The following is a 108,592-nucleotide window of genomic DNA, read 5'->3' as shown; positions in this document are numbered from 1 at the left end:
CAATGATTTTATTTGGCGTGCTGACGCACATCAAATAAAAGCCTATACATTATGTGAACGCGATTCTGGAGTTATGTGAACATTTTGCCCTCAAGTCACACTGCGACAATTGTCAATTCAGATAGAGAATCTTCAATAAGGTCCGAAGAATTTTCCGACTTTCGGATTTATCGGTGACCAGTCAAGTTAATTGTAAAGAGTGCCACATTCTGGTGCCGGTCTCAACGTTAAAACAACAGCTCCAATTTTTGCTTCGTAATTGTAATAGTACGCTCTACATCAGAAAATCTAGTCATTAATTCAACCAATTCAACAATTTATTGGCCCTAAGTTGTAAGGCAGGCGTCTGATGATCATTCCAGAGGCCACAACGAGGAGTGAATCTTATGAACGTAATGACAGTCTGTAGCACCAAAGGTGGAGTCGGAAAAACCAGCCTTTGCGCCAATTTAGGGGGTTTTGTTGCAGAAAGTGGTTGGAAAGTCTTGCTGATCGATACAGATCCCCAACCATCCTTAAGTACCTACTTCCCATTGACCGTTCAATCCGATTACGGCATAACCCGAATATTCTCCCATGTTGACATAAACAACTCCATCAGTAAAACCTCCGTTAGCCGGCTGGACATCGTGAGATCTGACGATCCGGACAACAAGTGCGACAGGGAAATAAAGAAACAGCCGGACGGACGAAATCGAATGCGCAACGTCTTGCTGGAGCTGAACAGCTATGATCTTGTGATCATCGATACGCAAGGCGCTTCAAGCGCGGTATTGGATTCGGCAATTCTTTCGAGTGACTTGCTTCTTTCGCCAATTGTGCCCGACATGCTCTCTGCAAGAGAGTTCTTTCGTGGCATCGTTCCTATTCTCGGACGTCTCAGGAAATCATACGGCGCAATCAATCTGCCACTTTCCATGCATGCCCTGATCTACCGGACACGGCCGACTGTTGATGCAAGACAATTGGCACGTCAGATCCGTTATCTGATCGGAGAGTTGCCGCAAGTCAATCTGCTCAACACCAGCATTCCCGACAGAACCGTTTACCGCGATGCGGCGTCCGCACAAGTTCCGGTGCATCGGTTCGAGACAAAAAGGAGATTCGGGACCAGTGCAAACGAAAGCATGACTTCACTCGCAACCGAGTTGCTACCGGATTTTTCTGTGGAGTCTGACAGGATGCATTCTGTCGCAAGAGCCATGTGACCATGAGCAATCGACCATCAAGCGAGCAGATCGCACAAAGGTTGCGGCCGCAAAAGGTATCAGACTTCGAGCAGGAAACAAATTTCGTGGCGAGTCTTGTCACGAAAACATTTTTGACCATTCCAATCTCGGACCTCGAGACATATGACAAGAACCCTAGAAGAATGCGAAATCCGAACTTCAAGCGAATCAAGGATTCGATTTCCAGGGATGGAATAAATCAACCCCTCGCCGTTACACAGCGACCAGGCTCGAAAAAATTCACGATCTATAAAGGAGGGAACACCCGCCTTAAGGCCGTGCAGGAGCTATACAGTGAAACCGGTGATCGCAAATACCGATTTGTCGACTGCCTTTTTCACCCTTGGACTGGATTTGAATCCGACGCGATTGTCGGGCATCTGCAGGAAAATCAGATGCGTAAATCACTATGCTTCATCGATCGCGCATTCGGTACGAAACTCGCAATCGAGCACCTTAAACAGGAGGCGGACAGCAGTGATCTGTCGTTGAGAGATATTCGGGAAATGCTTGCTCGAAAGGGATACAACACAACGATCAGCTCCATTTCCATAATGCTGTACGCGTCTGACAGCCTTGAACCACTCTTGCCGAGGGAGATCTGCGTTGCAATGGGCCGGCCGCAAGTCCAAAAGTTGCGCTCCCTGGAAAAAGCGTTTCACAATGTCTGTAGCGAGTTCGAGATTTCGAAACGTATCGCAGCGTCTACCTTTAGGAACACGCTGAAAAACTACGAAGGACTAGAGTGGTCGCACTCCTCATTTCGCCGTTCATTGGAATCAGCCCTGTCTGCTGCCCAGTCACTGTCGATTCAGGACATCGCCCTGCGAATTGATGGTTATTTGCATGTGACAGAAAGTCCATTGCGACATTCGCCGGAGGCAATAAACACAGAATTCGCCAAATTCGATCAGATCGAATGGATCAATGAACGCACCAAAATAGAGCAAAATCCGACTGTTCGCAGTGTAAACACCCCGAATAACGAAGAATTGGCGCACAATACTAGTGCGACAGTTGCAGTTGTAGACGCGGATCAAGATGACGCAACCGACGTGTCCGACGGCATACCGCCGATCTTTTCGTTCAGCTCGCCAAGTGGACAACAAAAGTCCGAGCTTGAACTTGAAGTGGAAAGAATGCGACGGCTTTGCTATCAAATCGCATTGAAGTTGGCCAAGCGCTACGATTTTCACGAGAACAAGGTCACGAAAAACACGATAGTATCAAATATCGGGAATTGGGGGATCGGATTCCTGATTACGGACTACCCCGCAGCCGCTTCGGACAGCAACCTCAGTCAAATTGGGACACGCGATGCTCTGTGGTGGTTCCTGGTTGAATTCTGTGACTTGCAATGGGCTACGGAACGAGCGCGCCCGTTGGTCGCAAAACTGGTTGGAAATTCCAAATTCCTCAATTTCGTCAAATCCGGAAATTCAAGAACGCTGTCCCTGCACGCCAAAGGAGTAATGAAGTTAACGTACCCGCACCTGAGCCTGCTGACATTCTGTCTGCGCCAGTTGGATGAGGCCTCCTGGAATGAATTGAATCACCTCAACACCCTTTACCGTTCACTGCATCATCTGTCAAGAAAAAATGGAGTTCAATTGTTTCGACCACCCAAACAAGGAGAAATTCGAAATGACTATAAGAAAAGAAACTGAACTAATGCACTCGATCATCATCTACTGTCTGCGATGCCAGGAGGAAGGGGATTTTCATGCACTGAAAGAGATGGGATTCGGGCCACGCGAGATGAGAGCGCTGAATGCCCTGTCATCCGGCGATCAGATTCGCCTTGCATCCACCAAATCACACTTCATGAAAATCGTACTCAATCAGGATGTCTATTGGAGAATGATCGATTATGTCGACCAGGAAAACCTTAAAGAAGCAGTCATCAACCAACTGATTGCATTCGACGCTCCCTTGCCTCTCATGAATGCACTGACAGGGATTGGAAGCAAGCAATATGCGCTCAAACGACGGCAGGCGGGTTTACTGGGCTCTCCGGTCGGAAGACCTCCCATCCCATCAGATAGCACTACCCAACTCGTCTGGCAGCAACTGACAGCCATCACCGAAAAATCTGACTCATTCGGTCCGAAACAGTTTCTTGATCTGTATGAGTCGATGGACAGGAAAGTTTCGTTGCGCGTGATCTGGAATCTCTTTCATCGCTGGGAAGATGAAGGGGCATTGAAAGTCAACCGAGGCCCAATCACCTCCCGCCAATCATCGGCGCGCCACAAGGTTCGCTGACTGGTTTCCTTATGCTGTCATGACTACAGAATTTTCAATACCGAACGAGAACAATCATGAGCCGACCCATTGACCATGATCATGAATTCCGTGGAATTCATCAGGCAATCAAAATTTTCAGGCAGAACGACCGCTCAGCCTCGGGGATGGTATTCACCGACAACTGGTACGACTCCCATCCCCGATTGCTGATATTCGACCCCGTATTGAATCCTTACGACAAGCTGGTGTGGATGTCGATCAGATCATACTGCTCACCGGACATGTCCATGGTTACTTTTCCCAGTTACGATCAGATTCAATCATCTCTTCACATTTCCAGGGGTACAGTTGCCAGTTCGATTACAAAACTGAGAGCCACACGTTGGCTGACTCTGATTTGTCGCGAAAAAGTTCGCAATGAAGTTGGCCAGATCTCCAAAGACGGAAATATTTACCTGATCCATGGTGAGCCGTTGGGATTCAGCGACACCTTCAAGTTGGATTCGAACTACATGCAGTTTCTACAGGACAGCCGGAACCATCGAAATTCCGATGTCAGAAAGATTTCGGAACTGATCATCAACTCCATTCGCTGCAGTATGGAGCACAGTGACAAATTATTTGCGGACAGCCATCCGTTTGATCGACGCTCAGATGCCTGGGCTCATTTCGGGGGAGAAAACAACTCAACTTCCCAAGGCCGTCCGAACATGTTCACACATCCTCGTTTTGAGCAGGAATCCACATCAGGCGATGCTGGCGGTAAAGTTCACACTACCGCAGTTCACCCAATAGACCACGGTGTGTGCGAACCCGCAGTTCACTCAATAGACTACAGCTCCCGTGAACCCGTGGTTCACGCTGTGAACCACGGAAAACAAAAGGTATGTAATAGTAGTAGTGGTATTAAATCAAATAGATATAACTATCACTACGATCACCAAGAGATGATCAAAGAAGACTTGTCCAGTTCACAGGATGAAAACTCCGGTTCGTGTGAACTGATTTACCCCAGTTCACTCAGTAACAATCAAAAACACCTGATTGAGTTGCATCTTCAACGATTGCCGGATTCTTTACCAGTACCTCCCAAACCTTGGAACGACTGGAGACAACTGCTCCTGGATGAACTGGCCGGCAGAATTGAAATGGGCATCAACAGCAAGTGTGATTCGGTCTGGAATCCAGTGTCACTGATGTCTACATACTGCCAAAAATTGCTGACCAAAGGAATGGGACTCAAGTCTGACGGTCATTTCCAAGTCGAGCATGCAGAAGCTGTTATTGAAAAGCGGCGAGGTCAGAAGGAAAAACAACGAGCAGTTGCGGATGCTCGCGAAAGATACCGGCGCAGGATCGATCACCACATCAGGGACTCGCGCGAAACAACCAAATAGGTCCGAATTCGCTCGGTAAAGTCTCTGCTCATGCTAACCAGCTGGGTTTGAATAATTGCGGGCGGACGCAACCGATGTTTGCGATGATTCTCAGGACGACAGCTATGAGCAGGATCAACCAGATACCCATACAACCCACAGGTGCCTGTGCATCCACATCAATCGCAATGAAGTGAAAGACCGCAGATTTTCGTTTCAAGATCAGATGCCGGCCTTAAGCTGACTGGAAACCTGCTCTCAGGAAGACCAAAACTGATGACAGGCGAAAGCTGCATCTCATGAAAATCGGACACCGCGCAACCACTCGCATTGTGGGAATTCAGAGGTGTTCCTCTCCAACAGTCTTATACGAACCAAGACCCCAATCAGGATCAATAAAACTAGCTGACCGGGTTTCTCTTTTTTGCAGGATCCGCGTTTTCGTCCTGCTAACTTGTTCCAATTTTCACAACATATTGAAACAATGGCTGCCAACGAAGTAAACAATCTGTATTTTCGAATTACCAATCAATTTCTCGAAGCACTGAAACGCGGCGCGCCACCGTGGAAAAAACCGTGGTCAGATATCGACCAATACTGCGACAGGCCAGTCAACGCCGTAACGGAGAGAAAATATTCTGGCATTAATGTCGCCATTCTGTGGTCATCGGCTGTTTCCCACGGTTTTACGCGCGATCGATGGCTGACTTTTAAGCAGGTTGGCAAGGCTGGAGGAAGAGTCAAGCGAGGTCAGAAGGGAACTGCGGCTGTCTTGTATCGTGACATTAGGGTTGCGCCAAAGGAATCCGACGGTACCCAATCAGTCGACGAGGATGACGTCCCTAAAACCAACATCATCAAACTCATCCGGGGGTTTACGTTGTTCAACGTCGAACAATGCACCGGGCTGCCCGACAAGGTGATAAAAGGCCCGCCGGTCCACGACCAAAAACCGGCATGGAAGCTGCATCAGGAAGCCGAAGACCTGATTATCTCCAACAAGGTGAGTGTTCACCATACCAGTGATTCAGCCTCGTATACACCCAAAGGCGACTTCATATGCATGCCTCCGAAATGCGCATTCGAAAACAAGTCTGACTACTACAGCACTCTGATGCATGAACTCACCCATTGGACGGGGCATTCCACCCGACTGAGCCGTCCCGGCATAACCAATGGCAGTCGGATCGGCACCACGGAATATGCGTTTGAAGAGATGATCGCAGAAATTGGCTCAGCCTTTCTATGTGCGGAGTTTCGGATTCCGCGCGATCCCAGTCACGATTCCTATATCTTGTCGTGGATTGAAGTTCTGGAAAACGATCCGAAAGCGATTTTCAACTCCAGTGCGCAAGCATGGAAAGCCAGAAACTTTCTGCTGGGAGAAGGCTGCGCCCACTAGCCTCTCGCAGTCGTTATTGGATTTTCGATCAGACGTCTAAAACCGCGCTTGATCAAACTCAACGATTCTGATCTGCAACCCGGTCCGCTAACTTGGCCCAGTCAATCGAACGCAACGTTCGCAGAATAATTCATCAATCCGAAAATTGGATTTTCTGTTTGATCATGATGAGAGTTCGTGAATATTCATGATTGTGAAACTGACAACCAAAATTCTGAAGCGATATCCCATCATGATGATGCTGACCTGTATAGCTGTCGCTGACGCTGCGGACAATCGTGATTCGAATCGCTACACCGTTTACGCCTACACAGCAGAAAGTAACGAGGAAGATCTGCTGTCTACGATTGTGGAAACCACGTTTCCGGCGCGGATTGCAACCGTAGGCTCGGCAATCGATTACGTACTGTTGCGTTCAGGGTATCGTCATGTTCCCACAGATGCGGTCAGCGATGCGCTGCTGCTAACGTTGCCACAGGTACACAGAAGCATCGGCCCTGTGGATACTCGCACAGCCCTTCAGACATTGATTGGAAGTTCATGGAATTTACTTGAGGACCAAACAAAAAGAGTCATCTGGTTTCAGTACGCCGGTGCGTTACCCCAAACGGAGGTGATACCTGAAGATCCACCTCAGGACCCGAATCCAGAGGTTCCCGTCTACGATCATGATGTGGCCGAACCGAAGCACCAACGTGCCAGCCAAAAACCAACAAAGCAGGTATGGACATTGAACCCATCATTGACTCTACGCCAGAACCTGGCCCGATGGGCACTCGAAGTTGACTGGGCGCTTGAATGGAATAGCGATCACGATTACGAAATTCTGTATTCAGCCGCGTATCAGGGTACGCTGCAAGATGCGGTAAAAGCGGTTCTGGAACATTATCGCACCTCACCTTTTGGTTTGACCGCCACCTTCTTTGAGGGAAACTCGGTGTTACTGATTGAACCCAACTCTCCAGGCAGTCGATGATATGACTCTTCATCGCGAGTTGCCAAAAGTTGTGTCCATGATCCTGGTGCTTGCGATCTTAGCGGGGTGCCGAATACCCCAACAGACAGTGGATAGAGCCAAGCAGGAAGAAATGGAAATTCAGATCAATCTCAATAATTCTCGCGAAAGTGGTAGCCCGACCGAATCCGATGAGCTGACGTTTTCCACGTCGCAATCGTGGATCGGACATCGAATACCCATCCGCAGCAGTGCGATTCCACAGCCGATACCCGAAAAACTTGATCAAGTTATCGAAATGACTTATGTCGAACCGGTGACGATCGCTGAGATCGGTAAACTGATCGGTTCCGAAACCAGTGTGGGGGTCACTGTCGCTCCGGACATACAGGATGTTGTGGTTTCAAATCTGAGTTGGCAGGGTCCTGCCAGCGCCGCGTTGAATCACATAACCGGTCGGTTCGGGCTTTTTTGGAAGTTTATTGACGGCCGCGTAGAGATTTTCCATACGAGACCCGAAAGCTGGACTATCTTCGCCCCCAACGTTACCGCTCAATGGCAAGCATCTGTCGGTCTGAGTGGCGCAGTCCAGGGTGGCGTCGGCGGCTCGACACTGCAAGCCCAGGATCAGGTAGTCGTGTCAATGAATACTGCAGATTTCTGGAATGAACTGGAATCGACAGTCGAGGGATTCCTTTCCAGTTTCGGAACATTTTCGCTGAATCGTCAGTCAGGAGAACTGAATGTGGTGGATACCCCACTGACTCTGAATAGAGTCGATGAATGGGTATCTGCGAAAAATAAGGAGCTGTCCACACAAGTGCAGGTTCATGTCGATCTTTACGAAATTGAAAGATCGGATGACGCGATTGCCGGATTCAACCTGCAGGGAATGATGAAGGAGGCGTTGGGTAAATCAGCTGCCCATGTCCGATTTAGCAGTGACGACAAGGGATCGATATTTGGACTGAAATTGACTCATTCAGAAGACGCTGCGGTTGACCATAGTGACATTGGGCTGACTTTTCGTCAGGCGATGAATGATGCTCGAATTTCCAAACTCACTTCGACGGTGATTCAGGGAATCAACGGCCTTCCAGTGCCAGTATTTTTCGGCGATGAGACATCTTATCTGGAAAGACGAGACGTCGTTCATGATGAGGGACTTACATCAGTACGGCTCATTCCGGGAAAGCTTCAGGACGGGATCGCGTTGAATATGGTGCCGCGTGTGCTGCCAAACACTGATCGACTGATGCTGAACATTACTGTCAGAACCACCCGGATCAAGGGAATCAGCAGGTTTCCAGTCAATGCCGGACCGAACGATCCCGTGATCCAACTTCCAGACCTGGAGTCTCGTTCAGTTTTATTGCCGGTACTGCTTCAATCGGGCGAAACACTTTTCGTTGCAGGCCTTGACACCTCGAGAGTGACGAACCGAGATTCGAGCGGAATCCTGATGAAAGAGTCTAGTTTAGAAAACCGCCGGGCAAGTCTAGTTCTGATTCTCACGCCCTACATCATCCGTTTGCCATATGAGCTGGCACGCGGTACCGCAACGGGTATGGGGTGATGACCAAACGTTTTCTCGACGACAAGGAATATGCCGTGGGTCTTACCTGGCTGGCACCAAGTGTATTGACACCTAGCAGTAGCAAGTACAAGATTTTCAGGGAACTGCAGTCAATAAAACCTACACCTTTCGGTTACGTCCACATTGACACGCCATCCGGTTTGCAAATTGGCGCGGTAACGGAATCAGAGGATATCGGATGTGAAAGCGCCGCGGCAAAGCTCGCGACTTCCCGACTATCGGCTGTATTGATTGAACAACTGTCCACCGATGAGTTTTGGTTGTGCGCTGTCGAAGATGGCGCGATTTTTCCAGCTGGAGATATTGTTGGCAACAAGGATCTGATCGCAAATCGACTTGAGGAAATAAAGACTGATATCGCCGGCACCAACATACAACTGTATGATAAACATGGACATTTTGACCTGTCGAATTCCGAATCTCTTGGATTTCTTGAATTGGTTTCCGAATCCACATCGGACAACCTTCCAATTTGCCTGTCTGCGGAACAAAAGATTCTCAACAAGAAACTTATCGCAGCAGTTATTGGCTCGTTGATGGTGATTGGCGGGCTTGCCTCTTGGCCCTACCTATCGGAGATCATCCGCAACGACGAAGCTGACAGTCTGACGAAACAGCGGCATTACGCTAAGGCGTTGAACGACGAAAAAGAATCGGTCCGGCAGACACTTATGCAGAACGCCCCTGCACTGCTTGCATCGATGACTGACATGGTCAAGGAGCAACCACTCCGGGTAAATGGCTGGCGCAGACACAGTTACGATTGGAGAGATGGCCAGGTATCGGTGAATTGGCGAAGGGAGCGCGGCTACTTTGCGGCGATCACTGCTTACTTCGGCGACAGAACTTACGAATTGAATGAATCAACCGGCGATATTGCTGAAAGATTCAGCTTTCCGGCCCAGGAACTATCTGGTGATTCATCACTCGAGTTACTGCTGGGTAAAGAAAACCAACGTTATGAATTGCTAGACACATTAGCAACACTGCCGGGTGAATGGACCTTGAGTCCGGCAAAACCCATGGGGCAACTCTACAAGTATCAGACATCGAAACTGACTGGTTCTTCCTCAAAACTCACAGATGCAGTCTTCGTCGCAAACGCATTCATCGGACAGCCGTTTCGTATTAACCGAATCAGTTATTCGCTCGATCGTAAATTCAATTGGGAAATTCAAGGAGAATTCTATGGCAAGCAAAATTAGATTCATGTCGGCCGTCTTTGTATTGTTCTTCAATGGAAATGCGCAATCGGGCGAACTCAATCAGATTCCCGCACAATGCAGGGGTCTCGCACACACCGTGGCACTGATTGACTGTCTGCAAAATCAACTCGAGATCCTGCAGTATGCTCTCACTTATCACCAGACCGCATCACAGATTACAGAATTGCTATCGAATCAAGAAACACTGGCACCGTCTGCAACGGAGACAAATTCGGTTTCTGACTCCGTAATTGATCGGATTAATTGGTTTGATCAACACCTCGAAGTTTATGCAATTGTCGGATCCCCTGGAAACCTAACAGCTCTCGGAAGAATCGAGGAAAGACACTACCGATTGCAGGAAGGTGATTCGGTCCGGCTGGCTAAAGTACAGAAAGTCCATTCAAGAGGACTGACGTTGACATTTGCGGATCATGAACTTTCGATCGGTCTGACCGGACGCAATCCAACCCCAACAGATGATAGTGACCTAGATGACCGATAAGCTGCCTCATTTTCAACTGGTGCTTACTGGCGGGCCGGAATCGCTGATTCAACTCAAGGAATCGGAACAGGCTTTCCTCGTCGCGGTTTCCGAAGATGACCCGCCTACGACCGCATACATATTTTTTACGGCACTGAATTTTCCGGCACGCCTGAAAGCACAGTTGCGAGAGAACTTGAAGAAAAGGAATATTCAAGTCGTTGACCAGATTGAAGTTGAACCTGCCGAACTAGAGAGAATCTACGCCAAGTCTACCAATCGTATCAGATCAACTGCCGCAGACATTGACTACGAAAGAGCCCTGGATTCGATTCGCGTACTGCTCGCCCGCGCAGTAAAAGAAAATGCGTCGGATATTCACATAGTCCGAAGACGAAAAACTGCATCGCTGAGCTTCCGGATTGATGGGCGCATCACTCCATTCGCTGAGTGGAGCGAACAGATGGCAGACCAGACATGCCGCTTCATTTATGAAGTCATGGGGTACGATCAGGAAGTGACATGGAATCGAAGTGAGCCACAGGATGCGGTCGTCGACACAGTTCTACCCAGCGGCCGTCGGGTGCGAGTGCGGGTCGGTACAATTACCGCCTCCCCCGACGGCTACGACATGGTTTTGCGGATACTGCCAGGAAGCGGCGATACACTTCGTCTCGCACAACTCGGTTACGAACCAGAACAGGTAAAAGCTATTCAATCACTGGTTCGGCGCCCTTCCGGACTTGTCGTCATGGCTGGCGGAGTCGGTAGTGGAAAAAGCACATCCATTGTTGGAATGCTTCACGAAGAACTGGCACTGCATCACGGAAAATTGCGAATCATTACCGTTGAGGATCCGCCAGAACGAGTGATTCCGGGTGCCACCCAGGTTCCGGTAGTCAGAAAGCGAGGAAAAGCTGTTGGAGACGAATTCGCGTTTGCAATTCGGGGAGCTCTTCGCTGTGACCCTGACACACTGATGGTAGGTGAAATTCGCGATCTTCAATCGGCAATTCTTGCGATCAAGTTTGCGCAGTCCGGACACCGGGTTTACACCACGGTGCATGCCTCAACAGCAATTGGAATCATCAGCCGGATGACCGGACTCGGAGTCGACCCTTCTTTACTGTGCACTCCAGATGTTCTCAAAGGTATGATTTTTCAGACACTTACCCCTGCCCTGTGCAACCATTGCAAATTACCCTCAAGTGACTGGCTGAATCAACACGCCAGCTCTTACTCGAAAAGAAAATTGTCAGTTGAACGAATTGAAGCGGTTTTAAGGTCTCGAGGGCTGGATTCACATCAAGTGGCGTATCAGTCAGAAAACGGTTGCACGAGATGCAATGGTAGCGGAGCTTCTGGGCGAACCCTGTTAGCTGAATTCGCGCTGCCGGACGACGACATGCTGGCATTGCTGAGTGAGGGCAAGTATCTCGAAGCAAAGCGATATTGGATAGAACACCGCAACGGAAGTCCCGCTACGGAGCATGGTGTTCGACTGATATCCGGCGGAATCGCATCTCCAATTGACGTCGAGTGGAGGATCGGAATGTTGAGTGAGAAATCCAAAGACCGTGGTTCTGTAATTTCTCATCTTGATGTTGCCAGAGCCAACTATGCTTGAATCACTTTTCCTATCAATCAATCGAGTTAGATTTAAGTTGGCATCCTCTTCCAGAGCCCGACTGTGGCAGCGCATTTGCTCTCTCAGTCGGGCTGGCGTTCCGATCAAGACAGCGATGGACTTCCTGCGTGAAAGTAAGACTGCCGGTCCTAGCATGGCTCGGTTTGTCGAACATCAGTGTATCGCAATGCGATCATCTGGTTTCGCTGATGGCGCTAGCGGCTGGGTGCCTAAGGAGGAGTTGATCGTCATCGAAATTACTCAGGAAGGACGCATTGCAGAAGGGTTTGAACAAGCGAGCCGTATGGCGACAGTTCGCTCGAAACTGCGTTCGACTCTGATATCGGGATTGGCTTATCCGACAGTACTGCTGATCGTAAGCAGTGGTGCAATTGCCGTGCTTCCAGGCCATGCGTTGGACGTGATGATGCAAATCACAGATACAGCGACATGGCCACCGGTATCACTGAGCGTACTGAACTTTTCGCAATTCATTACGGTCTGGGGTTTTCCGCTGGCATTCGCTTTCGCTGCGATTGTCGCACTGTCAATTTGGTCCGCACCTCGATGGACTGGCGAGGTTCGAAAAAAAGTTGATTGGTTTCCACCATTTGTGCTCTACAGACGATTTACGGGGCCCGAAATACTGACCGCATGGATTGCTCTCATGCAGGCCGGTGTGCAACGCGTTCGTGCACTTGGAAAGTTGGAAAACGGGCTTCCCGATTATTTGGCTTTTCACGTTCGCACAATGCGGTCGCAACTGTATCGAGGCGAACCGGTTGAGAAAGCACTTGACACAGGATTATTTTCGGCTGACACACTGGACGACATGAGAGTCTATGAGCGAACTGGCGACTTCAGTGTCAACGCGAATCTGATTGCAGAAGAGGACATCAAGCGATCCCTTGCAAGACTCGAGTCATTTACAAAAACACTTTCATCAGTCTTGTTGTTGCTGATCGGTTCAATCGCCATATGGATCTACATTGGCATTGCGCAGGTCGCGTTTACGTTTCAGCAGGCTGTACTTTAGTCACTTCAATCAAGAGGAATCCAATCATGATCTCAATTCTATTAACCAAATTCAGCGCACTGAAGCAAACCGAAGAAAACAAGGAGAAAGGCGCAGTTACGGTAGCGGAAACCCTTATCGCTCTCGGTGTAGGCGCAACAGTACTCGCAGTGGTATTTGCCGGCATACCCGCATTGGTCAACGCCCGCAATTCGTCAGCCGCAGTCAGCGGACTCACCCAGATTGCTGTCTCGGTACGGAGCACCTTCAGTGCCAGAAGTGACTTCACGGGATTGACGATTGAACTGGTAAAGAATCTTTCCGGCTTTCCGCCAAATTTCATATCCGGAAATTCTGTGAAACATCCTTGGGGAGGCGAGATCGATGTGGCTCCGGTCGCCACAACAGGCGAATTTACCGTAACGTTTAAAGAGATGCCATCGGACGGCTGCACGTCGATCGCAACCACCACTATCGATCTTGTCGAACAAGTCAACATAGGTGGAACTGAAGTGAATCTGTCGGCTACAGATGACACCTCAACACCAAACGACGAAGGTCAGGCCGCGGATATTGCTGCGCTTTGCAACGCCACTCCACCGAACGACATTGTCTGGACATTCAAAGGGTGATCAGAAAGACTCAACAGGTGCGCTCCGCTGGCAACGTCATGCAAAAGCATGATGAATCCGGTGCCATTTCCATTGCCGAAGCCCTGATCGTGCTCACCATAGGCATCGTCGGGATTACATTGTGGGCACAGGGACGATTGAATGATATGGAAATAGACAGCGCCAAAGCGGCTGGACGTGCCATCGCAGCATATTCGCGCGCTGCTTCAGCATGGATTGCGGAAAATCCTCCTGCAGCAAGCGGTGATTTTGACATCACCAGCCTGCAAGATTGCGGTGACCCGGATGGAGTGAGATACCTTTCGTGTGGCTTCGACGCCCAATCACCAGTAAAACTTGCCTTCAACTCCGCCGGGGAGCGAGTCAATTTCGGCAATCTCGGAATCGAAGTCAGCGTAACCGGGACAGGTGCGTCCGGTACCATCGACTTCGGGGTGATTCGTTCGGGAAACGACAACAATAATGATGACTTGCCGGATTCTCGGCCGGACCTGGCAGCGATTGCTTTGGATACAGCATCTGAAGAGACCGGCGCCGGTGTGCTCGATTTTTTTGAATTGAAGTTTGTCAGGGAAGATATTGACGGTGTCAAATTCGATCAAACAGATGCCGATTTTGATCAGAGTGAGATCGATAATCTTGCGCGTCTGGAAGCGCATGTCGGAGCAAGGCTGAATGATGTTCCCTTCTTGCGTCTTGACGGGACAAACGAAATGTCAGGTGGAGTTAGATTCGATAATGGCATGACATTGTCCAAAAACGGCAACGGACTTTCATTTGCCGGTCCTGGGGATGTGGAAGTGGCAACGACCACCGGAACTTTAGTTGCTTCCGGGAAACTCAAGGCGCCCGACCTTGAGTCCGACTCCGCGCAATTTGATTCTTTGACGGTTGACCCTGTCAACGGTGTCATGGGGGATGGATTCAATAAATTTGATCAATCTTCGGATATCCTGCGAATTGATGGAGAAATCCTGAGTCTGGCTTCTCGGGTTTCTGCGAACGAAACAACAATTTCAAGGCATGCGGCTGAAATCACGCGTTTAGACAGTGCAATCACTGACAACAAGAACAACATTGACACCAATCAGGCAAAAATTGGAACCAATGCCACAAAAATTGATGACAATTCCAGCAGAATCCAGTCACTTGAAAATAACGCTCCATCAACATCTACAATTTGCACACCATCGATGGAGGATAGGATTTCGGCACTGAGGGCAGCCGGCTATGGCACCTACTACGATAGCCGAACGGCAAATGGAAACTGCAGTTACGGGACCAACTGCAGCGGAGTGGACCGCTGTGGCGATACAGTTCGCGGAACAATCCGACGGGGCCCGGCTTGGAGCGGTAATCCCGTATCCTACAGCTTCAGTACTTCATCGAGTTCCAGTTGCACGACGTATTCCCTGTATTTCTATGGAGGATGCCGTTGTAGATTACCGAGTCCAAGTGGTTGCCGGTGAGCATTTGACTGCGTGCTCGCATCATCCAATCACGTTTCACCGATCAGATACAAAGTCGAATCGATATGACGTATCAATTGGTTCAGATGACTTCGATCTTTATGTTCTTTGCAATTGTTTTCAGTGCTTCCATCATCGATCACAAAACCAATCGTCTTCCGGACAATCTTACCATTCCGTTTCTATTTCTCGGTTTGCTTTGTAACGTCAATTCGACATTCGTACCACTGTATGAGTCCGCGCTGGGCTCAACGATCGGATATTCATTGATCAGATTATTGCATGGATTTCAGATTTCACGTTACGGGGCAGCAGGAATCGGTTTGGGCGACGCAAAATACCTGGCTGGACTGTGCGCATGGTTCGGCTGGCGATCATTGCCTTTTCTCCTAACAGCCAGCGCTGCGATCACACTGGTGTTTTACCCCGCCAGAACCAACAAACCACTGGGGGTTGGACTGGGGATAAGCGCATTGGTCCTGTTTGTTTTTCACGGCTTACAGTTTCGAAATTGGTGATGTTGGAACTGAGTTTTGGCCGGTCATCGTCACAACCAGATCACGACGCTTTGCGTACCCGACGGTCGGAACATGCAAACGCAAAGACACATTTCCTGTTGTCAAGTCCAGTTGACTTCGCATCCATGTTGGCGTCATGAGTGAAAAATTCACAGTCGAGAAAGAAAACCAGAACTCCGAACTCGCACCAGCAAAAGGCAAGACAGGCATGTCTCTTAAAGGCATCGTCAGGCGTATGGTTGTCATTTCGACCGTGATCATTGCAGTCTTGGCAACTTGCACTCTCGCTTACAGGCTTTTTTTCACAGAACCGCTGCCTTCACAGCCATCGGCATCAGTCAGGGAGATTGTCGATGCGGACACCCCCACAAGCGATTCGCAAACGTCGGTCAGTACATTGCAACAAGAATCTCCGCAGAATTCCACTACACCAGTACCTTTACAACCCCCTCAGCCTGAACCTATAGTCAATCCTGAACTTCAGAAACTTCTCTCTGAGATTCCCTACGAACAACGACAGACCAGGGATGCATTGGTTTACTTCGATGATCGAATTGACTCACTGATCGAACTAAAGCCGAGTATCGAATCCTTGGTGTCCGGTCAGGGGAAAACCATAAATGCTCTGGAAACTCGCATGATGGCGATCGAAAACGCCTTGCGAGAGTTCGCAGACACCCTTGAAGTAAACAACACGGACAGCGAAAAAGTGGCTGATTCCCGACCACCTTTTAACCTAATCGCCGTCGATCGTTGGGAAAATCAATGGAATGCAGTTATCGAGTTGGACGGTCGAATCACCATGATTCAACCAGAGGACAGTCGTGCGGGCTGGAAGTTGTTGAAAATCAATCCATCGACCGCTTCTGCAGAATTTCACTCTGACTCAGGAACACAAGCCATTCTCAAAGTCAATTAACTCGCGGTGCTGAATGATGCAAACCACTTTCTCACGATTCAACACGTCAAAACTCGCTGTTTTATTTGCAGGCGCACTGTGCATGGCAGCGGTGGCAGCTCAAACCAACCAATACTTCGAAGAAGTTAAAGTACCGCTGATGGACGCGGAACTGCAGACCTCGAAAGACTGGAACCTGACAGTCGAAGAGACTGACACATTAAGTCGATTGAAACGCATCAACCAAGGAATGCTCTCGAACGATATCACGCCCTTGGAATGGCTCGGTATATTCGCAGATACCGACGAGCGGCGAAACCACTATGCCGCTCTTTTCGCCAAGCGTCAACTTGAAGTCATGGATGCCGTCACGAAATTCGAACGCGCGTATGCTGTTGCCATGAAACACGAAGTTGAACGGAGGAACTCCTCCAGCGATCGACTGCTGCTCGTGACACCCTATCAATGCATCGATGACTTGTGCAAGTCAAATTTCATTCGGGCAATGGATCATGTAAACAAAGGTGGAAGACTAGACATTCTGATTCGTGAGACCCTCTCAAGCGCCCAAGTAAAACAATGGATTTCCGCCAATAAAATTCCCCAGGGGAAAATCCAGTCGCGAACTGTCAGAGTGCAAAGTGCCCGACATCGCCACCAGCACTTATCTATGGGAATCTACCAGCTCGACTGACGAACCTCCATCACCGTACCCATCACGGTTGCGTGACAGTCGAGACAATTTAATCCTATCATCCGGAATACGGATTATTTATCAGCAATCAAAAACAACTCATCTATAAGTCAGACCATGTTCAATTTTGGTCCCAGACTTACTGTTTTAATTTGTCTTTGCCTACTCCTGGGGAGTTGTTCCACAAATCCGACTTCAGAACCGTCAATGAACCGACAATTCACTCATAGCCCTCCCACCACCGTGGCAAAATCGAATTCATCCATTGTCCGGCAGACAAACTCAAATGAGAAACACGTGCTGACCCGCGTGGCCAGGTATCTGGAAGAACTGAACGCGCTGATTGACGAGGCGGAATTCCATGCGCAAGACGATTCGCGAATTCGCTTTGATTATCAGCAGCTGCGGCTGGATCTGTCCGCTGTAACCCACGGAATCCGAACACATCTGCTGGTGCCGGATTACCAACCACGAGCAATTGAGCCGATACCCGGAAAATATGGAAGATAGGGCATGGGCAATTTATCGATCTATTCCACAGACAGTCTGGAAATCCTGAGGACAATCATCGTATCTGTTGTCGCGTCGACTTCGATTGCATGGTGGATTTGGGTCGTCAATTCAACTCTTGGGCAACTGCAAAGCAATCAGATCAGTTTCGTCGAACTGGTGTTCGAGTGTTTCAGAGCACTTGCGACCATCTTGACGATTCTCACCGTAATTGCATTTATCTAAGATGAAGATAACGTTCAAATCCAGGAAGATTCAATCTCTGAGAACTAGCTTGGTACTGACTGTCTCAGTTGCCAGTTTGGCAATTTGGAATTGGTGTTCGGCAAAAACCGTGCTGCCACCTCCGCCGAATGTCGGTTCACAGAGTTTCAATGCAAGCGATCCGATTGGCTATTTGGTCGGCAGCATTCAATTCGTGATATTTCTTGGATTGACAATCATAGTCGTTTTCGCACTGATTGGATTTTCAAGCGGCTTGATTGCAGAAGTGAATGAAGCAAGGAAAAAAGGTGAATGGGGGCGATTTTCGATCTACTTCGCAGCGGGACTGCTGGTCATTCTTGTGGTGATTTTCGGCGCATGGTGGGGGTCGGAAAGATTAAGTGCGATGCTGACCGTATGACTGCGCTCACTCCTTGCTCACAATTGGACTACGAAACGCGTTTATATAAGGGATGCGGGGCGAGTGAGCTGTTTTCAATAACCCTGACCACCAGCGGAGTCTGTCTGCCTGTCTCACTGATAGTCGGATTCAGTCTGATGGATGGTTTGCATGCCCTGTTTGTTTCGTTCGCGTTTTTCGTGTCTTGGACTCTGCTCGCTGTCTCGTGTATCGCTTACTCATTGGAATTTATGAAACGCGGCAAGCCCGAAGGGTGGCACACCAGACTCTTCTACTGCTCCATTCATCCTGTTTTGTCGTCGAATCTCGTCTATAAATCCGGCCGTTGGTGTTCTGTCCGCGAAGCTTGAATCATGCCCCGCTATCTGCATGCAGACTCAAACCTCCACAGCCACATAAAGTCGCTCCGGCTGATTTCAGGGATTCTTGCTGCCAGTCTGGTTGTGTCAATGTTCGGCTGGCATTATGCGAACCGCGTTCAGCGCGTCAGCCTGCCCCCGGATTTGCGCTACGGAAGTCAGATCCTGCTCAACCGAATCCATCCATGGGAAGTCTACAATTTTGCCGGTTACATATGGCAGCAACTGAATCGATGCCCTATCGACTGCTTTGAGGACTACCCCAAGAATCTTGACCGATTGAGCGCATTCATTACGCCTGCATTCAAAGCTTGGCTGAAACACGACAGCGAGAAGAGATCAACTGAAACTCTCGGTAGAACCCGTTATCTCCTGCCGCTACGCGAGGCGGACTTCAATGGCTCAGTTACGCAGGACGGAGTTGACAGTTGGATGGTATCCATGGAGGTTGAGCTGCATGAAGACATTGGCGGGGTTCCAGTCAAGCATGTTCACATCCGTTACCATCTTCGAGTTGTAAAAAAACATGTTGACCCGGAATTCAATCCATGGGGACTGTTGTTGGATACCATGCCCAGAATGCCTGAACGGATTTCGATCGGACAGACATGAACACGTTCGTTGTCATCGCCAAAGTCCTGGCAGTCAATGCAATCCTAGTTGTGTTCATATCGAAATCCAGTGCTGATAGCATTACCTACATATGGAACGAAAAACCGATCGACATTGACTTGCAGGTCGGGAAAGAAAGAAATATCCACATTCCAGATGCTGGGTCCTTGCGCGTCGGAATTCCTCACTCCATTGATGACCGGCTGATTCCACAAGTTATCGGAAATCATCTATGGCTCACTGCTTTGGATGAACTCGACTCGACGAGGATTGTGCTGATTGCAGAGCACGTGGGCAGGTTGATCTTGCAGGTCCGGGCTCGCCATGCCGAAACATCAGATCAGCCGATTGTCATCAGGCAATTTGTAACAGAAACCACCTCGGCTCCCCCGCAATCGCAACCGAATCATGGGTACGTAGCACTGACGCGCTGGGTCGTTCAAAAGTTCTATGCGCCCGAACGGCTCGTCGAAGACTTTCCGGGAGTTGTCAGAGTTTCTCTCGACAAAACGCCAGCAGACCTATTTCATTGCGGAAACAGAGTCCCCACAGCATGTGCTGGAGCTGTGACCGCTGTACCACTCGCAAGCTGGAAATCGTCTCAGCATTTCATAACCGCCTTGCATGTCACCAACAAACTAGCCGAATCCGTTGTGTTGGATCCTCGTGAATTGCGGGGAACCTGGCGCACCGCAGCATTCCTGCATACACGACTGCATCCCAACGGTCAGTATGGTGACAGTACGATGCTGGTTCTGATTTCAGACTTTCCATTCGAGAATCCAACACCATGAAGCTGCATCTTGCTGCATGGATATTGGGTTCTTCGATTGTCGGAGTCATTTTGTGGATCAGCTCATCGAGTGAGTATTCCCTGGATGAGCTGGCCTCCAAAGCATTGATCAGCGAACACGATCGTGAGAACTCTGAAATGGCTGATCGTGACAGTGCCGCTGAAGAAGTCAGGGCGGTTGCAACAAAAATTACAAATCTTGAACAGGCCATGGAAAACCAAGATCTGGAGAGTCGTAAGGAGAGAGACGCGTTCATATCGGAAATTGAGGAGAAGTACGAAAAAATCAGAAATGCGATTGAAAAAAGCCGGCAACCGGCTACAGACACACAATTGACGGCAACAGTCGATCATCTCTCATCACGTATTCAGCAACTCGAACAGCGAGAGGAAATACGCGAAGAAGAAACTGACTTTGTGCGGAGTCATGATTCAGAGTTGGTGTGGTACTTCTCCACTGACCTCGAACAGAGTTTTATAGAAGACAATTTAGGGGACATATCCATATCTGATAACTCGCCGCCAACGAACTCGCCTTCATCGCCCCCTCCCGAAACCAATCCACATTACACAATTCCTCCCACCACGACTCTGCTCGGCGCTACCGCACTGACTGCACTGGTGGGACGAATTCCGGTTCAGGGGAAAATCCAGGACCCTTGGAGATACAAAATAATCGTCGGACCCGATAATTTGGCAGCGAACGGACATCGGATCCCACAATTGGCTGGGATGATCTGGGTGGGAACAGCTCGAGGCGACCTGGCGCTATCGTGTGTGTCAGGCAATTTGGATACCGCAACGTTTATCTTTTTTGACGGCTCCATTCAAACTGCTCGAAATCGTGCCGAATCATCAAACTCCAAAGGCGGATTGGGCTGGATCTCCGATGAATTTGGCAATCCTTGCATTGCGGGCGAACTGAAGTCGAACGCATTGCAGTATCTGACTCAATCAACGCTGATTGACACGACAAAAGCGTCCGCAGACGCGCTTGCCAATGCCCAAACCGAATCCCGCTTCGACCCCAAATCCGGTGAAACCAATACAGCCGTTGTCGGTGACATCGACAAATTCGTCGCGAGTTATGCCGTAAAGGAATCATTGGACGAAATTTCTCAGTGGCTGAAAGATAGACAATTGAGTTCCTTTGACGCAATTTATGTTCCGGCCGGCAAGAAAGTGGCGATTCACGTGGAAGAACCAATACTGATTGATCACGAGCCAAATGGAAGAAAAGTTATTCAACCTGGATATGAAGTACCGACATCGAACGCTCGTAACGGTTGGATTGATTAGTCTGATACTGAGTGTAATTTCATGTTCGAAATTATTTCCTGGCAGTTCACCGATTCCCGACAACGCAAGCACAATCGAAGAAATTTACGATCAACATGAGATGAGCGCACAATCCGGCTGGCAACTACAGCATCCAATTCCTGATGGCCCATCGCATCTCGATGGCTACGCAAGGGATGTCTATGATGAGTTATCGGTTCGATTTCCCCGGCTGCCGAACCCGACAATAATCATGTACATCTTTCCACATCTGTCGCTGGAAAAAACACCCGTTCCTGGTTACTCAACAATGTTTCCGATGTACGAAACTGTCGAATATGCCCTTCCTGGGGAAATCTGACCGTCATGAACACTCTCTTTAAACACTGGTTTCGGTGGAATAGGCCTTCAACTTCATTTACACAAGAATCTGGCAACGACGAAATACCACTGGTGGAATGGAATGGGGACGGATGCAAACCACTTACAGTATCAGAATATCTTGAGCCTCAACTCCATCCGGACAAGGAGTATCGCGCAATTGTGAAGAGCACACGGTCATTTTCCGACCTGCTCGCACCGCGTATCGATCTGCAAAATGGCTTGATCGGACTAGCCGACCTTAACAGTACAGGTCGACTATTTGAGGTTGTATGCAGCAGCACTGAAGCCAGGAGTCCGGAAGATATCGAATTACTTCACAAGAAAGTCACCGAAGCGATTTCAAATAGCATATCCGAACTCTCGAACGGACCATGGATAGCACAATGGTTTGTTCAAGATGAAAATGACAGTATTGTCCGCGAATTGACCAGGCAAGTCATACGTTATACGCACAAGTCAATTCGAGAAACCGAATATACGACTGATTGGTTTCGTCGAATTGGCGAGCATCTGAAAGACATGACCGAAAAAGGCGGTTTATTTCGCGACTTGGGTCTAGTGGGAAAACAATGGCGAGGTAGAAACAGACGCATCCGTTTGTGTATTTGGCGCAACTTGCCCGCGTCGAACTCAACAGGCGACGAAACCATTGATCAAGTCTGTGAACAATTGGAAAGTGCGCTTGCCCAGGCGGAAGTCAAGTTGATTGCCCAGGGCGCGGAAGAACTCTACGAATGGTTGACACAGTGGTTTGTGCCCAAGCCGCCGACGCATACCGGATATGGAGACACTTCTGAGTTACTGCAGGCAAGCCCGTGGAACCCTAGTCGGCAGGAACGATCGATGTCATTGTTTTCAAACAACGCAAGATCAGATATTAGTCGTGCTTCGATGCACGGTACGGTGCCATGGACATGGAAACGACCGGGAATCTGGTGGTTCTGCGGAAATCCGAGCAGATTTGTAACTTTGGACGAATTGACCGTGGAACCGGAAATCGGGCATCTGACCGGTGAACGAAAATTCGGGGACTCCATTGGCACACTATGGGATCGCATGCCCGAAAATTCCATCTGGTCCATGAGTGTTGTCTTCTCACCTCAGGAGCAGATTGAGAAGAAAATTCGACGAGTTCGTACCAATTCAGTTGGCGATGATCCCGCGGCATCCGAGCGGAGGAACCTCGCAAACACCGCCTTAATGGAAATAACACGCTCCAACCCGGTATATCGAGTGTACTCGGGTGTGTTTCTGTCAAGTGCTAGTCTGACCGAACTGAACAGGAATACCGAACGTGTCTTGAGTCTCATGCACGCCAATGGTCTTAGACCTATTCCGCCCAGGCACGATCCCATTGCTCTGGACAGCTATATTCGGGCGTTGCCGTTTGGGTTTGACATTGAACAGGATAACAGGCCATTCGCACGTCGATCAAGACTTTGGTTTTCCAGCCACATATCGAGAATGCTGCCAGTGTACGGAAGATCAACTGGAACAGGTTTTCCGGGGTGTATTCTTTTCAATCGCGGCGCAGAGCCGCTTGTGTTCGATCCATTGAACCCCACAGATCGTCAAAAAAATGCACACTCGCTCATCCTCGGCCCCACCGGCTCAGGAAAGACAGCTTTGCTGATTTACTTCCTTCTTCACCTGACCGCGGTTCATCGACCAAGAATCGTACTTCTCTCCGCGCTGCCAACATTCGGATTGTTTGCCGCACATTGCAAGGAAATGGGACTTTCGGTTCACCAGGTGAGAATTGACGGAAGCAGCAGGGTATCCCTGCCCCCATTCAAGTTCGCGCAAACTCTTCTCGACTCGGAGAACGGCGGCTCTGAAAAGCCAGACTCATTTCATCGAGATCCGCTGGGAGAAATGGAAATTCAAGCCCGTCTGATGATCACAGGCGGGCAGGAGAATGAAGAAAGTCGCTTGCGACGGGATGATTTGGACTTGATTCGAGTTGCACTCAAGCAAGCAGCGAAGCGATCCCTTTCGGACGGAAGAACTCAGACGATGACATCTGATCTGATGCAGACTTTTTTGGATGCGGCGAAAACTGGCACGATCGACGATCGTACCCTGTCGCAACATCAGAAAAGTCGATCAGCCCGAATGGCCAGTGCAATCAATGTGTTCTGTACAGGCTTGAATGGTGAGCTATTCGACCGCGAGGGTGACTTGTGGCCTAGCTCTGACATCACCGTAATTGAATTGGACATTCTTGCAAGACGGGGATATGAAGACCGTCTTGCAGTGGCTCTGACTGGCCTGTTTTCTACGATCAACAACGAAATTGAAGCCAATCAATACACGCAACGACAGACAATCGTGGTAATTGATGAAGCACACATCCTGTTGCAAAACCCGCTGATTTCCCCTTATATCAATCGAATTTCCGCCATGTGGCGAACTTTCGGCGCTTGGCTTTGGATCGCAACTCAAAATATTCGACAGTTTCCAGACAATGCAAAAGAACTGCTCAATCAGCCCGAGTGGTGGTACTGCCTGTCACTTGATAGAGACGAAATTGATCAGATTGCAAGGTTCAAGTCATTGACATCCCAACAGAAGGATTTGCTTCTCGCCGCCAGGAAATCGCCAGGTCTTTTCACGGAAGGAACCATAATTTCCGCCCGCCTGCTGTCTTTATTCAGAAATACTCCTCCGGCTCTCGCACTCGCGTTGAGTCAGACAGAAAAGAGTGAGAAAGCCGAGCGACAGAGAATCATGGATCAGGAAAGTGTTTCCGAACTTGAAGCGGCTTATCTGATCGCCGATTCAATTAGAACCAATCGATCAAAGAAGTCAGAGTTATGAAAGCAGCGCCAGGACTTCTTGCTTTTCTGTTCGCATCAACAATCAATGTGCATATTCTCTATGCATCAGACCTGCCTCAAAACATCAAGCTGTTTATAGACAAACCGCAAGAAATTCGGCTGCATGCCTCCGACATTCCCGGGTCGATCAGTATCGAGCTGTATGACTATTCCCTGATCAATAGGATGAACGCCAGTCTAAGTGAAAATCTCTCGGACAATCCGCAAGTGGCTGCCCGGCAGGCTGCCGACAGGATAAAAAACAATCTGGATGAACTCAAAAACCTATATCGAACTGCGATTGAAGCGCACGAATTGGCGGAACGATTCGGGATACTCAGGCTGCCGGCCGCAGTCATAGACGACTCAATAGTTGTATACGACACTACTGAACTGGATGAAATTCTGCGTTTATGGAGAGACTTCAGAAACCAGTAGCAGTTTGGCTCCTATCGGCTTTATTTGCATTGTCGGCGTCCTCCCAATCGAGTGCTGAGCCAATTACCACAGCCGAAATAATCTCGCGCTCTATGAGCCTTGATTGCCTTGATTGGAAAATCAGTGGCATCTGTATATGGCTCCAATGCTCAATTTTTGGCTGTTTCGTCGTAACAACTCCAAGAATTTCTCATCGATTGCCAGATTTGGTAGTGACCTCATATCCCCAATCAGCGAAAACACCTTGGGTCGAGAAAAGACCGATACTTCAGTCAATCCGGAACCAGTCCAACTCGTTGCTGTCGGGTGGTAGTATGGCAGGGGTAGGAAACGAATTGATGCAGCAGGAATCCCTTCAATATAGTGAAGTCGACGTAATCGGCAACCCTGCGAGTAATTCTATGGAATTCGGAAGATTTCTATGTCAGTCAGCGGCCAAGCCACATTTTCCTTACTTCATCTCTCTCATTGACCATAAAGCATGGCGAAGCGGGTTGCCCGATGGTGAGAGAAGAGAAGCCAAAACTCCAGGTGAGAGAGAAATTGGAGATTGGCCTCATCATACTTGGGGCTCGGTTTTCCCTCGTTCGGGATTTGTTTTTCAGGCTCATCCGGGGAAAGCGGCGGCCGTAAACTGTCAACGCGCAGTTGATATTCTACTCGGAGACATTTCCGGACACGTCGTCAATAAATTTTCTCAAAGACCATTCAACGTCGTCCAGCGCGGCGATTCTAAAGCGACGAACGAGGACGATTGCAGTCGAAGTGGAGGTTCATGGAGTGACCGCGAATCCAGCTGTCTATCGCAATCCTGGTACCAATGGCTACCAAAGTCGGACGAGAAAACAGACAAATGGCAGATGATATTGCCGCTGGAAAACAAGTCATGTCTGACATTTGGCAAAAGTCCGATCTGGCCGTACAAAGCGCAGGCTGGCGATGGTGAATACATTTGGAACTACTGGGCGAAGTACAAGTGTTGTGTCAAAGCTGGTGGAATTCTTTTGACCCATTTCGACTTCTAGCGCTTTGCGAACTGGATGCTTTCGACCTCGGCCGTACCTTTGCCTTGAAAATTGCTTTCATTATGGGGGTTTATGACACCAATCATGACCGTTTAGTTTCGACATCTGACAGGTCAGATTAGTGCCCCTTCGGCACTGGCTTTTGCAAAATCTGGCGATCGAATGATGGGATTGTCGCAAAAGCCTTCATTTTGCTCAACCTGCCAATAGTCTTCCCGACTACGCCTGGATGAATGACTTCACATTGTGCTTGATTTCATGATGTTCAATTGTCCATCCGATATCCTGATTTGCCTTAGGGCCTCCTGATCGGCACCAATTGTCGCTCTCCGTCTCAGCCAATCCAATATACTAATGCAGTCGGGTAGTCAGTTAGACACCTTTCCTATAGAGTTTTCACACGCCCTAATGTCTGAATTAAGTGTATTTTTTCAAGTTGTACTAGTGGACATCCTGTTCGCTGGGGACAACGCGATCGCTGTCGGGTTGGTGGCAGCCGGATTGCCTAAAGAACAGCGTGCGAAAGTGATCGCAATCGGAGTCGGTCTGGCTGTCATACTGCGAATCTGTTTCGCCGTAGTGACAGTTCAGTTACTTAAGATTCCCGGGTTGTTGGTAGTCGGTGGCCTGCTCTTGCTATGGGTTTGCTGGCGGCTGTATGTCGATATGAATCGTCACAATACTACAGAATCTTCGATAAACCCAGATAGCCCATCCCAGTCACTAAGCTTCAAACAAGCGCTTTTTCAGATTCTTGCGGCTGATATATCCATGTCACTGGATAACGTATTGGCTGTCGCCGGGATTGCCCGAGATCATCTCGCGATACTAGTTTTTGGCCTGGCACTCTCGGTGGTACTCATGCTCGTAGCAGCAACGTATATTGCTAATCTGCTTCAAAAGCATCGCTGGCTTGCCTATGTGGGAATAATTATAATTTTCATTGTCGCCATTACCATGCTCTGGGAAGGTTCACAGGATATATTTCACTTTTTTGTTGCTTGATTCGACCTGTAATATCCTATACTACACCGGGCGAGGAGCAAGGCAACATAGGTATCTGTAATGAAAGAAAAAGAATCATACGTCCAGTTTGTTGACGTTCAAAAAAGTTATGACGGCGAAACTTTGGTCGTCAAAAACTTAAACCTTTCTGTGGCGAAGGGAGAGTTTGTTACGTTGTTGGGCCCTTCAGGTTCCGGGAAAACAACGTGCCTGATGATGCTCGCTGGGTTTGAAACTGCGACGCATGGCGAAATCATTCTCGATGGAAATCCAATTAATCACGTCTCTCCTCATAAACGTGATATTGGGATGGTTTTCCAAAACTATGCCCTCTTCCCGCATATGACGGTGAGTGAGAATTTAGCCTTCCCGCTCCGTGTTCGAAAGTTACCCGCGTCCGAAGTTGAGGATCGGGTGAACAAGGCTCTGAATATGGTTCAGCTCGGTGAGTTCGGCGCAAGACTGCCGGGACAGCTTTCAGGTGGTCAGCAGCAACGGGTTGCAGTGGCGCGGGCGCTGGTCTTCGAGCCCAAGCTGGTTTTGATGGACGAACCGTTAGGAGCCCTTGATAAACAGCTCCGCGAACAGATGCAATACGAAATCAAGCATATCCACGAAAATCTGGATGTAACCGTGATCTACGTCACCCACGATCAAGGCGAAGCACTGACCATGTCGAATCGGATTGCGGTGTTCAATGATGGAATCATTCAACAATTAGCCCCGCCGGATGATCTCTATGAAGAGCCGGAAAATGCTTTCGTCGCGCAGTTTATCGGAGAAAACAATGTTCTGTTCGGAACTGTCAGGAACGTTTCAAATGGCGTATGCGATGTTGAGGTTTCGGATGGAAATACAGTCCAGGCCAAGGTTGTCAATATTGATGGCAATAATTCCCGTACCACACTGTCATTGAGACCAGAGCGAGTCACTGTCCAACCGGAACCGGGTACCTGTGCAAATGTTGTTCCAGCCAAAGTTGAAGAGGTGATTTACCTGGGCGATCATGTACGAACTCGTGTCAGTCTTTGCGGACAAAGTGATTTCATAGTCAAGATTCCAAATTCACACGGTCACGTCAATCTGGAATATGGCCAGGAAATCTCGATCGGGTGGCAATCCGAAGATTGTCGCGCGTTAGACGCGACCCAGCCCGCAACCGCCTGATTATTTCCGTTTGCGACGAAGTTCGGCATTGGGGAATTACCCCCAGCCAGACTGTCTTCACGGGGAAAGATGGTATTCCAGCAGTCTTTCCGGATTGCTTGTCGAGCTTCTATAACCAGCCAGTAACTGATCGCTATCTGAGCGCAATTGACGAAGGTTCCATCTGTCCTATCTCGAACCTATGCAGGTCGGGCTGATCGAATGCGACAGGGTCTCCTGCAGCGAATCGTTTACGCTTGTCAGGACTTGGGACAGTTCATACAAGCAACGGCTGGCCTTCCATCACCAAGCGTGTCTCAGAAATCTTTACATATTCTGAAGATACATCATATCCAACATACCTTCGCCCTGCGCGCGACGCAGAAACTGCAGTTGTGCCGGATCCGATAAACGGATCAAGTACAACGTCATTGGCATAGGTATACAACTGAATCAATCTTCTCGGTAATTCGAGAGGGAACGGGGCTGGATGGCTGACGCGTCTTGCTGATTCAGCAGGGAACTTCCAGACGCTTTTGGTGAATTCAAGGAACTCATCTTTGTTTATCGTGGATTCCTTGTCTTTTGCCTGGCGATTGTATTGTCCTTTCGAGAAAACAAGTATGTATTCGTGAGTATCGCGAAGCACGGGATTTGAGGCTGATTTCCAACTTCCCCATGCACATGAAGCCCCTGCACTGGCAGACTTATCCCAAATGATCTCCCCTCGCATCAGGTATCCGATCGCACTCATTTGACGAGATATCATGGCGTTTAACGGGATGTATGGCTTTCTTCCAATGTTGGCAATGTTGATACACGCCCTGCCGCCAGGGACCAGTACACGATAAACCTCCTGCCAAACAGAATACAGAAGGTCACAATACTCGTTCTCGGTTAAATCCTCATCATATTCCTTGCCTACATTGTAGGGAGGTGATGTCACCATCAGATGAACGCAATTGCTCGGCAGATGGTACATGTCGGTGCTGGAATGATTGTAGACCCGATTGACTACATCTTCACTGCAGTCGATCTCTTCATCGGATTTCGCGGCACCGGAAGACTTGTCATCGGCATACATTCTCCGATCATAGAAAGCACTCGAATCGTGACCTGCCCGGCCTGAAGTGCCGAATGCGCGCATCGCTGTGGTCCTTGACATTGACTCTCCCTCCTGATCAACCCGGTTTCTTGTATGTGAGATGTCTCGCACTCATCCCATGCACGATGGATTCCATCTGGTTGGCGGTATCTGGCGAACGGCGGTAATGTCGTCCAGCGAATTCCCGGACGTAGCAGTTGAGGCAATTGCGCAATGGCACGGAATCGAAATGCAGTTCCCGCAATACCGGCCTGGAACTTATGCTGCTATGTCTGCTTTGCCTATATAGTTGTTTCAACAGATATATTGTAAACAAAATGGTTCAAATGTGCCTTTTCAGCGCCTTTTCAAGCAGTTCTACGCCACGATTGATTTCTTCGTCACTGATCGTCAACGCGGGTAACAGACGAATGACATTGGGCCCTGACTGGAGAATCAGAAGGCCTTCCTCCAAGCAACTTTGCATGACTTGAGCGGCAATATCTCCATGTCTTTGGCTGATTTGCATCCCAATCATCAAGCCCTTGCCGCGTATCTCCTCAAAAAATCCCGTACATTCATTCAATCGGGTCAGTCGGGACACCAGATACTCACCCTTTGTTCTGATACGAGACAGGAAATCTGCATCGCTGAGCTTCTTGAATACGACATCAGCCACGGCGCAACACACAGGATTTCCCCCGAAAGTTGATCCATGACTCCCGAGACTGAGGACGTTGTTGAGCTTGCTGCCAAGCAAGGTTGCACCGATTGGAAGTCCGCCGCCAAGTGCCTTGGCAATTGTAACGACATCAGGCACGACATCGTGTGCCCACTCATAGGCAAAGAGTTGTCCGGTCCTGCCCATCCCGCATTGAATTTCATCGAATATCAACAGCGATTCGTTCTCGTCACATAATTTTCGAACTTGCGTAAGAAAATCCACGGAAAACGGGCGTATCCCACCTTCACCCTGGATCGGTTCCAGCAAGACCGCACAGACATCTTCTTTCAAAGCAGTTCTAAAACTATCCAGATCATTGAATGCGCAATATCGAAAACCAGCGGGCAGCGGACCGAACCCTTCATGATATTTCGGTTGGGCGGTAGCCGTGACCGACGCGATTGTCCGCCCATGAAATGAACCTTCAAATGTAATGATGACTCGCTTTTCCGGAGCATGGTTTTCGTAGGCATACTTGCGCACTACCTTTATTGCCGCTTCGTTTGCCTCTGCGCCGGAATTGCAGAAAAATATCTTTTCGGCAAATGTCCTGTCGATGATCCGGGAAGCGAGCCGAACCGGCGGCTCGGTGAAATAGATATTGCTGGTATGCCAGATCCGCGATGCCTGGTGGTTCAATGCATCGACAATTTCCGGATGCCTATGGCCTAAGCTGTTGACACCGATTCCTGATCCCAGATCCAGGTATTCGTTTCCATCCATATCCTGAAGGTGACAGCCACTTCCAGAACGAAATACGATGTCTCGGGGTTTGTAATTGGGCGTATATGACTTATGCCCCAGATCTATGACGGAGGCTTGATTCGGTTCATTCAGTACCATGATCAGTTCCTAAAAGCACTGTCTCCATAATTCGCTCATAGACTTGTGAAAGCAAATCCAGATCTGACGTCGCGACACACTCATTGACTTTGTGGATCGTCGAATTCAGCGGCCCCAACTCAATGACCTGGGCACCGGTACCGGCAACAAACCGACCATCAGATGTCCCGCCATCCGTAGATAGAATCGGCTTGCAGCTCAATATATGGCTGACCGCATCGGCGACCGCATCGGCAAAGTAAGTCTCGCTTGTATAGTAGGAATCGGCCGAATGATCCCAGTTCGCCTCATAGTCCAGATTCAGGCTCCTGCAAAGAGATTCCACATCGTCAATCAGGGTGGCGGCTTTTGTAGCCGGAGAGTATCGAAAATTCATCGAAAGGTCCAATCGACCTGGAATCACATTTCCTGCACCGACTCCGGCGTTGATATTGGAGATTTGCAAAGTTGTATCCGGAAAGTCCGTCCCTCCGTCGTGCCAGGTCATCTCAGCAAGACTGGCAATCAATCTGCCCGAACGGTGAATGGGATTATCTGCGAGATGCGGGTAGGCAACATGTCCTTGCTTGCCCTTGACAACCAATTCACAGCATAGAGACCCGCGACGACCGATTTTGATCGTATCGCCCAATTCCGAAACCGAGGTAGGCTCACCGACAAGACAATAGTCAATCTTCTCCGACCTCGCATCCAATACCTCCAGAACGCGGCGGGTGCCGTCTACGGCTATGCCCTCTTCATCGCTTGTAATCAGTAATGACATTGACCCGGCAAAGGTTTCGTATCGGGAGTGGAATCGTTGACAGGCGGTCACCATGGCTGCAATACTGCCTTTCATGTCTGCCGCACCCCGGCCGTAAAGCACACCATCGGCTTCCGTCGCTGAAAATGGTGGATAAATCCACTCGGACTCATCGCCGGTTGGAACGACATCAGTATGTCCGACAAAGACCAGATTCGGCCGTTCGTCACCGATTCTCGCCCACAGATTGGATACCGACCCGAAGTTCATATGCTCGACACGATAACCATCGTTCTGCAGCAGATCGGCGAGAATGGCCTGACAGCCGGCGTCGTCAGGAGTAACTGACGGTTGCTGGATCAGTTTTTTTGCAAGTGCGGTCGTGGCACTGTCGTGATTCATCAAAATGTACTCCAACCCTGGTGAACGCAAGAATCCCTGCCCATTATAGTGATGGCAACGAGGCGATCATATGGACTATGTCGTCCAATACACGATCGGCTCCACATCATCAGGCATGAATCGTCGCTGATCTTGCGTACCCGGCTTGGCAGATGCCGACAGCAGTCTCGGCCGAGCCCGACCAAATCTCCGCAATCGATATCTCCACGGCATGCTATCGGCATTAACGGGCCTGGATTGCTGAATCGTCCTGTAGAATTTTCGAGAAATACAACTTCATAACCCACCTGCAACCTTGAGACTCAACGGACAAGCCTGCCGCATCAGGCAACTGATCGGAGCGATATCGCTCAGCGTGCTCGCGACCGGTTTTGAGTTTGCGTCAGCGGAGGAGTCAATCACCAACTATCCGCTGTATTACTCACTGGGCGGGACTAAAGCGACAAGTTCAGCGGCTTCGGTTGACTCCAGTCTCAACTGGCAGCGTACCAAGACGAACCTGACCAGTGGAGTTTGCGGCAGCTTCAGTCCTTCCTTCGACATTCAGGACATGCTGTCGAACCAGCTGAACGACACCTTGACATCACTGAGTGCGATTCCACAGACTGTGACAAGCGCTCTGCCAGGATATATCCTATGCCGTGCCAAGCCGGGCATGTGCCAGCTTCTTCAGCACTATGTGGTGCGCGCTGAGAAAAAGTGGGATATTTCCGTCAAGTCCTGCGAAGACACCATGAAGGAACTTGCAGATGGAACCGACCCGTTTCAGGATCTCATGAGAATCTCCAGAGTGCAGGCTTGGCAGAAACAGGCTACTGTCGGCTCAAGCGCCACCGAGGCGAAACGTCACGCTGACAAGGCGGATGGATGCATAGAATGGATCGCTGGGAAAAAATCGGGGTGCAGAGGTTCCAATCCCATCTGGCTGCTGACCGACACCTCCGAAGCTGGGTGGTGTCTGTTGCTGAAGCAGGATCCAAACTGCAAGGGAGCGGCCGCAAGCCGCACAACAGCCAGCCACTCGCATCTTCAGCAGCTTTGGCCGGCGCCACAAGTGGCGAGCCAGTGGATTACCGATGTTCTGGGAGACTACCGGATGCAGTCCGGTGAGAATTCATCCACGGTGTCGGGTACCGGCCTGCTACCGAAAGTTGAAGAGGAAACTACTCAAGTCCATGCCCAGCTGACTGAAGTCGTGTACTCGGGAACAACTCCGACAAACGCGGAGCTGGAACAATTGCGGAGCAATCGCATCTCACTGTCACCGGAACTGATTACGGCACTGAGAGATCTTCCGGATCGGGAATTCCTCATCACGCGCCTCGCCAGTGAAATCGCATTGGCGCGTATCATCGAAAAGGCCTTTTTGGCGCGCAGGCTGCTGCTCAGTGGCCTGATGGAGCCCAATATCCAAAACTCAGGCACCGTGTCAGAGACCATACATAAGCAAATTGACATTCTGGAGCGGGAAATTGAGCGTTTGACATTCGAGATGCATATCAGCAAACGGCTGATATCCGATACGGTTCTCAGCGTACTGGGCGCACATCGAACTCTCACGACGCCCGGGCCGTCAGCGGAAGCAATTCGAGAAATGCTGCTGCAATAGTCACTGTCCAGACCATGAGTGTGCATTCCTATTTTGAGTTGGCAACAACCCTGATCGGCTGGCATATCGGCAACAGCATCGCACACGTTCTGGCGTCAAGCGGACTGATATTCCTGCCGTTCGCGATCGCGATCTATAGAAATTGGTCGGGGCCGATCAAGAGTCAGGAGTCCAAGAGTGCCGCACCGGTCTCCTTGCGGCGAATGGAACACGACATTTATGTCGCAGCCGTCATCATGATTTTCTGTTTCCTGCCGGCAGTGCCGATCGATCCGAGTGAGATCGAATACAGGGACCGACAACAACATAAAACGGTGACAGCCGGTGACCCCGACGCGCCATACATGCGCTCGACGCACAATGCGGGAGAAATCCGGGTTCCGCTCATCTGGTGGCTGGCATACCAGGCTTCTTCAGTGCTTACCACCGCAGCGGCTGATGCAGTAGCGCTGCTGGGTGACCCCGGATTGATGCGCCCCGTGCTGATGCGCATCGCCAAGGTCAGCATCCAGAGCGAACCCCTGATACGGGAGATGCGGGAATTTCGCGCCGATTGCTATGATCCATCCCTGGCGAAGTACCAAAACAGCGTTGATCCGCCGAAACCTGAAAATCTCCAGGAAGCGGTCGATTGGCTGGGATCTCATTTGTTTCTGAACACCCCCGGATACTACAAAAGGTGCACAGATGTGCAGATTTGCGGGAGCGGCTACAGTGCGAGCTCGTTCAGGCCGGACTGGCTTGCTGCCGGCCCCGCCCACAACTTTCAGCCCGGAAAGCCCTATTGTGACGCCTGGTGGTCACATCCGGACCTGGGACTTCGATCAAAGCTGACGGCGGAACTTCACGCATTGGCACCGTGGTTGCAGGGTGATCTCGACAGGATAAGCAAGAAGTTCCGCGAGTCGGACCCCCTGTACGGACAGCGCAAGGTGATCGACCATGAAGACCGATTCTTGCGTCGCATCATCAACAGCGCACCGAGAGTGATGGTCGACCGTGCTGACAATGGCAAGACCTTTGACTGGTTTTCTCTGGAAATCTTCAGCATCGACGGGCTGCAGCAGATTCTGGGCGTGCTCGGTGCACTTGTGGCATCGGCGGTATTTCACGTGCTCATGGAGCTTTTGGTGATCGGGTTGCCGATGGCACAGGCTCTGATGCTGATGCTGGTATATATCTCAATCCCATTGGTCGTGCCTTACGCGATCACCAACCCCTCAATTATCGTTCGAACCGTAGTGATCATTTTTTCACTGAAGTTCCTTTCGGCCCTATGGGCGGTTGCCGCGTTCTTGGACGAGAAGCTGATTGAGACCATGTATCCGGACGGTTCTGCCTTGGAGTTCGGTGGAACCGGTACACCGGAAGATGTCGTATTGGGACTGATCACCCTGTTTTCCTATATCTCCCTGCCAATCGCGTGGTTTTTGCTTCTGAGTTCAGTCAGTTCAAGTGCGGTCAGTTCGCTGGTTCACGGATTGGGCAATATCAGCCAGAGCCTTCATCTTGGCAGCTCAAGCGGGTTGCAGACTCTCGAAAAAATCAGGACCGGTACAAAATAGACAAGTCACCCATGAGTCAGTCCCCAGCGGCCTCATTCAGAATTTTTCGTTGCATGACGACGGATCGTCTCATCAGTTCGGTACATGCCTTTTCCGACTTCGCTGCCGACAGGTTCCGAGACAACGTGATGGATTCGGCATCACTTCGGGCTTTGCTCGCGTCAGCTCAATCGCGTCAGCCTTCCGTCAAGCATGACACCCTGCCTCAGGCTGAACGCGGGATCAGCAATTGCGCCAGCCAATAATTAGGCTGCAGCCTGAACCAGGACAGCAGCAGATGGTCCGGCAAGTGAGGATCGCGGCTGGCGCCTCACACCTTCGGTTCAGACAGTACTTTGCCGGGCAGACACGTGACTGTTCGGGGCGAATGCGGTCTTGACGGGGCGCAATGCGCTGGCTTGCAATCGATTTGTCCGCTGTGGCTGATGTCGCCAGGCGGCTTGGGTCGCACTTGGATCCGGATCGCCGGCGAAGGGTGACGCGGGTGCGTGTCGGCATGGCGGGGATGGCAGATGTGCGGCGCTGTCGCTCGGCAGATTCTGGAATATTGCGGGTGTCATGACCTGCCGGCGTGGATTCGGCGTGTGACAGTGCGTCGATCCGAGCAATTCGACCGCTGGCATCGTCTCTGTCTTCGACTTGGCCGGCTGGAGTCGAACAATGTATACAATATTTTGCTTTTCGAAAGAGGATTCATCAATCATGAAGAAAATATCAACAATAGCAAGTGAATACGGCGAAGCAAAAGACTTGTCGGATCAGAGTCGAATCAATTACGAGTTTATCGCCAGGCATTTTGAGAAGGAGATGAAAATCTCCGATGTCAATCAGGTGACTGGAGATAGTCTCGTGGCGTGGCGCGAAAAACTGAAAGCAAGAGGTACCAGTCCCAATACCTGGAACTGCTACTTGAGGCATATCGGAATAATTCTGAAATATGCGGTAGCAAAAGGATATATCAAGAATCCTAAAGACTACACCATACACTATGCCCCAGTTCCTTTTGAGAGGCCGAAAACTTTGTCATTGGACGAAATCAGGAAAGTTGTGCAATTTCTGGAGAGCGAGGACTGTCCGTTCAAGCCGCACTGGCTATGGTCTTTGCTGGTACGGACGCTCTTCTATACCGGAATGCGACGTACCCAGATTTGTGGTCTTATGTGGCAGGATATCGATTTTGAGGAAGGGATCATCGAACTCAGAGCGAAGTACAGCAAGACCAACCGGTCCTGGCAGATTCCGCTGCCGAGCCCGGTTGCCAATGACCTGCTGTATCTGAAGGAGCTTACGCTCAAGCAGATTGGCGACGCTCTGGATTTCGAAGATCGATTTGTGTTCGACGTCGGCCTGTTCAACCCTCGCTACAAAACCGAGGGAAAGCTTGAGCCGCAGACAGTATCCAATTTCTTCAAGCGGGTCGGTTATGCGACGGACATTCAGATTTCCGCACACCGTCTTCGCCATACCATGGCGACGGAGCTTGCCGCGCAGGGAAAGTACAAGGAGTTGCAAATGCTGCTTGGGCACACCAACGTGCGTACGACCATGAAGTACATACATCCCGAGATGTCTCGGGTCAAGGAACTGATCGACACTTTGAGCGTGACCGACATCTGAGCGAGTCCGACAACTAAGTGGTTGATCCGAACCCGGGTTGTGAGTGCCGGGCGGGCGGCGCCGATGGCGTCGCTCGCCCGATACTCAGTTCCGGGCCTGGTGTGCATGTCCGGGACTACCACATTCTCTGCAGCAGTTCCCTCGCCTCCTTGCCGACAGCAGTTGTGTAGATTGCGGTTGTCGTGATACTGGAATGGCCGAGCACGGCGGCGATGGTCGGCAACGGCACGCCGGCTTCGACGGCGGCGATGCCGAAGGCGTGGCGAAGACCCTTGGGACTGGCCTGTGTGCCGGAGACATTCGCTGCCGCCATCAGGCCGGTGATCTTTCGATAGGCAGTGGAACGCGAGAAATTCCATAGCCGGGTGATTCGGGTACGAGCCGCGACCTGGTGTCTGCGCAACTGATGGGTCAGTTCCAGTTCCCTGGCGAATTCGCTTGGTATGGGCACTTCGCGCCACACTTCCGAGCGGCGCTTGAGAGATTGGATATTGACCACTGAGCGATTAAGGTCGATATCACACATCCGCAGTTCAAGCGCCTCGGAAATCCGACAGCCTGTGTAAGTGAGCATCAACGCGAGAGTCTGCACCTCGGGATGTTCTGCCTGGCGCGCAGCGTGGAGAAACCGCTGGCGTTCGTCGGCGGTGAGATATTTGCGTCCCTTTCTGTCGACCAGTGTGAGCTTGCTGTCAAAAGGCAATGGTCGGTTCCCGCGGTTGATACATTACATACGTAGTACTGTTGCAGCGAAACTGGATGCGACTTGTCCCGATGCTGGATTCTGACCGAAGAAGGCGGGTTTGAAGGGGGTGTGCGGTCATCCGCTTGCAACACAATGGTAATTTTGTGTCAAATTGCGACAAGACCGGTAAAACGAGCCGATCGACGAACTTTTTCGGGACCGACACAACGACATGGCTTGCCCAAGGCAAAATTTCCGCGAGCGCCAGTAAATCATGCTCAATTCCGTAATCGGCTGTCGACTGTGTTGAACTCTGTCCGGGCATTCTGTCATCCAATCCGTCAACCTCGCCGAAAGCTCGAAAACCAAGCGGGCTCTAGGCTTCAAGCGGTTTTGAGGAGTCTCGGCACGCGGTCATATTGGCTCCATGAAGCGTGATTATTGCATAGCGGTCGCTCCTTTGGCTCGAAAACTGATAACCGGACCTGCAATAATTCTGCCCCTGCAATTTTCAATTGTTTATAATGAAATCTGATGGAATTTCTTGACATGCTGGCACCATTCGATTAGTGTAATTTCTGACTGAACAGGATGGACACGATGATTGTCAATTCCGGGTGAATTTTGCCTTGCCAGGAACGGGAATTTAGTCGAAATTTCCAAAAAAAAGGCTTGTGCAAGCTGAAAATTAGTACAATTTATTGGCCCTAAATTGTACTTTGTCATGTAAGTATTTGTTATTAAATATGTTTTTTCACTCCGAGTGATTCCCGTTCATCCTCCACTCGCATCACCCGCTTCAAACCGACACCACTAACTTCGCACCGGCCCATTCCACCAGATCCGGATTTTCAGCATACCATCCGAATTCTTACCCATATTCGAACGAACTGACAGCCTGCTCTACCGGATTCGAGTGAATTCCGTCGATATATAATCGTCGGCACCCAACATCCCAATCACCGAAATTCGTCAACAAGTTACCGAATCAGTCATGCGGCTAGTACTACTAAGACACGCGATCGCTGAAGATCGATACGTATTTCATATGAGCAGCAACGGCGCACCGGATTCCCAGCGCCCGCTGACACAGGACGGCATCAGCAAGATGAAACTGTCAGCCGCCGGTCTGTACAAACTGCTTGACGAAAATGTCCAGCGGGTGGTAACCAGTCCGTATGTCCGCGCCAGACAAACCGCGGAACTGTTCCTGGCAACGATCCCACAGAATAAACGCCCTCAACTTGAGATATCCGATCTTCTGACTCCAGGGTGCAGTTTTCATACACTCCAGGGCTGGCTCAACAATGAGACAGGAACCATGGTACTGGTCGGACACGAACCTGATATGAGCTGGCTCATGCAACAGTTCACCCGCAGCCACACACAAAGTGTGAAGTTCGGAAAAGCCGGCGCGTGCATGATCTCATTTGAAGGCAACCCCGCCAATTCTTTTGGAACCCTGCGCTGGTTCATGAGTCCGGCTTCCCTGCGTAAACTGGCCGCCGCGTGAGCGATGCGGTGACTTCCAGTCCCAGCGCGAAGGACCCAGAGTCTGTCGCTGCTGTCGATCTCGGATCAAACAGCTTCCATCTCGTTATAGCGAGATTGGAAAATGAACGACTCGTCGTCGTCGACCGAATCAAGGACATCGTGCGGCTGGGAGGCGGTCTGGATAACAACTCAAACTTGACTGCCGATGCCCAAACCCGAGCCCTGGACTGTCTCGGACAATTCGGCCAGAGACTGATCGACATTCCCTCAACCAATGTTCGCGCGGTTGGTACCAATACATTTCGGAAAGCACGCAATATTGCCGATTTCCTGCCAAAGGCGGAAAGAGCGCTGGGCCACACAATCGACGTGATCACAGGTCGAGAGGAAGCTCGGCTGATCTACGAGTCCGTCTGTTATGGATTGTCAGAAAGCAAGAGCAACCGTCTGGTCATTGACATTGGGGGCGGAAGTACCGAAGTCATAGTGGGGTCCGGCCACGACCCCCATCTGGCAGACAGCCTTTACATTGGCTGCGTGAGTCTTTCAGTTGCCCGGTTTCCCGATAATCGGATATGCGAGAAAGCCATGCTTCAGGCTGAACTGGACGCCCAGCTTGAAATCAGGGGAATTCACAGACAATTCCGAGATCATGGATGGGACAAGGTGCTGGGATGCTCCGGAACCATCAACGCCGTGAGCGGAGCGCTGCGCCACCTGCAATGGAGCGATGGTACCATCGACATCGATTCGCTGCACAGACTCCGACAGGAGACCCTGCGCTGCAAACACACCTCCGAACTGGTGCAGCTCGGCTTTGAACCGATTCGTTGCGAAGTGCTGCCTGGCGGTTTGGCCATACTCTGCGCACTTTTTGAATGGTTGGGAATCCAGTCCATGCAAATCTCGGATCTTGCCCTACGCGAAGGAGTGATGTACGACCTTCTCGGACGATTGCGAAACGACGATGCCCGACAGCGAACAGTAAGGTCGCTTGCATCGCATTGGTCAATCGACGAAACGCATGCAATGCGGGTACGGAAACTCGCCCTTAATGTGTATGACCAGGTGGAGAGCGACTGGTTTGCCAACACCACCGCAGCGAGGAGCCTGCTCAGTTGGGCGGCAACGCTGCACGAAATTGGATTGTCAATTGCACATGCCAAGTATCACCAGCATGGCGCCTACCTCCTGCAATTTTCAGATATGGCCGGCTTCTCCAAGCCTGAACAGGCGGTACTTGCCATATTGGTCGGCGGCCACCGTCGTAATTTCCCAGTGGAGTTCTCCGCAACCGCAACGCATTTGCAAGTCAAGACGCTGAAAAGACTGTGCATCATCCTGAGGCTGGCGGTACTCCTCCATCGTCCGCGCACAGACCGCAGCGGACTGTCAGTCCGATGCTTGGCAAAAAAGAAAAGGATCCACTTGGCATTTCCAGATGACTGGTTAAACCGCCACCCACTGACCAAGGCCGATCTGGAGCGAGAAAAGCAGTACCTGCATCAGGCAGGATTCCACCTTCAGGTAACCACGTCCCAATGAAGACCGTCAAGTATTGTGCAAAAGACAATTCAATATGTCCTGGCTGATGGTTTCTGACTGCCAAATCCCGAATATCGGAAAACGATTTTCTGCCTGTCACCCCGTACTATTCGGTATATATTTGAGATCGACTGCACGTGTGGCGATCTTCTGTACTGTCGGATACCCGATAAACTGAAAAGTGAGAATTCTTGTAACCGGAGCTGCGGGCTTCATCGGCTTCTCGACATCCTTGGCGCTTTTGGAGCGTGGTGATGAGGTTGTTGGACTGGACAACGTGAACGATTACTATGATGTCCAGTTGAAGCACGCCCGATTGTCGCAACTCAAAAAGTTCAGAAACTTCAGGTTCGAAGCGGCTAACATCGGTGATTTGCAGCAACTTGAGAACATATTCCGCACACAGGGGCCATTTCCGAAGGTATTGCACCTGGCAGCCAATGCCGGGGTTCGTTATTCGCAGCAGTACCCCCTGCAAGTGATTAATAGCAACGTTGTCGGGCATGCCAATATTCTTCAATTGTGTCGCCTCAGCGAAAACTTCGAGCATCTGGTTTTCGCAAGCTCGAGCAGTATTTACTCACAGCACGACAAACTGCCCTTCTCAGTCGAGAATCGCGTGGATCGACCGGTCTCAATCTATGCCGCCACAAAAGCCGCGGACGAGCTGATCAGTCATGTATATGCCGACAACTTCAACTTGCCGCAGTCAGCTCTTCGATACTTCACCGTATACGGACCATGGGGACGCCCTGATATGTCTTACTATCTGTTCTCGAATGCGATTACGAATTCAACACCAATCCGACTGTTCAATTTCGGTAATATGCATCGTGATTTCACGTATATCGACGATATTGTTTCAGGAACCGTGGCTGCATTGGACAACCCACCGTCTCAGGACTCGCAGTCGGTGCCAATTCAAGCGTACAATCTGGGGGCGGGTACCACCGAACCGTTGGAGAAAATGGTATCCCTACTGGAGCACTACCTCGGTATGAAGGCAGAAAAGATATACGAAGCAGGGCCACGAGGCGAAATGCTCGCAACTTATGCTGACATCAAACTGACCACCGAAAACCTTGGATATTCGCCCGCTGTCTGCCTGGAAGACGGGATGGAGAGATTCGTTCACTGGTATCAGTCATATCACAGGTAACGGTTGACCGCACTGCGCCATTGTCAATTGACCGGCAAGAACATGACAGCAACAGTTTCGTTATTCAGATTCATCGCAGCCAATCACAAGCGTGTGTTGATTGGCATGATCTGGTCCTTCGTGCTGGGACTGGCAATTCTTGTTCCGACTGTATCCGCAGATTCACCCGTCCGGGAGGAACTGTGGACCGATACCTTGCGTTTTGTTCGCGACCACTATCCGAATGTGCAGCACATATCAACCGATGATCTGGCCCAACTGCTCGCGGACCAACCCGGAATCACAATACTCGATACGCGGGAACCACAGGAATTCGAAGTAAGTCATATTCAAGGAGCAGTCCTTGCGCCGAATGCAACTGACGCAATTGAATTGCTTGAGAATCAGAAACCCGATGATCTCGTAGTGGTGTATTGCTCGGTCGGTTACCGATCATCGCATATCGCAGCCATTCTCAATCGACGAGGCTACTCCAACGTGTTCAACCTGGAAGGGTCATTGTTCAAGTGGGCCAACGAAAGTCGTCCAATTTACCGCGGCGAGGACAAGGCATCAAAAGTTCATCCTTTCGATGACGACTGGGGACGTTTGCTTAAGCCGGAATTTTTGCCGTGAAAGACGGCTTTATTCAAACCGTCGATGGACCCTTGGGTGCATTGTGATTCGAAGTCATCTTCGTTTCACCTCGATTGAAAGCACCGCAAACCCTACGGCTTGTTGGATTCGCGAAGCCCAAGTTCGGGTAGAAATGCCAAATTCAGTCACTTCACCGCAGGAACTCGAACAGACGGTCGACATCGTTGGCGAAATCACCGTCAAAAACCGTTTAACCATTGATTTTGCACATTTCAACCTATTGGAAAGTGTTAAAATAACAGAAAAAATATCAACTCAAGTTTCTAATGGCCGGACATAGCAAATGGGCAAACATCCGGTTTCGGAAGGCCGCCCAGGACAGTCGTCGCGGGAAACTATTCTCGAAACTTATCAGAGAAATCACAGTTGCCACTCGGACCGGCAATCCCGACCCGGACAGCAATCCTCGATTGCGCTCGGCAATCGACAAGGCATTGGCTGCGAATATGGGTCGCGATGTCATCAATCGCGCAGTCCAGAGAGGGTCCGGTGAATCTGGCGGCGATGGATATCAGGACGTCATCTACGAGGGCTACGGTCCCGGTGGCGTAGCTATGCTGATTGAATGCTCGACCGATAACCGGAACCGAACGGTGAGCGAAGTACGGCACGCGCTCACCAAACATGGTGGAAACCTCGGAACTGAAGGCTCGGTTTCCTACCTGTTCAACCGTGTTGGCCTGATCCAGTTCCTAAGTGACAGCGACGAGGAACAAATCATGGATGTGGCGATATCCGCCGGCGCCGACGATATCGATGTACTGGATGACGGCTCAATTATGGTGTCCACGCCGGTTGAGTTCTTCATCGATGTCGTCAAGGCACTGGACGAAGCCGATATTTCATACGAAGAGGCGGGTATCGAACAGCGCGCTTCGGCGTCCCAGGAAATCGGTGAGGAAATGGTGGATCGGGTGCTTAATCTGATCAATGCAATTGAGGATCTAGATGATGTACAGGATGTGTATACCAATGCCGAATTTTTCTCCCAAGCGGAATTATGAGAATTTTAGGAATTGATCCAGGTTCAAGAATAACTGGATACGGTGTTATTGAAACCTCTGTCGGAACGGTCAGACACATCGACAGCGGGTGTATCAAAACAGTCTCAGGCTCGTTACCTGAAAGGCTGGACGAGATCTACCACCGCGTTTCTGACATTATCAACCGCCATAACCCTGACGTCGCTGTAGTGGAACAGATCTTCGTCTCAGTCAACCCGGGGTCCGCACTCAAGCTGGGGCATGCGCGAGGAGCAGCGATCTGTGCCTGCATGGCCAGCAAGATCAAACTCTATGAGTATACGCCGCGCGAAATCAAAAAGACAATAACCGGGTACGGAGGAGCGGACAAGGAGCAGGTTCAATATATGGTAAGCATGCTGTTGATGATCGACAAGCAACTCGGGCAAGACGAGGCAGACGCCCTGGCCGCTGCGTTGGCTCACTATCATTACATCCCGTTCGAATCCGAGAGAAAATCGATCCGCCGGGCAACCGCATCAGGACATTGATCGTAGGTATGATGGTGTGATTGGTTACCTATCGGGATTGATTCGACAGATCAAGCCCCCTTATGTCCTTCTGGATGTCAACGGAGTCGGTTACGAAGTGCACATGCCGGTATCCGAATTCCAGAATTTTCCAGCAGAAGGCGAGCGAGCGGACATATACACCCATCTGCATGTTCGAGAGGATACACAGGCGTTGTTCGGATTCAGCAGCGTTTCAGACCGGGAATTGTTCAGAGTCCTGATCACGATTTCCAATGTGGGGCCGCGGATTGGTCTGGCAATACTCAGCGACCTGAACATCGCTGAAGTGGTGACCTGTGTTCAGTTGGGTGACACCAAACCGCTTGAGAAGGTGCCGGGAATCGGAGCGAAAACAGCTGAGAAATTACTGATCGAGTTGCGTGATAAAATCAAGCAGTTCGCCATCGAGGACGTCACCGTAGACGGTGAGCTGAGAGCAGGCAATGCAGTCCGAGAAGCAATCGAGGCACTTGTAGAACTTGGATATTCGAACCGGGATGCCCGTCAAGCCATAATGGCGGCACGCGAATCAACTGATGCGACCTCAACCGAAGAGCTGATCCGCGAAGCTCTGTCCGCACTCAGTGCGGTTGCGTCATGAGCGACGTTATCCGCACAGTCACACCGGTCGAGACGGATGCGTTCGAAGGGGAATTTGACCGCAGCCTTCGCCCGAGACGTCTTGACGAATTCATCGGGCAGTCCAAGACCAAACGACAACTGTCCATATTCATCGAAGCGACACTGAAACGATCTGAGGCGCTTGATCACGTGCTGCTGTTCGGTCCGCCCGGATTGGGAAAGACAACGCTGGCTTATATTATTGCAAATGAACTGGAAGTCGACGTGGTACAAACTTCCGGACCTGCACTGGAACACAAGGGTGATGTCGCCGCACTGCTGACTCGACTTCAGAAAGGATCAGTATTGTTTGTGGACGAGATACATCGACTGACTCCCGTTGTGGAAGAGGTGCTGTATCCTGCCATGGAGGATTACTCTATAGACATCATTATTGGTCAAGGACCGGCCGCTAAATCCATCCAGCTGAAACTGCAACCCTTTACCCTGGTCGGTGCGACTACCCGAACCGGATTGCTGACATCACCGTTGCGCGATCGCTTCGGAATTGTCCAGCGACTGGACTACTATGGGCTGGACGACATCGGAAAAGTCATTGAACGCTCTTCGCAAATCCTTCAATTGAAGGCCGACCAAAGTGGAATCGCAGCGATTGCCGAACGGTCCCGTGGAACACCCCGGATCGCTAACAGGCTGTTGCGTAGAGTGCGTGACTTCGCTGAAGTCGAAGGAAGTGGAATGATTGATCAGGCAACTGCGAGCGCCGCATTAGATATGCTGGAAGTCGATCATTCGGGACTCGATGTGCTGGATCGAAAATATCTGCAGGTACTGGTCGAGCATTTTCAGGGCGGTCCGACCGGTGTGGAGACACTTTCGGCAGCGATCAGCGAGGAACGAGGCACCATCGAAGATACGATCGAGCCTTATCTGCTTCAACAGGGATTCATCCAGCGCACCTCCCGCGGAAGGGTCGCCACACCGAAAGCCAGGCAACATATCGGAGCATCCGGGCAACAGGATTCACTGTTGTAGATGAGCAGAAAACTTATAATAAAGTTGATAGTAATTGAGTCGGAACATTGCTTAAATGTCTTGTACGGATTTTGTTTCGAAATTCCGCGTCTATTACGAAGATACAGATGCTGCCGGGGTTGTCTATCACGCAAATTACCTCAAGTTCATGGAACGAGCAAGAACCGAGTGGCTGGCAAGTCTTGGATGCCTGCCTCAACAACCGGCAGATCGATGGGGTGTGATTTTTGCAGTCCGTTCGGTAACCATGGAATTCGTTAAACCCGCCCGATTGGGAAATATCTTGGAAGTAACTGTCACGCCTGAACGCATTCGCGGCGCGAGTATGGACATACTTCAAAAGGTGGTGAACGATCAACAGACGCTGGTGCGCGGGAGTTTTCGAATTGCCTGCATTGATGCCATACGATTCGGGGTCTGCAGAATCCCCACAGATTTGGTAAAAAGGATACAACTTTAATGGAAAATTCAATCGAACTGGTACCAACCGGAACCACGCTTTCCTTCATCGACCTGATCAGCAACGCCAGTTTGCTGGTGCAGTTAGTGATGGCTGTTTTAGTACTTGCATCACTGGTGTCTTGGTCAATGATCTTCTACAAGTGGTTCACACTCAAGTATTGGGTCCAGGCGGCCGATGAATTTGAAGGCAATTTCTGGTCAGTCGGGGACCTCAGCTCACTGTATTATGAGTGGGACGAACGAAGCAAGGATTCGGGGTCCATTGCGGAAGTTTTCATGGAAGGCTATCGGGAACTGAGTCGGCTGTTGACCAGAAGCAATATAGACCGATCCGAAATTGTCGATGGGGTTCAACGCTCGATGCGAGTCGCGTTGAACAGAGCCGAAGACAAGGTCAATTCCAACCTCTCGTTTCTGGCGACCGTCGGATCGACCAGTCCCTACATCGGCCTGTTCGGTACAGTGTGGGGAATCATGAACTCCTTCCGTGCGCTTGGAACCATGCAAACTACGACGATCGCAGCTGTCGCTCCTGGTATCGCCGAAGCGCTGATAGCAACCGCAATGGGGTTGTTCGCAGCGATCCCCGCGGTTATCGCCTACAATCGATTTTCCCACGAGGCAGATCGATTGCTTTCTCGATATGAAACGTTCACTGACGAGTTCTTAAGTATCGTCAACCGACAATACGCAATCAAATAGACGATTCCATGAAGTCAACACGCAGACACAGCAGGCATAAGCAGATGAACGAAATCAATGTCGTTCCATATATTGATGTAATGCTTGTGCTGCTTGTGATTTTCATGGTCACAGCTCCTTTGCTCACAGAGGGTGTGAAGATTGAGCTTCCTCAAGCGACCGCCAAGCCAATTCAATCGGAAGACAGCATTCCGTTCGTTGTTCACGTCAACGTCGACGGCGAGTACTATGTCAATCAAGATAATGAGGATCCCGTAACTTTGCAGGAGTTAAGTGTGAAGGCAGCTGCGGTCCTGAGGTCAAATTCCGCGACTTCCTTTCTCGTACGAGGTGACGCAAATGTCAATTTTGACGCTGTTGTGCAAGCGATGGTGGCCCTTCAAGTCGCCGGTGTTGATGATGTGGGGTTGGTGACCAAGAATCCAAAGCAGCCTTGAATTCAGTGCCCGACGGAACGCAAAAATCATTCGGATTCAAGTCGGTATTGCTGGCTGTATGCGTTCATGCTGCCATTGTCTTGGCTGTAGGTATCAACTTGGTTTTTGAAAATGTTCTGGATACCGGATCCAATTCTGCCGACGTGCAGCCAATACATGCCCGGGCGATTACGGAAGACGCGATCAATGCGGAACTTGAACTGATCAGGCAAAAGGAGGAAGCGGAACAACTCAGGAAACTCGATCAGGAAAAAAAACTTCAACAGACGCTTCGGGAGCAGCAGGAGGCTGAACAGCAACTCGCACTGATTGAATCTCGCCGCGCCGCCGAGGAGGAACGTATTCAGGCTGCTGAACAGGCCCGCCAGGCACAGGAAGATGAAATACGGAAACTGGAGGACGCAAAAAAACAAAAGCGGGAAGATCTGACTGCTATCGAAGAAGAACAATCGCAGATGCAGGCTGAACTAAAGAAACTCGAACAGGAAAAGCAGGAACAGGAACAAGCGGCTGAAGAGCTTCGGAATCAGGAATTGGCGAATCAACAGCAACAGGCTGAAGAACTCGAAACTCTTCGCAAGAAAAAAGCCAGACTCAATGAAGAACTGGAGCGGCTGGAGATTGAGAAACAAGAACGGCTGCAGGCTGAAACCTTGCGTCAGGAGGAAGCTCGTCAGGAAGAAGAAAGAAAACTAGCGGCAAAAAAATTACAAGAGGACGAAAAGCAAAGGCAGGCCGAGATTGAGAGAGAGAAAGCAGAGGAAGCAAAAAGACAGGCAGCTCTCGAACTGAAAGAGAAAGAGCGGTTGGCGACGATTGAAAGGAATCAGCGCGAGCTTGAGGAACAGGCCAGGCTCGACGAGCTGGCGAGAATTCAGGAAGCTCAAAGAAAAACGCTGGAAGAAGAGCGACTCAGACGGAAAGCTTTGTCGGAATTCAGTAAATACATTCCAGCGATTCGCAATAAAGTGGCGCAACAATGGACAATACTGGACGGTTCAGAATTTTTAAGAACGACGGTAATGGTCAAAATCAGCACGTCAGGCGGAGTAGAGTCGGCGACCGTGACGCACTCCAGCGGTTCAAGTGAGTTTGACCGTTCAGTTACAATTGCAATCCTAAAAGCGTCACCCCTCCCCATTCCACCAGATCCGGAGTTCTATAATTTCATTAAAGAGTTTCAGTTTACATTTTCCCATCCATCCAGTTAATCATGCCTAAATTTGCGAGCAAGTTCCTGTTGATGGCAATTGTGCTGATGGCAGGCACACATGCCAATGCTGTCGTTACGATTGAGATCGATGAAGGTGTCAAACGCGGGATTCCCATCGCGATAGTTCCCTTTGGATTGCCCGAAGGCATTGATCAGGAATTTGACCTCGATGAGGTCATCCGCAGCGATCTATCAAGAACCGGCCGCTTCGAAGTGAAAGAACTTGAAAGTTTCCTACAGACTCCCACAATTGTCGAGGATGTGGTTTTCGCCGACTGGCAGCTGATCGGCGTGGATTATTTGGTCATCGGTTCTCTTCAACGAATCGAAGAAGGTATTTTTCGAACCGAAGCCCGGCTGTTCAATGTTTTCAATGAAAAGCTGATTTTTGGCAGCCAATTTCTAATTACTGCCGACAATGATAGGAAAGTGATGCACCACATCGCGAATGAAGTGTATCAAAGGGTAACCGGAGCCAAAAGCTCCTTCAATACCAAAATAGCGTATTCGGTTGCGTCGGTATCTTCGGAAGGAAAGCCAGAACATAAACTCGTCGTTTCTGATTATGACGGTTTCAACGCGACCACTATCCTCAAATCCGAAAATCCCATTCTCTCTCCCAGCTGGTCCCCGAATTCAAATATGATTGCCTATTCGATACTTGACAGGGATCAGTCCAAAATATGGATTCAGGATGTTTCAAGTGGTGATAGACGAGTTGTTGCCAATATCGAAGGACAAAACCGGTCGCCAAGTTGGTCACCTGATGGAAGCAGGCTTGCATTTACAAATTCGATTGAAGGTAACTCCGATATTTTTGTCTATACATTCGCCAGTGGTGAGATAATCCGATTGACATCACACCGTCGAATCGATACAGAACCTGCATGGTCGCCGGACTCCGATTACATTGTCTTTACCTCAAATCGCGGAAAAGGTGCACAAATATACCGAGTTCGGGCAAAAGAAAATCAGACAATTGAACGAATGACGATTTACGGAAAATCGAATTCCCAAGCGAGTTATTCGCCGTCCGGCAAACAACTGATTCTGATCACCGATCAAGGCAAAGGTAACCAGGTCGGAATTCTTGATGTTGAAACCAAGACCGTTTCGGTTGTTTCCTCAACCTCTATTGACGACTCGGCTGTTTTCTCACCGAATGGGGAACTGCTGATGTATATCGTTGAGGGACGTGATCGACATATCGGGATTCTGTCACCGGACGGTGGGGTGCGGTCACGGATCAAGGTTATTGACGGAGCAGTCAAACAGGTTGCTTGGGGTTCGGATAATTAAACCACTATGGGTACAAATTTGGAGTTGATTCAAAAATGAAACGAAATTTAGCTTTCACAGCAATCGCAGTTTTTTCCTTGGCTTTACTTGCAGGTTGCGCGAAGGATGCGGATTCGGTCGGATCCACTTCCGACGCTCCGGGCTCTTCTGATGGCGTTTCCGAAGATGTAGTCGGCGGAATTTCTGATTCCGATGAGGCAGTTGGGTTCAACATTGATGAATCTTCCGAGGCAGACGGTGATCAAGCGGTTGACCCGTTGAGCCAGCGAACGGTTTACTTCAACTATGACGAGTCCATAGTCAGTGAGGAAGCTCAGATCATTATCCAAGCCCATGCTGAAGTGTTGCTGGAAAATTCCGATGCCAACCTGACAATCTTCGGACATGCGGACGAACGGGGAACCCGGGAGTACAATCTTGCACTGGGCGATCAACGCGCCGCCGCGGTCAGTAGTTTCTTTCAGGAATATGGAGTCGACGCTTTAAGAATCTCTGTGTTTTCCTTCGGTGAGGAGCGTCCAGCCGCAATGGGCGCGGACGAATCAGCATGGCGCCTGAATCGACGTGTTGAATTTGACTACTAAGCTGCAGCAACACACTTGGGTACCGTATTCGATCAATTGGATTCTCACTGGAAATTAAGCAAACCTGAATCTTAAAAAGTTTCGTAAAATTAGCATTGAATGAGTTTCTACTATTCCTTTTCACGTCATTGATTCTGTCAAGTGTTTTTTGGTGGTGTCAAAACAAGACAGCGGCATGCGGATAAAGACAGCTAAGAAGACCTTTACCTTGATCACAGTGGCTGTATTGGTTTCCGGCTGTGAGCCGGTTGAGACTTCATCGACGGTAGCGGCAACAGACGTCACTGTCAGTGATGCCCCGGCAAATCAGACCGCAGACTCTGCGTCAGCCCAGATCGTAGCGCAAGTCCAACAACTCAATCAGGAAGTCGGCGGATTGAGGGAGCGGGTCTATATTCTGGAATTCGAACTTGAAAAAGCCCGTGAGCGTCAAAAACAGTTGTACGATGACCTTGACCTGAGACTCCGTAAGTTCGAACGTCTTCAGTCCCGCCCCGCAAACGAAACACAGCAAACTGACGCCGTTTCCAGTACTGAACCAGAGTCAGAAGAGCCCGCGACTTCACCCGAAACGAGCACTGAGATACAGGAAGAATCTGAGGCGCCACAGCCGTCGATTGATATTGATCCTCAACCGCCGCTTACAGACGCCGATCTTCACGCAATGCGTGACGCCTATGATGCAGCTTTCCGAACGCTGAAAGCTGGAGATTTCGAAGATGCGATAACGAAATTCAAGGCATTTATCGAAAGTTATCCCTCCAGCGATCTTGTGGACGATGCCTGGTTTTGGATTGCCGAATCGAGTTACATTACCAAGGAATTTGAGGACGCGATAAAAATCTATCATTACATCGCCAGAGAATTTCCTGACTATCAGCGGGCTCATGAAGCCCTGCTGAAGATCGGGTATATCTACTACGCAGTGGGAAATTACGAAGAAGCGCAGTTATACCTGAATGAGGTTCTCAATCGATTTCCCGCCAGTCGCTCCGCTTTTTCCGCCCAGCGTCGCCTGAACAAGATGAAGCTGGACGGGAATATCCAGTAGATTCTCCCCGCATTCAGGTCTGTCCGAGACCGATATATCGCTGTTGAAGTTCCTCGTCGGAAGCCAGTTGTCCGGAATCTCCATTCCAAACAACATGACCTTTCTCAATAATGTAGTGTCGGTCGCCGATTCTCAACAACGACTCCAGATTCTTGTCGATCAGAAGTATGGACTGACGATTATCCTTGAGCTGAACAATACTGCTCCAAATCTGGTTCCTCAACAATGGAGATAGCCCTTCTGTCGCTTCGTCGAGCAGCAACAATCGAGGATTGGTCATCAACGCCCGGCCAATAGACAGCATCTGTTGCTCACCGCCCGAAATCCGATTACCGGTGATGCGCGCTCGCGCTTCAAGTGCAGGAAACAACGTAAATATCTTTTCGACAGTCCACGGATCATTGAGTTCGTTCTTATTGCTTGCGGTCGCAACCAGATTCTCCACTACATTCAAGTTTGGAAATATTCGTCTGCCCTCAGGCGCGAGTGCCAGCCCAGCCTGCGCGATTCTGAACGCAGGCCAGTTCGTAATCTCCTGATCCTGAAAGATAATCGTGCCATTGCGTGTCTCATTCAAGCCCATGATGGAACGTATGGTTGTGGACTTGCCCATCCCGTTTCTACCAAGCAACGTCACGATCTCCCCTTCATTGACCTCAATACTCATTCCAAAGAGCACCTGCGTAGACCCGTAGTAGGAGTCGATTTTCCGAACGGAGAGCATCGCTAGTCATCGTGTCCCAGATACGCCATCCGAACAAATTCATCATTGCGAACATTATCCGGTGAATCACTCTTGATGAGCTTGCCATAAACCATGACAGATATTCGATCTGCAAGGGCAAATACAGCATCCATGTCATGTTCAATCAGCAAAATGGTGTATTTGTGTTTCAGACTTTTCAGAAATTCGAGGATTGTTGCGGAATCGGACCTCCCCATTCCTGCCAGAGGTTCGTCAAGCACCAGCAACTTGGGCTTCGTTGCCAAGGCGATCGCAATTTCCAGGTGTCGTTGTTCGCCATAAGCCAGATTTCCAGCAATGGTATCCGAGTGACCTCGCAGCCCGACCGACTGAAGTACCTCAACAGCCTTATCCTGAATATCCGCTTCAGACGATACTGGTTTCCAAAATCTGAAGCTGTGTCCGTGGTGCGCCTGAATCGCAAGCGCGACGTTCTCCTGGCACGTAAAGTCCTTCAAGATCGACGTCACCTGAAATGATCGGGCAAGGCCCATAAGTGAACGGGATGGGGCGCTGACGTCATCAATCCGTTTGCCGTCAAACGCAATCTCACCTGAATCACATTTGAGAATCCCGGTAATGAGTGAAATCAGGGTGGTCTTACCTGCACCGTTCGGGCCGATCAGAGCATGAAGCTCTCCACAAGCGATGCCAAGATCAACATTGTCAGCAGCCTTGACTCCGCCGAAATGCTTGTTGAGCTTTCTGGTTACCAGTATGTTGTCAGCCACGGCCGGAACTCCGTCCACTCAGCAATCCGTCTATACCGCGCGGCGACAATAAGACCACGAGAATCAGAAACGGACCGAAAATGATGTGCCAATGCTCCGTGAATCGGGCAAGAACCTCAGAAATCAGCCAGAACACCATTGCCCCTGTCAGCGGACCCATAATGCTTGCCATGCCGCCCAGTACAACCATGAATATCAGTTCACCGGAGCGGGTCCAATGCATCACATCCGGACTGACAAATTTCTCTACGTTTGCACTCAGCACGCCAGCGATCGTGCACATCAGCCCAGCAATCATGAAACACACCAACCTATATCGGAAAGTCGGGTGTCCGATCACTTCCATTCGAAGCTCATTCGATCTCGCTCCGCGTATGACGTATCCGAATCTCGAATGAATGAGACGATAAGAGAAATATAAACAGCCCACCATCACAGCGAATATCAGGTAGTAGCGATGAAATGGATTGTCGAGATTGATGAGATTTGTCCCGAACTCGCTTCGCACATAAATGATCAAACCGTCGTCACTGCCGTACTCCTCAATGCTGATAGACAGATAGTAGATCATCTGCGTAAGTGCCATCGTGATCATAATGAAGTACACACCGCGCGTTCGCAAGCTGATTCCCCCAAATACAAATGAAACGATTGTTGCGACGCCCAGCGCGATGGGAACCTGAATGAAGATGTTGTTGATATCGTAGTATGAACAGATGCCAACCGCGTACGCACCGATTCCCAGATACAACGCGTGACCGAAGCTGATCAGCCCGCCATAGCCAAGAATCAGATTCAGACTGATCGCCGCGATTGCCCAGATCATCAGACGGGCGAAGAGGTTCATATAGTAGGGCTCATCAATGACCGTTGCAACAATCGGTACGAACATGCATGTCCCGACTACAAGGACTCCGGCGACTCCCCGCCGAGTGAATAATGCGTTCGTGTCAAGCATTGCCCTGCGACATCAGTTCGGTTGCTTGCCGAACAATCCAGTGGGTCTGAAGAACAGTATGCCGGCCATGAATATGTAGATCAGCATCGATGAGATTGCCGGTGCGGCAGCTTCGGCCGCATTGATCGGAATGAACAGTGCCAGTATGACATCCAGAAATGAGCGTCCCAACGAATCGATCAATCCAGTTATGAGAGCCGCGATGAAGCTGCCGCGAATTGAGCCGATTCCGCCAATGACAATGACCACAAATGCAACAATTATGATCTGCTCGCCCATACCCGAATTCGCACCCAGAATCGGTGCCATGAGAACTCCGGCCAGGGCACTGAGCGCAGTTCCAAGTCCAAAGACCAAAGTAAACAAAAGACGAATGTTGATCCCAAGCGCATAAACCATTTCCCGGTCCGCGGCACCTGCCCGTATCAACATGCCCAGTCGGGTTCTAGTCACGAGCAACCACATTGCGACCGCCAGCGCGAATCCTGCTCCGATGATCATCAGACGATAAGGCGAATACTCGATTCCAAACGGCAGCGGCACTGTCGAGGACAGATATTCGGGAAATGGCGCAGTCAGTCCATCCAGCGGCCAGACAATCTGAACGAGTTCGTTAAAAAAAAGAATCAGGCCGAACGTTGCCAGCACCTGATCCAGATGATGACGCTGGTACAGGGTTCTCAGCGTCGATATTTCTGTAAGAATTCCGATACCTGCAACGATCGGGACTGCAAGAACAAGTGCGAGCACGAAAGAACCGGTCCATAAAATTATGGTCGCCCCGAAGAACGCACCCAGCATATACATGGAACCATGTGCAAGATTGACAAGATCCATGATGCCAAAGGTCAGAGTCAGACCTGCGGCGAGCAGAAACAGCAACACGCCGAACTGAACACCATTCAGGACTTGTTCAATCAGCAGTGCCCACTCCACTTAAATTACCTGACTGTCTGCGATCATTGATGGTTTTCGGCCTGTGATCTCCCAAGTGATTTCAGATTCTTACAGACCTTACAAGAAACTGCAAGGCTTGATAATCAAGCCTTGCAGTTATCGTTGCATGTTGCGTGCAGATATTCGCGGACCAATGAATTCAGCAACACCAGAATTCCGGACTGGAACATCTTGAGAAAACTTACATTTTGCACTCGCCTGCGTAAACGTCCTGATGCATGGTCAGAACTTTTTCGCGAACTGATGTCGTCCATACGCCATCTTCATCCGCAACCACTTCACGACTATAGAAATTCTGAATCGGGAAGTGATTCGGGCCCATCGTAAACTTTCCTCTGACTGAGTCATAGTCTGCCTTTTCCAGCGCGGCTCTCAATCCGTCGACATTGCTCATGTCTCCGCCGACAGCTTCGACAGCACTCTTGATATACATGATTGCGTCATAACTTTGGGCAGCGTAGAAACTCGGATATTTACCGTACTTCGCCTTGAAGCCATCGACAAATTTCTTGTTGGCGGCATTATCGAGATCAGGTGCCCAGAATTGCGTCATCGTGGTCCCGACAACCCCGTTCATACCAGCATCCTGAAATCTTGGCAAACTGATCGAATCGATAGTAAACACAGTATAAAGATCAACCTTCCCGGCAAGTCCCGATTGTTCATACTGCTTGATGAACGCCGGTCCATGCTTGCCCGGGTAGAAGATAAACACTGCATCCGGATTCGCAGCCTTGACCTTGGAAAGCTCGGATGACCAGTCAATCTGGTCCGGCCACTTGGTCATGTCGGTGCCGACAAATTCGCCCTTGAAAGTTCTCTTGACGCCAGCGACCATATTCTTTCCCGCGGCATAAAGCGGAGCGATAACATACAAGGAATTCACGCCACGCTGATTCAATACCTCACCCATTGCCATAGGTGTCTGGTCATTCTGCCATGAGATGTTGAAAAAGTTCTCGTGACACCCCTTGCCAGCCAACTGTGACGGACCTGCATTGGCACTGATCAGGATCTTTCCTGCATCCAATACTGTGGTTGCAGAAGCAAGCAACACGTGGGACCAGATATATCCAAATACAATGTCCACCTTATCTTGGGAGACCAACCGCTCCGTCGCTTGCTTCCCTTTCTGGGGATTGAACTCATCATCGCCATAGACGACCTCGACATCCACCGGGCCCATCTTGCCGTCGATATGCTCCAGAGCCAGTTCGACAGCGTCTCTCATGTCATTACCTATGACAGCAGCCGGAGTACTGAGCGTCGTAACAAATCCCAGCTTTACCGTTGCTGAATACGCATTGGGCGCAACCAGAAAACTGCTGACCATAATCGCAAATAATATTTTTTTCATTTCCTCTATCCTATATATTCAGACTCTAACGAGCATTCAAAATCATTTCAAACTGTGATTCCCTCGAGGGTGTGTCACCCGCTACGCTAGCAGGCAGACTTGCTCCCGAACCACTCAAACAGCGTCCATTTCCCTATTATTCTACTATTGTTGCGATTCCGCAAATTTTCTCACTGTTGATCGTCAGACAACGCATTGCAACTACGAGATGCACGCCGCATGCCTCTCAAGCGCCCATTTCACGTGTTCCCGTACCAACTCTGAAGCATCGTCTTTTCGGTTTCGCAGTGATTTGATGATTTCAGGTGTCGACTGCGCGTTGCCGAGTGCAACCGCTATGTTTCTGAGCCAATGCTCGTAGCCGACACGGCGTATGGCGGATCCCTCCGTTTTCTGCAGGAACTCCTCTTCCGTCCAACTGAATACGGCGCACAATGTTGTTGAGTCCAATTGATTTCTCACTTCAAATCCAGGTTCATCTGAATCGCAGGAAAATCGATTCCATGGACACACCACCTGACAATCATCACATCCAAATATCCTGTTGCCTATCTGATGTCTGAGCTCCAGTGGAATCGCTCCCTTATATTCTATTGTCAGATAGGAAATGCACCGCCGGGCGTCAACGACATACGGTTCTACTATCGCATCTGTCGGGCACACGGTAATGCAAGCCGTACAGGAGCCGCAGTGGTCTGCTTCCGGCAAGTCGACAGGCAACGGTAAATCAGTGTAGAGTTCTCCCAGAAAAAACCACGACCCGGCGCGTCGATTGAGAAGGTTCGAGTGCTTGCCGATCCAGCCGAGTCCTGCTTTCTGTGCAATGGGCTTTTCCATGACCGGCGCACTGTCGGCAAATGCCCGATAGCTGAACTGCCCGACTTCATCACGGATCTGCCGGGCGAGTTTCTCAAGCCGTTTACGCATCAGTTTGTGGTAGTCACGTCCTGTTGCGTAGCGAGAGACAAATGCCATCACCGAATCATCCAGGACTTCGCGAATGGCCTTCGATCTCGGCGGGAAGTAGTCCAGCCGAACGGAAATGATTCGAACAGTTCCATCGATCAGGTCTCCCGGTCTGGTTCTTCTCGATCCATGCTTCGCCATGTAATGCAGTTCACCATGCATGCCCCGGTTCAGCCAGTCATTGAGTTGGTTCTCAGCCTGAAACAGGTCAGTGTCTGTAATTCCAACCTGTTGAAAACCGAGTTCCTGTCCCCAGCTCTTGATTCTGGCGGCCAATTCATGCAGATCGGAGTCGGTCAGTGACATTTTCGATTACCAAAGTCCATCAGGCCAATTGACAGGGGCATGTTCAAGGAATTAATTCCGAAGATTCCGCAGTCCCGCAATGCGGAAGGTCATGCGTCTTCATTGTTGACGTAACCGATTTCCTCAAGGATCTCATCGTAGTGCTCATTGAGCAAAGGTGGGCGTCTGCGTATAGGCAGATTGCGGTCTGAGATCATCACCGGATGGGCAAATGTCCTGGTTGGCCTCGAGTTGGGAAGTTCCAGTGGCTGTATCCATCCCTGATCCAATACCTGAGGGTCCTGCAAAGCCTCGCCATAACTATTGATCGGAGCAGACGGTACGCCAGCATCCCTGAAGCGTTTGTACCATAAATCGGCGGAGCCGGACGAGAACTGACTCTCAAGGACTTCGGTCAAGGCGGATTGATTTTCCGCCCGTTTTGCTGTGGTCGTGAATCTCGGATCGTTGACCAGGTCAGGCCGATCGATGACACTGCATACTGTTTCATACAGTTTCTGATTGCCCGCGGCCAGGACGAAATAACCGTCGGAGGCTTTGAATGCCTGATACGGCGCGTTTCGAGGATGGCGTGAATCCAATCGTTTGGGGTTGTTTCCAGTTCCAAAATACTCGCTCACCTGCAGTGGCGCGATGCCCAGACTGCAACCCAGCATAGAAGCGTCGATATGAACCCCTTTGCCCGTCGAACGCCGCTCGAACAATGCTGAGGTGATATGGAAAGCAGCATAGAGCCCGGTGGCAAAATCACTCAGCGGAACGCCGCACTTGACCGGTGGTCTGCCCTCTTCGCCGGTAACACTCATGATGCCGGATATGCCCTGCATGGTGACATCAAATGCACCTTCCTGTGACCGCGGCCCGGTTTGGCCAAAAGCCGAGATTGAACAGTAAATCAATGAGGAATTCAGCTGCGCAATCGATGAGTATCCAAGTCCAAGCCGATCCATCACACCGGGTCGGTTATTCTCCACCAAGACATCTGCCTTGGCAATGAGTTGCAACGCGACTTCCAAGTGCTCTTCTGACTTCAGGTTCAGCGCGATCGAGCGTTTGTTTCGGTTTACCGACGAGAAATTCTCACTGAAGCCATCCGTCACGGGAGGCCATTGCCGCATCGCATCACCGGATGGCGGTTCGACTTTGACGACATCAGCTCCCATGTCGCTCAGCAACATTCCACAAAAGGGACCGGCCGCAATCTGACAGAACTCCAACACCCTAATCCCAGATAGGGCGAGTTCGACTCCATTGTCAGAGTAGGCGCGGCTATTGGATGCAGAAGACATTTTCGGAACTCGATCGATTCAACCTGAAGCAGTCACCATTATGAAGCACGAGCGCAAGAATGTCCCCAAATTGCGTACTGATCACCTTGACACTTCCAGCAAAACTACACCGGCAATTAATGGCTTACGGCTCCTTTCCTAAGCGATTTGTCTGTGTGTGGACACCCGTCGTGTGCATTATATTGTCGCTGTATAATTGGCGAAATTTCAGTTTTTCGCATTCAGATCAACACACTTGATTTGTCGCCGGCGAACAAACAGGCGATTTTTCTACCGGATTCCACAAACCTGCAGGATGGAACTATGACAAGCGTGCGGTATATGAAGATTGGCGAGATCGCAGACGGCCTGAAACCGGTCAATTCGAGGTTCGTCAACAACTATGGTCTGTTTCTCAACCAGGTCCAGAGCCCTTGCGCGCCGACTCTCAGGCATACCATAGGTATGCTGCTTGACTTCGCCGGTGAGCCTGTTTTACCGGGACAACATTTTGTTGATGGCTTTGAGCATTGATACGCAAGAGAACGCGATTGGGTTGATGATGGCTTGCGATTAACGTATTGACTGTTTCTTTTGTCCATTCACAACTCCTGCTCTACCGGTATGTCACCAATGAAGAAGTTCAAGGTTCAGGTCGACTCGATCAAGTCTGAAACCGAAGAGATTCGCAGTTACGTACTGGTTGACCCGGAGGGTGGTGAACTGCCTGAATTCGCAGCTGGAGCACACATCGACCTGCATCTGGACAACGGACTCGTCCGTCAGTTTTCTCTCTGCGGGCCTGCATGGGAACGACAGTCCTACCTGATCGGAGTGTTGCTCGAACAATCGGGGACCGGCGGTTCGCAATATATTCACAGCAACGTCCGGGTCGGGGATAGATTGGAAATCTCCGAACCCAAACGCTGGTTCAAGCTGAATCCGGATGCCCAAACGCATCTGATGATAGCCGGCGGAATCGGTGTGGCGCCAATTTTAGCCATGGCCTACTCGCTGGAGCGGTCCAAGGCGGACTACATATTCCACTACTGCACAAGATTCCCCGAACAGACAGCATTCATGGATGAAATTACAGGACTGGTCAAACACGGCAGCCTTCACTGGCACTTCGACGGCGGCAATCCGGAAAATGGCCTGGATTTCAAGACGACACTTCAGGATTATTCGCCAGGCACGCACCTTTATTACTGCGGACCTGTAGGCATGATGAACGCAATTGCCGACGCAAGCAGTCATTGGCCGGAAGGCACGGTACACTACGAATTTTTCTCAACCGACGGAGTCGTGTTAACCAATACAGATTCATTTGATGAGAATAAGGAGTTCCAGATCAGGATTTCGAGCACCAACACGTTATATTCGGTGCCTGCGCACAAAACGATTGTCGAAGTCCTGAGAGAGAACGGCCATGACGTTGACACATCGTGTGAGGATGGATACTGCGGGACCTGCCTGACGCGTTATCTGCAAGGCGAACCTGATCATAGAGATCAGATTCTCGACGACGAAGATCACGAAGAATATGTGCTTATTTGTTGTGCACGGTCACGTACACAAGAGCTTGTGCTTGATCTTTAGTGCGTTGGCAACCAAAGCCTGATGCGGGCATTCACACGACTTCCGATGTCTCGAATCATCTCGTCGATTCTCTTAGCGCAAGTGCCTTGGTTGACATGTATGCATCTATAATGCCGCGCTAACCAGGATTTAAGCGAGTGGATAAGCATCGAGTCGGCCAAGGTTGGATCTTCCAATTGAATTCGTAAGTTTCGGTTGGCAGATTCAAGCTGTCATCGACTCACGCGATAATTCTGATTCTTACAGGAATCTATGGCGATCTGCGCAAGATCCAGGTTCGATGCTAAAGACAACTGGACGATTGTTTTGCCGCACTCGCGAATTTCCTGGATCGGCACTGGGTTGACATCCCGCCAGTTGATCAGACAGAGGTGAATAATGGCAAGTTTAATGAAAGCAGCCGTCAGCTACAACTTCGGAAAACCGCTCGTGATTGATGAGATCAAGATTGATGATCCCAGAAAAGATGAAATAAAGATCAAGGTGACTGCATGCGCCATCTGTCACAGCGACATCTTGTACATGGACGGCGCCTGGGGCGGCAGACTGCCGACAGTCTACGGCCACGAGGCAGCGGGAACCGTCGAAGCCTGTGGCCCCGGAGTCACAAAGGTGAGGCCGGGCGATAAGGTGATCGTCTCCTTGGTGCGACATTGCGGTGGTTGTTTTTTTTGCGATCACAATCAACACACCCTATGCGAACACGAATTTGCGACCGATGAACCTAGACGATTGCAGGCAAGCAACGGAATTGACATCCACAGAGGACTGAGAACAGGTTGCTTTGCGGAATATGCAGTCGTTCATCAGTCCCAAGTTGTCGCAATTCCAGACGAGATGGACTATGCGAGCGCGTCGCTGTTGGCCTGCGGAGTCATCACGGGATTTGGTGCAGTCATGAACACCGCTGCTGTCAAACCGGGCACTCATGTCGTCGTCATTGGTGCGGGAGGTGTCGGTATCAACTGTATCCAAGCCGCTCGCATTGCGTCTGCGGCTACAGTTACGGCGATTGACATCAACCCGGATCGGCTCGCCACTGCCAAGCGCTTCGGCGCTACCCATACGGTTGATTCCAGCAAGTCTGATGCCGAAGATTCCATCCGGCAAGTCACCGCTGGACGCGGCGCGGACTATGTTTTTGTCGCTACCGGCCACCCGGAGGCGGTGACCGGAGTCTTTCGCTTCCTGCGACTCGGAGGCACACTGATTTTGGTTGGAATGCCCGCGGAAGGCTCCAAGTTCTCGATGGAAACGGTTGACTTCATCGACGCAAACCAATCCATTCTCGGTTGCAAGATGGGCAATCCCGACCTCGATTCTGACATCCCCAAGCTGATCGGATTGTACCAGTCAGGCGAATTGGAACTGGATGCACTGGTAACAGGAAGATTCCCGCTCGAAAACATCAATGATGCAATTGAGTCGACCCGCCAAGGAGTCGGAATTCGCAACGTCGTGATGATGTGATCAGGCTAATGCGGTCGCAGACTCGGACTCTTCGTCAACGACATTCGATAGTCGATCCGCAATCCGACCAATTTGATCAGCGTCATAGCCTTCGACCAGAATCCGAATGGCCGGTTCGGTACCGGATGCACGCAGTAAAATCCGCCCCTGGGTGTCAAGCTCTTTCCTGGCGACATCGACCGCCTCTGTAGTCCTGGGCCAATGACTGGCATCGATCCCCTTGATCGGTGAGTTTTGATTCCTCAAGGGGACATTTCTGGTCACCTTCGGAACAAGTGTCAGTTCCTTTGCGAGTTCTTTCAACGTCTTTCCGGATTCGATCACTTCCGCAAGCACCTCCATCGCCGCGATCAGCCCGTCCCCGGGGATGCCAGCCTCACCGTTCAAGATATGACCGCATTCCTCACCGCCCAGATTCCAGTTCAACTCTCTCAGACGCTCTGAAATGAATCGATCGCCAACCTCAACGCACTCAAACGGAATCTCCCTGGCCTGCAGAGTGTCTCTCAATCCCATGTTACTGAGATGGGTTCCGACCACGCCACCGCGCAGCATTCCCTTGCGCTTTCTGGAAACAGCAATGATGTACAGAATCTGATCGCCATTGATCAGGTTGCCTGCAGCATCAACCATAACAACCCGATCACCGTCTCCATCCAGTGCAATGCCGATATCGGCGTGATGCTCCAGTGTCAGGTTCCGAATATACTCGGGGTTGGTGGAACCGCAATTCAGATTGATATTGAATCCGCTCGGCGTGTCAGCAACTGATACAACATCCGCGCCGAGTTGCGACAGCAACATCGGCCCGATCTTGTAACTTGCCCCATTCGCACAATCGATAACAATCCGCAGTCCATCCAGCCGACTAGGCGCATTCGAGAACAGATAGCCGACATATTGTTCTACCGGATTGTCAATTCGGCGTGCCTTTCCGAGATTATGCGCATCAACCACCTGAATCGGACCATCCAGCCTTGCTTCAACTCTTCGTTCCATCGAAGCAGAGATTTTCAGTCCATTGGACAGGAATACCTTTATACCGTTGTCCTGGACGGGATTATGTGACGCGCTGATCACGACACCGGCACTCGCGCGGGAAACGCGGCTGAAATAGGATACTGCCGGAGTGGACACCGGGCCCAGCAACGCGATATCGACGCCCGCTGACAGGAGGCCGCCTGTGAGTGCTGATTCGAGTACGTAACCGGAAACCCGGGTATCCTTACCAACAATAACCTCACAGCGGTCTTCGCTGCGTTCGTTCAGTACCGACCCGAGCGCCCAACCCAACTTCAATATCGTCTGAGGTGTAATCGGCTCACTGCCGAACTTGCCTCGAATCCCGTCAGTACCAAAGAGTCTCATCAGGAACCCGGGCTGGAATCACAGCGCAATATGAACAATTGAGGCTCGTCAATTGTCATGAGTTGGAACGAGTTGACGGTTATGAAGCTTCTCCGCTTGCCGGGCGGTCCATTTGAGGCTTGACGGTCGGCTTTGTTCGTTTGCCGTTCGTACTATCGTCAGTTGAGGACGAGGAATCGTCCGCGTCAGATGTGGGTGGTTGGGGAGATTTCCCTGCCATAATGTCGTCGATCTGATCAGACTCCAGAGTTTCCCACTCCATCAAAGCATTCGCCATTATCTCGATCTTCTCCTTGTTGGACTCAATGATCGATCTTGCGCGTGAATACTCCTCATCAATGATGCGGGTGACTTCCTGATCAACCTGCTCGGCAACTGCGTCGCTGAGATTCTGATGTGTGGTGACGTCTCGGCCAAGAAAAACCTCAGATTGGTTGTCACCATAAACCCGCGTGCCCAGTGAATCGCTCATACCCCAACGGGATACCATTTTCTGGGCGAGATCGGTTGCCTGCTCAAAATCATTGGAAGCACCGGTAGTCATCTGATCCATGAAGATCTCCTCGGCGATCCGGCCACCCATCAGTACAGCAATTCTGGCCAGCAGGTATTCCCGATTGTGACTGTACCGATCTTCTTCCGGCAGTTGCATGGTCACACCAAGTGCCCTGCCGCGCGGTATGATCGTAACCTTATGCACCGGGTCGGTATGTTCAAGCACTTTGGCGACAACCGTGTGTCCTGACTCATGATAGGCTGTGTTCCAGCGCTCTTCCTCGGGCATGACAATCGAACGTCGCTCGGTTCCCATCAGCACTTTGTCTTTCGCCATCTCAAACTGTTCCATGGTGACAGTTTTCAGACTGGCTCTGGCCGCGAACAACGCAGCCTCATTGACAAGATTTGCAAGATCCGCACCGGAAAAACCGGGTGTTCCCCTGGCGATAATGCTCGAATCCACATCCTTGCCGACACGTACTTTCTTCATGTGCACATTCAATATCTGTTCCCGTCCGCGAATATCGGGGAGCGGAACATGAACCTGCCTGTCAAACCGGCCAGGCCTTAGCAGTGCCGGATCCAGCACATCAGGCCGGTTGGTGGCTGCGATCACAATGACACCTTCACTGCCTTCGAAACCATCCATCTCAACCAGCAGCTGGTTGAGGGTCTGTTCACGTTCATCGTGACCGCCGCCGAGACCAGCGCCGCGCTGGCGACCAACAGCGTCAATCTCATCAATGAATATGATGCACGGGGCATTCTTCTTGCCTTGCTCAAACATATCCCGTACACGCGATGCGCCGACTCCGACAAACATCTCAACAAAATCCGAACCGGAAATTGAGAAGAACGGCACTTTCGCCTCACCGGCAATCGCTTTCGCCAGCAAGGTCTTACCGGTTCCTGGACTTCCGGTCATGAGCACCCCTCGGGGAATTCGTCCACCGAGATTGGTGAACTTGGTCGGTGAACTGAGGAATTCTACGAGTTCGCCGACTTCCTCTTTGGCTTCCTCGACACCCGCTACGTCCTCAAACGTCACGCGGTTCTTATCCTCAGTGAGCATACGCGCTCGACTCTTTCCGAAACTGAGTGCTCCGCGACCGCCACCGCCCTGCATCTGGCGCATGAAGAAAATCCACAATCCGATCAGCAACAGCAATGGGAACCAACTGATGAATAACTGCATCAGCAACGAAGGGGATTCCTCTTTCTGGGCGACAATCGTCACACCGGCCGAAACCAGATCGTCGACGAGTTTGGGATCATCCGGAGAGTACGTGACAAAAGGGGCACCGCTCGTAAAGCTGCCCATAATCGTCCGACCGTCAATGACAACTTTGCTCACCCGACCATTCTTGACATCGGTAAGGAATGTGGAATACTCCAACTCCTTGCGGGATGCCTCCTCAGTCGGTGCGAAATTCTTGAAAATCGCCATCAGCACCATCGCGATGACGACCCATAAAATGAGGTTTTTCGTCAAATTGCCCAAATCTCTTCTCTTGCTTGCGCCAGTACCGTAACTTATTCAAACCTGTTGGTAAGATAGTGGGGACAATGCCGCGACTTTACAAGTCCTGATTCGACCTTTTACCAATCCGGACCTTAAATTTTATCAGATTTCGAGTTCCGTCAATGAATGTTGCTTCAACAGCTCATGAATCTCTAATTCTTTGCACGATGCTGGAACGAATCCCGACGAAAGCTGTATAGTGCATCCGGGTCGATCTGAACATCGATAACGACCGGTCGATCGCGACTCATTGCGCCGCGCACAGCATCACCGATCTGCTCAACCCTGTCCACCCGAAATCCAATGGCGCCATACAGTTCCGCGATCTTGTCAAATGGTGGACTGCTCACGTCGCTACCGATAAATCGACTGTCGAAATAGTCGCGTTGGTAGGCTTTCTCGGCACCCCAGCACTGATTGTTCATTACGATGGTGATCGTATTGATGCGGTGATCGACCGCGGTACTCAATTCCGACAGCGTCATTCCGAATCCGCCATCGCCCATCAGGCTTACAACGGTCCGATCCGGCATGGCCAGCTTCACCCCGAGACCACAAGCAAATGAGAATCCAACCAGACCAAAATCCAGGGGTGTGAACAGCGAACGGGGCATCCAGTAGTTCATCGCATCTGTGGCCTGAAGACACAATGTGCCTGCATCAAGCGTGTATGCGGTGTCTTTCGGTAAAGTATCACGCAATACCTTGAAAAGAGCGCCCGCCTGGATTGGATTTGCATCCAACGCAGCGTCGGCGTCGCGTCTTTCAAGATAGGTTGTTCTCTCCATTGTGGCTGTTTTTGTCCAGCTATCCGCGAGGCTCGGCGAATTCAGGGCCTTCAGTGATTCAGTCAACTGTGCCGCTGTTGTACCGGCATCTGCCCAGATACCGAGTGAGACGGGGAAGTATCGTCCGATCGCTGCAGGTTCCAGTTCGACCTGGATTATCTTCGCCAATCGGTTGATGTAATCGTGGGAATAGAAGGTTGAATTGAACCCCAGTCTTGTCCCAAGTGCCAATATCACATCCGCTTCCTGCACCAGCCTGGAGGCGACTGGATTTCCTCGGGGACCCATCTGGCCCAGGTTCAGGGGATGATCATGCGGTAACGCATCACCGTGTCCGGGCGAGGTCACTATCGGAGCATTGATAAATTCCGCCAATGCCACTGTTTGTCCGCATTCGCCTGAATCCTTTATACCACCGCCCGCCACAATGACGGGTTTTGTGGCAGCGGCAAGGACAGACGCGGCCTTTTCGATCTGCGGGCCGGGTGCGGCAGGCAGACTTTCGGTCCGATACTGTTCGGGCGATTGAAAACTGCCGAATTGTGCGCTGTTCGCCAGAATGTCACGGGGAATGTTGAGCTGAACCGGTCCGCGGCGCGGTGACATTGAAACGCGAAATGCCTCCCGCATCATTTCCGCTACCCGTGATGTCTGAGTGACGGTCCAAGTTTTTTTGGTGATCGGAGTAAACAACGACTGCTGGTCGACTTCCTGAAACGCATCGCGATAGATATGTTCGCTTGACAAGGCGCCGGCAATTGAAATCACGGGCGAATATGCGGCCCTGGCTTGCGCCAGCCCAGTTACAAGATTGGTCGCCCCTGGTCCGTTCTGGCCCGCTACAAAAACACCGGGCGTTCCGGACGCTCGTGCAAACCCGTCCGCCATATGGACGCCTGTTCTCTCATCGTGTACACCGATGAAACTGATTTCCGATACATCATACAGTGCATCGAATAGCTCCATGGTGGCGGAACCGATCAGACCGAACACATGTCTGACAGATTCTGCGCGAAGACATTCGATCGCGGCCTGCCCTCCTGTCAATCGTGCCACAGGTCTGACTCCAAAATAAAACTTGACTGTTGCCGCAATATCACATCAATTCATGCACTTTCTGAGGAATTCCTCTATCGGCCGGAGAAACATCTCCGGTTCTTCCATCAGGCCCAGATGCTGTAGTTCGGGTATGATTTCAACCTGAGCGTCGGCGATCTCCGAGGCGATTGCGTGAGACATCGACGGTGTGCTGCCCGAATCGTTCTCACATGTGATCACCAGTGCCGGGAACGCAAGTGGAGGTTGCGGACGAATCAGCTCTGTCACACCTTTGGCCAAAACCACTCTGGAATGAAAATAGATGGTTGGTTCGATGCTGCCGACCCAGCTGCGGACATCATTGATCACATCGGGTCTCGCTGACCGGAATTTCGGCGTGAACCAACGGACAATCGATTCGTCCAATGTGCCCTTCGGTCCCTCTTCAGCCGTATTTTGCACGCGCCTTTCGATTGTCTGCTGTTGTTCTGGATTGCGCTCATGTGGAGAATTCAGGATAACCAGAGCCTCGACGCGGTGCGGATAATCAATTCCGAAGCGCCTGTTGATCATGCCGCCGAGAGAGAATCCGATTACAACACACCGGTCAACCTGCACTTCGTGCAGCAGATCATTCAACTGCCTGGAATAAAGTTCAAGTGAGATATCAGACGGTACGCGGCGACTCTCACCATAACCGTATAGATCATAGGTCAAAACATGATGGCGACGGGATAGCGCCGGCACGTAATCCCGCCACATCTGACGATTCAGACCCAGTCCGTGAATCAAGACAACCGCAGGATTACCGGGGTTTCCTGTCAGTTCGTACGCGGTACCGTTTGGCAGTTGAGGCATCTTTTCATCTCCCGATCAGACAAACTCAGGCATCACCTCATTGCAGAACAGATCAAGCGATCGTTTCTGAAAATCGTGCCCCAGTCCCATACTCGTCAAATACACAAACTCGTCCACTCCGGCATCCTCATACATTTTCAATTTTCGGATCACTTCTTCGGGACTTCCGAGCATCAGGTTCTGTTCAAGCATGGCTGGGTGAAACTGTTCTTTTTCCGCGAGTTCTTCCAACGGTATCTGCTTTGGAAATCCATTGATGACATCACCAAGATTCAGGAATAGGTTTTGAAACATGCCCATACTTTTCTGGATGGCAGCTATCGCGGCTTCGCGGTGCCGGGCGTTGTCGTATATCGAGGTATGCCGCATCACGGCAAAAACAGGGCGATGTCCACCACTCGATTTGGCCATGGCTTCGGTCAGCCGGGTTTTGTACAGCTGCACCTCGGAAAATGGCCGCGTCAGTGGCCAAGAAATAATGTTGCAGCCGTTTTCCACCGCATAGTCAAATGTGATTGGAGCTCTCGCAGCTACCCAGATGGGCGGATGTGGGACCTGGACCGGTTTCGGGACTGAAGTTGACGTCGGAAACGACCAGAATTCTCCATTGTGCTCGTAGTCTCCCTGCCACAATTTTTTCACCACCGGCAGCATTTCGTGAACATACCGATACGCATCGGGTTGCTTCAGACCGGGATGCATGCGATCAAATTCTCTCTGATATGCGCCAGACCCGATTCCAAACTCCAGACGGCCGTTACTGATCAGATCGACCAATGCCGCTTCGCCGGCCAGATTGATCGGATGCCAGTATGCTGCGACCGCGACTGCACTGCCAAGACGAATATCGCTGGTATGTGCGGCCCACCAGGTCAGCAATTGAAACGGATTTGGAGCAATCGTCATTTCCAATGCATGATGCTCCGCGGCCCAAACGACATTGAAGCCGCTACGGTCTGCCATCTGCACCATATCCAGGGTATGCTGCATCACCGTCGGCATGTCGACGCTGCCGTCCATCCGTTCCATGTTGATTGCCAGTTGAAATCTCACTCTATCTGTCCTCTGTGTGGCTCGCTGACCCAAACACCAAAATCGCAAGGTGGCGAGCCGTCGCAAATGGCGTTGTCATGCTTAGCGAAAAATCCAGAATAATTGTTCCCGGTTGCTTGGATTCGATTTGCCTGAATCGGGTCGGAACGGTGGTGATTCCGCGGCTCAGACGGAAGCGCACTTTGAGTATCGGCTTGCGATCATATAGGATTCCTAGCTCCTGGAGCGGGAGGCCTTGGGCTTGAAAACACTACAGGCTTCGAATCTCGACTCGCACTGCTTTCTCAGTGTGCCTGAATCGTGGTCTCGAAAAAACTTGAATACCAACGTTCCGTCACGGTCGAGAATCAAATCGCACACATCATAGATTGCTTCGTATAGATCAGAAAAGTTCCTAGAGTCCACACTTGAGATCCCTGTCAGATTAGGCGCCATATCAGAAAGAACCAGATTGACTTTCTGAGTTCCGAGCACCTGTGCCAGATTCTTCCGAGACTGCTGTTCGGTTATATTGGATTGAATGAAGTGCACCTGGTCTAAAGGTTTCAACTCAAGGACATCAACTGCAAAGACCGTGCCGCCGGATCCTATACGCGAGACTGCGTATTGGCACCACCCACCAGGCGATGCTCCGAGATCCAGCACCGTCTGATCCTGACTGAAAAGGTTGAATCTATGGTCCATCTCCTGAATCTTGAAATACGAGCGGGACCTGACGCCCAAACGAACCGCTTCACGCACAAATCTGTCCGAATTGTGCCGACTTTGCCAATTTGACGATCGTCTGGATTCACGAGCATATCTTGTCAAAAGAAAAATCCTATTGTCGGGTCATCTAGGTTAATGGTGTGAACATCTCAGCGACCGCGGCTGATATGGATGAACTCGAGGCTATTGTCAGGCAAGACCTGCGGACTCGAGTCAACGGATACGAGGGAGAAATTCTATGCTCGGCACCACGAGAACCAAAGGCATCACCTCACCCGTCAAGCGTTCCTTTGGTTTATCAGGATATTCCTGGTAGTGTCTAGGGTTACTTCGATATCTTCCTCAGTATGGGCGAATGAAATACAGCTTTGCACGGCTTCAACCGGAAAGTGAAAAATGCCTTTCATGACCAGCAGTTTTTTGTAGCGGACATCAAAGTTAGAATTATGGTTAAGCGCAATATCTTTCCATGAGGTCGGCTCGTGGTCCATAAAATAGACTGCAAATGCGGAGCCTTCCCGTACCACGGCAGCTGGATAATTCTCTTGCGAAAACGCATCGTTCAAGCCCTCCTCCATCAGCTGACCGAGGTGATTAATGTGCGCATAGATCTCATCTGCGCGGTCTCGCAGTTTCTCAATGGTGGCCATGGCTGCAGCGACAGCCATTGGATGGGCGTTAGAAGTTCCAGCCACAAAAACCTGCCGACTCGGGTCGGGATGATCCACGTACGACATGTATCTGGATTTGCCGCCCAATACACCAATGGGATATCCACTTGCAACGGTATTGCCAAACACGCTGAGGTCGGGACTGACGTTGCAAATTGACTGGTAACCACCCAGTGCGCTTCGAAATCCTGTCTTGATCTCATCGAATATCAGCAAAGTCCCATAAATGTCGCAAAGCCTGCGTATGGATTCCAGATAGCCCGGCTGTGGCTTGACAACGCCGATATTTTGCAGTACCGGCTCCAAGACAATGGCCGCGATATTATTGAACTTGAGAACATTTTCGACCGCTTCAATATCATTGAATTCAACAACACGGGAATATTCGCCGGCGTTTGAACCCATGCCTGCTGAAATCGGCCTCAATTCATGCTCTTTTCCCGGTTCGTGATTCTGAAGCGCTTCCCTTGAGTCCTTTAGATTGAAGGCAACACTATCCATCCAGCCGTTGTAACCGCCCTGCATAAATAAGATTTGATTGCGATTGGTAAATGACCGTGCTATACGAATGGCGATGGCGATGGCTTCCGTACCACTAGCAGTCAATTGAATCTGTTCAAGACCGGGAACCGTTTCGACAAGCAAATCTGCAATCCCTATCTCCCACGGAGTGATACCCCCTCCGATCAGCGACTCACCTCGCGTCAATGCTTCCGTGATCGCCCTATTGACATCCGGGTCAGCATGTCCGAGCAGTTGGGACGCGAAAGCACCATGATAATCAATGTATTTACGATTGCGGTGGTCGAATAGATAAGCACCTTTCGCAGATACAAAAAACCGCATGGGTTCAATCTTCCGGTTCAGCGACATAGCGCCACCGGCTATCGATTTTAACTGTCTTTGTGAACTCTCAAAATTCTGAATAATCATCTTCAATTATCTTGATCGCTTGTTTTGCTTTACTGTACAAAATGCACTTGACAGCTCAATTCGGTGTCATCGCCCCATACATTGTGCTTGCGATATCCGTGATGCGATTTCGTCCAAATGTTCGATCTACACGTTGATGATATCGACAAACCGAAGGTTTCTGCCATTCTATCATATTAGGCGCCCTTGAGGACACACAGTCCCACGTGTTTCCCACGCTGTTTTGCGGCCGAACGCCCGCTGACGTCCTTATTGAGGACGAACGCATCCGCGGCAGGTCACAGCACCTGCAGCAACTGACAGAATCGGAAAATGGCGGGTGGCGACTTACGGCGGCGAGAGCAGCGCGTCGAAAGCCTCCTTGCGGTTCAGGCTGAAGTGACGCAGCGCCTGTGGCACTGAATCGAATCGATCTTGCCAGATGATCAATATGAACTTCCCAAGGCCAATCGACTCAGAACCGCTGACACCAGGCAGCGATGATGCTTTTTTGCGACTTCGCATCTCGAACATGTCCGGGATTGTTTGGATCTTCGGCTGCCTGATACCCAACTGCCCTGACCCCATCGCCTGGAGCGGCGATACACCAACTTGCAGCAATGCCACAGCGGTTCGAAAAACCTGAGATGTTTCCCGAACTGTCGGCTGACACCACGGCGATGCTGTGACCTTGAAGTTCACTGATGCGCGCCATCATTCCGGCGTATATCTCCGGCGAATTTGCGTTCGGAATGTTGCCGTTACAGGCGTCGGTTATTCCATTGTCACTGCACCCGCTATCATTAGCTGCGTTTGCGGCGGCCCAGACAAAGACTGTCTTGTTGGCTGAACCTGTCTGTGCCATTGCGGAAATCGTGTGCGAGAAGTTCTGACGTATCTGCTGCTCGGTGTAAGCTTCGATTGTTCCAGCTGCACCAACACTCAAATTCAGAAAATCAACGCTGTCATTGATTACGCCTGCATAGATTGGCCGCCAGTAACTATCTGTGTTTCGCAAGCTGGCTAACTGTTGGCCGTATAGGTTCCTCCACCTGATCCAAGTGTCATCGCGTAAGCACGAAGATTTGCTCCCCGCGCTACGCCATGAAAATGCACGTCCTGAATGTTTGCCGGCCAAACAGTGTTGAACTCAAGCGAACCGATTATGCTTGCCACGGCAGTACCGCGGGAGTAATCATTTGGAGCGGAAAAAGCATATTTTGCTTCGTTCAATTCCACTTTCCTGAAATAAGCGAGCCGAATCTGTCATCAGATACAGACAGTCCCGCTAGATTTGTCGCGTTCCACATCGTCACGCCGTTGGCAGTGAAAACCGGAATACCGGCTGCTTTTTCAAAGTCACTTGCAGCAAACAGTGTTGGCATTGCGGTATCAGGTATCAACAGTACCTCAGCATCCGGATGAATCGTATCCGGGATATGTTCAATGATGAATTCGGGTTCGAAAAGCGCAGCATCCCAGCCGGATGCAGCATTCAGCCAGTTCATGCTCAGCACTTCAACATCGAATTGTCCAAGAAAAGACTTCAGTGCTTCAGAAGCCGCTTTTGGGTAGGTCGATAAGACACTCACGCGGGTGAAATTGCAAAGACGAAGCGCTTCGATAAATGCCAGTGATGTACTGCCGGATGGGACGCCAACCGTCTCGGTCAGTGTTTTCAGCTGAGCTTCGGCGTGTTCGCGACCGCGAATGAAACTGCCGCTGGTACACGGCCAATAAACACAATCAACACGAAGCGGAATGAGTCTGAGAGCGGCTTCAACCAGCCAGTCCAGGCGCGAGGTTTGGTGCAGGGCGTCGACATCGTGATCGTTTTCCCCGTCGCCGCCGACGCGGGTACAGGTAAGGTACAGCCTTGCCAGATCTCCGGTTTCTTCGAGAAATCTGTAAAAGTCGTGCTCAGCTCCGCCCCCTGGCCATACAAATCCAATTCGACCCTGTTGACGATTATTCATCCAGATTCCTCCATACATGCCGCGCATGTTCCAGCGTTTCCGCAATATCGTCCAAGCTGTGGGCCGTAGACAGAAACCATGTGCCGCGGGCGGTAACCCTGCTTCCGGCCGACTGTAGCCTGGCATAAAACATCTTCATTAAATTGAGATCGGTGCGCTGGTACTGCCGATAGTTGGTGACGCTGTCTACCGAACCAAAAATCGGATGGAAAACCGAACCCATGCCTTGAACAGAAAATTTGTAACCGGCAGCGCGGGAATCTCGCTCTAGTTGGTGCATCAGGTGCCTGCCCAATTCTTCCATCTCGCGGTAGGCTTCTCCACCGTTTGACTCCAGATATTCGATAGTGGCAATGCCCGCCGCAACACACATGACATTGGCATTGTAGGTACCACCATGCATTACTGGACGGGAGTGCAGAAGCTCCATGATTTCTTTTTTGCCGGCAAGAGCTGCCAACGGAAAACCAGCCGCCATTGCCTTGGCGAATATGGCGAGGTCGGGGGTGATGCCGAGCAAGCCCTGCGCACCTGACAGACCCACCCGAAATCCCGTGATCACTTCATCGAAAATCAGCGTGACCCCACATTTCTCCGTTAACTCCCTGACTCCTTCCAAATATCCCGGAAGTGGAAAAATGGCGCCGGTATTGCAATTGATAGGTTCCATGACTACCCCGGCGATTTCCGACCCTCGAGTTCGCAATACTTCAGCGAAAACATCCAGATTGTTCCATGGTAGAGTGATCACATCCTCAAGCGCAGCTGCAGATTGTCCTGGAGTCTGAGCAACACTGTTTGGCATGTTCTCAGCTCCTGCATCTTTGAGCGCCGGATGCACGCTGATAAAAACATTGTCGGTCCAGCCATGATAATGTCCTTCGAACTTCACAATTTTTGACTTTCCCGTTGCCGCTCTTGCCAGCCTCACAGCCGCCTGTATCGCTTCTGTTCCACTGGATGCGAAACGAACAAGTTCGGCGCATGGAATGATTTCCACCAATTTGCGGGCGAGGTGAATTTCGAGACTAGTCTGGCCGGCGAACAGTTGGCCCATCGCCAGCGTTTCCCTGACCCGTTTCAGTACCACTTCAGGTGCATGTCCGAGAATTATGGGCCCGTTGGCCAAAGCATAGTCGATGTAGACATTGCCATCTGCATCAGTAAGCCTTGCGCCGCTGCCTTTGTCGTAAAAAAGCGGAACCGGGCTTTCTCCGTAGCCGATATAGCGAAAGTTGCTGCTGACGCCGCCCGCGAGGTATTGTTTTGCAGTTTCGTACAGTTGTGTGGATTGTTCGAACTTCATGGGTTTACTCGGTGCAGCGCCAGCGGAAGGTCGCTAAGCGTCTTAGGTGGTCCTTCCTCACTCACAACAAAAGTCTCGCTGAGGCCGACCCCGAACTCGCCGTTCACTCGAAGCGTCATCGGGATGTGAAACACCATCCCGGCCTTAAGTGGACGATGGTTGGAAGGCACGATGGCGAATCCTGACTCTTCCCCCCAGGTCGGCGGAAATCCGATGCCTACCGGGTAGCCGTATACTTCGTGAAACAGTATCTGGTCGCGAATCGGTGCAATTCGGGATGCTGCAACGGCTGCCACATCGGACGCGAGCGCACCGGCTTTTGCCGTCTCCAGCATTGCTGCCACTATCTCGGTTTCGAGTTCAGCGAATTCCTCAATTTGACGGTTTGCCTCACCCACCACAGCCGTGCGCATCAAAGGAGCATGGTACCAGAAGTGGCTCGGGGAACATTCAATAAAGACGGGGTCTCCCTCCTGAATCCGGTAGCCGAAATTACTATTGTGAGGCATGCCAGAGCGGTAACCGGCAGAGATAATCGGGTAGACGGAAAAACCAAGGCTGTGTTGATCGATCAAAACAGAAGCCACGCGCGCTGCAATGCTTGAATCGGTTACACCGATATCGATACGGTCGAAACCGCTGCGGATCGCCAAATCAGTGATTTCGGCAGCTTTTCTCATCACACTGAGTTCAGCCGGTGACTTGATATTTCGTACCGAGTCGACTAGACCGGACCCGTTCACGACATTCGCTTGATTCAGTGCATCTTTCAACTGGTCATGCATTTTAGGGTTCAGATACCTGCTCTGGGCCTCAATACCGATCCTGCCTTGCAGAAGATTGCGGCTCGTAATGACTTCCAATGTAGCCTGAATCGGATCGCAGTGCGTTTCATACAGTTCAAGTTCCGCCAAAGTTGCGGAAGCCTCGAACCGCCCGCGCTCAAATTGCCACAGCAGCATGACCATCGGGCTGTTTGAGGGGACGATAAGGCATTGGTAGTCCCACAAATTGAGCGTGTGGTGACCGCACAGGTAGTAGATGTTGGGTGCAGAATGCAGAATTAGCGTGTCGATGCCGCGCGCCGCCATTTTCTGCCGAGTGTTTGCCAGCCTCGTTTCGAATTCCGGCTCTTTAAATACGGTTTCCCGGGGTATTGTCATGATTTGTTTCTGATCGGGTCTAAGTCGAATATGTCGCGTGCTGCTCAAGCGGATACAGGTGTCTGGGTCGATTATGAAACGCAAGCCGGGACAAGTCTGCGGCGCAAATTCCGGGGGTATCTGCGACTAGAATCTTGCCGGCTATCTCACCATATGCCGCTTTCCATGCAATTGCAGACTTAACGACAATAATTTTCTGATCTTTCGGTTCAATATTCAGGCTGCGCAACTGTTCGGCATCAAAAGGCATGCTCCGCCTTGATGTGAGGACGATTTGAACATTACCGGACAGCACCACCGCGGTTTGTCCCATTGACGTAATATAGCCCGTCATGTAAGAGCCCTTGTGTTTATATTCCCCATCTGAGATGGACTGAACCACCGCAGATGTTTCCACTGGAGTTCCGTGCAGACTGTCCGTTTTGCCACCAATCGTTAACTTTAATCGACTGCCGATACCGGCTTGGATAGATTCCGTAACCGCTTCCGGATCGTATATCACGATCACTGAGCGTGCGGCGTTGTGTTCCAGCAGTGCGTGCAGGACACCTGTTCCGTCCCCGGCACTGCCTCCCCCAACATTGTCTGATGGCTCTACGATGATGACCGGGTGTGCGCAATTGCCGAGCGCCGTGTCAACACATTCATCTACCGATACCAGGTTGTCCTGAAACTCGTGTCGCAGTCGCCACAGGTGGGTGGCTACTGAATTTGCTGCGAGATCGACTTCACGCACCTTTGTCCCATACACGACTACAGACGCTCCCAGGTGTGCGACATCACTATAGGGGAATCCCATGGCAACGGATGCGCAGGTGATTGCGGGACTGCATTCAATTTCATGAAGCCGCTGGATGATCTGCGACATTGGAAACTCGTCTGTCTGCTGTTTCAAAGGGGAGGTTAGCAACGGAACTTTGCGCAATGCGCATTCAATTTTCCGCTCATCAAACAAAAGCTGCTTGAGGACGTTAATTGCTTCAACTCCGCGTTCTGCCATATCCACATGCGGGTAGGTGTCGTATCCAATCAGTACTGAAGCGTACTCGAGCATGGCTTCGTTTAGATTCGCGTGATAGTCGAAAGTTGCAACAACGGGAACATTGTCGCCGACAAGTGTGCGGACCTGTTCAAGAATATAAGCGTCCGCACTTTCGATTTGCTCAGCCACGGCCGCACCGTGCAGTGCGAGTGCGACGCCATCAAGAGGCATCGCGTTGCGCAACTGGTTCATCAGCTGGTCAAGCAGATGGAAAAATGTTTTACTCTCAATCGTGCCGGAGGGCACAGCTGCCGCAAATGTAGTTGGCACGGCAGCGAAATTCAGCTCAGTGAGCTGACGGATGAATCCTCCAAGTTCCGAGTTTGTATCACGGTAGCGTTCAATCAAGTCGCTTCCTGTTACAAACTGATAGGCTTTGAAGTCCTCCAGATGGGTGTTCTTGGCCGCGAAGGTATTGGTCTCATGCCAGATGCCACCGATGGCAACTGCAGGTGTATTCGGTAGCTGATAAACTGATTGCGGCATGCACAGAGCAATTGAAACTTACTGTTGTCCGAATTGTATATGCAAACCTGGAAAAGCCCTGACGATTAATCCTATCGCCCTGAAAGCCTGCCATATTGGTGAAACCAGCCGTTCAGCGTCACTATAATTCGATCGACAGCCAGATATTGATACGATACGGAAGGATTTCCGTGTGCTAATGGAGACAGCAAATGAGTAACCGGTTGAAGTACGTACGCGTCGGAATGCGCAACAACGGTGCCAGCGTGAAATTGAAACTGCGTTGGGATCATTCACCTAAAACCTGCGAAATAATCAGCAAAGCGCTACCGTTCGAAGGTGACATGTGGCATGCAAAGTACGCCAATCACGAAATCTATACACTGCTTCCGGTTGAAACCGTTTTCGGTGAGGATCCCCCAAAAGAGTGGTTGTGCATGTTTCCGGCACCCGGAGACCTGATGTACATTTTCCATCCCGAGGGCTTGCTGCCAGCAGAGTCGTGGACGCCCGAAAGTGACTTTCACATCGTTGATATTGCACTATTCTACGATCGCGGCAACAACCTCTATGGACCAAGCGGCGGCAATACCGGCAACATTTTTGCTACGGCAGCCGACATAGAAGAATTGGAGCGATTTGCAGCGGAGTGCATCAATGTGTGGAAATCGGGATTCTGGGGCGAGCGCATGTATGTTGAAGCGGCGCAGTAGTGCAGGGCATCTGGTGCGCGCCAACGGTCTCGCCTGACGTAAATTCAATAAGCGAGCAGTCTTTTAACCGATTTCAGCCAGAACTTTTTCGGTGATCGACAGGGTTTCGTCGATGTCCGAATCAGTGTGAGCGAAGGAAATGCTCCCCTGCTTGGTCGTTACAGGAAAGTGAAATACCCCGCTTTCGATCAGTGCCTTGCGATATCGGACATCTCGCTGCGCGTCATTGTTGCGAGCGATATCTGACCAGTTGACAGGTTCATGATCCATAAAGTAAACAACAAATGCAGAGCCTACCCGAACGATTGATGTTGGGTAGTCGCAGCTCGAAAACAGATCATTTAATCCGGATTCCAGTTTCTCCCCGAGTCTGTCCAGATGTGAATAAATCTCATCACCGCGGTCCCTGAGCTTTTTCACTGTCGCAATCGCAGCAGCCACAACGAACGGATGAGCGTTATAGGTGCCTGCAATCAGCACTCGTTTCGTAGGGTCCGGGTGACAGCAAAATGACATGTACTCCGCTTTGCCCCCAACAACTCCGAGGGGATAGCCGTTGGCTGCGGCCTTGCCGAAAACGCTAAGATCGGGAGCTGTATTGCAAATCGACTGGTAACCGCCAAGCGCATGGCGAAAGCCTGTCTTGACTTCATCAAAGATGAGCAGCGTACCGTGCCTAGAGCACAGTTCCCTGACAAAATCAAGATATCCCGGCTGCGGTCTGACGATGCCAATATTCTGTAGCACAGGCTCAACAATGACTGCCGCGATCTGACCGCTTTCGAGCAGTGGCACCAAAGCCTCTTTATCGTTGTATTCGACGGCATGTGCACCTTGCGGAGTTGCCGCGTGCATACCGGCGGAAATCGGGCGGAGCGAGTGTTCTTCACCGCGACGGTGATTTTTGAAAGTTGATGAAGGGTCCATCAAATTGAAGGCGACAGAATCCATCCAGCCGTTGTAGCCGCCCTGCATGAACACGATGTCGTTTCTTTGCGTGGCAGCGCGTGCCAGTCGTATCGAAAAGGCAACCGCCTCCGTGCCACTGTTGGTCAGTTGCACCTGTTCCAGGTAGGGCACTGAGTCGACCAGCAGATCAGCAATTTCATGTTCCCAAGGCGTGGTTCCAGCACCCATCAGCGACTCGTTTCGAATGATCGAGTCAATGACCGCCTGGTTGACATCGGGATCTCCATGCCCCAGCAGATAGGGTGCGAAAGCGGCGTGATAGTCAATGTATCTTTTGCCGGTATCGTCCCACATGTAGGCACCCGACGCGCGCACAAAAACGCGCATCGGGTCAATCAGTCGATTGAGCGACATGACGCCGCCCGCGATGGATTCAGGTTTGGGCGGGACCTGATCTGCCGAGCGGTTCATGTACTGATTCTTAGGTTGTACTGCGGTGTTTGACCTGGAAAGTCACATTACTCCGCGGTGACCATTTCATACCACTGGTCTTTCAGTCCTTGCTGCTCGATCGTCTCCAGCCAAACATTGATGAAGTTGACAAAGTGATATTCGCCCGGCTGTACCGCATAGGCATAACCTTGCGGATTGAGCGGTGCGTCATCAATGATACGCAGATTCATGCCTGGATTCTGCTTGATGAAATTACGCAGTGATGAACTGTCGGTCAAAACCGCATCAGCTCGTTTGCTGGCCACTTCAAGAAAATAGGTTGACAGTTTGTCACTCACAAGTGGCTTGACTTGTGCCATTTTGAAGAAGCGATTGGCAAACGCTTCGTCTGCTGTGCCCGAACCGACTGCGATGATCATGCCTTCCTTATCCAGATCACTGTGTGATTGGGCATCGGAGTCCATATGCACTGCTGTTCCCTGCGTTTCGTATCCCGAGGGATTCGAAAACAAAACTCGCATTGCTCGTTCGGCTGTACGAAACATTGGAGACATCACAATATCGCACTTTCCAGTTTCCAAACTCGGAATCAGGGTGCCCCACTGCGAATCGACAGGTTTGTAATCGACTCCCATAATACCAGCGAGGTGTTTTGCTGCTTCAATGTCGGTGCCGACCCAGTTCCCTGTTTTCGGATCCTTGGCTCCCCACGGCAAAGCTTCTGCATGACAAACGAGAATTTCCCCTCTCTCCTTGATTACGCCGATGAGATTGTCCTGTGCGACAGCGGATCCCCACCCGACAGCAAGTAAACTTAATACTACGCCAAGTTTGATGATTAATGCTCTAAAAATCATAACTTTTCCTCCAGATATTCATTATGGTTCCCTTCATCGATTCTTCACGATGGGGAGAGATTCTATGAAACTCAACCCCCATTGTAATGATTTGTTGCCCCGAAGTGCCATATTCCACCATACGATTCGTATCCTTGAGTCAATGCCGGAGCTGTAAATCAAGTTGTGATACATCGTTGGGTGAGTCGTTTACAGGATGTTTAACAGGAACTGCTGAAGCTTTGGATTGTCCCCACCGCGAAAAAACTCATCAGTATCTGCATCGACAGCGAACTGTCCATCGGCCATAAACAACATACGACTCGCAGCTTCTTTCGCAAACCCCATTTCGTGCGTGACGATGATCATTGTCATTCCGGAGTGTGCAAGTTCTCGCATTACATCCAGTACTTCAATGACCATTTCGGGGTCGAGCGCAGAGGTCGGTTCATCAAACAGCATAGCTTGCGGTTTCATCGCCAGCGCTCTGGCAATAGCCACTCGCTGTTGCTGGCCGCCGGATAAGTGGTTGGGGTATTTCTCAATTTGCTCGACAATGCCGACGCGTGAAAGCAGTGACTCGGCCAAATCATTTGCCTCAGTCTTTGACATTCCCCGGGCAACCCGCGGCGCAAAAGTTACATTCTCGCGGATTGACATGTGCTCAAACAGATTGAACTGCTGAAAAACCATCCCGACTTCCCGTCGCACTTCTTCAACATCTTTTTGACTGCCGGGCAAATGTGTGTTGTTGACGATGATTTCTCCGCTGCTCACCGTTTCCAACACATTGATGACGCGAAGGAAAGTCGATTTTCCACTGCCGGAAGGTCCGACAACGCAAACGATTTCACCCTTGTCAATGTCGATGGAAACATCATCCAATGCCTTGAACGAGCCAAAGAGCTTGGTAACATTTCGGCAGGAAATGAAGCGTTCGCCGGATGTTCTTTCAGATTCCATTGAATGGTGACCTTCAGTGCCCGGTTTTCTGAAGCAGTTTTTTCTCCGAACGGCGGGCAAGCAGGCTGAACGGAAAAATCAGGATAAAGTACAGAACCGCAATAGCAGTCAGAAATTCGAAGTAGCTTAAAGTCTGTGCACCGAGTATGCTGGCCGTATAGGCCATCTCACCCACTGCAATTGCGGACAGCAAACTGGTTGCCTTCAGTAGTTCAGTCAAAAAATTGACGAATGCCGGCATCATTCTACGGATGGCCGGTGGAATGATGATCTGCCGCCAGATGTAGTATCTTGGAATAGCGAGTGCCTTGGCAGCGTCGACCTGTCCCTTGGGCACTGCAAGAATACCGGCGCGGAAAATCTCAGCGAGATAGGCTGCGCTGAACAGTGAAAGTGCGATGATGCCGCAGGCTTCGCTCGATATTCGAATCGACAGCAGCAGGGGGAGACACGAATAAACCCAGAAAATCAGTACAACTTCCGGAATGGTTCTGAAAAAATCAATGAATCCGTTTGCAACTCGGAATGAAAGCCCTTTTTCCTGCAATTTCCCCAGGCACGCGAACATGCCAACAACAATCCCGATCAACAGGGAGACCGCTGAAATCCAAATGGTTACACCAAAGGCCTGCAAAAGATCCGGGCCGTAGCGTATCAGTTGATCCCATTCGAATCTCATTAGCGTTCTCTTTTTTGCAAAAAGTATTCAAGCCTGAGCGTGGTTTTGCTCATCACAATACCCACAATGAAGTAAATGACGGCGATTGCACTGAACAGTTCCACCGGTTTGAAAGTAACGTTGCTGATTCGATTGGTTACTGTCATCAGTTCGCTTACGTGAAGTATGGATAGAATCGCGGTCCCTTTGAAAAAACTGATCGTGAGATTTACAAGTGGCGGAATCATGGTGCGGATGGCTGGCGGCAGAATCACCCGGGTCCAGCGAATCCTTGAAGGGAGTGCCAGCGAATAGGCGGCCTCCCACTGTCCCTTGGGCACCGATTCAATCCCGGCCCGGACGATTTCCGTAAAGTAGGCACTCGCCTGCAAGGTGATTCCGATTACACCGCTCTCAAGAGCAGTAGTATTGATTCCCGTAACAAGCGGCAGTGCGAAATGAATCCAGATCAACTGCACGAGCAGCGGCGTGTTGCGCCAGATCTCGACAAAGGCGATCACGAGCCAGCGAAGTGGAGCAATTGCGGACTGGCTGGCAATCGCCAGAACGGTTCCGAAGAGCAGCCCTGAGACAGCCGCGCAAGCAGTCAGTCCAAGTGTAACCATGAGCCCCTTGAGCAGGACCACGCGGTATTCCCAAACGACAGAAAAGTCCAGGGACAGAAGAAGGTCCCAGTTCAGGAAATAGGCAAAGACAGCAAGAACAGTAAAGGCGATGAGTGGAAAAGCGTACTTCGTCACCTGACAACTACCCCGTGCGTCTGTGATCCTTGCTCAAAAATCGGTTGAGCACGTTTTGCGTCAGTTTAGAAATATTGTTGTCGAATCCGTTCCACGGCAGACTGCCGCAATAGGTGATTGATCCCACAGAAAATACAAAGCCACCGAAGCTTGTCTCGAAAATAGTCATGTCTGCACGAATCAGTTTTTCGACCGGATCCCCGGTACGGGTTCTCTGGTGAGAAAGGATTTCTTCGGGAACGAGGACAAAATGTTCGGGATAGATCTCTGAGCTGGCCAGGACGGCGGCGTGAAGCGGCGTGCCCAGTCCATAATCGATCCGGTCGAGTTCGAAACCTGCGGCACCACCGCCGCTCAATCCGAAATCGCCCAGAATCTCATCGGCAATTCCGTCGAAAACCCACTCAAATCGTTTGGGTATATCTGGATTGCGTCGGTAGTAGGTTCCCTGAAAGTCACCCTGACCGGTAAATCCAACGCCGGCGATCTGTTGCGGAGGGCGTCCATTGCGCAGCCACATACCGCCGTACTCACCATCAAGCGCGTTGTAGTACTCACCGGGTTCCGCTGCCCAAATTCGAATACCGCCTTCACCCCTTCGAATTTCCACCATCCCGGGAAGGTCGTCACGGATGGCCACCTTCCAGTAAAATCCGTTTCCACCCATATACATCAGCCTCCCGCCAAACTCGGTGTATTGACCAATCGCATCCAGTGTATTGCGGGTGTGATACTCCGGGTGACTCATTGTCATTACCACTGAGTAGGGTTTCAGTAATTCCGCACCTTCGCGGTGAACATCTTCATCGCATACAACATCGTATTCGTAGCCGAAGTGTTCAAGCCAGGCGAGCAGATGGGTGTCAGCCGGCAGATGCCGCATACCCGAGCCCCCATAATCCCTGCAAATGGTGATGTAATTCGGACGCATCGTCAGCGATGGCCGGAGGCTTGAGGAAAGGCAGATTCCGCTGCCATCGTTGTGGTAGTTGTAGGTCGACAGTCCAAAATCTCGAATTTCGTCGGGCGTCCAGGGGCGAGTTCCCCGTTCCTTCACCAGGGCTTCATACTCAGGTCCGGCAATTGCACGGGCCTGATTGGTGTAAACGGTATAGGTGAACGTCGGAACGATTACACAGATTTTTGACTGTGGTTTGCCGAATTGGGGGCGAACGTAAAACGGAATGTCCTCGTAGGTGTCGTTACACTCAATTCGCAGCGAGTACATTGCGCTTGGAAACCCGCTGGGAACTGTAAACTCAAAGTCAGTTTGCCAATTGCAATCGTAAATATCATCATCGTGAAAATGGATGGCCCCATACTCATTCGCAGCATGTTTCCAGGCCATTTCATTACCGCTCCAGTTGGAACCTCTCATCGCTCGTGTGGGACAGTTGATCAGATTGCCATGTAAATTAAACCGACCAATGTCGGTGATATTTTGAGTCTGAATGTCCAGTGAAAAGTCCCACAACGCAAAAATCGAAGTATCCATTTGCTCTTGAAAGGAACTCTCAAGTATTTCTTCATTCGCTATAGCTGCGGGTTGGTTGGGGAATCCTTCGTCAAATGTTCCTTTATAAATCCCAGGACGTTCAATCTTGCCGTTATAGTGTGCTGCGTCCAGTTCAGGGCCGCTTGAAGCTATGTAGATCTCATCTATCGCAGGCAGTGAAGGCGCGTGAGATATTCTCAACGAATCCCTGCCTTTTTCTATACCCTCGAAAGAGATCTTGTGAGGAACTTGATCAAGGTGCAATTCATTGGCTTTAAGGTCGACTATGCACCTGACGGTGTACCAGTATCGCTCAAGCAAGGCACTTCGGTTTCTCAGCACTGTGTCTTCGTTTATGCAGGCAGCTAAGTGACCGTTTTTCAAATACACCTCCAGCAGTTTAAGCTCCGACGCCTGCCTGAAACAGATGATGGTCTGCTTCCCGCATTGAGGCAATGTCGGCCAGATATTCACACAGACCGAGTAGTGATCAGAGTGTACCAGTGCGCCGTCGACGGGTACAAATCCATAGGATCCGAGTTTGACGGGTTGTTTTCTGGAGGGAAACTCACCGGCAAAAACGTCCCCTAGATCATGTTCAATGATGCCGGGTCCATCAGGATTGGGATCGGCACAGGTTATGCGCACAAGTCGAGCGGAATAGGGCTGCTCAAATTCGCTGCTAACCTTGAATTGGATTGTTTCGTTTTGGCCAACGCTCCAGCGATTTGCATAGCCGGCAATGGGAATCATGCTGCAGTCCTCAAACTCAGTCGGTAATCGGGGTTATTGTAGTGCAGTCATTTCATCGGACTTGGTTTGATACCAATGGAGACTCTATCTCGACTATTCAACTATGTCGGGTAAACTTTGATACATCAATTCAATCAATCAATTGCTGAGCAGAAAAACGACATGGCATTTAGTCTTCTAAGCTGCCTATAGACAGGCAGGAGTATTTTCTATGTGTTCGACATTCAACAATTGGCAGGAACGACTTTGCGATGGCGAAGGTTTGCTGAGCGAGTGGTATGAGAGTTTTTTCTCGCAAATGCAAATCCAAGGCTATGCACACCGTACGGTACAACGCCGACAAACGGATCTGGCTCGACTTGACAGTTGGCTCAGACAACCCGATACCGACCGCAGAGGCAGTTTCGAGGAAGTTGTTCAACGGTACTTGCATAACACAGATTTGCGTTCGACAAATCCAGTGCATATTTCACTGAACCACTTCCTTGAACACCTCCATTCGGCAGGCGCAATTGAATTCAGTGAGCCGCCTGCGGCTGATCGTGCATCAGTCGATGGGCATGTGGACGATTTCAAAGACACAGATGTGATTTATGCTGATTTGACATATGCTCGAACAGGTCGAATTGACAGAGCGTCGTTGCGTCAAACGACCTCAGAACTCAGTTCATACCGAATTCAGCATAAGTCCTCCTGACAATGCCGATCACGCCAAGCAATCCAGACGAAAATCAGGCCTTGGAGACAAACTGATTCCACCAGTACCACCCCGAGTCAAATCTCCCCGGCAATCGCCTACAATAAATTGATGTGCCATCACCACGCCTCGTGATTGACAATGTTGCCTGTGATCGAAGTGAACCTCCTGAGTCCTGAATATTGGCCGGAAATTGTTTTCCAACTTCAATTTGAACACAGATTGTGCTATGCAAGTAGGATTCGAAAGTCAAAAATCAACATGGATTCTGACAGGTGATATTCCGATATGTGTGTCATCATAGTCGCTCTTGGGCAAAGTTCACGCTACCCATTCATTGTCGCTGCCAATCGGGACGAGTACTACAACCGGCCGGCCGTTGCCGCTGACTATTGGCCTGACCTGCCACAGATTATCGCAGGCAGGGACGAACAGGCCGGTGGAACCTGGTTGGGCTTGAGTCGCCGTGGCCGGTTCGCTGCGATAACCAATCACCACGAACCCGGACGTCACAATTCCAGACTCCAGAGTCGGGGAAAGCTGGTAAGCGGTTTTTTGGCTGCTGACCAATCGGTGGTTGAATATTCCCAACTGCTGGATGATTCAGGGCAGGATTACAACGGCTACGGATTGATCTTTGGCGACTTCTCCCGTCTGCGATACCAGACCAATCGGGATCGTCAGATCGTCGACATCACCGAAGGTGTACACGGGTTGAGCAATCATTTCCTGAACACGCCCTGGCCCAGGGTGGAGGAAGGCAAGCGCAGACTCCTGAAGTTGTCCCAATCGGAAGATCACATTGATGCGGAGCGGATTTTTGACATCCTCCTGGACAGCGACACAGCTGGAATGGGGCAACGGCATCCTGAACAGGACGCCTCAACAACCATACCAGCAGTCGATCCGTCAAGACTTCCCATATTCATCCGCACGAAAGATTACGGTACTCGAAGTTCATCGGTCATCCTTGTCAGCCGTGAAGGAATGGTGACGTTCCACGAACGAACATTCGAGCCGTCGAGCGACAGGATTCTGTGTCAGCGCACGTTCGAATACGAGATTCAGTGAAAACCCATTGCGTTGCTGTCAACCGTGCAATCGGTTGACTTTCAAGACCCTGTCAACCTGACGCAGTCGGGCCAAGGCCTTTTTCAGGTCCTCGGCACTTCCCACCTCCAAACTCAGGTAGATCTTGCCGAGGTCCTGATGTTTGACCCGGACAGCACTCACACTGAGCAGTTCCAATCCCAGCTGTGTGATCGCAGTCGTAACGTCCTGTAGCAACTGAGGATGTCCTTCCGCAACCATTTCAATGTCAACCGGACGCTTCGTGAACTTGTCAGTTTCCCAATTGACGGCAACCATCCGTTCGGGATGAACTTGCAGCATTCGCTTCAGGTTCCCGCAATCCGGCCGATGTATCGTAATGCCGCGCGCGACGGTCACATAACCGATCACGTCGTCTCCGGGCAAGGGTCCGCAACACGATGCATACCGTGTCAGAAGTTCCCCGACACCCAGCACCGACAACGGTAAAGTCATGGTCTCCTGTTTGCGATGGGGTGGTTGCGGCGCCTCCGGATAAGGGTCGGCCTGCCCGACTTGCTTGGGAATCAGGCTGGTTACGGCATGAGATGGCTTGAGCTCTTTCATGCCAATCGCAGTCAGCAAGTCCTGACTGTGCCTGAACCCGTTGTCCCCGGCGAGTTTCTCAAGGTTGACTTTAGTGAGACCCTGGCGGTTGAACTCCTTTTCAAGCAACAGCTTGCCCTGTGCCTGATATCGACCGTATTCTTCCAATTTGAACCACCGTCGGATTCGAGCCTGTGCCCTGGATGTCACCGTAAATCCTTCATTCGAATTCAGCCAGTCGCGGCTTGGACCACCCGATTTGACGGTTCGTATCTCGACCCAATCCCCGGTTCGCAAGACGTAGGTCAGCGGCACGATTCGCCCATTCACCATAGCGCCGCGACAACGATGCCCAACCTCGGTGTGAACCGCATAGGCAAAATCGATCGGAGTGGCTCCTAAGGGAAGCTCAATGACATTGCCTGCAGGTGTGAACGCAAATACAGTTTCCGTATAGCCTTCAACCGACATCGAATCACCGTCCTTCGAGCCCAGCATCTCCTCTTTCCACTCGAGAATCTGTCGCAGCAGCCTGACTTTCCGGTCCTGGTATGCACTCGATTTGGCGTTCTCCTTGTACTTCCAGTGCGCAGCGACGCCGAATTCGCAGTCGTTGTGCATTTCGACGGTACGAATCTGCACTTCCACCGTCTTCGAATCCGGACCGGACACAGCTGTGTGCAAGGAGCGATATCCGTTCGGTTTTGGCACGGCAATGTAGTCATCGAACTCGCCTTCAACCGCCGCCCAAGATGCATGCACCGCCCCCAGGGCCGAGTAACATGAAGCGATATCGGGCACGAGAATCCGAACTGCGCGCAAGTCATAGAGACTTTCCAGATTCAATCCCTTGTTCTGCAACTTGTTCCAGATCCCGTACAGATGTTTGGCCCGTCCATTGACTGTCGCACTGATATTCGACCGATCCATCAGCGCCTGCAGCTCGGCGACAAATCTGACAACATATTGCTCTCGCTCGACCCGACGCTCATCAACCAGTCGCGCAATGCGGTCAAATTCCGGACGTTTCAGAAACTTGAAAGACAAATCCTCAAGTTCCCACTTCAACCTCCAGATTCCGAGCTTGTTCGCCAAGGGTGTATAGACCGACAGCATCTGTTGCGCCATCTTGTTTTTTTCAACTTCCGACAGGTCCCTGGCGCGTCTCATCTTAACCAGCAGTTCGGCAAGATGAATCACGACCACTCGAGGATCATCGACCATGGCGACGAGAATTGCGCTCAAGTCAATTTTTCGTGATGATGGCCCCGATTGCAAAGTGCCGCGCTCGACCGCCAGTGAGATACTGTCCAACTGCAAAGCGCTCTCGTACAGCTGGCGCATAGGCGTGCCAAAGCGTTTTCCTATACGCTCTATCTGCGATTTCGAGACCGGATGCAAACCCCTGAGAACCGAGATGGCGGCCATTTCCCAGTCCGCCTCCGCCTCTGTCAATATCGCAATCACATCAATGGGATTGCCTTGTCTTTCAGTCGGGTCAGAACCGTAGATCTCAAGCACCTCGGTGATGACATCCTCTCCGATGCCGGAATCTGCCAGATGCCACCGCTTTTGTGTGCTGAACTCGTTTACCGATGCCTCATTCATGGTAATTTTTTGTTTCATTCATCGCTTCAATATGTTGCACAGGCACATCACTTCGATTGCAGTTTCGGACGCATGCATCGCATCCGATCAGACTCATTGCGGCGACTCAAATTCCTGCCATGGACAGCAATGATAATTCGGATTGGGGAGTTTACTGTCAGATATTCGCGTCAGACCAAAGGTATCGACCCGAGGTGACATTGTGAACTCGAATCGTTTGCTGAGAGTGGTAAATAATTGCTCAGTCTGAAACTACCTATTAATTCAACAGATAACAAAGTTACATACAAACTTTTGAACAAAAATTGTCAATAAATTGTACGGCGAATTCCGGCTCAAGACCCGCTTCAGTCTCTATGATCCAAACCATTGAATGCACTTGCATCCATTCACAGACCCTCGCGCTCAACCTGAAGTCGAGGTGAATTGAATCGATCAATAGCAGCTTCAATTTTGTGCACCCTGCCCTCTTGACAAATTTTCAATTGAACCTATATTAATGAGCATTCCATTCCAAATTGACAAAAATATCTTGAATATTTAAAATCTTTTTTTCGGATTTTCAAATTTATAGGGAAATAATTGCGATGACGTTAAATTTACCGTTTCTGTTGGAACCTTCTGAGCTTGAAGAAGTTCTCGGTCAGACCGACCTTCTCATAGTTGACGTCGGCGACACTGATGCGTACGAAAGGGAAAGGATTCCTGGCTCCGTGCACGTTGACTATCTTGACATCGTGTCTGGGGCTATTCCGACCAGCGGTACGTTACCACCTGTGGAAAATTTGCAGGATGTATTTTCCCGAGTCGGTCTGACACGGAATATGCACGTTGTCGCCTATGACTCGGAAGGCAATGGACGTGCGTCGAGACTGCTCTGGACACTGGATGTGCTGGCCCATCCTAGCACGTCGTTACTTAATGGCGGCTTTACAGCCTGGAAAAATGAGGGATACCCGGTAGAAACCTCGACACCGTCCAGTGTCGAGCGCAGTGACTACCCGGTTCACGTCAACGGCAAAGCGCAGGCTGACAAGAGTTATATTCTTTCCAATCTGGAAAATTCGGATATTGGCCTGCTTGATGCCCGATCGAAAATGGAGTATGAAGGATTTGACATCAGAGCGATGCGAGGCGGGCACATTCCAGGAGCCAGAAACATCAATTGGCTTGACACGATTGATACGACCCGAAACAACCGCTTCAAACCCGCTGATGAGCTCATTGAGATGTTGCATCACAGTGGCATTACGCCGGACAAGGAGATTATCACCTATTGCCAGACGCACCATCGGTCGTCACACAGCTACGCCATGCTGAAGTCCTTGGGTTACGATCGGATTCGCGGTTACGCGGGCTCATGGTCTGAATGGGGGAATTCCGCTGAGACTCCGATCGAGTGATTGTCCGCCTCGCAAAGGGGTCATGGTAACAATGGTGGCGGTCATCGAACCGTACTGCGGGGTACGGATCAGACAGTAATCAATGACTTGATGATCATCCATGTTGACATGGATGCGTTTTATGCGTCCGTAGAGCAACGCGACCAGCCTGACTTGGCAGGTAAGCCCGTTGTAGTCGGCGGAACAGCGCAACAACGAGGCGTCGTGGCAGCAGCCAGTTACGAAGCCAGAAAGTTCGGCATTCACAGTGCGATGCCCTCAAGTCAGGCGATTCGGCTTTGTCCACAAGCCGTTTTCATTCCGATGCGAATGAGTTATTACAGAGAGATATCCAACCAGATACAGGAAATTTTTCTTCGCTACACACCGCTGGTCGAACCTCTTTCCCTGGATGAGGCGTTCCTGGACGTTACCGACAGTACCAGACTGTTCGGCGGGGTCGAAAAAATCGGAGAATTGATCAAGCGTGACATTCTGTCTGAACTTGGTCTGACCGCCTCGATTGGAATCGCCTCGAACAAGTTTCTGGCAAAAATTGCGAGTGATCTCGAAAAACCCGACGGATTTGTCTGTTTACCCCTCGCATGTCAGAATTTTCTTGATAAGTTACCTGTCACCCGCCTTTGGGGCATCGGCGATGTCGCAGCACGAAAACTGACCGGCATCGGGATCGATACCATAGAAGATTTCCGGATGACTCAGATCGGACTTCTTGAGAAAACACTCGGACATGGGGTCGGACAATTACTCCGACTCGCCAACGGGGTGGACGACAGGAAAGTCGTACCAGAAGCTGAAGCGAAATCGATATCGCGTGAAACAACCTTCGCGACGGATGTCGATGACTTGACGATACTTCAATCCACACTGATGCATCTGACCGAGGATGTCACCACCCGCCTTCGCCGGAAAAATATGTTCGCTCGCACCGTCGGCATCAAACTGAGATTTTCCAGTTTCCATACCATCACCCGGGACGCGACTCACGCGGAGCCAACCGATGTCACACAACCCATCTGGAAGTCCGCGCAAAGGTTGTTGCATGATGCAATAGGCGATACAAGATTCAGCGTTCGACTTATCGGTGTCCATCTGCAATCTCTCGTAAGGGATTACGAAAAGGACCGATCACTATTCGACCAGACCGAAGTTCAGCGGCAAAGCAAAGTGGACTCCGTTGTGGATTCAATCAATGACCGATTCGGCAAGTCGACAGTGCACCGAGGCTTGGCAGGTGATCGTTCAGACAGATGGAGTCCAGGCTCGGGTGGCTGAGTCGGAGTTCAAGCACACAAGGGTCACGGACGAACCCTGATCTCGAAGGAAACGCCAAATTTTTACAATCCGGATGTGAAAATAATTTTGCAGTGGAAAGATAATTTCACTATAAAGAAATTTGAACAATTGGTTCTGTCATGCTGTACACAGTGGGATCATGCTTCAGAGCCGGTTATCAACTCCCCATGATGTCGCCTCATCAATCGACAGTAATCGCAAACTATTCCAGGCCAGTAACAATGGACAGTTCCAAGCCGAATAAAGAACTTCCGGCCGAATCCATGGCACCAAGCGGGGAACCCGCCGCAACACAGCCATCTGAAGACAAGACTTCTGACAATGCCCTGCCCGAAACCCAGGAAGTGTCCTCAATCAGTGCTGCCGAGCAGCCTCAATCAACGTCCGATGCAGATACGTTGGAAGAGAACGTGTCGGATGCATCTGATCAGCAGTCCGATACCGATCCGGTTCAGTCGGAATCGCCGGACAAGTCTGAAGAAGTTGCCTCTGTGGAAGAGCAAACAGCCACTGAGGCGACTGCAAGTTCAGACACGGCGGACGGGGACAAGGCAGCTGACATTGACTGCGTCCTCGGACAGGTCGAAGCGCTCTGCGAGCGCCTGAGCAAGGAACTGGAGAATGGCCAATTGCGAGAGTGCATTTCACTGTACGAAAAAGCCCAGGCCAAGCTCTCGCTTCTGACTGACTCACAACTTGACTCGAAAAGGCTCAAGAAAGTCAGGAAACGAATCAACAGTACATACGCACAGGTACGGGAACTGAAGGACTGGCGGCACTGGGGGATACAGCAGTCGCGACTCGATGTGATCACCAAACTGGAAAATCTCGCTGGTTACGAGGGCAACCCCCTGCATCTGAACAGCCAGATCAAGGAATTGCGGGAACTTTGGAGCAGTTGGATTCAAGCGGGTGACTTTCCGAATCGCGCAATGCGGGAAAGGTTTTCCAACGCCTATGAAGAGGCGTTCAAGCCCTGCAAGGCTTATTTCAAGCAGCACAAACAGCAACGCAAGGCCAATAAGAAAATTCGAAAGCAGATCTCCAATCAGCTTGAGGATTACTACGAATCGGTCGACTGGAACCAGCCTGATTGGTCAGCGATCACCAATACGATTCGCGATGTGAGAAAAAAGTGGAAGAAGGCTGTTCCTCTCAACAAGAAAGACTGGAACTCGACCAATGCGAGGTTGGAAGAAGTCATCGGTAAATTTGAACCACACCTTGAACGTGAGAGAAAAAAAGGAGTCTCGTTGCGTCTTGGTCTGATTGAACAAGCCGAATCGCTCGACTCTGAACCTGTCAAGGTTGCGACTGAGAAAGTGAAGCAACTGCAACAGGAATGGAAAGCGGTCAAAGTGCGAGATAAGAAGAAAACGGAAAATGAACTTTGGGACAGATTCCGCATTGCCTGCGACCGTCAATTCCAACGTCGGACAGAAATCCGAAAATCATTCGAGGATAAACAACGCAAGTCCGCCAATGCCAAAAAGGCACTGCTTGCCGATATTCAGGAAATCAACAAACTTCCGATCGATCAGATCAAAAGCAACGCGTCCGAGGTCTCAGCCATCCAAAGAAAATGGAACAGTGCAGGTGCACCCGGCAGGAAATCCCGAAGTCCGTTGGATCATGAATTCAAACGCGAAGTTTCAAAATTTCGGGAATCCATTCGTGAATTGAAAAGACTTGAGACCGAAGCGGTCCTCTCGGTGCTGGAGTCCAAGGCCAAGTTGTGCGACGAGCTTGAACTGTACGCAGTTCAAGGGAAAGAAGCACCGGACCTGCACCACTACCGAGACCAGTGGGATAGTTTCAAGGACCAATGTGGTGAATTTGAAAATGCGATCCGCAATCGGTTCGAGTCAGCCTGTGCCATATGTGACGGCAGCGACGCCGATCGTTTAGGTCAGTGGCAGCGGAATCTTGAGATCAAACAGGAGATCTGCCTGAAACTGGAAATTCTTTCGAAACTGGACTCGCCGCCAGAATTTGCGCGGGACCGCATGCAAACCAATATTTTGCGCCTGAAAACGGCAATGGTCGATCAGGGAGCGACCGCCGATCCGGAAACCGAAATCCAAGACTTGCTGGTCAACTACTGGCTGACCGGCGCAGTTCCCGAGCAGGCGTATGAATCGCTCAGCAAGAGATTTGCAACTATCCGAGAGGAACTTTCGAAGAGTTCCTGAGAACCAAAGATGAAGCAGATCACAATTCGGACAGTGTGATGGGCGCGATCTCACCGGAACATCTGATTCAGAGCGTCGCTGACGGTCTTCAGTTCATTTCCTACTACCACTCTCCGGATTTCGTTGAGGCCATGGTGGCCGCATACGAGCGAGAGCAGTCACAGGCGGCTAAGGATGCCATTGCTCAAATTCTGATCAATTCGAAAATGGCTGCGGAAGGTCACCGGCCGATATGTCAGGACACCGGTATCGTAGTGGTCTTTGCAAAGATCGGCATGGCAGTGCGGTGGAACACGGACCGATCGTTACAGGATATGATTGATGAGGGCGTGCGTCGTGCTTATCTTGACCCCGAAAACCCGCTGCGGGCATCTGTTGTCAACCCGCCATGGGGAATGCGAATCAATACGCGAGACAACACCCCGGCTGTCGTCCACACCGAGATGGTTGAGGGTGACAAGGTTGACATTACGCTGGCAGCCAAAGGCGGCGGCTCCGAAAACAAGGCGAAGCTGACCGTTCTGAACCCTGGTCAGAATCTCGTTGACTGGATTGTAGCAACTGTGCCGGAATTGGGCGCTGGCTGGTGTCCGCCTGGCATCCTCGGAGTTGGAATCGGCGGTTCGCCTGAGAAGTCCGCGGTGCTGGCAAAAGAGTCATTGATGGACCCCATCGATATTCAGGAGATCATGCAGCGCGGCGCAAAAACGCCGACTGAACAACTGCGCCTCAAACTATATGACGCAATCAACAACCTCGGCATCGGAGCTCAGGGACTCGGTGGCGTCACCACTGTCCTTGACGTGAAAGTCAGGGAATTTCCAACTCATGCAGCTTCATTGCCGGTGAGCATAATTCCAAATTGCGCAGCAACCCGACATGTTCACTTCACTCTTGATGGCAGCGGTCCCGCGCAATTCCGGCAGCCGTCTATGGACATCTGGCCCGACATAGTAAGGGACAACTCCAATTCCCGAAGAGTCAATCTTGATGGACTGAGCAAGGAGGAGACCCGAAAGTGGAAGATCGGCGACACTTTGCTCATTTCCGGGAAGATCCTGACCGGGAGAGATGCCGCACACAAGCGGATGGTAGAAATTTTTGACAGGGGAGAGAAATTACCGGCAGATGTGGATCTCGAAAATCGATTCATCTACTACGTCGGACCTGTCGATGCTGTGGGCGATGAAGCCGTCGGACCGGCGGGTCCGACTACCGCCACCCGAATGGACATGTACACCGATCGCGTCATCCAGGAAACCGGACTGCTGGGAATGATTGGCAAGGCAGAACGCGGTCCTGAAGGTATCAGAGCGATCAAACGTCACGGCGCAGTGTATCTGATAGCGGTGGGCGGTGCTGCCTTCCTGGTCTCCAAGGCAATCCGATCCGCTCGTGTTGTTGCCTTTGAGGATCTCGGCATGGAAGCGATTTATGAATTCGATGTGGTGGATATGCCGGTTACCGTCGCAGTCGACAGCGACGGGAATTCAGTCCACACCGCTGGCCCGAAAAAATGGCGCAAGATAATTTCTGAGTTGCCTGTTGCCGTAGCCTGAGCGGATTTTCCGATTACACATTTTCCTGATCAGGCAGAAGATCCAGGATCGCATCGGCGACAAGTTCTCGACGCCATCCACTGAAGACCCGACCCTTGCGCTTGCCGCGAGCAATCGCCTCAGCCTCTTTGCGTGTACAAATCAGGGATGAAGGGATCTGGTGCTGACTCGCTGACTGTCTTGCAACCTGCAAGACTTGCTTCACCAGTCTTTTCTCGTTACGGGTAAGCTCAACCCAGTCCTTCCAAACCGGTTCAGAAGCGGGGTCCGGCTGAGAATGCAGGATTCCCAAGACCTCTGTCAGCCATCCGGATTGTCTGAACTTCCTCAGTCCTATTACTTTTGCCACCTGGCCTTCATTGTTCGGTCGAGCCTGAACCAAGTTCATAATGTTCTCATCCGAAACAACCCATTGGACTGGCAAGTTAATCTTTCGGGCCCGTCTTTCTCTCCACAGCATCAAGTCGCGTACCCTATGCTGATCGGCGATGCCCAGTCTGGCAGCCCGATCGAAAGAGCCATAGACTTCGATATCCATCATATCCTTTCGATATCTCTCCAACAATCGTCCGCACTCCTCGACCAACCAGGATCGGCGCGACAGCCTGTCCAGTTCCTGACTCAACAGCAACTTCAACGGAATCAGGTTACAGACATCATCCAACGCATATTGAATCTGTTTTCGTGACAGAGGGCGAGCGGACCAGTTCGATCTGGTCATTGCCTTGCTCAGTTCCACGCCGATCAGTTCTTGGACGAGACCCTTGTATGAGACGCGTTCGTGACCACACATCGTGGCAGCGATCTGGGTATCGAACAATCGATGAGGAATCGCTTGCAGCTGCCGAAATATCTCCAGATCCTGTGATGCTGAATGCATCACGATCACCCTTGAAGGTGATCTCAAAAGCTCTTTGACTGAAGATATGTCGCCACATTGCGGTACATCAACACAAAAAGCAATTCTCGCGGTCGCCACCTGTATCAGTTCCAGTCGGGGTCTGTAGGTCCTGACTCTGGTGAATTCCGTATCGACAGCAATCTCACTTTCGGAAAGCAGTCGCTTACACAATTGCTGAAGAGTCTGGCTGTCGGCAATCGGTTGTTCGATTAATTCCATAGTATTTTGGATGGCACATCGTCTGCTGTTGGAAGTCTTGACAGAATACGGACGACACCGCAAATCCATGAGCGATCTTCAACGGTCCAACGAACTGCATCTGCAGTTTGCAATGTCCCGCCCCACACTCGAGAACACATTCGCCAGCGACCTGGGAAATGCCCAAGTCGCTTGCGCGGGTATGCCAGTTGACCTGTCTTACCTCAACAACTGGTTGGGAAGTATAGGTACACTTTATACTTTATTGGACATTGTCGAATTGATGCTGGCCTTGTTGCCTCCGACTTCGAAGCGAGGGCGGCATTTGCCGAGTCTGTGAATCTCTTTCATTTATTCATCGCTTATAATTCAAGGTCACCATCGCTGTGGAAAGATGGAACCAATTTCCAAATTTCAGCGTAGTCCGGCGAAGGTTCTGGTTTCCTTGACTTATCCGCTGCCATTCATGCAAATATTTATGTACTGTCCGAACCGATTTGACCATGCAGTCGTTGAATAACTCCATTCTCATCATCTCGAAGATGCTGGTATTTGCTGAGAAGCCACAGAATCTGCCCGCATCGTATGGCCTTGTGGTTTTCTACGCGGTCGCGCTGCTACTCGTAACCTCTTTTCTGAATGTGGTTGGAGAATACTACGAAATTCTTCCTTCCGTCGCCGTGCAGATTGTCATAGAAGCAGCAATTGTGTGGACGATTCTTCGCATATCAGGCCGAATCGCGCGGTGGAAGCAGACGATCACTGCATTGTTCGGTACAGATTGTCTGATTCAAGGGGTGATGTTTCTGCCGGTCTCTGCCATGTGGTCAAGTACCACAACCAATCCCGAAGGAACCTATTGGGGTGGCATGGTCATTGTCCTGTTCGGCATCTGGAGCCTCGCGGTGTCTGTTCTGATTATCAAGGAGTCCCTGGAAATATCCAAGCTGAAAGCGTTCTTTATCTGTTTTGGACTCGCGATCCTGACTTCGATCATCGTCATTTCTGTCGTTGGGTCTGAATCATTCGAGGTTGGAACTTCGTGACGCATCTGCATATCGTAGGAATCTGCGGTACCTTCATGGGCAATCTCGCATTGCTTGCTCGTGAATTGGGCTACCGGGTATCAGGATCGGATCTGAATGCCTATCCTCCTATGAGTGATCTGTTGGCCAAACAGAACATTGAAGTTGCGACTGGCTACCATCCCGACAACTTGAAGGATCGTCCGGACTTGGTGGTGGTCGGCAACACGATCAGTCGCTCCAACCCCGAAATTGACGCGATGCTGAACCTCGGTATCGAATACATATCCGGTCCCCAATGGCTGTCCGAAAACATCCTGCGCAACAAAAAAGTAATCGTCGTTGCCGGCACTCATGGAAAAACGACTACGACAAGCATGGTCGCATGGATTCTTGACTACGCTGGATTCAATCCAGGTTATCTGATCGGCGGAGTGTCGCAAAATTTTGATGCGGCAGCGAAACTGGGGACAGGTGAGTGGTTTGTTGTTGAGGGCGACGAGTACGATACAGCATACTTTGACAAACGCTCAAAGTTCGTTCACTATCGGCCCTACCATGCGGTTCTCCTCAATCTCGAGTTCGACCACGCAGATATTTTCAACTCGATCGATGACATCAGGCAGCAGTTCCAGCACTTCATACAGTTGCAACCATCTTCGGGCAGTGTCATCGCGAATCTTGATGAGAACTACCTGCAGCAAACAATTGCTGACAGTGTTTTCTCGCCTATCGTCCAGTTCAGCATTTCCGGTAACCGGGATGCGGATTGGTATGCAGATTCACAGACAGACGATTACCGGAATCTGATGTTTCATTCAAGACTGCATGGAACTGTCGAACTGAGTTGGGACGTTCCCGGCAGACACAATGCCGCAAACGCGCTGGCTGCGATCGCCACGGTCTGCGGAGTCGGAGTCGACTTGAACGTTGCGATCGATGCGCTGAAGGAATTCAAACCCGTCAAGCGGCGATTGGAGTTTCTAGGGAATCTGAATGGCGTTCAGATATTCGATGACTTTGCCCATCATCCCACGGCGATTCGATCAGCCATTGACGCGGTTTCAAATTTGACTTCGCCGAAGCGAGTGATTGCGGTGTTTGAACCCCGGTCCAATTCCATGCGCATGGGTGTTCATGGAACAAAGCTGTTTGAAGCTTTCGAGGTCGCTGACAAGGTTTTCATGTATCGTCCCCCAAATGTAATTTGGGAAGTCCCGGAATCCATACAGAACTTCGTTGTTCACAACTCAGTCAATACGTTGCTCGACAACCTGGTTCAGGAGGTGCGAACCGGTGATTGCGTCCTGATCATGAGTAATGGCGGATTCGACAATCTTCAGAAGCGATTGGTTGCAGCACTGACTCAGAATTAATCATTTCTTAACTGATACAGAACGACATTCTTGGAAAACACGCGAACCAGTTGCGTACAATCTCCCAAAGCAGTGGCGGCAAGCAAAGGAAAATTACCGCCTTGGCGTATCAGCATGTGATACTGAATCCCAAGCACCAGCATTCCGATAATCAGGCAGGACAATTCGACCATGAAACATCAACAAATTCGCAATCACCTCCTCGGCATCGCCCTTTGTGGTTTTGCAGTGCTGTCCATTGCAACACCATCACAGGCCCAGAACTACGAAGAGGGAAAAGACTTTGTCACTATCGCCGCCGACGCGAAAATAAAATCGGATGGAAAAGTCGATGTCATGGAATTTTTCTGGTTCGGCTGCCCTTCCTGCTTTCGATTTGAACCGACGCTGCTTCAATGGAATATACCTGAGGAAATCAGTTTTTCGAACGTTCCGGCAGCGATGGTTGATGGCTGGGTGTTCCACGCCCACGTATATTACGCCATGGACTTGCTGAAGTTGAAAGATGTGTTGATGCAAAAATTCTACGATGAGATCCATGTCAAGAGAAAGAGGATCAATGATGTCGAGTCGTTCCAGAAATGGGCGGCCGCACAGGACGGAGTGGATGCAGCAAAATTGACACAGACTCTTCATTCCTTTGCGGCCAAATCAAAGGTCGCACAAGCCGAAGCGCTCGCAAAGAAATACGGGGTGAATTCTGTTCCCACTCTGGTGGTCGGGCATAAGTACAGAACATCGCCGGCTATGGCAGGATCTGATTCACGAGCCTTGGAAATTGTGGAATACCTGGCCCGGCGCATCCTGGAGGAAGAAGGCGGGTAGAAAATCCCCTCTCCAGTGCTTATCTCTTCAGCGCGGTGACCTCAATCTCCACTTTCATTCTGGAATCGGCGAGATTTGCGCTGTACATCGTACATGCCGGCCGAATATCGCCGAAATACTCCCTCAGCACCGGCCAACATAACTCGAAGTCTTCACTGTGTGGAAAGATATAAGTGACACGAACCACATCCTCAAATCCACTTTGCGCTTGCGCCAGAACCTTGCCTATGTTCTGCAGTGTCTGACGACATTGCTCAACGACGTCGTCAGAAATTTCCATTGTGTCATAGTTGAATCCAGTGGTACCCGCAACAAAAACCCACGGATCAGAACATACCGCCCGGGAGTATCCGGCTTTTTCTTCAAACACTGAACCGGATGTGATCAGCCGGCGCTCAGTCGTCTTGTTATCCACAATCAACCTCCTTGATCAGTTGTCTGTCACCTGCTCGCTGCTTTTCGGCAAGTCAGGTTGCCCGAATCTGTTCCAGTTGCGTCTGCGCACTGATCTTTTCCAATTCATCGCGATCCGGTAAGAACGGGTAGTCCCTGAAGTCCTCGCCAGGTCGGTAGGAACCATAGGGACGGTTGCACGCCATCACTCCCTGACGGTCGGGACAGCCATTGGTCATGAACGCGTCTCCATTTTGGAGTACCAGACTTGCCGGGTCCGTTGGATAGTTGACTCCGATCAATGCTCCGGCAGCATCGTACTCAAGTGCCGTCGGTTCCAGATCATGTTCCTCAATCAGGTTCTTGACAAATTGAATTCGTCGCCACCTTTTCAATGGAGCCCTGGGAACATGCTGCATTTGTGTTCCCGGTTCAGGGTTGAAAGAAAACAGATATCCTGCAATCTGCTCTTGTTTCAACTGATAGATCATATCGAACATCTCCTTGTCAGTTTCACCGAGTCCGACAATAAGATGGCAATTGACTTTCATAGGGCCGTAGATTCGACGTGCGGCGCGCACGATTTCCCAGTGTTGATCCCAGCGATGCGGGCCCTTCGCAAGTCTTCCCCGAGTTCGTTCGAAAACATCAGCCGTCACCGCATCCAAACCCACACCGATTATGTCGACGCCCGAATCCTTGATTCTGTATAAATCATCCTCCGACAAGAGTGTCGCAGTAACCAGGGCGGAAATCGGCACCATTGGCGACGCGCGGTGTACCCTGAAAGCCATGTCGATCAGATCTTCGGTCGCCCGATGATCCTGGACCTGTGCAATGCATACTCTGCCCACCGTGTCCCGAGATTCTTTCTCAGCGATTTTCTCGGCGACCAGATCGGTTTCATACAGCGGCCAATCGACTCGAATAAAACTGTTGTCCTCAGCAATTCCCGGACGCTCCCGAGCCAATCCACAATACGAGCAATTGGCTGCACATCCCTGCGGATAATTCTGCAGCAGATTGATGCAATTGCAGCTGCAGCCATTGATTCTGCCAGGAGCCAAGCCAAGCTCAATGGCGGCGGCAACGCTGATTCGAACGTAATCAGGACTGATTTGAAAGTGTTGATCCTGTAGTTTTGTCGGTATTCCTGTAGTTGCCATAAATCCTATCCGTTTCTCCCTTGTCTTGCTTGTTCACCAATTGACGCCACAGCAGGCATTGACGAATTTCGGCGTCAGTCCGCGATGTCGGGCATACTCGACTATCCCGTCGGCAGGATAGGCGATTCCGTTCAACCCTGAGTCAATGGCCGCCCGATCGATCAGTACCTTGGCCTTTCCCAGCGGGCGAGCACAACCCAGCATGATCGGGCTGGTTGGCAGCCGGCCTCTGACCAGGTCGAAAAACTCGGAGACCTCTGACAGTGCAGGCGGTTGAACTGCAGCCATCGGGGTTCCCGATAAAGGCATCAATATAACCAGAACCAGAGTTGTGAACTGATGACGACAAATCATCTCCAGTGCATATTCCTCGCCGAGCATCTGGCCGAAATGCAATCCCATGACGATGTGTGGAACACAAGGTACTCTGTAACGTTCCAATCGCTCAAGTACCGCCTCATAATCTCCGACATCCGCGTCGAGATGATAGACTTCACGAATTGTCCTCTCATGCCCGATCACATCAATCATCGCGCCATCGATGTCAACATCAGCCAATTCTGAACAGGTCTCCTCATCGGGCAAGCCGGGATGGACGCGGATCGTCATCCCAAGTTCATGACGAATCCGTATCATTTCAGCGATATGTTTCTTCAGAGGAACCCTGCCCCGCCGATCACTACCGCCGGAAATCAGGACGCCGCGCGCACCTTGATCGTGCAGTTTCGAACAAAGTTCATACAACGACTGGTTCACCGATGGCAGGTCATGCATTCCTTTCAATACCCCGGTTTTACAGTGCTCGCAATTCAGGGAACAGGCTTCGCCAGTGACACTGACTGCTACAAATTCAGATGCATCGTGGCAATCGTATTCGGCCGTCCGGAACTTCTTCAGGCCAGGTGCATGAAAGACAATCTGTTCTCCAAAGTTGCGTTTTCGAAGCTTGAGATTGATCGATTCCGCATGGTTCTCGGAAATTCGATTATCAATAAAGGTAACCGCCTGACTCATTGCGTCATCCCGCTGCGCACAAAGCACGAATTTGGCGCAGGATCAACGCAATCACTATCGATTCGTCCAATCGCTCCCAGCACCGCTTGTGAGATGTCTGCCGCCGATATTCGATCCCAAAACTGCCTGTTTCTTAGATGTGACCGCTCGATGGTTCTGTTCAATTCATCTGTATCGGTCTTGTGCCACCTCAAACTACTCTCCAGATCAGAAATCGCATTTTCCGCAGCGATAAAATCTCCATTTACAAATACTGATTTGAGGGTGCTTTTTGCCACAATTGCCCTGACATCCAATGTTCCACCTTGTGTCCTGAGGCGATAGCAACCGACCCGGTCCTTGATCCGGGCCCCACTGTGATATATCCACTGCCGGCTGCCATACTGACTGGCGACAAGCTGATTCGCCAGCATCCGCTCTTGCGGACTCAAGTGTCCGCGGTAAAAATCAATTGAAAACTCCTTGGCGAATCCAAGTTCGACCGCTTGTGTCAAGTCCGATATGGACACATCTGGACTGACCTCGCCGCGAAGCGTCGCAATGCGCTGCGAAATGGTATCCAGGCCCCTGTCGGGTGTATTCCCAAATGCGGTCTTGAGTACTGTCAGCATGTATTGAATATCCAGATCAAGCAATAACGATGCGTGAAACAGGATTCCGCCACCCTGTGCCTGGTAAAGGCCCAAGCCCGCGATTTTCCTGCCTGAAACAACCAGATCATTTTTTCCTCGGAATTCAGTTTCAACACCAAAACTACGAAGTGCGCTCACGATACCTTTCGCACAATCCCGCATCAGCGACGCCGACTTTCGTCCGACAGCCCTGCTGTCCGGCGGAACCACCAGTGCGATTCCCAATTGTTCAGGTCCCATGATGATCGCACCTCCCCCGGTCGGGCGACGATTGACGGGTACACGCAGTTCCCTGCATCGATTAAGGTCAACTTCGTCGCGGACGTGCTGAAACCGACCCACGAGCACGCACGGCTGATAGGTGTAGAGTCTCAGTGTAAGCGATGACGCTGCCGAACTGATGCGAGCCAGCGCATCGTCGACTGACAATCCGGTCTGATCGTCAACCGAGTCGTCTGTCAGTAGTCGAGCTTTCACCAAAACAAGTCAATTTGACGCGGGACCGCGCAAGTCTTCGGGAAGGGTGTCATAGAACCTTCCGGAATCGAGCAGACGAAACTTGTCCTCGTCCCAGGATGTCGGTGCAATCGAGAACAGCCAGCCGTCGCGATAAGGGTCTCCACCTGCGGTACGCGGATCTTCCAGCACTCGCTCATTTCGTCGAACGATGGTCCCGCTGACCGGGCTCACAATTTCGCCGGTCATCTTCGCTGCTTCCATTGATCCTACCGATTCGCCTCGCTTGACCTCAGTTCCGGGGCCTGAAAGTGTAAGGTAGGATAGCTCTCCGAGAGACTCGATAGTCGGATGCCCGATTCCAACCAGTAAATTTCCACTTTCCGATTCTTCCTTGACCCAAAGATACGATGATTCGTCATACAGCCGATCGGTTGGCAGCCAAGATGAAAGTTCAGACATGTTCTATCCCCCTGTCGTTCAGATCGGATCGAGTCGCCGCTTTGTGTTCGGCAACAATCTAATGTCCACCAATGTGGTGACGAACACATCGGAAACCTTCGCGTCGTCGTAAACCAGCCTGTAGAATTGGTACTTCAATGTTGCGGTACAACTGTAAATGATCGCGGCCAGCGTAATGAACGACCCCAGTGCCAATGTCGATATGCCGCTGACGCCCTGACCGATCGTACAGCCAAGCGCCAAAACTCCGCCAACTCCCATCAATACCCCACCGATGGCATTTGCGGTAAAGTCGCCAAATGACGCGAACCATGAAACATGAAAATTCCTGCTCACCAGTGAATGAGCAAGTGAACCGATAACCAGCCCTGCTGCCGCCAGCATGCCGACAGTGAGCAACGTCGAAAGACCGCCGGGCTCCAGTACCAGGCTGATGTACTCCCCGAGTGGATTGACAAACGTAAACGACTGCATGCCGACTCCGACCGGCGGATTGTCTGCCCACTGCGCGGCTTCCGCCCATTCCAATCCAAGTGGACCGGAAGTCAGGTACCATCCAGCGGTAACGCAGCCGCCGATCATCAAACCTGCAACGATATTCAGCATATTGCCTTGAATACCGCTGGTCTTTGCGACAAAGAAAATTACCGCAACACCGACCGCCAGCGCGATCAATACATGCACAACAGGCTTGCTGAGTGCGGGAAAGATTGCCGACAGGATCGAACCGATGTCTTGAGCGGGTATTCCGATTGATGCCAGATCAATAGAGAGCGGGTGCATCCAGCTATAGAATGCGATCTCAAAGAACACGGTTTTCGTCATGAAATAGGCAAAAACCGCTGCGATAATCAGCGTGATCAACGACTTGATGTTTCCGCCACCCAGTCTGACGAGATTTCTGCTGACGCATCCACCCGCCAGTGTCATGCCGACGCCAAACATAAGTCCGCCAACCAAATAGCGAAGCCAGGCAAATGTTGCCGATCGATAAGGCGGTCTTTGCTGGTTCAGCTCAAACAATGAAACCGCCTCAAGCAACGAGACTACCACCATGGCGGAGGCGATTGCCAGCAACCAGGCTCCCATCCTGCCGCGGTCGTTCAAGTTGACCCAGTCCGAAACCGCACCCATCGTGCAGAAGTTGGTTCGACTTATGGTGATTCCCAAAATCACTGAGGTCAGGAAAAATCCAACCAACACAGGAACTCCGATCAGGGCATCCAAGAATTCTTACCTTGACGTGTCAGCATTTGCATGATGGAAAAAAATTATACATTCCGAATTGCGTGCTCACTCAACAATTGGCTTCACAATCAGAGAGGTATTTCGCAATGTTGCCAACCGGTTCAATCTGTCGTGATCGTGCACGCTATCTGTGAGACTCGAGCAACCTACTTGAATATAATGCCCACAACCATGCGATAGCCATGAGTGGATTGCTCCACAACATGTGTCAATTGACTGATTCGGCAGGTTCCTGTGTGAACGAAAGATGCAAGAGGTGAAATACCGCCATGATGACTGATGCCCAGTTCGTAAAATCGTTTTCGAAGATGATCATCGCCTTGATCGTACTGACTCTGGTACTGATCACACTCGGTGTTGTGATCGGAGGTTCGATGGATGACAAACTCCAAGCACAGACGGAAGAATATACGCAACGCGTCATCGCGCAGAGAACCCAACCCATCGGAGATTTGAATGTAGGTGAAATCGCAGATGAAGGTGTTTCGGTGGCAATGGCCGCGTCGGCGGACACGGCAGCCTCCTCAATGAATTCCGGTGACAGTGAAGCGTCGGCCGGGCATCCCGGGGAAGCTGTGTACAAACAATACTGTTACGTCTGTCACGATGTCGGGCTGACCGGATCACCGAAACCCGGTGACGCGGAAAATTGGGCTCCGCGAATCGAAAAAGGCATAGCGACCTTGTATGACAGCGCAATTAACGGCTTTCAGGGTCAGCGGGGCATCATGCCGCCCAAAGGCGGTGTTTCGATGTTGAGCGACGAAGACGTCCAAGCCGCAGTCGACTATCTGGTTGAACTGGTTCAGTAATATCCGCCTGAATTCAACCTTGCTGGCGGGGCAATCCGCCCAACCCTCATTGACGCGAAGAGTCACCAGGCATTTGCGCTTCAAGTAGTTCAATTCGCGATTCCAGCTCACTGATTCGTTCGCGGGCGCGTCTCAATACAGTTTCCTGAACCTCAATTTCCGTTCGGGTAACAAAATCCATGTTTTCCAGAGCGGATCGGACTGATCCGATCACGTTTTTCTTGATGTCAGCCGACAATTCCGCAGGCAAGAACGATGATACCGCGGCCAGGATACTTTCGATTGGAAGTGGTTTAGTCATTTGCAGGTTCCGATGAAGTAAATTTTACTCAAGAATCAGCTTTCCCTACTTTTTCGCTCGGATTTACACCATACACGGTCAGTTTCGAGTGTTGCACAATGCACAGGAGACCACCGCGTACAGACACTAAGTCGACATCAGAATATTCTACTGTATCCCATGGGGTTCAACGCAGCATGAAGCGCATTCGGCCGTGCCTCTGTCATCATTGATCAATGGCAAGGTGTTGCTTTCACTCAGCTCGCCCGCCACTGAGCAGCGGGAGAATTCGATTGGCAGACTGGCTCGCCGCGCCGCATACACGACGTCTTATCCCGACACCAGGTTCTCAGCCGATTCGATCATCTCCAACGCTTCTCGATTCGACCACGACCACACCAGGTCCCGGGCTGTCTGGATGTCAACCCAACGATATTCGATATGTTCGCTACGTTGCAGTACAACCGGTCTGGGGGTCGGAAGCAGAACCGAAAACACATGCTCCCGATTCAACTGAACGTCCTCTTCGTATCGGTGTCGATATATTGGAGGTATCCTGAACTTGAATGTTCGTTTCCAGTCGCGTAACTCGCTGAGCTTGGTCACTAGACCGGTTTCCTCATGAAGTTCTCGAATCGCGGTTTCAGTCCTGGACTCTCCCCACATCATGCTGCCGGTGACCGACTGCCAGAAACTTCGCGGTGGTGTTCGTTTCAACAGCAGTGTGTGATTGTCCGTCGTGTGCACCACAACCAGTACCGATTCGGGCCGACGATTTCTTCTGTCCGAATCCGGCTTCATTCACTCTTGCAGACAACTCAGGTTTCAGTTACAGCAGGCTGATTCACGATCGCCGCTGTGGGTTTTATCCTGAGTTCAAGCTCGTCAAGTTGGTCCGACGAAATCTCATTCGGAGCCTTGGTGAGGGGACAATAAGCTCTTTGGGTTTTCGGAAACGCTATGACTTCCCGGATTGAATCCTCGCCAGACAGAAGCGCTGCGATCCGATCGATGCCGAAAGCGATTCCTCCATGCGGCGGTGCGCCAGTTTTCAGGGCGTTCAGAAGAAATCCAAACTTGGCATCAATTTCCTCCGCGTCAAGCCCAAGCAGGCCGAAAATCCTGTTCTGAATTTCCATGCTGTGGTTCCTGATCGAACCACCCCCAACCTCAACACCGTTAAGGACCAGATCGTATGCTCTTGAAAGAACCGACTCCGGAGATTTGTCCAAATTGGAGACATGGGCTTCCTTCGGTGCGGTAAAAGGGTGGTGCAGGGACTGCCAACGCTTTTCGGTCTCGTCAAACTCTACCAGCGGGAAATCTACGATCCACAGAGGCTGCCAACCCGATTCGACTTGATTCAGGTCTTGTGCAATCTTGACTCGCAACGCACCCAAAGACGCGTTGACGATCGATGCGTGATCGGCGCCAAAAAAGATGAGGTCACCGCTTCGGCTGGACGTCTCCGCCACAATTGCATCCACCGTCTCATCAGACAGAAATTTGAGAATCGGTGACTGCAGTCCATCCCTTCCGGATGTACTGTCATTGACCTTGATGTAAGCCAGTCCCTTTGCTCCCCAATCGGCAACATACCGGGTATAGTCATCGATCTGCTGCCGCGTCAGGATATTGCCGGAAGGGATGCGCAAAGCGGCTACCCTTCCACCTTCCATATTTGCAGCACGCCGAAAGACTTGGAACTCCTCACCTTTCATAACTTCAGTCAAATCATTGATTTGATGAGGAATGCGAAGGTCTGGTCGGTCTGTCCCGTACCGATGCAGCGCTTCAGAATAGGACATCACCGGAAACTTCCCGGGTAGGTCCGTATCGATCGTGTTCTTGAATACCTTTCGGAACAGATTCTCCATCAACTGCATGATGTCCTGCTCGGTGATGAACGCCATCTCTACGTCAAGCTGAGTGAATTCAAGCTGTCGATCGGCCCGCAGATCCTCGTCTCGAAAACAACGCGCAATCTGATAGTAGCGCTCAAAACCAGCGATCACCAGCATTTGCTTGAACATCTGTGGTGATTGGGGAAGTGCGTAAAATGAACCGGTGTGTACTCGGCTGGGAACCAGATAGTCACGTGCGCCTTCGGGTGTCGAGCGCGTGAGTATCGGGGTTTCGATTTCGGTAAAGGAACAGTCGTTGAGATAGGTTCGTATCGTCTGGATCAATACGTGCCGCAGTCGGATATTTTTCTGCATTCTGTCACGTCTCAAATCCAGATAGCGATACTGGAGTCTGACCGCCTCATTGACATCGCCCTCGTCAAGTTGGAACGGCAGGTTGACCGCTTTATTCAACAACTTCAGGTTGTCGCATACCACTTCGATTGTCCCGGTTGGAATACCAGGATTTTCGGTGCCTTCGGGACGTTTTCGCACCACCCCTTCAGCCTGCAGTACATACTCGTTTCGGACCGACTCGGCAAGTTCAAAGTGGTCTCCCTGGTCAGGATTGATCACGATCTGCATAATCCCGCTGGAATCCCGAAGATCGATGAAAATCACGCCGCCATGATCACGTCGGCTGTTGACCCATCCACATAGTCGGACTCGCTCCCCGATTTCGGATCCCGCCATTGAACCACATTGATGTGTGCGCATCGAACCGCTCAACTTCACACCTTGTCAGGTTGTGGTTTCAGTAGACTTGGAAGCCTTGTCGTCGGAGGCGGAAGATTTCTTGGTGGAATCTTTCTTTTCGGATTCACTGCTGTCAGCGGACTTGGAATCCCCTGATTCGGATTTCTTCGACTTTTCATCGTCAGGTTTCTTGGTCTTGAAA

The 108,592-nt window shown here is 50.8% G+C and carries 106 protein-coding genes (1 of these 106 running past the window's edge); 62 read left to right on the top strand and 44 right to left on the bottom strand.

The genetic code is table 11. The annotated features are described in order from the left end of the window. Positions 1-386 precede the first annotated feature (386 nt). The 29 genes from OXI60_09540 to OXI60_09400 all read left to right on the top strand — a co-directional run bounded on the left by OXI60_09540 (position 387) and on the right by OXI60_09400 (position 28,363). Complete coding sequence (locus OXI60_09540; protein MDE0310057.1) at positions 387-1,208, top strand: ParA family protein; 822 nt, start codon at positions 387-389, stop codon at positions 1,206-1,208. A gap of 2 nt (positions 1,209-1,210) precedes the next feature. Next, positions 1,211-2,896: a ParB N-terminal domain-containing protein gene (locus OXI60_09535; protein ID MDE0310056.1), complete on the top strand. Its 1,686-nt coding sequence runs from the start codon at positions 1,211-1,213 to the stop codon at positions 2,894-2,896. Next, the gene (locus OXI60_09530; GenBank protein ID MDE0310055.1) at positions 2,874-3,494 is read left to right on the top strand and encodes a DUF2857 domain-containing protein; all 621 of its coding nucleotides are present in this window, start codon (positions 2,874-2,876) and stop codon (positions 3,492-3,494) included. Before OXI60_09535 ends, OXI60_09530 begins: the two co-directional genes overlap by 23 nt. A 56-nt stretch (positions 3,495-3,550) precedes the next feature. Continuing rightward, positions 3,551-4,873, top strand: a complete 1,323-nt coding sequence (locus tag OXI60_09525) for an STY4528 family pathogenicity island replication protein (protein MDE0310054.1) — start codon at positions 3,551-3,553, stop codon at positions 4,871-4,873. Positions 4,874-5,336: 463 nt separating this feature from the next. Further along, positions 5,337-6,254 carry a zincin-like metallopeptidase domain-containing protein gene (locus tag OXI60_09520; GenBank protein ID MDE0310053.1) on the top strand — a complete coding sequence of 306 codons (918 nt, stop codon included), beginning with the start codon at positions 5,337-5,339 and terminating at the stop codon, positions 6,252-6,254. Between the two features lie 193 nt (positions 6,255-6,447). Next, a complete protein-coding gene (locus OXI60_09515; GenBank protein MDE0310052.1) occupies positions 6,448-7,230 on the top strand; it encodes a TcpQ domain-containing protein in 783 nt (260 codons plus the stop codon). A 1-nt stretch (position 7,231) separates the two neighbouring features. Then, a complete protein-coding gene (locus OXI60_09510; GenBank protein MDE0310051.1) occupies positions 7,232-8,785 on the top strand; it encodes a hypothetical protein in 1,554 nt (517 codons plus the stop codon). Continuing rightward, positions 8,785-10,011: a type 4b pilus protein PilO2 gene (gene pilO2 / locus OXI60_09505; protein ID MDE0310050.1), complete on the top strand. Its 1,227-nt coding sequence runs from the start codon at positions 8,785-8,787 to the stop codon at positions 10,009-10,011. The genes OXI60_09510 and pilO2 overlap by 1 nt, the downstream gene beginning before the upstream one ends. Next, positions 9,995-10,516: a hypothetical protein gene (locus OXI60_09500; protein MDE0310049.1), complete on the top strand. Its 522-nt coding sequence runs from the start codon at positions 9,995-9,997 to the stop codon at positions 10,514-10,516. Before pilO2 ends, OXI60_09500 begins: the two co-directional genes overlap by 17 nt. Next, on the top strand, positions 10,506-12,122 hold the full coding sequence (locus tag OXI60_09495; GenBank protein MDE0310048.1) for an ATPase, T2SS/T4P/T4SS family: 1,617 nt from the start codon (positions 10,506-10,508) through the stop codon (positions 12,120-12,122). Before OXI60_09500 ends, OXI60_09495 begins: the two co-directional genes overlap by 11 nt. Before the next feature lie 37 nt (positions 12,123-12,159). Next, positions 12,160-13,158, top strand: a complete 999-nt coding sequence (locus OXI60_09490; GenBank protein MDE0310047.1) for a type II secretion system F family protein — start codon at positions 12,160-12,162, stop codon at positions 13,156-13,158. 26 nt (positions 13,159-13,184) lie between these two features. Next, entirely contained in the window at positions 13,185-13,769 is a 585-nt protein-coding gene (locus OXI60_09485) for a type 4 pilus major pilin (protein MDE0310046.1), read from the top strand. After that, entirely contained in the window at positions 13,766-15,238 is a 1,473-nt protein-coding gene (locus tag OXI60_09480) for a hypothetical protein (protein MDE0310045.1), read from the top strand. Before OXI60_09485 ends, OXI60_09480 begins: the two co-directional genes overlap by 4 nt. A gap of 86 nt (positions 15,239-15,324) precedes the next feature. Then, positions 15,325-15,756 (top strand): A24 family peptidase, encoded by a 432-nt coding sequence (locus OXI60_09475; GenBank protein ID MDE0310044.1) that lies wholly within the window; start codon positions 15,325-15,327, stop codon positions 15,754-15,756. A gap of 136 nt (positions 15,757-15,892) precedes the next feature. Then, the gene (locus OXI60_09470; GenBank protein ID MDE0310043.1) at positions 15,893-16,675 is read left to right on the top strand and encodes a hypothetical protein; all 783 of its coding nucleotides are present in this window, start codon (positions 15,893-15,895) and stop codon (positions 16,673-16,675) included. 13 nt (positions 16,676-16,688) lie between these two features. Next, positions 16,689-17,348 (top strand): hypothetical protein, encoded by a 660-nt coding sequence (locus OXI60_09465; GenBank protein ID MDE0310042.1) that lies wholly within the window; start codon positions 16,689-16,691, stop codon positions 17,346-17,348. A gap of 207 nt (positions 17,349-17,555) precedes the next feature. Continuing rightward, positions 17,556-17,858 carry an RAQPRD family integrative conjugative element protein gene (locus OXI60_09460; GenBank protein ID MDE0310041.1) on the top strand — a complete coding sequence of 101 codons (303 nt, stop codon included), beginning with the start codon at positions 17,556-17,558 and terminating at the stop codon, positions 17,856-17,858. A gap of 3 nt (positions 17,859-17,861) precedes the next feature. Continuing rightward, on the top strand, positions 17,862-18,083 hold the full coding sequence (locus OXI60_09455; GenBank protein MDE0310040.1) for a hypothetical protein: 222 nt from the start codon (positions 17,862-17,864) through the stop codon (positions 18,081-18,083). Between the two features lie 76 nt (positions 18,084-18,159). Beyond that, positions 18,160-18,483, top strand: coding sequence for a DUF2976 domain-containing protein (locus OXI60_09450; GenBank protein ID MDE0310039.1), 324 nt, complete (start codon positions 18,160-18,162; stop codon positions 18,481-18,483). Then, positions 18,480-18,833 carry a DUF3487 family protein gene (locus OXI60_09445; GenBank protein MDE0310038.1) on the top strand — a complete coding sequence of 118 codons (354 nt, stop codon included), beginning with the start codon at positions 18,480-18,482 and terminating at the stop codon, positions 18,831-18,833. Before OXI60_09450 ends, OXI60_09445 begins: the two co-directional genes overlap by 4 nt. Before the next feature lie 3 nt (positions 18,834-18,836). Next, entirely contained in the window at positions 18,837-19,454 is a 618-nt protein-coding gene (locus tag OXI60_09440; protein MDE0310037.1) for a TIGR03746 family integrating conjugative element protein, read from the top strand. Continuing rightward, on the top strand, positions 19,451-20,248 hold the full coding sequence (locus OXI60_09435) for a TIGR03749 family integrating conjugative element protein (protein ID MDE0310036.1): 798 nt from the start codon (positions 19,451-19,453) through the stop codon (positions 20,246-20,248). Before OXI60_09440 ends, OXI60_09435 begins: the two co-directional genes overlap by 4 nt. Then, complete coding sequence (locus OXI60_09430; GenBank protein ID MDE0310035.1) at positions 20,245-21,546, top strand: TIGR03752 family integrating conjugative element protein; 1,302 nt, start codon at positions 20,245-20,247, stop codon at positions 21,544-21,546. The genes OXI60_09435 and OXI60_09430 overlap by 4 nt, the downstream gene beginning before the upstream one ends. Beyond that, positions 21,503-21,886 carry a TIGR03751 family conjugal transfer lipoprotein gene (locus OXI60_09425; protein MDE0310034.1) on the top strand — a complete coding sequence of 128 codons (384 nt, stop codon included), beginning with the start codon at positions 21,503-21,505 and terminating at the stop codon, positions 21,884-21,886. The genes OXI60_09430 and OXI60_09425 overlap by 44 nt, the downstream gene beginning before the upstream one ends. Before the next feature lie 92 nt (positions 21,887-21,978). Beyond that, positions 21,979-24,729: a conjugative transfer ATPase gene (locus tag OXI60_09420; GenBank protein ID MDE0310033.1), complete on the top strand. Its 2,751-nt coding sequence runs from the start codon at positions 21,979-21,981 to the stop codon at positions 24,727-24,729. Then, on the top strand, positions 24,726-25,166 hold the full coding sequence (locus tag OXI60_09415) for a DUF1525 domain-containing protein (GenBank protein MDE0310032.1): 441 nt from the start codon (positions 24,726-24,728) through the stop codon (positions 25,164-25,166). The genes OXI60_09420 and OXI60_09415 overlap by 4 nt, the downstream gene beginning before the upstream one ends. Next, positions 25,142-26,191: a TIGR03756 family integrating conjugative element protein gene (locus OXI60_09410; GenBank protein MDE0310031.1), complete on the top strand. Its 1,050-nt coding sequence runs from the start codon at positions 25,142-25,144 to the stop codon at positions 26,189-26,191. Before OXI60_09415 ends, OXI60_09410 begins: the two co-directional genes overlap by 25 nt. Positions 26,192-26,599: 408 nt before the next feature. Continuing rightward, on the top strand, positions 26,600-27,196 hold the full coding sequence (locus OXI60_09405; GenBank protein MDE0310030.1) for a YjbE family putative metal transport protein: 597 nt from the start codon (positions 26,600-26,602) through the stop codon (positions 27,194-27,196). Positions 27,197-27,256: 60 nt separating this feature from the next. Continuing rightward, complete coding sequence (locus OXI60_09400) at positions 27,257-28,363, top strand: ABC transporter ATP-binding protein (protein ID MDE0310029.1); 1,107 nt, start codon at positions 27,257-27,259, stop codon at positions 28,361-28,363. Positions 28,364-28,619: 256 nt separating this feature from the next. Here OXI60_09400 and OXI60_09395 read toward each other — a convergent pair whose 3' ends face one another. The 3 genes from OXI60_09395 to dapE form a co-directional block, all read right to left on the bottom strand. After that, complete coding sequence (locus tag OXI60_09395) at positions 28,620-29,507, bottom strand: site-specific DNA-methyltransferase (protein ID MDE0310028.1); 888 nt, start codon at positions 29,505-29,507, stop codon at positions 28,620-28,622. Positions 29,508-29,769: 262 nt separating this feature from the next. Next, complete coding sequence (locus OXI60_09390; GenBank protein ID MDE0310027.1) at positions 29,770-30,993, bottom strand: aspartate aminotransferase family protein; 1,224 nt, start codon at positions 30,991-30,993, stop codon at positions 29,770-29,772. Then, positions 30,980-32,137, bottom strand: a complete 1,158-nt coding sequence (dapE, locus tag OXI60_09385; protein ID MDE0310026.1) for a succinyl-diaminopimelate desuccinylase — start codon at positions 32,135-32,137, stop codon at positions 30,980-30,982. Before dapE ends, OXI60_09390 begins: the two co-directional genes overlap by 14 nt. Positions 32,138-32,432: 295 nt before the next feature. Between dapE and OXI60_09380 the strand changes: the two genes are divergently transcribed. From OXI60_09380 to OXI60_09370, 3 genes are read left to right on the top strand one after another with little or no spacing between them, the layout of a single operon-like run. Then, positions 32,433-33,746, top strand: a complete 1,314-nt coding sequence (locus OXI60_09380) for an integrating conjugative element protein (protein MDE0310025.1) — start codon at positions 32,433-32,435, stop codon at positions 33,744-33,746. Positions 33,747-33,760: 14 nt separating this feature from the next. Then, positions 33,761-35,311: a conjugal transfer protein TraG N-terminal domain-containing protein gene (locus tag OXI60_09375; GenBank protein MDE0310024.1), complete on the top strand. Its 1,551-nt coding sequence runs from the start codon at positions 33,761-33,763 to the stop codon at positions 35,309-35,311. 53 nt (positions 35,312-35,364) lie between these two features. After that, positions 35,365-35,556: a hypothetical protein gene (locus tag OXI60_09370; protein MDE0310023.1), complete on the top strand. Its 192-nt coding sequence runs from the start codon at positions 35,365-35,367 to the stop codon at positions 35,554-35,556. A gap of 78 nt (positions 35,557-35,634) precedes the next feature. Here OXI60_09370 and OXI60_09365 read toward each other — a convergent pair whose 3' ends face one another. Beyond that, positions 35,635-36,015, bottom strand: coding sequence for a hypothetical protein (locus tag OXI60_09365; GenBank protein MDE0310022.1), 381 nt, complete (start codon positions 36,013-36,015; stop codon positions 35,635-35,637). On the opposite strand from OXI60_09365, the gene OXI60_09360 reads away from it, so the two are divergent. After that, positions 36,014-36,928, top strand: a complete 915-nt coding sequence (locus OXI60_09360; protein ID MDE0310021.1) for a site-specific integrase — start codon at positions 36,014-36,016, stop codon at positions 36,926-36,928. The genes OXI60_09365 and OXI60_09360 overlap by 2 nt on opposite strands. A 115-nt stretch (positions 36,929-37,043) precedes the next feature. On the opposite strand, the gene OXI60_09355 is transcribed toward OXI60_09360, so the two are convergent. Beyond that, complete coding sequence (locus tag OXI60_09355) at positions 37,044-37,631, bottom strand: tyrosine-type recombinase/integrase (protein ID MDE0310020.1); 588 nt, start codon at positions 37,629-37,631, stop codon at positions 37,044-37,046. Between the two features lie 976 nt (positions 37,632-38,607). On the opposite strand from OXI60_09355, the gene OXI60_09350 reads away from it, so the two are divergent. The 15 genes from OXI60_09350 to ybgF all read left to right on the top strand — a co-directional run bounded on the left by OXI60_09350 (position 38,608) and on the right by ybgF (position 51,346). After that, the gene (locus OXI60_09350) at positions 38,608-39,126 is read left to right on the top strand and encodes a histidine phosphatase family protein (GenBank protein MDE0310019.1); all 519 of its coding nucleotides are present in this window, start codon (positions 38,608-38,610) and stop codon (positions 39,124-39,126) included. Positions 39,127-39,134: 8 nt separating this feature from the next. Beyond that, positions 39,135-40,652 (top strand): Ppx/GppA phosphatase family protein, encoded by a 1,518-nt coding sequence (locus OXI60_09345; GenBank protein MDE0310018.1) that lies wholly within the window; start codon positions 39,135-39,137, stop codon positions 40,650-40,652. A gap of 181 nt (positions 40,653-40,833) precedes the next feature. Beyond that, positions 40,834-41,811, top strand: a complete 978-nt coding sequence (locus tag OXI60_09340) for an NAD-dependent epimerase/dehydratase family protein (protein MDE0310017.1) — start codon at positions 40,834-40,836, stop codon at positions 41,809-41,811. Between the two features lie 42 nt (positions 41,812-41,853). Beyond that, entirely contained in the window at positions 41,854-42,426 is a 573-nt protein-coding gene (locus OXI60_09335; GenBank protein MDE0310016.1) for a rhodanese-like domain-containing protein, read from the top strand. Between the two features lie 287 nt (positions 42,427-42,713). After that, complete coding sequence (locus tag OXI60_09330; protein MDE0310015.1) at positions 42,714-43,451, top strand: YebC/PmpR family DNA-binding transcriptional regulator; 738 nt, start codon at positions 42,714-42,716, stop codon at positions 43,449-43,451. Beyond that, on the top strand, positions 43,448-43,960 hold the full coding sequence (gene ruvC, locus OXI60_09325; GenBank protein MDE0310014.1) for a crossover junction endodeoxyribonuclease RuvC: 513 nt from the start codon (positions 43,448-43,450) through the stop codon (positions 43,958-43,960). The genes OXI60_09330 and ruvC overlap by 4 nt, the downstream gene beginning before the upstream one ends. A 16-nt stretch (positions 43,961-43,976) precedes the next feature. Continuing rightward, the gene (gene ruvA / locus OXI60_09320; protein MDE0310013.1) at positions 43,977-44,582 is read left to right on the top strand and encodes a Holliday junction branch migration protein RuvA; all 606 of its coding nucleotides are present in this window, start codon (positions 43,977-43,979) and stop codon (positions 44,580-44,582) included. Next, positions 44,579-45,598, top strand: a complete 1,020-nt coding sequence (gene ruvB / locus OXI60_09315; protein ID MDE0310012.1) for a Holliday junction branch migration DNA helicase RuvB — start codon at positions 44,579-44,581, stop codon at positions 45,596-45,598. The genes ruvA and ruvB overlap by 4 nt, the downstream gene beginning before the upstream one ends. Positions 45,599-45,653: 55 nt before the next feature. Further along, positions 45,654-46,058, top strand: a complete 405-nt coding sequence (locus OXI60_09310) for a YbgC/FadM family acyl-CoA thioesterase (protein ID MDE0310011.1) — start codon at positions 45,654-45,656, stop codon at positions 46,056-46,058. Beyond that, positions 46,058-46,762: a protein TolQ gene (gene tolQ, locus OXI60_09305; protein MDE0310010.1), complete on the top strand. Its 705-nt coding sequence runs from the start codon at positions 46,058-46,060 to the stop codon at positions 46,760-46,762. The genes OXI60_09310 and tolQ overlap by 1 nt, the downstream gene beginning before the upstream one ends. 44 nt (positions 46,763-46,806) lie before the next feature. Further along, a complete protein-coding gene (gene tolR, locus OXI60_09300) occupies positions 46,807-47,199 on the top strand; it encodes a protein TolR (GenBank protein ID MDE0310009.1) in 393 nt (130 codons plus the stop codon). A 5-nt stretch (positions 47,200-47,204) separates the two neighbouring features. Continuing rightward, positions 47,205-48,410 carry a cell envelope integrity protein TolA gene (tolA, locus tag OXI60_09295; protein ID MDE0310008.1) on the top strand — a complete coding sequence of 402 codons (1,206 nt, stop codon included), beginning with the start codon at positions 47,205-47,207 and terminating at the stop codon, positions 48,408-48,410. A gap of 2 nt (positions 48,411-48,412) precedes the next feature. Continuing rightward, positions 48,413-49,711, top strand: coding sequence for a Tol-Pal system beta propeller repeat protein TolB (gene tolB / locus OXI60_09290; protein MDE0310007.1), 1,299 nt, complete (start codon positions 48,413-48,415; stop codon positions 49,709-49,711). Between the two features lie 35 nt (positions 49,712-49,746). After that, on the top strand, positions 49,747-50,295 hold the full coding sequence (locus OXI60_09285; GenBank protein MDE0310006.1) for an OmpA family protein: 549 nt from the start codon (positions 49,747-49,749) through the stop codon (positions 50,293-50,295). A 151-nt stretch (positions 50,296-50,446) separates the two neighbouring features. Further along, complete coding sequence (gene ybgF / locus OXI60_09280; GenBank protein MDE0310005.1) at positions 50,447-51,346, top strand: tol-pal system protein YbgF; 900 nt, start codon at positions 50,447-50,449, stop codon at positions 51,344-51,346. Between the two features lie 13 nt (positions 51,347-51,359). On the opposite strand, the gene OXI60_09275 is transcribed toward ybgF, so the two are convergent. From OXI60_09275 to OXI60_09245, 7 genes are all read right to left on the bottom strand, one after another. Further along, the gene (locus tag OXI60_09275) at positions 51,360-52,070 is read right to left on the bottom strand and encodes an ABC transporter ATP-binding protein (GenBank protein MDE0310004.1); all 711 of its coding nucleotides are present in this window, start codon (positions 52,068-52,070) and stop codon (positions 51,360-51,362) included. A gap of 2 nt (positions 52,071-52,072) precedes the next feature. Then, positions 52,073-52,822, bottom strand: coding sequence for an ABC transporter ATP-binding protein (locus OXI60_09270; GenBank protein ID MDE0310003.1), 750 nt, complete (start codon positions 52,820-52,822; stop codon positions 52,073-52,075). Then, complete coding sequence (locus tag OXI60_09265) at positions 52,815-53,780, bottom strand: branched-chain amino acid ABC transporter permease (GenBank protein ID MDE0310002.1); 966 nt, start codon at positions 53,778-53,780, stop codon at positions 52,815-52,817. Before OXI60_09265 ends, OXI60_09270 begins: the two co-directional genes overlap by 8 nt. Positions 53,781-53,792: 12 nt before the next feature. After that, complete coding sequence (locus tag OXI60_09260; protein MDE0310001.1) at positions 53,793-54,716, bottom strand: branched-chain amino acid ABC transporter permease; 924 nt, start codon at positions 54,714-54,716, stop codon at positions 53,793-53,795. Between the two features lie 202 nt (positions 54,717-54,918). Further along, on the bottom strand, positions 54,919-56,094 hold the full coding sequence (locus OXI60_09255) for an ABC transporter substrate-binding protein (protein MDE0310000.1): 1,176 nt from the start codon (positions 56,092-56,094) through the stop codon (positions 54,919-54,921). A gap of 201 nt (positions 56,095-56,295) precedes the next feature. Then, on the bottom strand, positions 56,296-57,366 hold the full coding sequence (gene queG, locus OXI60_09250; GenBank protein MDE0309999.1) for a tRNA epoxyqueuosine(34) reductase QueG: 1,071 nt from the start codon (positions 57,364-57,366) through the stop codon (positions 56,296-56,298). Positions 57,367-57,455: 89 nt separating this feature from the next. Next, positions 57,456-58,655, bottom strand: a complete 1,200-nt coding sequence (locus OXI60_09245; protein MDE0309998.1) for a CoA transferase — start codon at positions 58,653-58,655, stop codon at positions 57,456-57,458. Between the two features lie 303 nt (positions 58,656-58,958). Between OXI60_09245 and OXI60_09240 the strand changes: the two genes are divergently transcribed. From OXI60_09240 to OXI60_09230, 3 genes are all read left to right on the top strand, one after another. After that, positions 58,959-59,168, top strand: a complete 210-nt coding sequence (locus OXI60_09240) for a hypothetical protein (GenBank protein MDE0309997.1) — start codon at positions 58,959-58,961, stop codon at positions 59,166-59,168. 99 nt (positions 59,169-59,267) lie between these two features. Beyond that, positions 59,268-60,233 carry a PDR/VanB family oxidoreductase gene (locus tag OXI60_09235; GenBank protein ID MDE0309996.1) on the top strand — a complete coding sequence of 322 codons (966 nt, stop codon included), beginning with the start codon at positions 59,268-59,270 and terminating at the stop codon, positions 60,231-60,233. A 390-nt stretch (positions 60,234-60,623) separates the two neighbouring features. Next, positions 60,624-61,703: a Zn-dependent alcohol dehydrogenase gene (locus tag OXI60_09230; GenBank protein ID MDE0309995.1), complete on the top strand. Its 1,080-nt coding sequence runs from the start codon at positions 60,624-60,626 to the stop codon at positions 61,701-61,703. Here OXI60_09230 and glmM read toward each other — a convergent pair whose 3' ends face one another. The 13 genes from glmM to OXI60_09165 form a co-directional block, all read right to left on the bottom strand. Continuing rightward, entirely contained in the window at positions 61,704-63,071 is a 1,368-nt protein-coding gene (gene glmM / locus OXI60_09225; protein MDE0309994.1) for a phosphoglucosamine mutase, read from the bottom strand. It abuts the gene before it with no gap. Positions 63,072-63,150: 79 nt separating this feature from the next. Then, positions 63,151-65,061 carry an ATP-dependent zinc metalloprotease FtsH gene (gene ftsH / locus OXI60_09220; GenBank protein MDE0309993.1) on the bottom strand — a complete coding sequence of 637 codons (1,911 nt, stop codon included), beginning with the start codon at positions 65,059-65,061 and terminating at the stop codon, positions 63,151-63,153. A 182-nt stretch (positions 65,062-65,243) separates the two neighbouring features. Beyond that, positions 65,244-66,935, bottom strand: a complete 1,692-nt coding sequence (locus OXI60_09215) for a thiamine pyrophosphate-binding protein (protein MDE0309992.1) — start codon at positions 66,933-66,935, stop codon at positions 65,244-65,246. A gap of 45 nt (positions 66,936-66,980) precedes the next feature. Further along, the gene (locus OXI60_09210; protein ID MDE0309991.1) at positions 66,981-67,775 is read right to left on the bottom strand and encodes an alpha/beta hydrolase; all 795 of its coding nucleotides are present in this window, start codon (positions 67,773-67,775) and stop codon (positions 66,981-66,983) included. Positions 67,776-67,790: 15 nt separating this feature from the next. After that, complete coding sequence (locus tag OXI60_09205; GenBank protein ID MDE0309990.1) at positions 67,791-68,828, bottom strand: LLM class flavin-dependent oxidoreductase; 1,038 nt, start codon at positions 68,826-68,828, stop codon at positions 67,791-67,793. A gap of 213 nt (positions 68,829-69,041) precedes the next feature. After that, positions 69,042-69,569, bottom strand: coding sequence for an RlmE family RNA methyltransferase (locus OXI60_09200; GenBank protein MDE0309989.1), 528 nt, complete (start codon positions 69,567-69,569; stop codon positions 69,042-69,044). Between the two features lie 245 nt (positions 69,570-69,814). Then, a complete protein-coding gene (locus OXI60_09195) occupies positions 69,815-71,053 on the bottom strand; it encodes an aminotransferase class III-fold pyridoxal phosphate-dependent enzyme (GenBank protein MDE0309988.1) in 1,239 nt (412 codons plus the stop codon). A 541-nt stretch (positions 71,054-71,594) separates the two neighbouring features. After that, positions 71,595-72,137: a S8 family serine peptidase gene (locus OXI60_09190; GenBank protein MDE0309987.1), complete on the bottom strand. Its 543-nt coding sequence runs from the start codon at positions 72,135-72,137 to the stop codon at positions 71,595-71,597. A 5-nt stretch (positions 72,138-72,142) separates the two neighbouring features. Then, a complete protein-coding gene (locus tag OXI60_09185) occupies positions 72,143-72,352 on the bottom strand; it encodes a hypothetical protein (GenBank protein MDE0309986.1) in 210 nt (69 codons plus the stop codon). Beyond that, positions 72,349-73,095 (bottom strand): hypothetical protein, encoded by a 747-nt coding sequence (locus tag OXI60_09180; protein MDE0309985.1) that lies wholly within the window; start codon positions 73,093-73,095, stop codon positions 72,349-72,351. Before OXI60_09180 ends, OXI60_09185 begins: the two co-directional genes overlap by 4 nt. After that, entirely contained in the window at positions 73,088-74,401 is a 1,314-nt protein-coding gene (locus OXI60_09175) for an aspartate aminotransferase family protein (protein MDE0309984.1), read from the bottom strand. The genes OXI60_09180 and OXI60_09175 overlap by 8 nt, the downstream gene beginning before the upstream one ends. Continuing rightward, a complete protein-coding gene (locus tag OXI60_09170) occupies positions 74,398-75,564 on the bottom strand; it encodes a Xaa-Pro peptidase family protein (GenBank protein MDE0309983.1) in 1,167 nt (388 codons plus the stop codon). The genes OXI60_09175 and OXI60_09170 overlap by 4 nt, the downstream gene beginning before the upstream one ends. 19 nt (positions 75,565-75,583) lie before the next feature. Further along, on the bottom strand, positions 75,584-77,092 hold the full coding sequence (locus tag OXI60_09165; GenBank protein ID MDE0309982.1) for a M81 family metallopeptidase: 1,509 nt from the start codon (positions 77,090-77,092) through the stop codon (positions 75,584-75,586). A 191-nt stretch (positions 77,093-77,283) separates the two neighbouring features. Between OXI60_09165 and OXI60_09160 the strand changes: the two genes are divergently transcribed. After that, positions 77,284-77,784, top strand: coding sequence for a DUF3830 family protein (locus tag OXI60_09160; protein ID MDE0309981.1), 501 nt, complete (start codon positions 77,284-77,286; stop codon positions 77,782-77,784). A gap of 63 nt (positions 77,785-77,847) precedes the next feature. On the opposite strand, the gene OXI60_09155 is transcribed toward OXI60_09160, so the two are convergent. The 6 genes from OXI60_09155 to OXI60_09130 all read right to left on the bottom strand — a co-directional run bounded on the left by OXI60_09155 (position 77,848) and on the right by OXI60_09130 (position 84,612). Further along, positions 77,848-79,164, bottom strand: a complete 1,317-nt coding sequence (locus OXI60_09155; GenBank protein MDE0309980.1) for an aminotransferase class III-fold pyridoxal phosphate-dependent enzyme — start codon at positions 79,162-79,164, stop codon at positions 77,848-77,850. Positions 79,165-79,211: 47 nt separating this feature from the next. Continuing rightward, positions 79,212-80,003, bottom strand: a complete 792-nt coding sequence (locus OXI60_09150) for a transporter substrate-binding domain-containing protein (GenBank protein ID MDE0309979.1) — start codon at positions 80,001-80,003, stop codon at positions 79,212-79,214. Positions 80,004-80,192: 189 nt separating this feature from the next. Next, positions 80,193-80,945: an amino acid ABC transporter ATP-binding protein gene (locus OXI60_09145; GenBank protein ID MDE0309978.1), complete on the bottom strand. Its 753-nt coding sequence runs from the start codon at positions 80,943-80,945 to the stop codon at positions 80,193-80,195. Between the two features lie 13 nt (positions 80,946-80,958). Next, entirely contained in the window at positions 80,959-81,624 is a 666-nt protein-coding gene (locus OXI60_09140; GenBank protein MDE0309977.1) for an amino acid ABC transporter permease, read from the bottom strand. Beyond that, on the bottom strand, positions 81,624-82,364 hold the full coding sequence (locus OXI60_09135) for an amino acid ABC transporter permease (protein ID MDE0309976.1): 741 nt from the start codon (positions 82,362-82,364) through the stop codon (positions 81,624-81,626). Before OXI60_09135 ends, OXI60_09140 begins: the two co-directional genes overlap by 1 nt. A 7-nt stretch (positions 82,365-82,371) precedes the next feature. Then, a complete protein-coding gene (locus tag OXI60_09130; GenBank protein ID MDE0309975.1) occupies positions 82,372-84,612 on the bottom strand; it encodes a hypothetical protein in 2,241 nt (746 codons plus the stop codon). 985 nt (positions 84,613-85,597) lie between these two features. Between OXI60_09130 and OXI60_09125 the strand changes: the two genes are divergently transcribed. Further along, on the top strand, positions 85,598-86,380 hold the full coding sequence (locus OXI60_09125; protein ID MDE0309974.1) for an NRDE family protein: 783 nt from the start codon (positions 85,598-85,600) through the stop codon (positions 86,378-86,380). An 18-nt stretch (positions 86,381-86,398) separates the two neighbouring features. Here the strand turns inward: OXI60_09125 and OXI60_09120 are convergent, their stop codons facing one another. Next, on the bottom strand, positions 86,399-88,570 hold the full coding sequence (locus OXI60_09120; protein ID MDE0309973.1) for a RelA/SpoT family protein: 2,172 nt from the start codon (positions 88,568-88,570) through the stop codon (positions 86,399-86,401). Positions 88,571-89,139: 569 nt separating this feature from the next. Here OXI60_09120 and OXI60_09115 point away from each other — a divergent pair. The 4 genes from OXI60_09115 to OXI60_09100 all read left to right on the top strand — a co-directional run bounded on the left by OXI60_09115 (position 89,140) and on the right by OXI60_09100 (position 95,002). Further along, entirely contained in the window at positions 89,140-89,955 is an 816-nt protein-coding gene (locus OXI60_09115) for a sulfurtransferase (protein ID MDE0309972.1), read from the top strand. Further along, positions 89,956-91,230 (top strand): DNA polymerase IV, encoded by a 1,275-nt coding sequence (gene dinB / locus OXI60_09110; protein MDE0309971.1) that lies wholly within the window; start codon positions 89,956-89,958, stop codon positions 91,228-91,230. A gap of 242 nt (positions 91,231-91,472) precedes the next feature. Then, complete coding sequence (locus OXI60_09105) at positions 91,473-93,443, top strand: DUF349 domain-containing protein (protein MDE0309970.1); 1,971 nt, start codon at positions 91,473-91,475, stop codon at positions 93,441-93,443. Between the two features lie 38 nt (positions 93,444-93,481). After that, positions 93,482-95,002 carry a fumarate hydratase gene (locus OXI60_09100; protein MDE0309969.1) on the top strand — a complete coding sequence of 507 codons (1,521 nt, stop codon included), beginning with the start codon at positions 93,482-93,484 and terminating at the stop codon, positions 95,000-95,002. A gap of 13 nt (positions 95,003-95,015) precedes the next feature. On the opposite strand, the gene OXI60_09095 is transcribed toward OXI60_09100, so the two are convergent. After that, on the bottom strand, positions 95,016-96,122 hold the full coding sequence (locus tag OXI60_09095) for an HRDC domain-containing protein (protein ID MDE0309968.1): 1,107 nt from the start codon (positions 96,120-96,122) through the stop codon (positions 95,016-95,018). Positions 96,123-96,189: 67 nt separating this feature from the next. Here OXI60_09095 and OXI60_09090 point away from each other — a divergent pair, with 67 nt between their 5' ends. From OXI60_09090 to mpl, 3 genes are all read left to right on the top strand, one after another. Then, complete coding sequence (locus OXI60_09090; protein MDE0309967.1) at positions 96,190-96,441, top strand: hypothetical protein; 252 nt, start codon at positions 96,190-96,192, stop codon at positions 96,439-96,441. Positions 96,442-96,604: 163 nt separating this feature from the next. Further along, positions 96,605-97,147, top strand: coding sequence for a hypothetical protein (locus tag OXI60_09085; GenBank protein ID MDE0309966.1), 543 nt, complete (start codon positions 96,605-96,607; stop codon positions 97,145-97,147). Further along, entirely contained in the window at positions 97,144-98,502 is a 1,359-nt protein-coding gene (gene mpl, locus OXI60_09080) for a UDP-N-acetylmuramate:L-alanyl-gamma-D-glutamyl-meso-diaminopimelate ligase (GenBank protein MDE0309965.1), read from the top strand. The genes OXI60_09085 and mpl overlap by 4 nt, the downstream gene beginning before the upstream one ends. On the opposite strand, the gene OXI60_09075 is transcribed toward mpl, so the two are convergent. Next, the gene (locus OXI60_09075; GenBank protein MDE0309964.1) at positions 98,499-98,675 is read right to left on the bottom strand and encodes a hypothetical protein; all 177 of its coding nucleotides are present in this window, start codon (positions 98,673-98,675) and stop codon (positions 98,499-98,501) included. The genes mpl and OXI60_09075 overlap by 4 nt on opposite strands. Between OXI60_09075 and OXI60_09070 the strand changes: the two genes are divergently transcribed. After that, a complete protein-coding gene (locus OXI60_09070; protein MDE0309963.1) occupies positions 98,674-99,327 on the top strand; it encodes a thiol:disulfide interchange protein DsbA/DsbL in 654 nt (217 codons plus the stop codon). The genes OXI60_09075 and OXI60_09070 overlap by 2 nt on opposite strands. Before the next feature lie 19 nt (positions 99,328-99,346). On the opposite strand, the gene OXI60_09065 is transcribed toward OXI60_09070, so the two are convergent. The 6 genes from OXI60_09065 to OXI60_09040 are packed head-to-tail and all read right to left on the bottom strand — an operon-like array spanning position 99,347 to position 104,650. Next, on the bottom strand, positions 99,347-99,742 hold the full coding sequence (locus OXI60_09065) for a RidA family protein (GenBank protein ID MDE0309962.1): 396 nt from the start codon (positions 99,740-99,742) through the stop codon (positions 99,347-99,349). A gap of 52 nt (positions 99,743-99,794) precedes the next feature. Continuing rightward, positions 99,795-100,886: a radical SAM protein gene (locus tag OXI60_09060; protein ID MDE0309961.1), complete on the bottom strand. Its 1,092-nt coding sequence runs from the start codon at positions 100,884-100,886 to the stop codon at positions 99,795-99,797. Between the two features lie 33 nt (positions 100,887-100,919). Next, positions 100,920-101,900: a radical SAM protein gene (locus tag OXI60_09055; GenBank protein ID MDE0309960.1), complete on the bottom strand. Its 981-nt coding sequence runs from the start codon at positions 101,898-101,900 to the stop codon at positions 100,920-100,922. Further along, positions 101,897-103,009 (bottom strand): biotin/lipoate A/B protein ligase family protein, encoded by a 1,113-nt coding sequence (locus OXI60_09050; protein ID MDE0309959.1) that lies wholly within the window; start codon positions 103,007-103,009, stop codon positions 101,897-101,899. Before OXI60_09050 ends, OXI60_09055 begins: the two co-directional genes overlap by 4 nt. 9 nt (positions 103,010-103,018) lie before the next feature. Then, on the bottom strand, positions 103,019-103,450 hold the full coding sequence (locus tag OXI60_09045; protein MDE0309958.1) for a hypothetical protein: 432 nt from the start codon (positions 103,448-103,450) through the stop codon (positions 103,019-103,021). 18 nt (positions 103,451-103,468) lie between these two features. Continuing rightward, a complete protein-coding gene (locus tag OXI60_09040) occupies positions 103,469-104,650 on the bottom strand; it encodes a YeeE/YedE family protein (GenBank protein MDE0309957.1) in 1,182 nt (393 codons plus the stop codon). 317 nt (positions 104,651-104,967) lie between these two features. On the opposite strand from OXI60_09040, the gene OXI60_09035 reads away from it, so the two are divergent. After that, entirely contained in the window at positions 104,968-105,510 is a 543-nt protein-coding gene (locus tag OXI60_09035) for a c-type cytochrome (protein MDE0309956.1), read from the top strand. Positions 105,511-105,556: 46 nt separating this feature from the next. Here OXI60_09035 and OXI60_09030 read toward each other — a convergent pair whose 3' ends face one another. From OXI60_09030 to OXI60_09015, 4 genes are all read right to left on the bottom strand, one after another. Beyond that, on the bottom strand, positions 105,557-105,811 hold the full coding sequence (locus OXI60_09030) for an accessory factor UbiK family protein (protein MDE0309955.1): 255 nt from the start codon (positions 105,809-105,811) through the stop codon (positions 105,557-105,559). A gap of 309 nt (positions 105,812-106,120) precedes the next feature. Then, positions 106,121-106,591: a dihydroneopterin triphosphate diphosphatase gene (gene nudB, locus OXI60_09025; protein MDE0309954.1), complete on the bottom strand. Its 471-nt coding sequence runs from the start codon at positions 106,589-106,591 to the stop codon at positions 106,121-106,123. Positions 106,592-106,608: 17 nt separating this feature from the next. Further along, the gene (gene aspS, locus OXI60_09020; GenBank protein MDE0309953.1) at positions 106,609-108,411 is read right to left on the bottom strand and encodes an aspartate--tRNA ligase; all 1,803 of its coding nucleotides are present in this window, start codon (positions 108,409-108,411) and stop codon (positions 106,609-106,611) included. A 24-nt stretch (positions 108,412-108,435) separates the two neighbouring features. Continuing rightward, a protein-coding gene (locus OXI60_09015; GenBank protein MDE0309952.1) for a zinc ribbon domain-containing protein crosses the window boundary here: on the bottom strand, positions 108,436-108,592 show its final stretch. 170 nt of this gene lie beyond the right edge of the window; 157 of the gene's 327 nt are visible here — the last part of the coding sequence; its start codon lies beyond the right edge, outside the window; it ends in the stop codon at positions 108,436-108,438.

Source organism: Acidiferrobacterales bacterium, assembly GCA_028820695.1.
In the GTDB taxonomy this organism is placed as follows: domain Bacteria; phylum Pseudomonadota; class Gammaproteobacteria; order Arenicellales; family JAJDZL01; genus JAJDZL01.
The sequence above is the reverse complement of the archived record's forward strand: the minus strand, read 5'-3'. Positions and strand labels throughout refer to the sequence as shown.

What these genes read in the sequence shown, in the direction of transcription:
- OXI60_09540 (MDE0310057.1), top strand. Translation starts at nt 387, where the DNA reads ATGAACGTAATGACAGTCTGTAGCACCAAAGGTGGAGTCGGAAAAACC.
- OXI60_09535 (MDE0310056.1), top strand. Translation starts at nt 1,211, where the DNA reads ATGAGCAATCGACCATCAAGCGAGCAGATCGCACAAAGGTTGCGGCCG.
- OXI60_09530 (MDE0310055.1), top strand. Translation starts at nt 2,874, where the DNA reads ATGACTATAAGAAAAGAAACTGAACTAATGCACTCGATCATCATCTAC.
- OXI60_09525 (MDE0310054.1), top strand. Translation starts at nt 3,551, where the DNA reads ATGAGCCGACCCATTGACCATGATCATGAATTCCGTGGAATTCATCAG.
- OXI60_09520 (MDE0310053.1), top strand. Translation starts at nt 5,337, where the DNA reads ATGGCTGCCAACGAAGTAAACAATCTGTATTTTCGAATTACCAATCAA.
- OXI60_09510 (MDE0310051.1), top strand. Translation starts at nt 7,232, where the DNA reads ATGACTCTTCATCGCGAGTTGCCAAAAGTTGTGTCCATGATCCTGGTG.
- pilO2 (MDE0310050.1), top strand. Translation starts at nt 8,785, where the DNA reads ATGACCAAACGTTTTCTCGACGACAAGGAATATGCCGTGGGTCTTACC.
- OXI60_09500 (MDE0310049.1), top strand. Translation starts at nt 9,995, where the DNA reads ATGGCAAGCAAAATTAGATTCATGTCGGCCGTCTTTGTATTGTTCTTC.
- OXI60_09495 (MDE0310048.1), top strand. Translation starts at nt 10,506, where the DNA reads ATGACCGATAAGCTGCCTCATTTTCAACTGGTGCTTACTGGCGGGCCG.
- OXI60_09485 (MDE0310046.1), top strand. Translation starts at nt 13,185, where the DNA reads ATGATCTCAATTCTATTAACCAAATTCAGCGCACTGAAGCAAACCGAA.
- OXI60_09475 (MDE0310044.1), top strand. Translation starts at nt 15,325, where the DNA reads ATGACTTCGATCTTTATGTTCTTTGCAATTGTTTTCAGTGCTTCCATC.
- OXI60_09470 (MDE0310043.1), top strand. Translation starts at nt 15,893, where the DNA reads ATGAGTGAAAAATTCACAGTCGAGAAAGAAAACCAGAACTCCGAACTC.
- OXI60_09465 (MDE0310042.1), top strand. Translation starts at nt 16,689, where the DNA reads ATGATGCAAACCACTTTCTCACGATTCAACACGTCAAAACTCGCTGTT.
- OXI60_09460 (MDE0310041.1), top strand. Translation starts at nt 17,556, where the DNA reads ATGAACCGACAATTCACTCATAGCCCTCCCACCACCGTGGCAAAATCG.
- OXI60_09455 (MDE0310040.1), top strand. Translation starts at nt 17,862, where the DNA reads ATGGGCAATTTATCGATCTATTCCACAGACAGTCTGGAAATCCTGAGG.
- OXI60_09445 (MDE0310038.1), top strand. Translation starts at nt 18,480, where the DNA reads ATGACTGCGCTCACTCCTTGCTCACAATTGGACTACGAAACGCGTTTA.
- OXI60_09440 (MDE0310037.1), top strand. Translation starts at nt 18,837, where the DNA reads ATGCCCCGCTATCTGCATGCAGACTCAAACCTCCACAGCCACATAAAG.
- OXI60_09435 (MDE0310036.1), top strand. Translation starts at nt 19,451, where the DNA reads ATGAACACGTTCGTTGTCATCGCCAAAGTCCTGGCAGTCAATGCAATC.
- OXI60_09430 (MDE0310035.1), top strand. Translation starts at nt 20,245, where the DNA reads ATGAAGCTGCATCTTGCTGCATGGATATTGGGTTCTTCGATTGTCGGA.
- OXI60_09425 (MDE0310034.1), top strand. Translation starts at nt 21,503, where the DNA reads ATGAAGTACCGACATCGAACGCTCGTAACGGTTGGATTGATTAGTCTG.
- OXI60_09415 (MDE0310032.1), top strand. Translation starts at nt 24,726, where the DNA reads ATGAAAGCAGCGCCAGGACTTCTTGCTTTTCTGTTCGCATCAACAATC.
- OXI60_09410 (MDE0310031.1), top strand. Translation starts at nt 25,142, where the DNA reads ATGGAGAGACTTCAGAAACCAGTAGCAGTTTGGCTCCTATCGGCTTTA.
- OXI60_09405 (MDE0310030.1), top strand. Translation starts at nt 26,600, where the DNA reads ATGTCTGAATTAAGTGTATTTTTTCAAGTTGTACTAGTGGACATCCTG.
- OXI60_09400 (MDE0310029.1), top strand. Translation starts at nt 27,257, where the DNA reads ATGAAAGAAAAAGAATCATACGTCCAGTTTGTTGACGTTCAAAAAAGT.
- OXI60_09395 (MDE0310028.1), bottom strand. Translation starts at nt 29,507, where the DNA reads ATGTCAAGGACCACAGCGATGCGCGCATTCGGCACTTCAGGCCGGGCA.
- OXI60_09390 (MDE0310027.1), bottom strand. Translation starts at nt 30,993, where the DNA reads ATGGTACTGAATGAACCGAATCAAGCCTCCGTCATAGATCTGGGGCAT.
- dapE (MDE0310026.1), bottom strand. Translation starts at nt 32,137, where the DNA reads ATGAATCACGACAGTGCCACGACCGCACTTGCAAAAAAACTGATCCAG.
- OXI60_09375 (MDE0310024.1), top strand. Translation starts at nt 33,761, where the DNA reads ATGAGTGTGCATTCCTATTTTGAGTTGGCAACAACCCTGATCGGCTGG.
- OXI60_09370 (MDE0310023.1), top strand. Translation starts at nt 35,365, where the DNA reads ATGACGACGGATCGTCTCATCAGTTCGGTACATGCCTTTTCCGACTTC.
- OXI60_09360 (MDE0310021.1), top strand. Translation starts at nt 36,014, where the DNA reads ATGAAGAAAATATCAACAATAGCAAGTGAATACGGCGAAGCAAAAGAC.
- OXI60_09365 (MDE0310022.1), bottom strand. Translation starts at nt 36,015, where the DNA reads ATGATTGATGAATCCTCTTTCGAAAAGCAAAATATTGTATACATTGTT.
- OXI60_09350 (MDE0310019.1), top strand. Translation starts at nt 38,608, where the DNA reads ATGCGGCTAGTACTACTAAGACACGCGATCGCTGAAGATCGATACGTA.
- OXI60_09335 (MDE0310016.1), top strand. Translation starts at nt 41,854, where the DNA reads ATGACAGCAACAGTTTCGTTATTCAGATTCATCGCAGCCAATCACAAG.
- OXI60_09330 (MDE0310015.1), top strand. Translation starts at nt 42,714, where the DNA reads ATGGCCGGACATAGCAAATGGGCAAACATCCGGTTTCGGAAGGCCGCC.
- ruvC (MDE0310014.1), top strand. Translation starts at nt 43,448, where the DNA reads ATGAGAATTTTAGGAATTGATCCAGGTTCAAGAATAACTGGATACGGT.
- ruvB (MDE0310012.1), top strand. Translation starts at nt 44,579, where the DNA reads ATGAGCGACGTTATCCGCACAGTCACACCGGTCGAGACGGATGCGTTC.
- OXI60_09310 (MDE0310011.1), top strand. Translation starts at nt 45,654, where the DNA reads ATGTCTTGTACGGATTTTGTTTCGAAATTCCGCGTCTATTACGAAGAT.
- tolQ (MDE0310010.1), top strand. Translation starts at nt 46,058, where the DNA reads ATGGAAAATTCAATCGAACTGGTACCAACCGGAACCACGCTTTCCTTC.
- tolR (MDE0310009.1), top strand. Translation starts at nt 46,807, where the DNA reads ATGAACGAAATCAATGTCGTTCCATATATTGATGTAATGCTTGTGCTG.
- tolB (MDE0310007.1), top strand. Translation starts at nt 48,413, where the DNA reads ATGCCTAAATTTGCGAGCAAGTTCCTGTTGATGGCAATTGTGCTGATG.
- OXI60_09285 (MDE0310006.1), top strand. Translation starts at nt 49,747, where the DNA reads ATGAAACGAAATTTAGCTTTCACAGCAATCGCAGTTTTTTCCTTGGCT.
- OXI60_09275 (MDE0310004.1), bottom strand. Translation starts at nt 52,070, where the DNA reads ATGCTCTCCGTTCGGAAAATCGACTCCTACTACGGGTCTACGCAGGTG.
- OXI60_09265 (MDE0310002.1), bottom strand. Translation starts at nt 53,780, where the DNA reads ATGCTTGACACGAACGCATTATTCACTCGGCGGGGAGTCGCCGGAGTC.
- OXI60_09255 (MDE0310000.1), bottom strand. Translation starts at nt 56,094, where the DNA reads ATGAAAAAAATATTATTTGCGATTATGGTCAGCAGTTTTCTGGTTGCG.
- queG (MDE0309999.1), bottom strand. Translation starts at nt 57,366, where the DNA reads ATGTCACTGACCGACTCCGATCTGCATGAATTGGCCGCCAGAATCAAG.
- OXI60_09245 (MDE0309998.1), bottom strand. Translation starts at nt 58,655, where the DNA reads ATGTCTTCTGCATCCAATAGCCGCGCCTACTCTGACAATGGAGTCGAA.
- OXI60_09240 (MDE0309997.1), top strand. Translation starts at nt 58,959, where the DNA reads ATGACAAGCGTGCGGTATATGAAGATTGGCGAGATCGCAGACGGCCTG.
- OXI60_09235 (MDE0309996.1), top strand. Translation starts at nt 59,268, where the DNA reads ATGAAGAAGTTCAAGGTTCAGGTCGACTCGATCAAGTCTGAAACCGAA.
- OXI60_09230 (MDE0309995.1), top strand. Translation starts at nt 60,624, where the DNA reads ATGAAAGCAGCCGTCAGCTACAACTTCGGAAAACCGCTCGTGATTGAT.
- glmM (MDE0309994.1), bottom strand. Translation starts at nt 63,071, where the DNA reads ATGAGACTCTTTGGTACTGACGGGATTCGAGGCAAGTTCGGCAGTGAG.
- OXI60_09210 (MDE0309991.1), bottom strand. Translation starts at nt 67,775, where the DNA reads ATGCCTCAACTGCCAAACGGTACCGCGTACGAACTGACAGGAAACCCC.
- OXI60_09195 (MDE0309988.1), bottom strand. Translation starts at nt 71,053, where the DNA reads ATGCGGTTTTTTGTATCTGCGAAAGGTGCTTATCTATTCGACCACCGC.
- OXI60_09180 (MDE0309985.1), bottom strand. Translation starts at nt 73,095, where the DNA reads ATGAATAATCGTCAACAGGGTCGAATTGGATTTGTATGGCCAGGGGGC.
- OXI60_09175 (MDE0309984.1), bottom strand. Translation starts at nt 74,401, where the DNA reads ATGAAGTTCGAACAATCCACACAACTGTACGAAACTGCAAAACAATAC.
- OXI60_09170 (MDE0309983.1), bottom strand. Translation starts at nt 75,564, where the DNA reads ATGACAATACCCCGGGAAACCGTATTTAAAGAGCCGGAATTCGAAACG.
- OXI60_09165 (MDE0309982.1), bottom strand. Translation starts at nt 77,092, where the DNA reads ATGCCGCAATCAGTTTATCAGCTACCGAATACACCTGCAGTTGCCATC.
- OXI60_09160 (MDE0309981.1), top strand. Translation starts at nt 77,284, where the DNA reads ATGAGTAACCGGTTGAAGTACGTACGCGTCGGAATGCGCAACAACGGT.
- OXI60_09155 (MDE0309980.1), bottom strand. Translation starts at nt 79,164, where the DNA reads ATGAACCGCTCGGCAGATCAGGTCCCGCCCAAACCTGAATCCATCGCG.
- OXI60_09150 (MDE0309979.1), bottom strand. Translation starts at nt 80,003, where the DNA reads ATGATTTTTAGAGCATTAATCATCAAACTTGGCGTAGTATTAAGTTTA.
- OXI60_09145 (MDE0309978.1), bottom strand. Translation starts at nt 80,945, where the DNA reads ATGGAATCTGAAAGAACATCCGGCGAACGCTTCATTTCCTGCCGAAAT.
- OXI60_09140 (MDE0309977.1), bottom strand. Translation starts at nt 81,624, where the DNA reads ATGAGATTCGAATGGGATCAACTGATACGCTACGGCCCGGATCTTTTG.
- OXI60_09130 (MDE0309975.1), bottom strand. Translation starts at nt 84,612, where the DNA reads ATGATTCCCATTGCCGGCTATGCAAATCGCTGGAGCGTTGGCCAAAAC.
- OXI60_09125 (MDE0309974.1), top strand. Translation starts at nt 85,598, where the DNA reads ATGTGTGTCATCATAGTCGCTCTTGGGCAAAGTTCACGCTACCCATTC.
- OXI60_09120 (MDE0309973.1), bottom strand. Translation starts at nt 88,570, where the DNA reads ATGAAACAAAAAATTACCATGAATGAGGCATCGGTAAACGAGTTCAGC.
- OXI60_09115 (MDE0309972.1), top strand. Translation starts at nt 89,140, where the DNA reads ATGACGTTAAATTTACCGTTTCTGTTGGAACCTTCTGAGCTTGAAGAA.
- OXI60_09105 (MDE0309970.1), top strand. Translation starts at nt 91,473, where the DNA reads ATGGACAGTTCCAAGCCGAATAAAGAACTTCCGGCCGAATCCATGGCA.
- OXI60_09100 (MDE0309969.1), top strand. Translation starts at nt 93,482, where the DNA reads ATGGGCGCGATCTCACCGGAACATCTGATTCAGAGCGTCGCTGACGGT.
- OXI60_09095 (MDE0309968.1), bottom strand. Translation starts at nt 96,122, where the DNA reads ATGGAATTAATCGAACAACCGATTGCCGACAGCCAGACTCTTCAGCAA.
- OXI60_09090 (MDE0309967.1), top strand. Translation starts at nt 96,190, where the DNA reads ATGAGCGATCTTCAACGGTCCAACGAACTGCATCTGCAGTTTGCAATG.
- OXI60_09085 (MDE0309966.1), top strand. Translation starts at nt 96,605, where the DNA reads ATGCAGTCGTTGAATAACTCCATTCTCATCATCTCGAAGATGCTGGTA.
- OXI60_09070 (MDE0309963.1), top strand. Translation starts at nt 98,674, where the DNA reads ATGAAACATCAACAAATTCGCAATCACCTCCTCGGCATCGCCCTTTGT.
- OXI60_09075 (MDE0309964.1), bottom strand. Translation starts at nt 98,675, where the DNA reads ATGGTCGAATTGTCCTGCCTGATTATCGGAATGCTGGTGCTTGGGATT.
- OXI60_09060 (MDE0309961.1), bottom strand. Translation starts at nt 100,886, where the DNA reads ATGGCAACTACAGGAATACCGACAAAACTACAGGATCAACACTTTCAA.
- OXI60_09055 (MDE0309960.1), bottom strand. Translation starts at nt 101,900, where the DNA reads ATGAGTCAGGCGGTTACCTTTATTGATAATCGAATTTCCGAGAACCAT.
- OXI60_09045 (MDE0309958.1), bottom strand. Translation starts at nt 103,450, where the DNA reads ATGTCTGAACTTTCATCTTGGCTGCCAACCGATCGGCTGTATGACGAA.
- OXI60_09035 (MDE0309956.1), top strand. Translation starts at nt 104,968, where the DNA reads ATGATGACTGATGCCCAGTTCGTAAAATCGTTTTCGAAGATGATCATC.
- OXI60_09030 (MDE0309955.1), bottom strand. Translation starts at nt 105,811, where the DNA reads ATGACTAAACCACTTCCAATCGAAAGTATCCTGGCCGCGGTATCATCG.
- nudB (MDE0309954.1), bottom strand. Translation starts at nt 106,591, where the DNA reads ATGAAGCCGGATTCGGACAGAAGAAATCGTCGGCCCGAATCGGTACTG.
- aspS (MDE0309953.1), bottom strand. Translation starts at nt 108,411, where the DNA reads ATGCGCACACATCAATGTGGTTCAATGGCGGGATCCGAAATCGGGGAG.